The organism is Streptomyces cyaneochromogenes (assembly GCF_003963535.1).
Taxonomy (GTDB): Bacteria; Actinomycetota; Actinomycetes; order Streptomycetales; family Streptomycetaceae; genus Streptomyces; species Streptomyces shaanxiensis.
On record NZ_CP034539.1, the window covers coordinates 6777658 to 6890584 of the forward strand.

Annotated in this window: 106 protein-coding genes, 1 tRNA gene and 5 pseudogenes (1 of these 112 cut by a window edge); 57 read left to right on the forward strand and 55 right to left on the reverse strand. The window is 70.0% G+C overall.

The genetic code is table 11. The annotated features are described in order from the left end of the window. A protein-coding gene (locus EJ357_RS30980) for a family 2 encapsulin nanocompartment cargo protein polyprenyl transferase (RefSeq protein WP_228472658.1) crosses the window boundary here: on the forward strand, window positions 1-366 show its end. The gene continues 720 nt to the left of window position 1, outside the view; only the last 366 of its 1086 coding nucleotides appear in the window; its start codon lies off the left edge, out of view; its stop codon occupies window positions 364-366. A gap of 394 nt (window positions 367-760) precedes the next feature. Beyond that, window positions 761-1369 carry a GNAT family N-acetyltransferase gene (locus EJ357_RS30985; RefSeq protein ID WP_126394987.1) on the forward strand — a complete coding sequence of 203 codons (609 nt, stop codon included), beginning with the start codon at window positions 761-763 and terminating at the stop codon, window positions 1367-1369. An 81-nt stretch (window positions 1370-1450) separates the two neighbouring features. Here EJ357_RS30985 and EJ357_RS30990 read toward each other — a convergent pair whose 3' ends face one another. Further along, window positions 1451-2041 (reverse strand): TetR/AcrR family transcriptional regulator, encoded by a 591-nt coding sequence (locus EJ357_RS30990; protein ID WP_126394988.1) that lies wholly within the window; start codon window positions 2039-2041, stop codon window positions 1451-1453. A gap of 122 nt (window positions 2042-2163) precedes the next feature. Here EJ357_RS30990 and EJ357_RS30995 point away from each other — a divergent pair, with 122 nt between their 5' ends. From EJ357_RS30995 to EJ357_RS31015, 5 genes are all read left to right on the forward strand, one after another. Beyond that, window positions 2164-2748 carry a dihydrofolate reductase family protein gene (locus tag EJ357_RS30995; RefSeq protein ID WP_126394989.1) on the forward strand — a complete coding sequence of 195 codons (585 nt, stop codon included), beginning with the start codon at window positions 2164-2166 and terminating at the stop codon, window positions 2746-2748. A 26-nt stretch (window positions 2749-2774) separates the two neighbouring features. Continuing rightward, complete coding sequence (locus EJ357_RS31000) at window positions 2775-3011, forward strand: hypothetical protein (RefSeq protein WP_126394990.1); 237 nt, start codon at window positions 2775-2777, stop codon at window positions 3009-3011. Window positions 3012-3119: 108 nt separating this feature from the next. Beyond that, window positions 3120-3533: a YciI family protein gene (locus tag EJ357_RS31005; protein ID WP_126394991.1), complete on the forward strand. Its 414-nt coding sequence runs from the start codon at window positions 3120-3122 to the stop codon at window positions 3531-3533. A gap of 52 nt (window positions 3534-3585) precedes the next feature. After that, window positions 3586-4812, forward strand: coding sequence for an RNA polymerase sigma factor (locus EJ357_RS31010; protein WP_126394992.1), 1227 nt, complete (start codon window positions 3586-3588; stop codon window positions 4810-4812). Window positions 4813-4821: 9 nt separating this feature from the next. Then, complete coding sequence (locus EJ357_RS31015; protein ID WP_126394993.1) at window positions 4822-5154, forward strand: DUF952 domain-containing protein; 333 nt, start codon at window positions 4822-4824, stop codon at window positions 5152-5154. 226 nt (window positions 5155-5380) lie between these two features. On the opposite strand, the gene EJ357_RS31025 is transcribed toward EJ357_RS31015, so the two are convergent. Further along, window positions 5381-6118, reverse strand: a complete 738-nt coding sequence (locus tag EJ357_RS31025) for a VOC family protein (protein ID WP_126394995.1) — start codon at window positions 6116-6118, stop codon at window positions 5381-5383. Between the two features lie 161 nt (window positions 6119-6279). Here EJ357_RS31025 and EJ357_RS31030 point away from each other — a divergent pair, with 161 nt between their 5' ends. Further along, window positions 6280-7434: an inorganic phosphate transporter gene (locus EJ357_RS31030; RefSeq protein ID WP_126394996.1), complete on the forward strand. Its 1155-nt coding sequence runs from the start codon at window positions 6280-6282 to the stop codon at window positions 7432-7434. Window positions 7435-7514: 80 nt separating this feature from the next. Then, the gene (locus EJ357_RS31035; RefSeq protein ID WP_126394997.1) at window positions 7515-7745 is read left to right on the forward strand and encodes a hypothetical protein; all 231 of its coding nucleotides are present in this window, start codon (window positions 7515-7517) and stop codon (window positions 7743-7745) included. Between the two features lie 71 nt (window positions 7746-7816). Here EJ357_RS31035 and EJ357_RS31040 read toward each other — a convergent pair whose 3' ends face one another. The 7 genes and pseudogenes from EJ357_RS31040 to EJ357_RS31070 all read right to left on the reverse strand — a co-directional run bounded on the left by EJ357_RS31040 (window position 7817) and on the right by EJ357_RS31070 (window position 14749). Beyond that, the gene (locus tag EJ357_RS31040) at window positions 7817-9277 is read right to left on the reverse strand and encodes a glycosyltransferase family 39 protein (RefSeq protein WP_126394998.1); all 1461 of its coding nucleotides are present in this window, start codon (window positions 9275-9277) and stop codon (window positions 7817-7819) included. 345 nt (window positions 9278-9622) lie between these two features. Beyond that, entirely contained in the window at window positions 9623-10453 is an 831-nt protein-coding gene (locus EJ357_RS31045; RefSeq protein WP_126394999.1) for a M55 family metallopeptidase, read from the reverse strand. 78 nt (window positions 10454-10531) lie between these two features. Next, window positions 10532-11086: pseudogene (locus EJ357_RS31050) on the reverse strand (MerR family transcriptional regulator). Window positions 11087-12320: 1234 nt separating this feature from the next. After that, window positions 12321-12677, reverse strand: a complete 357-nt coding sequence (locus EJ357_RS31055) for an ASCH domain-containing protein (RefSeq protein WP_126395000.1) — start codon at window positions 12675-12677, stop codon at window positions 12321-12323. Then, window positions 12674-13789, reverse strand: coding sequence for a hypothetical protein (locus EJ357_RS31060; protein WP_126395001.1), 1116 nt, complete (start codon window positions 13787-13789; stop codon window positions 12674-12676). Before EJ357_RS31060 ends, EJ357_RS31055 begins: the two co-directional genes overlap by 4 nt. A 28-nt stretch (window positions 13790-13817) precedes the next feature. Continuing rightward, the gene (locus EJ357_RS31065) at window positions 13818-14297 is read right to left on the reverse strand and encodes a hypothetical protein (RefSeq protein ID WP_126395002.1); all 480 of its coding nucleotides are present in this window, start codon (window positions 14295-14297) and stop codon (window positions 13818-13820) included. Next, window positions 14291-14749, reverse strand: a complete 459-nt coding sequence (locus EJ357_RS31070) for an ATP-binding protein (protein WP_126395003.1) — start codon at window positions 14747-14749, stop codon at window positions 14291-14293. Before EJ357_RS31070 ends, EJ357_RS31065 begins: the two co-directional genes overlap by 7 nt. 103 nt (window positions 14750-14852) lie before the next feature. Here EJ357_RS31070 and EJ357_RS31075 point away from each other — a divergent pair, with 103 nt between their 5' ends. Both EJ357_RS31075 and EJ357_RS31080 read left to right on the forward strand, forming a co-directional pair. Continuing rightward, window positions 14853-16187 (forward strand): XRE family transcriptional regulator, encoded by a 1335-nt coding sequence (locus EJ357_RS31075; protein WP_126395004.1) that lies wholly within the window; start codon window positions 14853-14855, stop codon window positions 16185-16187. Next, window positions 16184-17002 carry a class I SAM-dependent methyltransferase gene (locus EJ357_RS31080; protein WP_126395005.1) on the forward strand — a complete coding sequence of 273 codons (819 nt, stop codon included), beginning with the start codon at window positions 16184-16186 and terminating at the stop codon, window positions 17000-17002. Before EJ357_RS31075 ends, EJ357_RS31080 begins: the two co-directional genes overlap by 4 nt. Here the strand turns inward: EJ357_RS31080 and EJ357_RS31085 are convergent. After that, entirely contained in the window at window positions 16999-17496 is a 498-nt protein-coding gene (locus EJ357_RS31085) for a hypothetical protein (protein WP_126395006.1), read from the reverse strand. The two genes, EJ357_RS31080 and EJ357_RS31085, sit on opposite strands and share 4 nt — an antisense overlap. Before the next feature lie 46 nt (window positions 17497-17542). Between EJ357_RS31085 and EJ357_RS31090 the strand changes: the two genes are divergently transcribed. After that, window positions 17543-18079: a dihydrofolate reductase family protein gene (locus tag EJ357_RS31090; RefSeq protein WP_126395007.1), complete on the forward strand. Its 537-nt coding sequence runs from the start codon at window positions 17543-17545 to the stop codon at window positions 18077-18079. Between the two features lie 139 nt (window positions 18080-18218). Further along, window positions 18219-19193, forward strand: a complete 975-nt coding sequence (locus EJ357_RS31095; protein WP_267132812.1) for an IS630 family transposase — start codon at window positions 18219-18221, stop codon at window positions 19191-19193. A 321-nt stretch (window positions 19194-19514) separates the two neighbouring features. On the opposite strand, the gene mycP is transcribed toward EJ357_RS31095, so the two are convergent. The 6 genes from mycP to EJ357_RS31130 all read right to left on the reverse strand — a co-directional run bounded on the left by mycP (window position 19515) and on the right by EJ357_RS31130 (window position 26542). Beyond that, the gene (mycP, locus tag EJ357_RS31100) at window positions 19515-20876 is read right to left on the reverse strand and encodes a type VII secretion-associated serine protease mycosin (RefSeq protein WP_126395008.1); all 1362 of its coding nucleotides are present in this window, start codon (window positions 20874-20876) and stop codon (window positions 19515-19517) included. Window positions 20877-21588: 712 nt separating this feature from the next. Next, window positions 21589-21981, reverse strand: a complete 393-nt coding sequence (locus tag EJ357_RS31110; protein ID WP_126395009.1) for a hypothetical protein — start codon at window positions 21979-21981, stop codon at window positions 21589-21591. Window positions 21982-22016: 35 nt separating this feature from the next. Next, window positions 22017-23684 (reverse strand): relaxase/mobilization nuclease domain-containing protein, encoded by a 1668-nt coding sequence (locus EJ357_RS31115; protein WP_126395010.1) that lies wholly within the window; start codon window positions 23682-23684, stop codon window positions 22017-22019. Next, window positions 23674-24177 (reverse strand): plasmid mobilization relaxosome protein MobC, encoded by a 504-nt coding sequence (gene mobC, locus EJ357_RS31120; protein WP_228473212.1) that lies wholly within the window; start codon window positions 24175-24177, stop codon window positions 23674-23676. Before mobC ends, EJ357_RS31115 begins: the two co-directional genes overlap by 11 nt. Before the next feature lie 423 nt (window positions 24178-24600). Next, entirely contained in the window at window positions 24601-25773 is a 1173-nt protein-coding gene (locus tag EJ357_RS31125) for a DUF3631 domain-containing protein (RefSeq protein ID WP_175647860.1), read from the reverse strand. Between the two features lie 574 nt (window positions 25774-26347). Further along, window positions 26348-26542 (reverse strand): helix-turn-helix transcriptional regulator, encoded by a 195-nt coding sequence (locus tag EJ357_RS31130; protein WP_126395012.1) that lies wholly within the window; start codon window positions 26540-26542, stop codon window positions 26348-26350. Between the two features lie 120 nt (window positions 26543-26662). On the opposite strand from EJ357_RS31130, the gene EJ357_RS31135 reads away from it, so the two are divergent. Next, on the forward strand, window positions 26663-27166 hold the full coding sequence (locus tag EJ357_RS31135) for a helix-turn-helix domain-containing protein (RefSeq protein ID WP_126395013.1): 504 nt from the start codon (window positions 26663-26665) through the stop codon (window positions 27164-27166). 21 nt (window positions 27167-27187) lie between these two features. Then, a complete protein-coding gene (locus EJ357_RS31140) occupies window positions 27188-28342 on the forward strand; it encodes a tyrosine-type recombinase/integrase (protein ID WP_126395014.1) in 1155 nt (384 codons plus the stop codon). A 7-nt stretch (window positions 28343-28349) separates the two neighbouring features. On the opposite strand, the gene sodN is transcribed toward EJ357_RS31140, so the two are convergent. Continuing rightward, window positions 28350-28745, reverse strand: coding sequence for a superoxide dismutase, Ni (gene sodN, locus EJ357_RS31145; protein WP_059192389.1), 396 nt, complete (start codon window positions 28743-28745; stop codon window positions 28350-28352). 145 nt (window positions 28746-28890) lie between these two features. On the opposite strand from sodN, the gene sodX reads away from it, so the two are divergent. Next, complete coding sequence (gene sodX / locus EJ357_RS31150) at window positions 28891-29325, forward strand: nickel-type superoxide dismutase maturation protease (protein WP_126400292.1); 435 nt, start codon at window positions 28891-28893, stop codon at window positions 29323-29325. Here sodX and EJ357_RS31155 read toward each other — a convergent pair. Then, entirely contained in the window at window positions 29229-29858 is a 630-nt protein-coding gene (locus EJ357_RS31155; RefSeq protein ID WP_126395015.1) for a CGNR zinc finger domain-containing protein, read from the reverse strand. The genes sodX and EJ357_RS31155 overlap by 97 nt on opposite strands. A gap of 99 nt (window positions 29859-29957) precedes the next feature. Between EJ357_RS31155 and EJ357_RS31160 the strand changes: the two genes are divergently transcribed. Further along, window positions 29958-30725 carry a class I SAM-dependent methyltransferase gene (locus tag EJ357_RS31160; RefSeq protein WP_126395016.1) on the forward strand — a complete coding sequence of 256 codons (768 nt, stop codon included), beginning with the start codon at window positions 29958-29960 and terminating at the stop codon, window positions 30723-30725. 182 nt (window positions 30726-30907) lie between these two features. Here EJ357_RS31160 and EJ357_RS31165 read toward each other — a convergent pair whose 3' ends face one another. The 3 genes from EJ357_RS31165 to EJ357_RS31175 are packed head-to-tail and all read right to left on the reverse strand — an operon-like array spanning window position 30908 to window position 33606. Beyond that, window positions 30908-31669 (reverse strand): amino acid ABC transporter ATP-binding protein, encoded by a 762-nt coding sequence (locus EJ357_RS31165; RefSeq protein WP_126395017.1) that lies wholly within the window; start codon window positions 31667-31669, stop codon window positions 30908-30910. After that, window positions 31666-32610, reverse strand: a complete 945-nt coding sequence (locus tag EJ357_RS31170; RefSeq protein WP_126395018.1) for an amino acid ABC transporter permease — start codon at window positions 32608-32610, stop codon at window positions 31666-31668. Before EJ357_RS31170 ends, EJ357_RS31165 begins: the two co-directional genes overlap by 4 nt. A gap of 36 nt (window positions 32611-32646) precedes the next feature. Further along, window positions 32647-33606: an ABC transporter substrate-binding protein gene (locus tag EJ357_RS31175; protein ID WP_126395019.1), complete on the reverse strand. Its 960-nt coding sequence runs from the start codon at window positions 33604-33606 to the stop codon at window positions 32647-32649. Window positions 33607-34252: 646 nt separating this feature from the next. On the opposite strand from EJ357_RS31175, the gene EJ357_RS31185 reads away from it, so the two are divergent. The 4 genes from EJ357_RS31185 to EJ357_RS31200 all read left to right on the forward strand — a co-directional run bounded on the left by EJ357_RS31185 (window position 34253) and on the right by EJ357_RS31200 (window position 37534). Then, window positions 34253-35476, forward strand: coding sequence for an NAD(P)-dependent malic enzyme (locus tag EJ357_RS31185; RefSeq protein WP_126395020.1), 1224 nt, complete (start codon window positions 34253-34255; stop codon window positions 35474-35476). A 212-nt stretch (window positions 35477-35688) separates the two neighbouring features. Then, window positions 35689-36651: a zinc-binding dehydrogenase gene (locus tag EJ357_RS31190; RefSeq protein ID WP_126395021.1), complete on the forward strand. Its 963-nt coding sequence runs from the start codon at window positions 35689-35691 to the stop codon at window positions 36649-36651. Window positions 36652-36761: 110 nt separating this feature from the next. Beyond that, window positions 36762-36971, forward strand: coding sequence for a helix-turn-helix domain-containing protein (locus EJ357_RS31195; protein WP_003997975.1), 210 nt, complete (start codon window positions 36762-36764; stop codon window positions 36969-36971). After that, window positions 36971-37534, forward strand: a complete 564-nt coding sequence (locus EJ357_RS31200) for a Clp protease N-terminal domain-containing protein (protein ID WP_126395022.1) — start codon at window positions 36971-36973, stop codon at window positions 37532-37534. Before EJ357_RS31195 ends, EJ357_RS31200 begins: the two co-directional genes overlap by 1 nt. Before the next feature lie 132 nt (window positions 37535-37666). Here the strand turns inward: EJ357_RS31200 and EJ357_RS31205 are convergent, their stop codons facing one another. After that, window positions 37667-38716, reverse strand: coding sequence for a PadR family transcriptional regulator (locus EJ357_RS31205; protein WP_126395023.1), 1050 nt, complete (start codon window positions 38714-38716; stop codon window positions 37667-37669). A 1-nt stretch (window position 38717) separates the two neighbouring features. Further along, window positions 38718-39707 (reverse strand): DUF4097 family beta strand repeat-containing protein, encoded by a 990-nt coding sequence (locus tag EJ357_RS31210; RefSeq protein ID WP_126395024.1) that lies wholly within the window; start codon window positions 39705-39707, stop codon window positions 38718-38720. Between the two features lie 169 nt (window positions 39708-39876). On the opposite strand from EJ357_RS31210, the gene EJ357_RS31215 reads away from it, so the two are divergent. Next, window positions 39877-40719, forward strand: a complete 843-nt coding sequence (locus EJ357_RS31215) for a hypothetical protein (protein ID WP_126395025.1) — start codon at window positions 39877-39879, stop codon at window positions 40717-40719. A gap of 136 nt (window positions 40720-40855) precedes the next feature. Here the strand turns inward: EJ357_RS31215 and EJ357_RS31220 are convergent, their stop codons facing one another. Next, window positions 40856-41038, reverse strand: coding sequence for a DUF6104 family protein (locus EJ357_RS31220; RefSeq protein WP_003997970.1), 183 nt, complete (start codon window positions 41036-41038; stop codon window positions 40856-40858). A gap of 127 nt (window positions 41039-41165) precedes the next feature. Between EJ357_RS31220 and EJ357_RS31225 the strand changes: the two genes are divergently transcribed. Then, window positions 41166-42155: a hypothetical protein gene (locus EJ357_RS31225; RefSeq protein ID WP_126395026.1), complete on the forward strand. Its 990-nt coding sequence runs from the start codon at window positions 41166-41168 to the stop codon at window positions 42153-42155. Window positions 42156-42236: 81 nt separating this feature from the next. Here the strand turns inward: EJ357_RS31225 and EJ357_RS31230 are convergent, their stop codons facing one another. The 4 genes from EJ357_RS31230 to EJ357_RS31245 all read right to left on the reverse strand — a co-directional run bounded on the left by EJ357_RS31230 (window position 42237) and on the right by EJ357_RS31245 (window position 48958). Continuing rightward, the gene (locus EJ357_RS31230) at window positions 42237-46025 is read right to left on the reverse strand and encodes a multifunctional oxoglutarate decarboxylase/oxoglutarate dehydrogenase thiamine pyrophosphate-binding subunit/dihydrolipoyllysine-residue succinyltransferase subunit (RefSeq protein ID WP_126395027.1); all 3789 of its coding nucleotides are present in this window, start codon (window positions 46023-46025) and stop codon (window positions 42237-42239) included. A gap of 281 nt (window positions 46026-46306) precedes the next feature. Next, window positions 46307-47413 (reverse strand): HAMP domain-containing sensor histidine kinase, encoded by a 1107-nt coding sequence (locus tag EJ357_RS31235; RefSeq protein ID WP_126395028.1) that lies wholly within the window; start codon window positions 47411-47413, stop codon window positions 46307-46309. Then, a complete protein-coding gene (locus EJ357_RS31240; protein WP_030956984.1) occupies window positions 47410-48147 on the reverse strand; it encodes a response regulator transcription factor in 738 nt (245 codons plus the stop codon). Before EJ357_RS31240 ends, EJ357_RS31235 begins: the two co-directional genes overlap by 4 nt. A gap of 133 nt (window positions 48148-48280) precedes the next feature. Next, window positions 48281-48958 (reverse strand): spermidine synthase family protein, encoded by a 678-nt coding sequence (locus EJ357_RS31245; protein ID WP_126395029.1) that lies wholly within the window; start codon window positions 48956-48958, stop codon window positions 48281-48283. Window positions 48959-49134: 176 nt separating this feature from the next. Between EJ357_RS31245 and EJ357_RS31250 the strand changes: the two genes are divergently transcribed. Continuing rightward, window positions 49135-49968, forward strand: coding sequence for a rhomboid-like protein (locus EJ357_RS31250; RefSeq protein WP_126395030.1), 834 nt, complete (start codon window positions 49135-49137; stop codon window positions 49966-49968). On the opposite strand, the gene EJ357_RS31255 is transcribed toward EJ357_RS31250, so the two are convergent. Further along, a complete protein-coding gene (locus tag EJ357_RS31255; RefSeq protein WP_126395031.1) occupies window positions 49951-50745 on the reverse strand; it encodes a GNAT family N-acetyltransferase in 795 nt (264 codons plus the stop codon). The two genes, EJ357_RS31250 and EJ357_RS31255, sit on opposite strands and share 18 nt — an antisense overlap. Window positions 50746-50916: 171 nt before the next feature. Here EJ357_RS31255 and lon point away from each other — a divergent pair, with 171 nt between their 5' ends. Beyond that, window positions 50917-53331: an endopeptidase La gene (gene lon, locus EJ357_RS31260; RefSeq protein ID WP_126395032.1), complete on the forward strand. Its 2415-nt coding sequence runs from the start codon at window positions 50917-50919 to the stop codon at window positions 53329-53331. A gap of 111 nt (window positions 53332-53442) precedes the next feature. On the opposite strand, the gene EJ357_RS31265 is transcribed toward lon, so the two are convergent. After that, the gene (locus EJ357_RS31265; RefSeq protein ID WP_126395033.1) at window positions 53443-54276 is read right to left on the reverse strand and encodes a lysozyme; all 834 of its coding nucleotides are present in this window, start codon (window positions 54274-54276) and stop codon (window positions 53443-53445) included. A 250-nt stretch (window positions 54277-54526) separates the two neighbouring features. Between EJ357_RS31265 and EJ357_RS31270 the strand changes: the two genes are divergently transcribed. After that, the gene (locus EJ357_RS31270; RefSeq protein WP_126395034.1) at window positions 54527-55039 is read left to right on the forward strand and encodes a MarR family winged helix-turn-helix transcriptional regulator; all 513 of its coding nucleotides are present in this window, start codon (window positions 54527-54529) and stop codon (window positions 55037-55039) included. Window positions 55040-56064: 1025 nt separating this feature from the next. Here EJ357_RS31270 and EJ357_RS31275 read toward each other — a convergent pair. Continuing rightward, window positions 56065-56853 (reverse strand): protein phosphatase 2C domain-containing protein, encoded by a 789-nt coding sequence (locus tag EJ357_RS31275; protein ID WP_126395035.1) that lies wholly within the window; start codon window positions 56851-56853, stop codon window positions 56065-56067. A 369-nt stretch (window positions 56854-57222) separates the two neighbouring features. On the opposite strand from EJ357_RS31275, the gene EJ357_RS31280 reads away from it, so the two are divergent. Genes EJ357_RS31280 through EJ357_RS31300 form a run of 5 tightly spaced genes read left to right on the forward strand, consistent with a single transcriptional unit; the run spans window position 57223 to window position 62839 of the window. Beyond that, window positions 57223-60015 (forward strand): sensor histidine kinase, encoded by a 2793-nt coding sequence (locus EJ357_RS31280; protein WP_407698427.1) that lies wholly within the window; start codon window positions 57223-57225, stop codon window positions 60013-60015. Continuing rightward, window positions 60012-60515 (forward strand): roadblock/LC7 domain-containing protein, encoded by a 504-nt coding sequence (locus EJ357_RS31285; protein ID WP_126395037.1) that lies wholly within the window; start codon window positions 60012-60014, stop codon window positions 60513-60515. Before EJ357_RS31280 ends, EJ357_RS31285 begins: the two co-directional genes overlap by 4 nt. Then, a complete protein-coding gene (locus EJ357_RS31290) occupies window positions 60512-60940 on the forward strand; it encodes a DUF742 domain-containing protein (RefSeq protein WP_126395038.1) in 429 nt (142 codons plus the stop codon). The genes EJ357_RS31285 and EJ357_RS31290 overlap by 4 nt, the downstream gene beginning before the upstream one ends. Next, window positions 60921-61559, forward strand: coding sequence for a GTP-binding protein (locus EJ357_RS31295; protein ID WP_126395039.1), 639 nt, complete (start codon window positions 60921-60923; stop codon window positions 61557-61559). Before EJ357_RS31290 ends, EJ357_RS31295 begins: the two co-directional genes overlap by 20 nt. Window positions 61560-61585: 26 nt before the next feature. Continuing rightward, on the forward strand, window positions 61586-62839 hold the full coding sequence (locus EJ357_RS31300; RefSeq protein ID WP_126395040.1) for a styrene monooxygenase/indole monooxygenase family protein: 1254 nt from the start codon (window positions 61586-61588) through the stop codon (window positions 62837-62839). Here EJ357_RS31300 and EJ357_RS31305 read toward each other — a convergent pair. The 4 genes from EJ357_RS31305 to EJ357_RS31320 all read right to left on the reverse strand — a co-directional run bounded on the left by EJ357_RS31305 (window position 62757) and on the right by EJ357_RS31320 (window position 66291). Next, entirely contained in the window at window positions 62757-63878 is a 1122-nt protein-coding gene (locus tag EJ357_RS31305; RefSeq protein ID WP_126395041.1) for a C40 family peptidase, read from the reverse strand. The genes EJ357_RS31300 and EJ357_RS31305 overlap by 83 nt on opposite strands. A 102-nt stretch (window positions 63879-63980) precedes the next feature. Beyond that, entirely contained in the window at window positions 63981-64316 is a 336-nt protein-coding gene (locus EJ357_RS31310) for a hypothetical protein (RefSeq protein WP_126395042.1), read from the reverse strand. Between the two features lie 10 nt (window positions 64317-64326). Beyond that, a complete protein-coding gene (locus tag EJ357_RS31315) occupies window positions 64327-64980 on the reverse strand; it encodes a TetR/AcrR family transcriptional regulator (RefSeq protein WP_126395043.1) in 654 nt (217 codons plus the stop codon). Window positions 64981-65352: 372 nt separating this feature from the next. Beyond that, window positions 65353-66291, reverse strand: a complete 939-nt coding sequence (locus tag EJ357_RS31320) for an AurF N-oxygenase family protein (protein WP_126395044.1) — start codon at window positions 66289-66291, stop codon at window positions 65353-65355. Window positions 66292-66380: 89 nt separating this feature from the next. Between EJ357_RS31320 and EJ357_RS31325 the strand changes: the two genes are divergently transcribed. Next, a complete protein-coding gene (locus tag EJ357_RS31325; protein WP_126395045.1) occupies window positions 66381-67487 on the forward strand; it encodes a ferritin-like domain-containing protein in 1107 nt (368 codons plus the stop codon). Here the strand turns inward: EJ357_RS31325 and EJ357_RS31330 are convergent. Continuing rightward, window positions 67481-67774 carry a hypothetical protein gene (locus tag EJ357_RS31330; protein ID WP_126395046.1) on the reverse strand — a complete coding sequence of 98 codons (294 nt, stop codon included), beginning with the start codon at window positions 67772-67774 and terminating at the stop codon, window positions 67481-67483. The two genes, EJ357_RS31325 and EJ357_RS31330, sit on opposite strands and share 7 nt — an antisense overlap. 144 nt (window positions 67775-67918) lie before the next feature. Here EJ357_RS31330 and EJ357_RS31335 point away from each other — a divergent pair, with 144 nt between their 5' ends. Then, window positions 67919-70363, forward strand: a complete 2445-nt coding sequence (locus EJ357_RS31335; protein WP_126395047.1) for a S8 family serine peptidase — start codon at window positions 67919-67921, stop codon at window positions 70361-70363. Window positions 70364-70412: 49 nt separating this feature from the next. Here the strand turns inward: EJ357_RS31335 and EJ357_RS31340 are convergent, their stop codons facing one another. Beyond that, a complete protein-coding gene (locus tag EJ357_RS31340; protein ID WP_126395048.1) occupies window positions 70413-70931 on the reverse strand; it encodes a DUF3291 domain-containing protein in 519 nt (172 codons plus the stop codon). A gap of 167 nt (window positions 70932-71098) precedes the next feature. On the opposite strand from EJ357_RS31340, the gene EJ357_RS31345 reads away from it, so the two are divergent. Further along, window positions 71099-73069 carry a sensor histidine kinase gene (locus tag EJ357_RS31345; RefSeq protein WP_126395049.1) on the forward strand — a complete coding sequence of 657 codons (1971 nt, stop codon included), beginning with the start codon at window positions 71099-71101 and terminating at the stop codon, window positions 73067-73069. Window positions 73070-73071: 2 nt separating this feature from the next. On the opposite strand, the gene EJ357_RS31350 is transcribed toward EJ357_RS31345, so the two are convergent. From EJ357_RS31350 to EJ357_RS31375, 6 genes are all read right to left on the reverse strand, one after another. Further along, a complete protein-coding gene (locus EJ357_RS31350) occupies window positions 73072-74547 on the reverse strand; it encodes a penicillin-binding transpeptidase domain-containing protein (RefSeq protein ID WP_126395050.1) in 1476 nt (491 codons plus the stop codon). Beyond that, complete coding sequence (locus EJ357_RS31355) at window positions 74544-75962, reverse strand: FtsW/RodA/SpoVE family cell cycle protein (RefSeq protein ID WP_126395051.1); 1419 nt, start codon at window positions 75960-75962, stop codon at window positions 74544-74546. Before EJ357_RS31355 ends, EJ357_RS31350 begins: the two co-directional genes overlap by 4 nt. Before the next feature lie 43 nt (window positions 75963-76005). Beyond that, on the reverse strand, window positions 76006-76494 hold the full coding sequence (locus tag EJ357_RS31360; RefSeq protein WP_126395052.1) for an SH3 domain-containing protein: 489 nt from the start codon (window positions 76492-76494) through the stop codon (window positions 76006-76008). A gap of 205 nt (window positions 76495-76699) precedes the next feature. Beyond that, window positions 76700-77938 carry a sensor histidine kinase gene (locus EJ357_RS31365; RefSeq protein WP_126395053.1) on the reverse strand — a complete coding sequence of 413 codons (1239 nt, stop codon included), beginning with the start codon at window positions 77936-77938 and terminating at the stop codon, window positions 76700-76702. Then, window positions 77935-78717 carry a hypothetical protein gene (locus tag EJ357_RS31370; protein ID WP_126395054.1) on the reverse strand — a complete coding sequence of 261 codons (783 nt, stop codon included), beginning with the start codon at window positions 78715-78717 and terminating at the stop codon, window positions 77935-77937. Before EJ357_RS31370 ends, EJ357_RS31365 begins: the two co-directional genes overlap by 4 nt. A gap of 92 nt (window positions 78718-78809) precedes the next feature. Beyond that, on the reverse strand, window positions 78810-79316 hold the full coding sequence (locus EJ357_RS31375) for a protein-tyrosine phosphatase family protein (protein ID WP_126395055.1): 507 nt from the start codon (window positions 79314-79316) through the stop codon (window positions 78810-78812). A gap of 114 nt (window positions 79317-79430) precedes the next feature. Here EJ357_RS31375 and EJ357_RS31380 point away from each other — a divergent pair, with 114 nt between their 5' ends. After that, a complete protein-coding gene (locus EJ357_RS31380; protein WP_126395056.1) occupies window positions 79431-80240 on the forward strand; it encodes a nuclease-related domain-containing protein in 810 nt (269 codons plus the stop codon). A gap of 145 nt (window positions 80241-80385) precedes the next feature. On the opposite strand, the gene ligD is transcribed toward EJ357_RS31380, so the two are convergent. After that, window positions 80386-81267 (reverse strand): non-homologous end-joining DNA ligase, encoded by an 882-nt coding sequence (gene ligD / locus EJ357_RS31385; RefSeq protein WP_126395057.1) that lies wholly within the window; start codon window positions 81265-81267, stop codon window positions 80386-80388. Between the two features lie 86 nt (window positions 81268-81353). Between ligD and ku the strand changes: the two genes are divergently transcribed. Next, complete coding sequence (gene ku / locus EJ357_RS31390; protein WP_456114814.1) at window positions 81354-82412, forward strand: non-homologous end joining protein Ku; 1059 nt, start codon at window positions 81354-81356, stop codon at window positions 82410-82412. Between the two features lie 152 nt (window positions 82413-82564). Here the strand turns inward: ku and EJ357_RS31395 are convergent. After that, window positions 82565-83830: pseudogene (locus EJ357_RS31395) on the reverse strand (beta-ketoacyl-[acyl-carrier-protein] synthase family protein); the annotation flags it as partial. Between the two features lie 109 nt (window positions 83831-83939). After that, window positions 83940-84692: a thioesterase II family protein gene (locus tag EJ357_RS31400; protein ID WP_126395060.1), complete on the reverse strand. Its 753-nt coding sequence runs from the start codon at window positions 84690-84692 to the stop codon at window positions 83940-83942. A 130-nt stretch (window positions 84693-84822) separates the two neighbouring features. Between EJ357_RS31400 and EJ357_RS31405 the strand changes: the two genes are divergently transcribed. Beyond that, window positions 84823-85641, forward strand: a complete 819-nt coding sequence (locus EJ357_RS31405) for an SAM-dependent methyltransferase (protein WP_126395061.1) — start codon at window positions 84823-84825, stop codon at window positions 85639-85641. A gap of 6 nt (window positions 85642-85647) precedes the next feature. Here EJ357_RS31405 and EJ357_RS31410 read toward each other — a convergent pair whose 3' ends face one another. Further along, window positions 85648-86568 carry a helix-turn-helix domain-containing protein gene (locus tag EJ357_RS31410; protein WP_126395062.1) on the reverse strand — a complete coding sequence of 307 codons (921 nt, stop codon included), beginning with the start codon at window positions 86566-86568 and terminating at the stop codon, window positions 85648-85650. Between the two features lie 142 nt (window positions 86569-86710). Beyond that, a complete protein-coding gene (locus tag EJ357_RS49585; protein ID WP_228472662.1) occupies window positions 86711-86941 on the reverse strand; it encodes a DUF397 domain-containing protein in 231 nt (76 codons plus the stop codon). Between the two features lie 199 nt (window positions 86942-87140). Here EJ357_RS49585 and EJ357_RS31420 point away from each other — a divergent pair, with 199 nt between their 5' ends. The 3 genes from EJ357_RS31420 (at window position 87141) to EJ357_RS31430 (ending at window position 88528) form a co-directional block, all read left to right on the forward strand. Beyond that, entirely contained in the window at window positions 87141-87737 is a 597-nt protein-coding gene (locus EJ357_RS31420) for an ATP-binding protein (protein WP_228472663.1), read from the forward strand. A gap of 190 nt (window positions 87738-87927) precedes the next feature. Further along, window positions 87928-88302, forward strand: coding sequence for a hypothetical protein (locus tag EJ357_RS31425; protein ID WP_228472664.1), 375 nt, complete (start codon window positions 87928-87930; stop codon window positions 88300-88302). A 28-nt stretch (window positions 88303-88330) separates the two neighbouring features. Next, window positions 88331-88528 (forward strand): hypothetical protein, encoded by a 198-nt coding sequence (locus EJ357_RS31430; protein WP_126395064.1) that lies wholly within the window; start codon window positions 88331-88333, stop codon window positions 88526-88528. Window positions 88529-88566: 38 nt separating this feature from the next. Here the strand turns inward: EJ357_RS31430 and dmpG are convergent, their stop codons facing one another. Both dmpG and EJ357_RS31440 read right to left on the reverse strand, forming a co-directional pair. Next, a complete protein-coding gene (gene dmpG / locus EJ357_RS31435) occupies window positions 88567-89586 on the reverse strand; it encodes a 4-hydroxy-2-oxovalerate aldolase (RefSeq protein WP_126395065.1) in 1020 nt (339 codons plus the stop codon). Beyond that, window positions 89583-89681 (reverse strand): annotated as a pseudogene (locus EJ357_RS31440) (acetaldehyde dehydrogenase (acetylating)); the annotation flags it as partial. The pseudogene EJ357_RS31440 and the gene dmpG, both read right to left, overlap by 4 nt. 262 nt (window positions 89682-89943) lie before the next feature. Here EJ357_RS31440 and EJ357_RS31445 point away from each other — a divergent pair. Next, the gene (locus EJ357_RS31445) at window positions 89944-90390 is read left to right on the forward strand and encodes a hypothetical protein (protein ID WP_126395066.1); all 447 of its coding nucleotides are present in this window, start codon (window positions 89944-89946) and stop codon (window positions 90388-90390) included. Between the two features lie 639 nt (window positions 90391-91029). On the opposite strand, the gene EJ357_RS31450 is transcribed toward EJ357_RS31445, so the two are convergent. Further along, the gene (locus EJ357_RS31450) at window positions 91030-92403 is read right to left on the reverse strand and encodes a PIN-like domain-containing protein (protein ID WP_126395067.1); all 1374 of its coding nucleotides are present in this window, start codon (window positions 92401-92403) and stop codon (window positions 91030-91032) included. 330 nt (window positions 92404-92733) lie between these two features. Next, window positions 92734-93189 (reverse strand): hypothetical protein, encoded by a 456-nt coding sequence (locus EJ357_RS31455; RefSeq protein ID WP_126395068.1) that lies wholly within the window; start codon window positions 93187-93189, stop codon window positions 92734-92736. 205 nt (window positions 93190-93394) lie between these two features. Here EJ357_RS31455 and EJ357_RS31460 point away from each other — a divergent pair, with 205 nt between their 5' ends. Then, window positions 93395-93883, forward strand: coding sequence for a GNAT family N-acetyltransferase (locus EJ357_RS31460; protein WP_126395069.1), 489 nt, complete (start codon window positions 93395-93397; stop codon window positions 93881-93883). A gap of 30 nt (window positions 93884-93913) precedes the next feature. Here the strand turns inward: EJ357_RS31460 and EJ357_RS31465 are convergent. Further along, window positions 93914-94558: pseudogene (locus tag EJ357_RS31465) on the reverse strand (transposase); the annotation flags it as partial. Between EJ357_RS31465 and EJ357_RS31470 the strand changes: the two are divergent. Further along, a pseudogene (locus tag EJ357_RS31470) lies at window positions 94559-95044 on the forward strand (transposase); the annotation flags it as partial. Here the strand turns inward: EJ357_RS31470 and EJ357_RS31475 are convergent. Both EJ357_RS31475 and EJ357_RS31480 read right to left on the reverse strand, forming a co-directional pair. Continuing rightward, complete coding sequence (locus EJ357_RS31475; protein ID WP_126395071.1) at window positions 95041-95454, reverse strand: hypothetical protein; 414 nt, start codon at window positions 95452-95454, stop codon at window positions 95041-95043. The pseudogene EJ357_RS31470 and the gene EJ357_RS31475 sit on opposite strands and share 4 nt — an antisense overlap. A gap of 464 nt (window positions 95455-95918) precedes the next feature. Further along, a tRNA-Arg gene (locus EJ357_RS31480) sits at window positions 95919-95990 on the reverse strand. Window positions 95991-96182: 192 nt separating this feature from the next. Between EJ357_RS31480 and EJ357_RS31485 the strand changes: the two genes are divergently transcribed. From EJ357_RS31485 to EJ357_RS31550, 14 genes are all read left to right on the forward strand, one after another. After that, window positions 96183-96743, forward strand: coding sequence for a response regulator (locus EJ357_RS31485; protein ID WP_126400300.1), 561 nt, complete (start codon window positions 96183-96185; stop codon window positions 96741-96743). Between the two features lie 180 nt (window positions 96744-96923). Further along, the gene (gene nrtL, locus EJ357_RS31490; RefSeq protein WP_126395072.1) at window positions 96924-98000 is read left to right on the forward strand and encodes an ArgS-related anticodon-binding protein NrtL; all 1077 of its coding nucleotides are present in this window, start codon (window positions 96924-96926) and stop codon (window positions 97998-98000) included. Between the two features lie 20 nt (window positions 98001-98020). After that, entirely contained in the window at window positions 98021-99412 is a 1392-nt protein-coding gene (gene lysA, locus EJ357_RS31495) for a diaminopimelate decarboxylase (RefSeq protein WP_126395073.1), read from the forward strand. Window positions 99413-99582: 170 nt separating this feature from the next. Continuing rightward, a complete protein-coding gene (locus EJ357_RS31500; protein ID WP_126400302.1) occupies window positions 99583-100872 on the forward strand; it encodes a homoserine dehydrogenase in 1290 nt (429 codons plus the stop codon). A gap of 6 nt (window positions 100873-100878) precedes the next feature. Next, window positions 100879-101937, forward strand: coding sequence for a threonine synthase (gene thrC, locus EJ357_RS31505; protein WP_126395074.1), 1059 nt, complete (start codon window positions 100879-100881; stop codon window positions 101935-101937). Between the two features lie 331 nt (window positions 101938-102268). Continuing rightward, window positions 102269-103186 carry a homoserine kinase gene (gene thrB, locus EJ357_RS31510; protein ID WP_126395075.1) on the forward strand — a complete coding sequence of 306 codons (918 nt, stop codon included), beginning with the start codon at window positions 102269-102271 and terminating at the stop codon, window positions 103184-103186. Window positions 103187-103594: 408 nt separating this feature from the next. Further along, the gene (rho, locus tag EJ357_RS31515) at window positions 103595-105577 is read left to right on the forward strand and encodes a transcription termination factor Rho (protein WP_126395076.1); all 1983 of its coding nucleotides are present in this window, start codon (window positions 103595-103597) and stop codon (window positions 105575-105577) included. Between the two features lie 214 nt (window positions 105578-105791). Then, a complete protein-coding gene (locus EJ357_RS31520; protein ID WP_126400305.1) occupies window positions 105792-107603 on the forward strand; it encodes a trypsin-like serine protease in 1812 nt (603 codons plus the stop codon). Window positions 107604-107809: 206 nt separating this feature from the next. Then, window positions 107810-108946, forward strand: coding sequence for an LCP family protein (locus EJ357_RS31525; RefSeq protein ID WP_126395077.1), 1137 nt, complete (start codon window positions 107810-107812; stop codon window positions 108944-108946). A 249-nt stretch (window positions 108947-109195) separates the two neighbouring features. Then, entirely contained in the window at window positions 109196-109420 is a 225-nt protein-coding gene (gene rpmE, locus EJ357_RS31530; RefSeq protein ID WP_030944953.1) for a 50S ribosomal protein L31, read from the forward strand. 105 nt (window positions 109421-109525) lie between these two features. After that, a complete protein-coding gene (gene prfA / locus EJ357_RS31535; protein WP_126395078.1) occupies window positions 109526-110602 on the forward strand; it encodes a peptide chain release factor 1 in 1077 nt (358 codons plus the stop codon). 73 nt (window positions 110603-110675) lie between these two features. Further along, window positions 110676-111515 carry a peptide chain release factor N(5)-glutamine methyltransferase gene (gene prmC / locus EJ357_RS31540; RefSeq protein ID WP_126395079.1) on the forward strand — a complete coding sequence of 280 codons (840 nt, stop codon included), beginning with the start codon at window positions 110676-110678 and terminating at the stop codon, window positions 111513-111515. A gap of 59 nt (window positions 111516-111574) precedes the next feature. Continuing rightward, window positions 111575-112222 (forward strand): L-threonylcarbamoyladenylate synthase, encoded by a 648-nt coding sequence (locus EJ357_RS31545; protein WP_031485833.1) that lies wholly within the window; start codon window positions 111575-111577, stop codon window positions 112220-112222. Beyond that, the gene (locus tag EJ357_RS31550; protein ID WP_126395080.1) at window positions 112219-112899 is read left to right on the forward strand and encodes an arsenate reductase/protein-tyrosine-phosphatase family protein; all 681 of its coding nucleotides are present in this window, start codon (window positions 112219-112221) and stop codon (window positions 112897-112899) included. The genes EJ357_RS31545 and EJ357_RS31550 overlap by 4 nt, the downstream gene beginning before the upstream one ends. The last annotated feature ends 28 nt before the right edge of the window (window positions 112900-112927 follow it).

Genomic DNA, 112927 nt, shown 5'->3' on the forward strand with positions numbered 1-112927 from the left:
GCCTTCCAGCTCATCGACGACGTGATCGGTATATGGGGCGACCCGAGCCACACCGGCAAGCCGGCCGGCGCGGACCTCGCCGCCCGCAAGAAGTCCCTGCCGGTCGTCGCCGCGCTGACCTCCGGCGGTCCGGCGGCGGCGGAACTGGCCGCCTTGTACGAAGTGCCGTACGACGGCGAGAACGAGGAGGGCGTCGCACGGACCGCGCTCGCCGTCGAGCGAGCGGGCGGACGCGACTGGGCACAGGCCCAGGCCGCCGACCGGATGGCCCGTGCCATGCAGGAGCTGGCCCGTGCGGTCCCCGACCCGGAGGAGGCGGGCGGACTGCTGTCCCTGGCGGAGTTCGTGACGCGACGGAGCAACTGAGCGGCAGCCGTAGCCGCAGCCGCCGACCGCACTGATCGAGGCCACGGCGCCGGACAGTTCCCGACGACCGCGGCCATACGACGGAGGCCCCGGCAGCCGACGCGACAAGACCCAAAGTCACGCGACTGACGGCACAGGACCCAAGGCCACGCGGCCGACGGTCGTCCAGACCCCCGGACCCCCGGGGCCGTACGGTTCCTGACCCCGCACGGCCGCCGAAGGGCTCCGGGCCGACGGGTCCCGCACATCCCCACGGTGTGCGGGGCCCGTTCTCGTGTACCGCATCGCACCGCCCCGCCCACCGGCCAGATCTCGACAAAGTGCTTCCGCGGACGGCACCGACGCGCCAATCCCCCTACGATCAAGGCCGGTTGACGCGAAGGGGAGGGTGTACATGGGTGTGGCGATCCGGACGGCGGGCGAGGGGGACCGGGAGCTGGTGGTGCGGCTGCTGGACGCGGCCTTCCAGGACGATCCGGTCAGCGGCTGGGTGTTCCCGGGTGCGGAGCACCGCCGTGTCATGCACCCCGGGCTCATGGCCGCGTTCACCGACATCGTGCTCGACGACGGCCGTATCGACGTCACCGAGGACGGCACGGCCTGCGCGCTGTGGTTGTCCATACCGGCGCAGGACCACGGACTCGATCCCGAGCACGCCGACGACGAAGGTCCGGCCCGGCTGCGCGCAGAGGTCGACCCGGACAACGAGCGGGTGGAGCAGATCGCCCGGCTCACCGCCGACATCCACCCCTCCGGCGCCGCTCACGCCTACCTGTGGATGATCGCCGTCGCCCCCGAGCACCAGGGCCAAGGCCTCGGCACCGCACTCATCGCCTCGGCCCTCGACCGCTGCGACCAGGACGGCCTGCCCGCCTACCTGGAGGCGAGCAACGCCCGCAGCCGGAAGCTGTACGAGCGCCTCGGCTTCGACCTCAAGGGCAGCCCCCTCGACCTCCCGGACGGCCCCCGGATGTGGCCGATGTGGCGGGAACCGCGCGGCTGAGTCACCGCCGCACCACACCGCCCCGCCACACCGCCCCACCACACCGCCCCACCCCACCGCCCCACGGCCGGGCCGCCCCGCCTACCCCTCCGGTACGACCGTCGCCACGATCCGCTCGACCAGCCCCTCCGGCACACCCACCCCGGGCAGGACACCGTCCAGCACGCCCGGCAGGGTCAGGTGCTCCAGGATCAGCCCGAGCATCGCGAGATAGAGGACGGTGACGGTCTCGTCGCCGCCGGGCAGCCCCGCGTCGCGGTGGAACTCCATGCCGTACTCGAGGTCGCCGCGCACCGACTTGGTGAAGGAGGCGCGCAGTTCGGGGCGTCGGGTGGCCTCCAGGCGCATCTCCAGCAGGGCCAGATATCCCGTGCGGTCGCGGGTCGCGCGGGCCATCAGGTCATGCATGAAGGCCGTGACCAGCGAGCGGTCCTTCGGTCTCGTCAGCAGCCCGGCCAGTACGTCCGGGTCGGGCGCGAGCCGGACGTGCAGCCGGGCGTCGATCTGGCGGAGCAGGTCGTCGCGCCCGGTGAAGTAGTTGGAGGCGGTGCCGACCGGCACCCCCGCCTCGGCGTCCACCGCACGGAACGTCAGCCCGCGCGCCCCCTCACGGGCGAGCACCTCCACGCCCGCGTCGACGAGCGCGGCCCTGCGCTCCGGATTGCCCGCCATTCGCAATTCCCTCTCTCACTTTCACCCGGTCCTGGAAACGCCCTTGCAACCACTACAAGCGAAGTACTACAAATGAAGCACTACAACCGGAGTGGTTGACCAGCCTACGAAAAGAGACCGGCTTGCGAAAGCTCACCTACGTCGTCGCCTGTTCGATCGACGGCTTCATCGGGGACCCGAGCGGCGACGGGTCGGCGATGTTCGCCTTCCTGGACGCGGAGTTCCTGGGGTTCCTCAAGACGGAGTACCCGGAGACCATCGCGACCCACGGTCGCCGCGCCCTCGGCTGCGACGACGTGGCCAACCGGCGGTTCGACACCATCATTCAAGGCCGGGGCAGCTACGACCTGGCCCTGAAGGAGGGCATCACCAGCCCGTACGCCCATCTGCGCCAGTACGTCGCCTCGCGCACGCTGACCGAGTCACCCGACCCGCAGGTCGAGATCGTCTCGGACGACCCGGTCGGCAAGGTCCGCGAACTCAAGGCGGAGGAGGGCGAGCTGGGCATCTACCTGTGCGGCGGCTCGCAGCTCGCCGGTGAGTTGTTCGACGAGATCGACGAACTCGTCATCAAGACCTACCCCGTCGTGTACGGCGCGGGCATGCCGATGTTCGGCTCCGACTTCGCCGTCACGGAGTTCACGCTCGACGGGGTGCGGACCTTCGGCAACGGCGTCGTGGTTCGTACGTACAGCAGGAAGCGCTGAGCGGTCTCCCGCCCTACTCTGAGGACATGGGCAGCGAAGAGCACGTCTGTCCCGCCTGCGGACAGCCCGTCGATACGGTCGTCCGGCGCCACAAGACGCTGGGCGCATGGGTCCCCACCTGGGTGGCCGGCCCGTGCCGGAACCCCGAGTGCGAGGCGTACGCCGAGGAAGGCGCCGAGCACGAGGAGAAGCACGAGCCGAGGCACGAGCCGAAGCGCGAGCAGACCGGCACACCCGGCACACCCACGGCGCAGAATTCCTAGCCGAAGAATTCCCGAGCCCTGTGTCGAGAATCCCCGTCCGGCTCCGACGTCCCCTGTGAAAGCCGCCCACGAGGGTCGCGAGCCGACGGAAACCGAAGGAGTTCAGTCATGAAGTACCTGGTCATGGTGCAGGGCACGCAGGCGGACTACGAAGCGATGCAGGGCAAGGCGTCCGAGCACTCCGTGGCCTGGAGCCCGGAGGACATCCAGGCGATGTACGCCCACATGCAGGCCATCAACGACGACCTCGCCGAGACCGGCGAGCTGGTCGACGGGCACGGTCTGGCCGAGCCCGCGAAGGGCCGGCACGTCACGCTGGGCGACGACGGCAAGGCGGTGATCACCGACGGGCCGTACAGCGAGACCAAGGAGCTGCTGGCGGGCTTCTGGGTGCTGGACTGCGCGAGCCTGGAGCGGGTCACCGAGATCGCCGAGCGCGTCCTGCGCTGCCCCCAGCCCGCGGGTGCCCCCGAGTACCCGGTGGTGATCCGGCCCATCGACGACGGCTCCGGGGACGTCTGAGCCGTACACCTCGGACGCCAGAGCCGTGGAACCGGAGACCTCCGAGCCGTAGATGAGCGCCACACCCGAGACCGAGGACCTGCTGCGCCGCCACGCGCCGCAGGTCCTCGGCGCGCTGGTGCGGCGGTACGGCCACTTCGACACCGCCGAGGACGCCGTACAGGAGGCACTGCTCGCGGCGGCCCAGCAGTGGCCGGGGACCGGCGTCCCGGACAACCCGCGGGGCTGGCTGATCAGGGTCGCCGCGCGTCGGCTGACCGACGCCCTGCGCGCCGAGGAGGCCCGCCGGGCCAGGGAGGACAAGGTCGCGGCGCTGACACCGCGCGACGCCTTCACCGCCCCGCCGCCGGGAACCGAGCGCGCTCCCCGCGAGGACGACACCCTCACCCTGCTCTTCCTCTGCTGCCACCCGACCCTGACCCCGCCGGCCCAGATCGCCCTCACCCTCCGCGCCGTCGGCGGTCTGACCACGGCCGAGATCGCCCGCGCCCACCTCGTCCCCGAGGCGACGATGGCCCAGCGCATCAGCCGGGCCAAGCAGAAGGTCCGCGGCGTGCGCTTCGGACGGCCCGACAACTGGGAGGACCGGCTGCCCGCGGTCCTGCAGACCCTGTACCTGATCTTCAACGAGGGCTATACGGCGACCTCGGGCGCCAGCCTCCAGCGCCGGGACCTCGCCAGTGAGGCGATCCGGCTGACCCGCGAGGTCCACCGCCTCCTCCCCGGCGACGGCGAGGTGGCCGGTCTGCTGGCCCTGATGCTGCTCACCGACGCCCGCCGCGACGCGCGCACCGGCCCGCACGGCGAGCTCGTCCCCCTCGACGAACAGGACCGCGACCGCTGGGACAAGGCCGCGATCGAGGAGGGCGTCGCGCTGGTCACCCGCGCCCTGTCCCGGGGGCGCGCCGGCCCGTACCAGCTGCGCGCCGCCATCGCCGCCGTCCACGACGAGGCGCCCTGCGCGCGGGACACCGACTGGCAGGAGATCCTCGGCCTCTACGACGTCCTGGTCCGCCTCGTCCCCGGTCCCGTCGAGCGACTCAACCGCGCGGTCGCCGTCGCCATGGTCCGCGGCCCCCGCGCGGGACTGGCCGAACTGGCCGAGCTGGAGGACGAGTTGGGTGCCGGGCACCGCCTGGACGCGGTCCGCGGCCATCTCCTGGAGCGGTCGGGCGCCCACGAGGAGGCCCGGGCCGCCTACGAGTCCGCCGCCGCGAAGACCCTGAGCCTGCCGGAACAGCGCTATTTGCACGCGCGGGCGGCACGGCTGAGGCCGTAGCGTGGGCCCATGGTCGAACAGACGTACATCCTCCACATCACCGAGCGCTCCCTGTGGGACGCGGCCCGCGAGCACGGCACGTACGAGATGTCGACGCGCGGTCGCACCCTCCGGGAGGAGGGCTTCATCCACTGCTCGACCCGCGCCCAACTGCCCGCTGTGGCGTCCTTCCTGTACGGCTCCTACGACGGCCCCGACGAACTGGTGGTGCTGGTCGTGGACCCGGCCCGGCTCGACGTGCCGCTGAAGTACGAGGCGCCGGAGCCCGGGAGCGAGGAGTTCCCGCATGTGTACGGGCCGATCCCGGTGGACGCGGTGGTGGCCGTGGAGCCGTGGCGGTGACGGGTCGCCGCCGGTTATGGCGGCGGGTCGTGGTGGCCTGGGTGATCGTCGTGGCCGTCGCGGGCGGGGCGACGCTGTGGTTGCGGGACTCGGCCGAGCCTCCAGGACCGTACGGGTGGCAGGAGGCCAGTGCGACGCCGTCGCTTCCGGAGGGCTGGGAGTCGGCGTGCGCGAGGGCCACGCCCGATGAGAACGGCCGCGCGCTCTGCTTCGTCAGGACCCGGCCCTAGCCGGCCAGTCCTCCCGTCTGCGGATCCCGGCCGGTCAGGCAGTACGTGCCGCCCGCGGGGTCGCGCATCACGGTCCAGTGGGCGCCCTGGGCGACGAAGGCCGCGCCCAGTTCCTCGTGCCGGGTCCGGGTCGCCGTGATGTCCGCGCAGGCGAGGTCCAGGTGGGCGGAGGCCGGGCGCTCCTCGCCGAGCCGCTGGAGCAGGATGCGGATCGGCAGCCCGGGCGGCGGCTTCAGTACGTGGAACTCGGGGCGGGAGCCCGGCGCCGACGTCCAGTCGGCCAACAGGGCGCTCCAGAAGGCGACTTCGGCGTCGTACAGCGAGGGCGGTACGTCGACGCAGACCTGGTCGAGCCGGCTCCCGCGCACCACGGGCGGCCGCACCGACTCCCCGTGCCAGGGCACGGCGCAGAACAACTGCCCGGCGGGCGACCGCAGTACGGCCCATCCCTCGTGCTCGGCGGCGATGTCCGCGCCCAGCCGGAGCGCAGACTTCACGACATCCGGTACGTCGTCCACGGCGAAGTCGAGATGCGCGCCGCCGGCGCCCGAGTCGACCCCCTGGGCCTTGACGCAGGCATCGGCCCCGTCGCCCGGCAGCAGGGTCACGAACTCCCCCCGCGCACCGCGGAACTCGGACAGCCGGGTGTCCGTGACCGCGGTCCAGAAGGTGTGGGCCCGTTCGAAGGACCCGGTGGGGCGGTCGATGAAGGCGTAGGTCCAGCGGATGCTCATCCAGCGATCGTAGATCCGCCGACGCGTCGCGGGCCCGGCATATTTCGCGCGGTGTCCACCACGCCGGCCTTGCAGGACCCTTACCAACCGCGCGCCGGTTCCTGGGACACGCTTTGCCATCAGTTCCCCGCATATTGGCCCGCGCTTGTTTGCATTGGGGAATGGACCACATCACGTTCCTGGTGGCGGTCGTCATCGTGACGGCCCTCGCCTTCGACTTCACCAATGGATTCCACGACACGGCGAACGCGATGGCCACGTCCATCGCCACGGGAGCGCTCAAACCGAGGACGGCGGTACTCATCAGTGGCGTCCTGAACGTCATCGGCGCATTTCTGTCCACCGAGGTAGCCAAGACGATCTCCGGTGGCATCGTGGACGACACACTCGTCTCACCGGGCATGATCTTCGCCGGTCTCGTCGGGGCGATCCTGTGGAATCTGCTCACCTGGCTGGTCGGGCTGCCGTCCAGCTCGTCGCACGCGCTGTTCGGCGGGCTGATCGGGGCCGTCTGGGTGGGTGCGGGGTCGCACGGCGTGCACTTTGACAAGGTTGTCGAGAAGGTGCTGATCCCGGCGGTGGCCTCGCCGATCGTGGCGGGGGTCGCGGCGCTGCTGGCCACGTACCTGGCGTACAAGCTCACCTCCCGGGCCCGCAAGCAGTCCGTCACCAAGGGATTCCGCCTCGGCCAGATCGCCTCGGCCTCGCTGGTCTCCCTGGCCCACGGCACCAACGACGCGCAGAAGACGATGGGCGTCATCACGCTGACCCTGATCTCGGCCGGCGCGCTGGGCCACGACGCCGGCCCGCCCCTGTGGGTGATCGCCTCGGCCGGTCTGGCCATCGGCCTCGGCACCTACCTGGGCGGCTGGCGGATCATCCGCACGATGGGCAAGGGTCTGACGGAGATTCAGTCCCCGCAGGGCTTCGCCGCCGAGACGGCCTCGACGACGGTGATCCTCACCTCGGCCCACCTCGGCTTCGCCCTGTCCACCACCCAGGTCGCCTCCGGCAGCATCCTCGGCGCGGGCCTGGGCCGTCGCCTGGCGGAGGTCCGCTGGGGCGTGGCCGGCCGCATGGTCGTGGCCTGGCTGGTCACCCTGCCCGCGGCCGCGCTGGTGGGCGGCGTCTCGGCGAGCGCGGTCAAGCACGGCGGCAACGTCGGTACGGCCGTGGTCGCCCTGGTCGGCGCCGCCGTGGCCGCAGGCATCGTGCTCGTCTCCCGCCGCAACCCGGTGTCCGCGCACAACGTCAACGACACCCACGAGGTCACCGTCCGCGGCGCGGAGCCGGAGCAGGTCGGCACGGCCGCCTGACGCGGCGGTCACCCGAGAGTCGAAGTCGAAAGTCGCCTGAAAGTCTCCCGAGAGTTTCCTGGGAAAGGGGAGTTCACACCATGAACCTCGACTGGACCGCACTCGGCCAGGTCGCCGCGGTGAGCCTCGCCGTCACGGTGGCCGTGGTCGCCGTCTTCGCCCTCGGCGTGCTGGGCCTGGCCCGCCACGAAGGGGCGCGCGAGGAGGGCGGCACGTCCAGCCTCGGCTCCGCACAGGCCGGGCTGTGCTTCCTCGCCTGCGCCGCGGTGGTGGCGTACGGGATCTATCTGATCGTGCCGCAGTTCCACTGAGGGATCCGATCCCGCGGACAGCGGCGAAGGCCCGGCCGGAGCGTCGGCCGGGCCCTGGGGCTGCGCCCGCCCTACGGCCGTTCCGGCCCGACCCGTTCGTACACCGTCACCCGCCGCCCGCGGACCTGCTCGTCCGCCACCGCCCTGAAGTGCTCCTCCAGCACGGCGGTCTTCACCTTGTCCCGCTGGTTCGTCAGGGGGCGGGCCACGTCGCTCGCGTCGGTGACCAGCAGTATGCGCCGGTGGGCCAGCATCGCCGACCGTATCCGGGCCGGATCCGCCTCCTCGCCCTTCAACGTCCCCGACGCCACCGGGTCCTCCGCCAGTGCGACGTCCCGCAGGCCGGTGAAGGGTCCGGGGGAGACCAGCGCGGTGTCGCGTCGGGCCGCGGGGATGAACACGACCGCGTCCCCGTTCTCCTTCAGCCGCCCCACGTCGGCCGCCACCGCCAGGACGTCGTCCACCCGGCTGGCCGGGGACCGCTTGGCCAGGGACTGCGGCAACAGCGCCGCCATCGCGACGGCGACCACCACCGGGACGAGCCACAGCGAGGCTCTCGGGAAGCGCGGCCGGATCGCCCGTACGGCCGTGCCCAGCGCCGTGCCGATCAGCAGCGCCAGGCCGAGCATGCTGAACAGGATGTAGCGGTCCAGGAAAAGGGGCCGGACCAGGGACAGGCCGATGAGGGCGAGCTGGGGTATCGCCAGCAGCGGCAGCCCGACGGCCGCGACGGACAGCCGCCCCGCCCGCGGCCGGTCCAGCAGGGCACCGAGCCCGCCGATCGCCAGCAGGATCGCGGGGCCGATCATCATGTGCCAGGTGAGCGGCGGGATCCAGGAGACCTGGTCGGACTGGCGTCGGCTGAACAGGATCAACGGCAGTACGGCGGCGACGGCGACAGTCGCGGCCACCGTCCAGCGCACGCGGGTCCCGCGCCGGGCCCGGGTCCAGAGCAGGGTCGCCAGATGGGCGGGCAGGACCAGCAGCGAGAGCCAGTTGAGCAGTCCGCACAGCGCGACCGTGCTCCCGTACGCCACCCAGTGCACGGCTCGGCCACGCTCCTGCAGGACAGTCACCAGCAGCAGGGTCGACAGCGCGGCCCCGGCCGTGACCAGCGCGTACGGCCGTCCCTCCTGGAGGTGGAACTGCACGGCAGGAAGCAGCCCGAGCGCCAGCCCTGCGGCGAGGCCCGCCCACACCCCGGCCAGCCGTCGGCCGATGACGGTGACGCAGGCCGCCGCGACCGCCGCGGCCAGCACGGAGGGCAGCCGCAGCGTGGTGGTACCGGCCCCGAAGCACTCGAACAGGCCGTGCATCAGCAGGTAGTAGAGCCCGTGCACGGCGTCGACCTGCCCCAGCATGTGCCAGATGTCGCCGGCGGACCGCTGGGCCACCTGCCAGGTCGCGGCCTCGTCCCGCCACACGCTGTTGTGCCGGGACAGCCCCCACAGGCCGAGGGCGAGCGTCCAGAGCAGCGGTATCGGCCAGAGGGGCGGGCGGCGGCGCAGGGGTTTCTCCCGGGAGATCGACATCCGGTACGGCGGGGGCCGACCCGCCGGGTGATGTGGTCCCCCACACGCCCGCTGCTTCGGAGCACGCCGAAGCACGCCTCGGCCGAGAAGGCCGAGACGGGATCCGAGCGCTGCTCAAACTCCCCCGTGAACCACCCGCCTCGTAGATGGGTCGAGGGGATGGACATGCCAGAACCTACGGGACGGTCACCACCCGCAGCCACTGTTCACCGCGTGAACACAATCACCGGGAGTGCAGGCAACCTTGAGCCCGCGCGACCGCCCTATAGGTCCCATTTCACCGGCTGTTGAGGGATTGTCGTCTCCGGGAGGCCGAGGGCATGGGGGTCAGCAGTACGGCGGTTGTCAGCAGTACGGCGGTTGGTCGGTCAGCGAGGACGCCACCCGCATCCACACCCCGAAGTGCCGATAGAGGCCGGGCAGTGCGCCTCGAGCCTGGACGGTTCGGCTGTCCGTCGAGGTGACCCCCGGAATTCCCAGGAGGATGGCGGCCACGGAGGCCGACTGCCAGCGGACGGTGAGGGTGGACGGGTCCGGAGCGACCTCAGGGGGCGTCAGGGGTGCGGAGAGACTGGAGGCGACGGCGTCCTCGATCGCTCTTCTGGCTTCGTCCGCCGGGCGCAGCTGTGCTGCGAAGCGGTCGCGCGCGTACTTCACGGCCACCGTGGTGACGGAGGCGTCCCACTCCGTCATCTCCTCACAGGCGCCGTCGTCACCGGTGAGGACCGCCACCGGCACCCCGAGGGCCGCCGCGGTGGCATGGGCCAGGCCGATCTCGCCCACCGGCCGGCCGTCCAGCCAGATGTCCTCGATCTCATGACCCATGAAGCTGTGACTCAGCACGCCGAGCGCGCCGGCCCGCGAGTGGTAGCCGACGCAGATCGCCGCGTCGTGCTCGGGGGCGAGTCCTTCGAGCATGCCCATCTGCTTGGGCTTGCCGCGGATGAGGCGGGCGGCCGGGTGCACAGCGTCCGGCAGCAGGTTGCGCATGGGGCCGTGCGCGTCGTTGACGGTGATGTCGGTGGCGCCGGCTGTGAGGGCGCCCCGGACGGCGGCGTTCACGTCCTCCGCCATCGCCTGCCGTCCCCGCTCGTAGTCCCGTCCGCCGGGTTGGACATCCTGGGCATCCACGAGTCCCGTGACGCCTTCCATGTCCGCGGTGATGTAGATCCGCACGCTGCGCACTCCTCAACCTTGATCGTCTTGAGGACGTCTGCCGCCCCTCCTGCGGTTCCTTCACCGTGCGGCGTCGCGTCATCGAGCCGTTCGCAGGCGAATCGCCGTGACCGACCGGTCGAGCGCCGGTGTCAGGCGCTGCGGGACCGGTCGGCCGTTGACCAGGGCGAGCAGGTGGAAGTACCGGTCGCGGCGCGATCGTTCGCGGCCGTCAGACGCCGCAGCATCCATCGACGCAGCGCGCTGTCGGGCAGGCCGGCCGCGTGCTCCCGGGCCCCGCGCCGCACACCGGCACGGAAGTCCGGGTCCAGAGACAGTTCCGCCCAACTCCACCCACGTTCCATCTCCTCAGGGGTGGGGCCGCGCTTGGCCACGGCCGTCAGCACCGCCCGCCGCGGGCGCAGGATGCCGATCTGCGCCTCCAGCGCCGCGGCGTGCTGCGCGGCGACGTCGCCGAGCGTCAGTTCGCGGTCCACGACCTGCCCGATCGCGTCGAGTCCGAGCTCCAGTTCCGGCGGGGGAGCGGTCGGTGGGACCACGATGCCGCGATCGGAGCAGAAACCGGATGGTCTCGACCGACAGCCCGGTGCGCCGGGCCAGTTCACCGACCGAGAAGAGGGTGCCGTCGTCCATGACCCCGCCTTCGACTCTCCCCCTACGGGAGACGCAAGCCCGTACGCCGCTTCCCGCACACCCGCACGGTGAGTCACGGAGAGAGAAGACGGTGACTCACGGAGAAAAAGACCGCACCCGGACCGTCAAGGACGCCGTTCTCGGCGCCCCGCGGACCGGGTGCGGACAGGTAGGCGGTGCGACCCGCCGCATCGCGGGTCAGACGGCCTGGCCGGAGATCAGGCCTTCTTGGTCTCCTAGTAATGGGCCGGGTCGGTGACCTGCGGAAATCGCCGCAACAGGTCGCTGACCTGGCCTTTTCTTGATTGTTGGCGATGGCTCGTGACGGTCTTGATCGGGTGTCCTGCGGACTGTGTGCGGACTGCTCAGGCTGGCTCGGTAGTCAGTGGGACCTCTACCGCGGTCCGCTGGGACAGCATTAGGAAGCCAGCTCCCAGACGGTCACCTCGATCTTGATGACACGGCCAGCCGCTGGAGCTGAGACCACGCGGACGTAGGCCGTACGCCCTTCATCCGTGTACATGCAGAATTGCCGTCCTGTGGTCAAGCGGTCGATCTCGTACGTTGAGTTCCGCTCCACGGCTTGGCCGCACTCCGCCGCACTGGGTTTTGGTGATCCTTGCGGGAGTGGCGCCAGCCTGTGCTCTGCGGGTGGTGCGAAGAAGCGCGTGCTGGCAACCCTGCCGTCAGCGGCTGATGTCGCAGATAGGTCCGCCCCCTTGCCCGAAGACAGCGCCATGGGCTTGGCAGAGTCCAGCTCTAGGTTCGATCCGTAGGCGCTCACCTCAACTGCAAACTCCTCCGGCCCAAACATGATCTTCGGCGACTGCTTTGGGTTCGGCGCTTGCTGACTTCCTGAAGCGGAGTCTCTGCGCGTCGATGGCGTGTCTCCACGAGCCTCGGTGGGTGAATCACCGGACCCACTGGCGAGGAGCGTGACGAGAATCCCGATGACCGGGATGACAATGCCGACGACCCACCATGCCCACCGCGGTTGCCCCGAGCCGTTGCGGCCCCCGCCGGCCTGGGGCGTAGTTCGTCTCTGGCCTTGATTGCTGCCTATGGTCACTTGGGTTCCTCGTCGGGGGAGCTCACGTGTCGTTTGAGATCTCACCCTACGAGCGGGGTAGAAGTGGTCGCTGACTCTTTCGAGGAGACGCAAGACAGTGCGGTCACGAGACTCCGCATTCGTACCGTTTGACTGGCGAAGTGGCGGTGCAGCGAACGGCACTGGTTACGGCATGAGGAGTTTGATCTTGATGGCGAGTGCCCCAAGTGCTTCCTTCTCGGGGCCGTAGATGGAGCGGATGTTGGCTAGCTGCTCGTCGCGGCTCGCGCTGGGGTTGACGTTGGCTGGGCCTTCGCCGTCCAGGAGCGCCTCGAAGGACTCGTATCCGGTGACGCGCAGAACGTGGACGTCGCAGGTCTCGTCGGTGCCCTTGATGCGGAAGCGGATGGTGTCGCCTGCGGCGAGGTCTTCGAGGTGCGGGTATTTCACCCGTACCTCGATGGTCTTGGTGCCCGCGGCCACGAGCTCGAAGTACCTCCGGTAGAGGTTGAGTTCGCGGACGCGGGCGGTGGTGTCGGTCATGGGGCGGGAACGCTCCTGGGTGCTGGTGCGGTCATCATGCGGCCGATCTCGGCGGCCGAGTACGAGCGGAAGAAGTGGCGGGGGTCGGACAGCAGGGTCTCGGTCAGGGCGAGCAGGTGGTCGGCGTACTGGGGCAACGATCCGGGCCACTGCCGGGTGTCGAGCATCCAGTCGGCCGTGCCGTGGGGCAAGGGTGCGCGACCCTCGCGTATCAGGGATTTGGACAGCTTGGCGCCGGTGTCGGTGACGATCTGGGGGCAGAAGAGGCGGGCGGGGAGTTGGGCTCGGGTGAGGCCCACGGCTTGGAGGGCTTCGTCGACGAGGTGGGAGCCGAAGACCCAGTCGCCGCCCTTGACCATGACGTGGAGCGTGCCGCGTGGGCTGGCCAGGGCGAGTTCCTTGATGAGGTTGCGGTACAGGGTGGCCAGGTCCAAATACGCGCCGGTGGTGGGCGCGATCCTTGCCTCGTAGGGGCCGTGGTGCAGGCACACTGCGCTGACCGTCGCGTTCTCGCGGTCGACGAGGCGGACCTGCGTGCGCTCGGCGTGCTTCTCGGCCCAGCCGCATCCGAGGAGCGGGCACGGAATGCGGATGTGTGGGGTGCCGGTCGAGGGGGCGAGGCACCAGCGGGCGGCGTCGATGCGCGGCAGGACCAGTAACCACGTGCGGCGGAAGTGCTCGCCGGCCTGCTGCTGGGTGTACGTCTCGACGCGGTACGGGATGCCCAGGCGTCGGGACAGCGCGTTGAACAGCGGCTCGTACAGGGCGGCGACGAGGTCGGTGAGGGCCTGCTCGCCGAGGGCCTGGGCGTAGGCGCGCTGGTAGCGGTGGCCGGTCACCGGGTCGGTGGTCAGGTCGTACGGCGCGTTGTCGAGGGCGCTGAAGAGAACTTCCGCCGGCAGGCCGAAGCGGCTTCGGAGGCGGGCGGCCATGGCGAAGGCGAGGGACTGGACCAGCGAGGTGCCGATGTGCGGGGCACCATTGATCTGCGTGCCGACGACAAGCACGATCCGCTCGGGTGGTTCGGCCAGGATGCGCGGGGTGAGGATGTCCTCGGCGTGGTGGAGGGCGTTGGCGAGCACGGTGTTCGGCGATACGGGGTGCACTGTCACGGTGGATTCCCTTGCGTCGGGGAGCAGTTCATTCGGTCCGGATGTGGCCGAAGAGGAGCCGTTGCTGGAGCGTGGCGCGGTCGAGGTAGGCGTCAATCTCGGCAGGTGCGGCGGCGCGCGAGAGCGCGTCGAGGCCCAGCACGAGGGCCGCCGGGGTGCGCTGCCGAAGAAGCAGGGTCCAGGGCCTGCCTGCGGGTATGCGCTTGCGGTACGTAGTTCCGTCGAAGCGCAGGGCGACGTCGGTCGGGCTGAGCGGGCGCAGGCGCGGCCCGATATCGGGCGGTGGCGCTGTGGCGGGGCCGAGGCCGAGTGAGGTCGCAACGGCGCGCATGCGCTGCTCGACGATCACGGGTGTCTCGTACGGGCTGCGGGGCGGCTGTGGCACGAGGAGCAGACAGCACAGAGTGGCGCCGGTCGGGTCGGTGTCGAGCCAGGTGGCTGTCGCGAGGGAGGCGATCAGTCCAGCGGACAGAGCGTGCGGCTGGGCGGTGCGGGTGGGGATCAGCATGTGGTCACCACCGGGACCTTGAAGGATGCCCAGACGCGTTTGCCGGGACCTTCACGGGCTGCGACGCCCCAGTCATCGGCGATGGCGGAGACCAGAAGCAGGCCGCGTCCGTGGTCGCTGGAGTCCTGGACTTGGCGTTGCCTGGGCGTGCCGGCGCCGCCGTCGTGGACCTCGACGAGCAGCTGGGCGTCGTGGATTTCGACGCGTACGAGGATCACGTCGTCGGGGGACGTTCCGTGCAGCAGGGCGTTCGTCACGAGTTCCGACGTGCAGAGCCGGACGTCGTCGAGGCGTTCGCTGCAGCCCCACTGGGTAAGGGTCTCGGCGGCGAACTCGCGGGCTGCGGGTGCGGTGAGCTTGCGCCGGGCGAAGAGCATCGTGCTCTGCCTCGCGACGCTGGCGGCGCGTTCCGGCTCGGCTGACTTCGGCTCATCGCGTGGTCTGTTGGGCATGCCCAACAGACAACCGCCGTCGCTCGTTTGGGTCGGGAGCCAGCGCGGGGGCCAAGCCGGGGGCCACTATGGGGGCCAGAACCACATGCTCCGGGGAGATGGGATGGGCGAGACGGGTATTGGTGCCTTGCTCCTCAGTCTGCGCAAGGAGCGTGGCTGGTCCCAGCAGAAGGTCGCCGACGAGTACAACGCCCGTGAGGGCCGTGCTGCCATGACCGGCAAGGAGATCGGGCGCTACGAGCGTGAGGCGCGCATCCCGGTCCCGTACACCCGAAGCAACTTGGCCCAGGTTTTCGCGGTCGAGGTCGGCGTCCTCGACCGCGCTGTCGCGCTCACCAAGCGGCGTCGTGGCGATGGGGACGGTGTGGAGGGCCCGGATGGTCTGGCGGTTACGAGCCCCACCGAGCGGTCCGTGGCCGGCGCCGTGTCGGCGGACGCCTCGTCGTCAGCCGAGTTCGCCAGGTTCATCGCGCAGCGCAACGCCGACGAGCTGGTCGTCGAGCAGCTGGAGGCCGATGTGGCGCGGCTCGCGCGCTCGTACGTCAGCCACCCTCTGCTGGAGCTCTACGTCGAGATCAAGCAGCTACGGGACGGTGTCTTCGACCTGCTGCGTGGGCGCCAACGGCCTCGGCAGACCAGTGACTTGTACGTCTCGGCATCGCGGCTGTGCGGGCTGTGCGCCCACGTCTGCCTGGATCTGGGGCACTACGATTCGGCGGCCACCCATGCTCGCACGGCCCGTGCGTGTGCCGAGGCCGCCGGGCATGAGGGGATGCTGGCCTGGGTGCGGGCGGTGGAATCGCTGATCGCCTACTGGACCGGGAGCTATGAGCAGGCGGCCCGGCTCGCCCAGGCGGGGCGCCAGCACCGAGCGGGAGGGAGCATTGGCGCCCGCCTCGCGAGCCTGGAGGCGCGTTCACTGGCGATAGCAGGCGACAAGGCGGGCGCCGCAATCGCCTTGGCAGATGCGGAGCGCTCCCGCGAGGGGATGCTCGGACACGACGACGCTCCAGGAGTCTTCGCCTTCCCAGCCGCCAAGCAGTTCGCGTATGCCGGGACGACGCATCTGGCCATCGGCGGTCGTGGCCATGTGCAGCAGGCCATCGCAAGCGCGGACACGGCGATCCGGCTCTACCGTGGCGCCGAGGCCGACGACCAGTCGGTCGGTGATCTCTTCGCCGCCCACCTAGATCTTGCTCGTGGCCACATGCTCTTGGACGACCTCGATGGCACCGAGGCGAAGGTCGGCTTCGTACTCGAGGCGCCTGTGGAGCGTGTGTCGGCGAGCATCGTGCGGCGGTTGGTTGATCTCGGCCGGGAGCTGGGCGGGCGGCAGTACGGTGGAGCTGCGCAGGTGTCCCAACTGCGCGAGCGCATCCAGCAGACGGCCGTCCTCGCGGCCTCACCCGCCGCCCGCCCTCCGGAGCTGCCGACGTGACTGACCTCTCCGCCGCCCACGACGCCGCTGTCACTGACCGCGACCGCCTTGCTGGGAGCGCCTACAACGGTGACCGGGACCTCGCCGCCCGCCAGTCCCTCTACCGGTGGCAGACGCCTCGCCATGACCTGCCCGGCATCGTCGCCGAGCAACTGAGCGCCGTGCGCGGGCGGGTCGTCGATGTCGGCTGCGGGAACGGCAAGTTCATCAAGCGGCTGCGCCAGGACCGATCTGATCTCGAACTTCTGGGGCTGGACATCGCGCCCGGCATCCTCGCCGACGTGCCCGGTGCGGTCGCGGTGGCGGATGTGGCGAGGCTCCCACTGGCCACGGCGAGCGTGGACGCCGCCTTGGCGCTGCACATGCTCTACCACGCCTCGGACATCGCCCAGGCGGTGCGCGAACTCTCCCGGGTTGTCACCGCCGACGGCCTGCTGCTCGCCTCCACCAATAGCGACCGCGACAAGGCCGAGCTGGACGAGTTGTGGGTCCGAGCGGCCGGTGACATTCTCGGCACCGGCCGCGGCCCGGCACGGATCTCGCTCAGCGCCCGGTTCTCCCTGGAGAAGGCGCCGGCCTTCCTCGGCGAGGAGTTCGGCCGGGTCGAGACGATCGAACTGCCTGGCACTATCACGGTCCGCGATGCCGGACCCGTGGTGGCGCACATGGCCTCGTACCAAGCGTGGGCGGACCAGCACGACGTGCCTTTCGAGGCCACGATCGAGCGGGCCCGCACCATCCTGGAGGAACACATCGCCCGGCATGGGGCATTCGAGATCCACTGTCTGGGCGGCATCCTCGTCTGCCGCCGCTAGTAGTGCGGCCGATTGCAGAGGAAGCAGCCGTCCCAGAGCGGGAGCGCGCTGAGGACGCGGTGGCGCACGCACGAGGCCATCGCGGCCTCGTCCGGGCCGGGGAAGCCGCGTGCGGCGCTGCTGTCGGCGGGCGGGGTGCAGGACTCCACCATGGTCGTGAAGCGATGCAGGTAGTCATGCACGCGGGGCGGGTGGTAGCCCAGCTCGCTCCAGCGATGTCCGCTCGCCGCGAGTGCTGTGGCACGCAGCACGAAGTCCTTCGCGCGGGCGCGTTCCCGCTCCGTCGCACCCCAGTCGAACTCCGCCAGGTCGAACCCGACGGCACCGCGCCCCATGACGTTCTGGTCCTGCAGGGTCAGCAGCGCCGCGAAGCGGAAGTCCCAGTCCTCGGAGGCGAGATCGGACACGGCCAGCATCAGCACGTCGATGAACACCGCGGTGGCGCCATTGGACAGGTCCAGGTCGTGGCTGCCGCCGGAGAAGATGTTGCTCACCGACCTATGATGCGATCCCGGCCCTCCACCTGCTTGGAGAAGACGCATGGCGGATGCGAGCACCGGCAAAGTGGTCGTGAACAGGGTGGTGTCCCTGGATGGGTTCATCGCCGGTCCCGGCCACACGATGGACTGGATCTTCGAGCACATGACGTCGGCGACGTTCCCGGAGGTCATGGCGGCCACGGGCGCCATGCTCATCGGCCGGGGCACGTACGAGGTCGGCAAGCGCATGAGCGACGAGAACACCGACTACGACGGCGGGGCGCAGTTCGTCCTCACCCACCGCCCGCCCGACGAGCCGGACCCCAACGTCACCTTCCTCACCTGCGACATCGAGGAAGCCGTGGCCACGGCACGCCGCGCCGCCGGCGACAAGAACCTGGAGATCCTCGGCGCCGACGTGGCCGCCCAGTGCCTGCAGCGCGGCCTCGTCGACGAGATCCTGGTGTACGTGCTGCCGGTGCTGCTCGGCGACGGCGTCCGCTTCGCGCCGCCGGGCCTCGACCGGATCGACCTGGAACCGTTCAGCAACGTCCAGTCGGGCGGGGTCACCATGCTGCGCTTCCACGTGCGCAAGTAGGCACGGTCGCAACTAGTGCTGTGACCGCAGAGGTTCGCCGGGGGTTGGCGATTGGATCGTGCGTCGGGGTAGCACCAGCTCGGTGCGCTATCGCCGGGCGATGATGCTCCTGGCGTCGGCCGGCGGGAACCGCGTCCCGGTGATCGCCCGGCTGATCCAGGCTGATGAGGACACGGTGCGGGAGGTGATCCACCGGTTCAACGAGATTGGCCTGGCCTGCCTGGACCATAAGTGGGCGGGAGGCCGCCCCCGCCTGCTCACCCCTGACGACGAGGAGTTCGTCATTCAGACGGCCACCGCCCGCCCCACTAAGCTCGGCCAGCCCTTCTCCCGTTGGTCTATCCGCAAACTCGCCGCCTACCTGCGCCGCGTCCACGGACGCGTCATCCGTATCGGCCGTGAAGCCTTACGATGCCTGCTGCTGCGCCGCGGCATCACCTTCCAGCGCACCAAGACATGGAAGGAGTTCCCCGACCTCGAACGAGACGCCAAGCTCGACCGCATCGAGCACGTCCTGGAGCACTTCCCGGACCGGTCTTCGCGTTCGACGAGTTCGGCCCGCTGGGAATCCGGCCCGCCGCCGGCTCCTGCTGGGCGAAGCAGGGCAAACCCGGCCGGCTCCCGGCGACCTACCGCCGCACCCACGGCGTCACCTACTTCCACGGCTGCTACTCCGCCGGCGACGACACCTGTGGGGAGTCAACCGGCGCCGCAAAGGCACCGCCAACAGCCTCGCTGCACTGAGTTGATCCGCGCCGCCCGACCCGACGGCGCCCCGATCTACATCATCCTGGACAACCTCTCCGCCCACACCGGTGCGGACATCCGCCGCTGGGCGAAGAAGAACAAGGTCGAGCTGTGCTTCACCCCGACCTACGCCTCCTGGGCCAACCCGATCGAGGCACACTTCGGCCCGCTGCGGCAGTTCACCCTGGCCAACACCCATCACCACAGCCACCCCGCGCAGACCCAGGCCCTGCACGCCTATCTGCGCTGGCGCAACGCCAACCCCCGCCATCCCGACGTGCTTGCCGCCCAGTGCAAGGAACGGGTACGCATCCGCAGCGAGAAGGGCATGCGCTGGGGAGGACGTCCCGCAGCCATGGCCGCATGAGGATCTGGCCGCCACGGCTCAGCCCTGCCGACAGCAGGCGATGAGCTGTTCGCCGTATTCACGTCATCGGCTGCGCGGCCGTTTTACCGAGAGAACGAGGTCAGATCGTTCGGTTCGACGTTAAATGTCATGCCAATCCGCCAAGCTTTCCGCTACATCTTGGGTTAATGGTCACCGCTTCACCACACCCAGCCCGGTGCGCGGGAAACGTAACTGCGGCTCACTTGGGAGCCCGTTGTCGCAGGGGCTCCCAGGGAGGATTCGACAGGGCGAGCCGGATGCCCCCCTGGCTACCCCACGGGCAGCGGAGAGAATCGCCTCCTACTGCCCTTGGTGCGGTGGCTGTTGGGCATAGGGGCTGAAGGTCTGCCCGGACTGCCCCTGAGGTGTGGGGTATCCCTGGTTGGGAGCAGAGCTGGGGTACTGCTGATAGCCCGTCGAGGGCTGGGGCTGGTAGCCCGGACCGGCAGGGGGAGTTCCGCCGCCGGAGCCGGGGCCGCCGCTGCCTCCGTTGCGGCGGTTGCGGAGTACCGCGAAGATGATGCCGCCGATCACTACTACCGCTGCAATGCCGCCGATGATGAGGGCGATTGGCAGGCGGCTTGAAGAGTCCTGCTCCTTGGCCTGTGTTGAGCCGTCTTCGCTGCCTTCGGTGGCGCCGCCGGTCTTCGACCCGGTGCTGGACGAGAGTTGCCCCAAGGGGCCATCCTTGGGGCCCTTGGGGATGTCCATCGTGAGGGCCTTGTTGGGGCGGATGATGCCGTAGCCGTATTCGCGATCAGGGGCCTTCAATCCCTTGTGGTGAAGGAATGAAGCTGACTTGATGAGGCGGTTGATTACCTGGCCTGCGGTGAGGTCAGGGTACTTGGCCCGGACAAGGGCTGCCGTGGCGGAAACATAAGCCGTGGCGTCCGAAGTTCCGCTACTCAAGCCATATCCGTCGGATCGATTCGTGTTCGCATAGACGATCTCAACGCCAGGAGCAACAAGGGTCAGTCCCTCTCCAGTATTGGATTTGTCCCAGAGGTTCCCTTCATCATCTACGGCGCCGACAGAGACCACACCCGGCAGGGCTGCCGGCTCAGCAACGGTGAACCCTCCCTCATTACCCGCACCCGCAACAACTACCACGTCGCGTGCTTGGGCATACGCGATTGCCTCGCGGCCGCTAGTGAGAGTCCCGCCGACACTGTCGCCGAGAGAAAGATTGATGACCTTCGCGCCGTTGTCCACGGCATATCGCACAGCCTCGGCCCAGGTGTCGTCCTCGAAATCATCATTCTTTTTCTGCAGAACGCGCAGCGGAAGAATCTTTGCTTTTGGCGCGAGCCCCACCATGCCCGCATTGTTTCCCGCGCCATGACCGTGGCCAGCAATCAAGCTCGCCATGCCGGTGCCATGTCCGGCCACATCCTCCTGAGCATTTCCCCCTCCGGTGAAGTCTTTCCCTTGGAGGACTTGACCGGTCAGATCTGGGTGACTGCCATCGACCCCTGAATCGACGACGGCAACAGTGACTCCCTCGCCCTGAGTCAACGCCCAAGTTGCGTCCATCTTGTAGGCATCCAGGACCCACTGCTGGTCCCGAACGTAATCGGCCGAGGCAGTCGGTGCTGAAGTGAGGAGCAAGGCTCCTGTCAACGCCACAACACCTGTCGTGGACCAGACCCGCTTGGCACCCATGTTCCTTGCTCCTCACTCAACAACGGCTGGTTCCGCCAGCCTTCATACGGGCGAGCCGCACGGAGGTCCCGTGCGGCTCGCTCAGGTGTGCCTATGCGATGTTGCGCGGCACGTTGCGGTTACGGTCTTCCTGTGAGATCCAGGTCTCTTCGTCCTCGACCAGGTAGTCGGGACGCTCGCCCCCGTTCTCCTCTTCACCACGACGCTTGTTGCCACCGCGGCCCATGCCGGTGATGCCCTTGGCCGCACCGACCAGGCCGCCACGCGCCTTCGCGAGCGCGCTACAGCCGCAGCACCGCTACCACCACGACCGGAGGCGCCGGCTCCGGCACCACCACCCCATGCCAGCCCGGCCTCCGGCACCGCGGGCAGCTCCGGAGCCACTCGGGCATCTTCGGCGCCCCCGCGAATCTCACGACAGTTTATGACCTTCACAGACGCAAGCGGTGTCCCGCCCCACAGAGCTCGTTGCCAGGAGCATCATCGCCCGGTGATAGCCACCGAGCTGGTGCTACCCCGACGCACGATCTGCTGCAGCTTCTGCTGCCCTTCCTGGTCGGACAGTCTGCGCACCCACACAGGCTCGGCCACCACACCTCCGGCGGTTGGGAAAAGACGTCACGACACATCCAACCGCCAACCCGGCGAACCTATGCGGTCACAGCACTAGTAGCGGGGCAGACGAGGATGCGCATGGTGTCCGTGCTGCGGGTCAGTCCCTTCCGCGCTCGGGGTAGCGTCGGAAGAGTTTCCGTACCTTGATGGCCTCGACCAGCCGCTTGAATTCCGCCTGGTCAGCATCGGTCATCACGTCGCAGATTTCGCTGATCGAGAACTTGGTGCCGGGTACCTGGTCGATGTACTTCGTGATCATGGCGTCGAGCGCCTTCTGCAGCGCGGGAAGTTCGCCCACCCAGTCGCTTTCCAGGCGTGTCTGCGCGGCCGCGGCGTTCCTCTCTGCCTGCGTGGCGGTGGAGATCAGCTCCAGTTCGGCGGCAGTGAACGGCGTGCCGTCACGGTGTTTGTGGTGGACAGTGCCGTAACGGGAGGGGGCCGCGTTGGTGAGGAGTACAACGACATCGGGGCGGATGGAGGGGTGGGGCACGCAGGGGATTCCTTCCGGAGTGGGGTTGAGGATGGTCAGCGCCGCCGCGTTGAGGGCTGCTGCTGGGGCGGGACGGCGGTCCTGGGGTGGACTGGGGTGCCGGGCCGTTGTGTGGTGCTGCGGGTGTTGGCTGCCTGGGCGCGCTTGTTCGGTTGGGCAGTGATGCGCCAGTTGAGGACCTCGGCGGGGCGCTCGGCGGTGTCTAGCTCTCGCTGGGCGACGACCTCTGTGAGGAGGCGCCGGGCGTTGTGGCCGGCGGATTCCGCGCGGGCGAGCGTGGTGGCCAAGGCCGGCCAGGCGGCATCGGCCAGGATGCGGTCGGCGTGGTCGGGGACGGCCTGGCGCACGGTGGCTTCCAGGCGTTGGACGGTCTGGGGGCGTGGGGTGCGCTGGGCGAGGTCCGCCAGGACGGGCTCGGCGGTTTGGCGGTAGGTCTCCTGGAGGTGGCGGAAGGCTTCCTCGGCCGCCGCTGCCTGCTGTTCGTGGCCGCGCTGTTCGTGCCACTTGGCGGCGGCGCGCGCCAAGTGCAGGGCGGTGAAGATGAGGGCGATGGCGAGGCCGCCCGGAATGTTGGCGGCGTGGTTGAGTTCCCTGGCGGCCTGGCGCAGTTCGGTGGCGGCTTCGTGGTCGGCCCGGATGGCGGAGCGGCGCGCCCGGTTGAACGCCGTTGCCGCTGCTCGCAGTTCGCCCTGGTGCGGGCCGGGGGTGACGCGGGCCAGGTTGTGCAACGTGTCGGCGAAAGCGTCCAGGTGGCCCTGGGCGCTGGCGTCGTCGCCCGAGTCGAGGACCGTGCGCGCTGTGCGCACGGCGCATTCCGTACGGCGCCACGTGGTGGACGGGTCCGCCACCTGCTGGGGTCGGTCGGCCACATCCTGAGTGGGGAGGCGTTCAGCCAGGCGGTTGTACGACAGGTCGGGGGCGAGGGCGGAGCCGCCGAAGAAGATGGTGTCGCCGGGGGCGGCCAGGCTGTATCCGTCCACCTCGTTGGTCTTGGCGCTGACGCGCGGCCTGACCTGGATGCCCAGCGACGTGAGCACGGTGAAGTAGTCCTCGATGCTGTGCACGGCGGCGGCAACCGCGTACGCGCGTTCGCGCAGCCACTCCCGCGTGGCCTTGTCCTGGCCGAGGCGTTCGGCCTTGGCCCGCTCGGCGCCGGTGGGCGTCTTGGGTGCGGTCAGGTCACCGGACTTGAGCTGACGCAGCCCGAACTCGGCCTCGATCTTGCGGCATTCGCGCTGGGCCCGCCAGCCGTCCCGGTTCGAACGCGGGCGGCGGCCGTCGGCGCGGACGGTGGTGGCCAGGATGTGGATGTGGTCGTCCGCGTGGCGTACCGCGATCCACCGGCACGCCTGGTCGTCGCCCTCGGGCGCGATGCCGGTGGCGGCCACGACGCGGCGGGCGACCTCGGCCCACTCAGCATCGGTCAGGTAGCGGTCACCGGGCGCCGTGCGCACCGGGCAGTGCCACACATGCTTCGGCGGCTTCTTCCCGCCCAGCTCGCGGGTGCGCAGGTCGACATGATGGTCGAGCCGCTTGGCCAGCAGGCTGTAGGTGGCGGCGGGGTCGCGGCCGGGGTCGGGGGCGCCGGCCATGTCCCAGGCAGCAACGATGTGCGGGTCGATGTGTTCGTCCCGACGGCCCTTGCCGAAGAGGTAGTTGATCAGGCCGAGGGTGTTGGAGCCGGTGGAGACGTCAGGAACCATGACCGCCGCCATCCGCCACGAGCTCGTCCATTAGCCGGTAGCTGCGCTGGACGGCTTGGTCGACGTGGTCGAGGACGGCCTCGGCCCGGTCGGGGACGGCTCCGCCGTTGATGGCCATGGTGATCTGGTTGAGGTTGGTGCCGATGCGGTTCAGCGCCTTGGTGTGTGCCTCGACGGCTTCCACAAGCGGGCGGATGGGATCGTCCTCCGGACTGCCGGTCATGCTCGCCTTGCCGAGCGCGACCGCGAGGGCGGCGTCGCCGACGAACCCGGCGAACTTCTGACGGCGGTGCCTGGCTGCCTCGTCGATGATGCGGACCGCGGTCGGGGTGAAGCGGATCTTCTTCTCCTGGTCACGGCTCTCGGTGGTGCGCTTGCGGTTCAACCGCGCAGGCAGCATGGGGGCGTCGGGCTCACGCCACGAGGGCTGCTCAATGGGCGACGGAATGCGGGCAGACGAGTCGAGCTGCGGGGCAGTGGTGTCGGCGGGCAGCTCGGCGTGCGTGGTCGAGGCATCGGCGACGTACGCGGCGTTGGTCTCGGTCGTCACCTCCCCCTGCTCGGGCGCCCGCTGGCGCCCGGCCTCCTCCTCCGCCACCCCAGGGGCGGGGGCAAGCGCGGACGAAGCCCCGTTAGGGGCTCGAACGCTCCAGCTTGCTGCTGTTCGTCGGTCCCGGCTGAACCAACCCCAGCGGCGGGAAGAAGTGGGGTTCGTGTCGTTCTCGGTGTGCATGGTGGTGCTCCGAAGGAGAGGGGGATGGGGCTGTGTCACTTCCGTCGCATCCGTCGCATGCCTGGTCAGCACAGGTACGGACACGCGGGCAGGTACGGAGAACTCCGTCCCGGCGAGAGAGTCCGTCCCCGCGCTGACCTGCGCGGGGACGGATGCGACGAAGTGATACGGACCCCGGTGGGATCAGAGAGTGCGCCTGGGCCCGGCTGGGACACCGGGCGGGCCGACGGGCAGCGTCCCCGCCGGCGCGGTGGGCGGCTTGCCCTGGGCCATGCGGGCAGGTGAAGTGCCCTGTTCGGACTCGGGTGCCGCCTCGACGAGGTCGGGGCAGTTGCGGGCCCAGGCGTCCAGGAACCGGTTGCGCATGTACGCCTTGGCCTGCCTGCCCTTGTCGAACCGGTAGTTGGCCGGGCTGATGTTGAAGTCCCGCAGCAGGTTGCTCAGGTGGTAGGCGTTCAGCCCTTTGGCGCCGTGCTCCGCCCACGGGGCCTCGGCGTCCTGGATCAGAGCGGCGACCAGATCCTGGGTGGCCAGGGCCTCGGGGTTGCCCGCCTGCGCGAAGATGCGATGGATGTCGCGCAGTAGCCGCGTTTTCAGGCTGCTCTGCTCGTCCTGGACCGCTTCGTGGCGGGTCATGGCCAGGCAGGCGGCACGGGCCTGGGCGGGCCAGTGGCCGCCGGCCAGGTCGGCGATGATGACCAGCGGCTCCCAGGTGTCCGCCGCCCGGTCCTCCACCGGCATCGGCGGCACCATGCGGGCAGCCTGCCCGCGCAGCGGGCCCAGCCAGGTGGCCAGCTGATCACGCAGCGCGTTGAGTTCGGGCACCGAATACCGGGAGCGGAAGGGGGTGACCTTCTCGCCCGGCTTGCGCTTCTGCATGCGCAGCACGACCGCCCGGTCCATGATCGTGTCTGGCAGGTCACCGATCCCCGCGATGGCGGCCATGGCGAAGGTGGGGAACGGGGTCGGTTTGTGGTCCGGACCGGAGATCCGCCAGGCGGGCCGGTTGCGCTGGTGCCCGGCGTTCAGCAGGCCGCGCAGGATCTCACTGTCACCGCTCGCCTTGGGGCCGAAGATGGTGTCCGCCTCGTCCACCAGCAGGGTGGGCGGGTTCTTGCCGATGACCCGGAAGATGACCGCCGGGGAGGTGTTCACCGTCATCATTGGCTGGTGCACGGTCTCGTGGAGCACGTCCAGAACCCGGGACTTGCCGCAGCCCTTCGTCGGGCTCACCACCGCCAGACGCGGCGCGTGCTGCAGAGCCGTCTGGATGTGCGTGGCTGCCACCCACAGGGTGACCGCGGTCAGCGCCTCCTCGCTGGGCAGCACCACGTACTTGCCGATCGCTGCCCGCAACTCGTCCAGTAGCGCGACCCCGTCAGCCGCTACCTGGACCCCCGCGCCTTCATGGCCCCCGGTGCCTGCCCCGGCATCGGCGGCCTCGATCTTGTGTTGCTCGGCCCCCTCCACGGGAGTATCGGTCCCCGGCGACAGGTGGGAGCCGTTGTCCCGGTCCCCATTGCGGTCCCCTGGTGCAACTCCCGCGTCTTGGGGACCGGTCCCCGTTGTCACGCTGCTGGCCTGCACGTTTCCACCGGATGTGGATATCGGGACCGTGGCTTGTGGTGACAGGGGACCGGATGCGTCGCGGGGACGGTCCCCTGACACCGCATCAGCGGAGTGCTGGTCCCCGCGGCTCCAGGGGATGCCCTCGCCGGGGACCGCTGTTGTGGGCCAGGCGGCGGGGGACGCGTTCGTGGTGGTGGGGGACGTAGAGTCCTCCATAGACGTTCCTCTCCGGTGAGGGGCAGGACGGGCAAGGTCCCGCCCCTCACCAGCTTGTTCGTTCAGGGATGGGCGATCGGCAGGGGAATCTCCGGCCCTCGGCGTTGGCACGCCGAGGGCCGTTGCTGTGTCCGGCGCCTACGGCTCAGGAGGCCAGACCCCACTCGTCTCGGCCGTCGATCAGCGCCCGCTCGTACCGCAGCAGTTCGGCTTCGGGGTACAGCACGCGCTTGCCGATCTTGATGCCGCGCGGGCCCTTCTCGATCTGGCGCCAGTAGCGGACGGTGCTCTCCGCTGTGCGGTAGCGCTCGGCGACCTCGGCGGTGGTCAGATATCGCATGCATTCCCAATCGACTAGGTAGCAATTCGTTCTGCATAGGTTGTACTCGACGATCGCCGGTTAGCCAAATCGGAAAGCTCGTGTTTCAATTGGGAAAGTGACGGTCAGGATGGAGGTCCGATGGCAGGCGACAAGGCCGACGGTGGTGAGGTGCCGCTGCTCTACAGCGAGGGCAACATCGCTGCGCGGGTGGCGCTGGAGCGTGAGGTCAGGGGGTGGAGCACGATCGAGCTGGCGGATCGGGTGTCCAAGGCCGGCGTCAGGATGAACCAGACCGCCGTCTGGCGCATCGAAAACGCCACTCCACGTCGTCGCATCAACGTCGACGAAGCCCTCGCCTTCGCCCGCGTCTTCGAGCTGCCCCTCGAAGAACTGATGTCCCCGCCGCTGGAAGGGCTGGACCTCGACAGCAGACGCCTCGTCCAGGAAGCCGTCGAGGCGTACTACGAGACACGCGACGCCGAGGACCGCCTGCACCACGCCGTCGTCGGCATCGCCGAGCACATCCAGACCCACCCCGACAGCTCACGAGCCATCCACGAGCAGTGCCTTCGCCTCATGGGCGAGGAGCGCGACGCCCGCACCCTCACCGAGTACATCGAGGGCGGCGGCTACTACCGATAACCGACCCAAGGGAGAAGCCACTTGGCCAACATCCAAAAGCGCCCCAACGGCAAATGGCGAGCCCGCTACCGCGACCTCGACGGCAAGGAGCACGCCCGCCACTTCGACCGCAAACTCGACGCCCAGCGCTGGCTCGACGAGGTCACGGCCAGCATCGTCACCGGCCAGTACGTAGACCCGCAGGCCGGACGGATCACCTTCGAGAAGTACGCGAAGAAGTGGGAGGAGTCGCTCATCGCCAGCGAGGCGGGCGAGCGGATCACCGACAACGCGCTCCGGCTCCACCTCGTCCCGGCGCTCGGCTCCCGCGCGATGGCTGCGATACGCCGCAACGACCTCCAGGTGCTCTTCAAGGGCCTGTCCGAGCTGCTCGGCCCCGGCAGTGTGCGCAACGTCTACGACGTCCTCGTACGCCTCATGACGGCGGCCGTGGAGGACAAGGTCATCGCGTCCAGCCCGTGCCGCCGGATCACGCTCCCGCCCATGCCGGACGAGGAGGTCACCCCGCCCACGGTCGCTCAGGTCGAGGCCATGGCCCGCGTGATGCCGCCGTACATTCGCGCGGCGATCGTCACGCTCGCCGGATCAGGCTTGCGTATAGGCGAGTTGCTCGGCCTCAAGGTGTCGGACGTCGACTTCAAAGCCGGCACTATTCGCGTCGAGCGCCAGCGCCTTCAGTCCGGGAAGATCGGGCCGCCGAAGACCGCAAAGTCCCGGCGGACTGTCCCGGTCGGTGAGGTCGTCACTGACGCGCTTCTCACGCACCTCGCCGCACGCCCCTCCAAGGAGTGGCTGTTCACGATGGAGGAGGGTGAACCGCTCAACTACCGCCGCTGGAAGACCGAATGGAACTGCGCTCGTAAGGAGCTGCGGAAGGCGGAGAGCGAGGCGGCCGAACGCGAGGGCCGCAAGCCCGTCGAGCTGCCACACATGGTGACCCACGACCTGCGCCACTTCTACGCTTCCGCCCTCATCGCCGGCGGAGCGAGCGTCAAGCAGGTCCAACTGGTCCTCGGCCACGCGTCCGCCGTCATCACACTGCGGATCTACGCGCACCTCTGGCCGGGCGAAGAAGACCGCACCCGGACCGTTATGGACGCCGTTCTCGGCGGCCTGCGGACCGGGTGCGGACAGGTAGACCTGGCAACCAAGGAAATTGCAGGTCAAACGGCCTGATCAAAGATCAAGCCTTCTTGGTCTCCCAGAAGATCTTGTCGATCTGGGCGATGTAGTCCAGAGCCTTCTGACCGGTGGCCGGGTCGGTGGACGCCTTGGCGGCCGAGAGGGCCTTGAGGGTGTCGTTGACCAGCTGGTGCAGCTCCGGGTACTTCTCGAAGTGCGGGGGCTTGAAGTAGTCGCTCCAGAGCACCGAGACGTGGTGCTTCGCGAGCTCGGCGCGCTGCTCCTTGATGACCGTGGCACGCGCCTGGAAGTGCGGGTCGTCGTTGGCGGCAATCTTTTCCTGTACGGCCTTCACCGACTCCGCCTCGATGCGGGCCTGGGCCGGGTCGTACACACCGCAGGGCAGGTCGCAGTGCGCGCTGACCTTGACCTTGGGGGCAAACAGGCGGGAAAGCATGGAGCATTCCTTCCTCGTGATCGTCTTCTCAGGTGGGACATTACTCCCTGCAAGACGGGTTTTCGCGGGTGCCCCCATGGGCTTAGGACAAAAGTCCAGGGTCAGACTGAGACTGGTGGAGGACCGTACCGGGGAGGTGCCGGGGATGCCGGAGTTGTCGCAGGAGACCGAGCGCGGGCGCGCGGGCCGGCCCTTCGGGTGGGCCGAGGTGACCGGGCCGTCGATGGTGCCCACGCTGTACCACGGCGATCTGCTCGTGGTGGTGCACCGGGGCCGCATCAGGGTCGGCGACGTCGTCATCCTGCGTCACCCGTTCCAGCAGGACCTGCTCGTCGTCAAGCGCGCCGCGGAGCGCCGCGAAGGCGGCTGGTGGGTGCTCGGGGACAACACCTACGCCGGGGGTGACAGCACCGACTACGGGGTCGTGCCGGACGAGCTGATCCTGGGCAAGGTCCGCTTCCGGTACCGGCCGCGCAAGCCCGATCAGCGCTCGCCGTTCGCGCTGGCGCGCTGGGCGCTGTCGGCCGTACGGCCCGTCTTCGCCGACCGGTCGGCCTCCAGGCGCTTGCGGGCGCGGTAGGCGGCCACATTGGCGCGGGTCGCGCAGCGGTCCGAGCAGTAGCGCCGGGAGCGGTTGGTGGACGTGTCCAGGTAGGCGTTGCGACACGGGGCCGCCTCGCACAGGCCCAGACGGTCGACGCCGTACTCCGTCAGATGGAACGCCAGGCCCATCGCCGCGATCGCCGCGTAGCCCGCGGTCGCGTTCGACGGGTGGTCCGCCAGGTGCATGTGCCACAGGGGGCGGCCGTCGTCGTCCCGGAAGTCGTGACCGGAGATCTGCGGGCTCACCGGGAACTCCAGCAGGAGCGAGTTCAGCAGGTTCACCGCGAGGGTCTCGTCGCCCTTGTCCGCCGCCTCGAAGACCGCCCTCAGCCGCGCACGGACCGAGCGGAAGCGGGTCACGTCGGCGTCGGTGGCGCGGCGGCCCGCCTCCTGGCTGACGCCGAACAGATCGCGGACGGCCTCGACCGAGGTCAGCGAGTCCTTGCCCCGGGCCGGGTCCTCGCTGTTGACGAGTCGTACGGCGTAGTCCGAGTAATAGGCCAGTTCCACTTGTAGTCCTTACGGAGGCGTTCTATCGTCGTGGTGCGGTCGGGTAACAGCTGATCGTGCTTCCAGGGTATTACGTGACGCGCGCGATGGAGGGGCTCGATGACGGACACGTCCACGACGACGATCGGTGCCGACTGGCCGGCCTGGCAGGAGAGCTGGGACCGGCAGCAGGAGTGGTACATGCCCGACCGGGAGGAGCGCTTCCGGATCATGCTCGACATGGTGGAGGCCCTCGTCGGCCCCGCCCCGCGCGTGCTCGATCTCGCGTGCGGCACGGGAAGTATCACGGCCCGGCTGCTCACCCGGTTCCCGAAGGCCACCAGCACGGGCGTCGACCTCGACCCGGCGCTCCTCGCCATCGCCGAGGGCACCTTCGCCGGCGACGACCGGGTCGGGTTCGTCACGGCCGACCTCAAGGACCCCGAGTGGCCGGCGAAGCTGCCGTACGACTCGTACGACGCCGTCCTGACCGCCACGGCCCTGCACTGGCTGCACAGCGAACCCCTCGCGGCCCTCTACGGTCAGGTCGCGGAGCTCGTCCGCGACGGCGGTGTCTTCCTGAACGCGGACCACATGATCGACGACTCGACGCCCCGGATCAACGCGGCCGAGCGCGCCCAGCGTCACGTGCGCATGGATCAGGCCAAGGCGGGGGTCCTCGACTGGGCCGAGTGGTGGCAGCTGGCGGCCGAGGACCCGGTCCTGGCCGGGCCCACGGCCCGCCGCTTCGAGATCTACGGCGAACACGCCGACGGCGACACGCCGCCCGTCGCGTGGCACGTGCGCGTGCTGCGCGAGAAGGGCTTCGGGGAGGCGCGGCCGGTGTGGTGCTCCCCTTCGGACACGCTGTTGCTGGCGCTCAAGTGACACGGTCCAGGGCATCCGGGCGGACGGAATGAGCTACGACGAGACCAATCCGATCACCGCTTACCGCCTGGCCGTCCGGCCGACGGGAATTCGTGTTCCGCCCGGCGCGACGCACGCACTTCGGCCCCGCCAAAAGGAATGGCGGGGCCGAGGTGGTGTTCGACTCGTGGTTCTCGTGGTTCCTACAGCACCTTGGACAGGAATGCCTGCGTCCGCTCGTGCTGCGGGTTCGTCAGCACGTCGCGCGGATTGCCGGATTCCACGACCACGCCGCCGTCCATGAAGACCAGGCTGTCGCCGACCTCGCGGGCGAAGCCCATCTCGTGGGTGACGACGACCATCGTCATGCCCGACTCGGCGAGGTCGCGCATGACGTCGAGGACGTCACCGACCAGTTCCGGGTCGAGGGCCGAGGTCGGCTCGTCGAAGAGCATCAGCTTCGGGTCCATCGCCAGGGCGCGGGCGATGGCCACGCGCTGCTGCTGGCCGCCGGAGAGCTGGGAGGGGTAGTTCCCGGCCTTGTCGGCGAGACCGACGCGGTCCAGCAGCTCCTTCGCGCGCTCCTTGGCCTGGTTCCTGCTTGCGCCCTTGACCTGGACCGGCGCCTCCATGACGTTCTCCAGCGCCGTCATGTGCGGGAACAGGTTGAATCGCTGGAACACCATGCCGATGTCCCGGCGCTTCAGCGCGACCTCGCTGTCCTTGAGCTCGTACAGCTTGTCGCCCTTCTGGCGGTAGCCGACCAGCTCGCCGTCGACGTACAGCCGTCCGGCGTTGATCTTCTCCAGGTGGTTGATGCAGCGCAGGAACGTCGACTTGCCGGAGCCGGAGGGGCCGATGAGGCAGAACACCTCGCCGGACTTCACCTCCAGGTCGATGCCCTTGAGCACCTCGACCAGCCCGAAGGACTTGTGGACGCCTTCGGCCTTCACCATGGCGGTCATGCGTTACCTCCCGCCGACGAACGGTTCGACAGGGACAGCAGGTTCGCCCTGATCTTCTGGAACGGAGTTGCCGGCAGGCTGCGGCTGGAGCCCCGGGCGTAGTACCGCTCCAGGTAGTACTGGCCGACGCTGAAGATCGACGTCAGCAGCAGGTACCAGGCCGCGGCCAGGAACAGCATCTCGGCGGGGGCGCCGGAGGTCTGGCCGATGTCCTGGGCGACGCGCAACAGCTCGGAGTACTGGACGACCGACACCAGCGAGGTCGTCTTCAGCATGTTGATGACCTCGTTGCCCGTCGGCGGCACGATCACGCGCATCGCCTGCGGGATGACGATCCGGCGCAGCGTCTTGGCGTGGCTCATGCCCAGCGCGTGCGCGGCCTCGGTCTGGCCCTCGTCGACCGCGAGCAGACCGGCGCGGCAGATCTCCGCCATGTACGCGGCCTCGTTGAGGCCCAGGCCGAGCAGCGCCGTCAGGAACGGGGTCATGAAGTCCGACCACTCGTCCTTGTAGAACGGGCCGAGGTTGATGTACTCGAAGACCAGCCCCAGGTTGAACCAGACGATGAGCTGGACCAGGACCGGGGTCCCGCGGAAGAACCAGATGTAGAACCACGCGATGGACGAGGTCACGGGGTTCTTCGACAGACGCATCACGGCCAGCACGATGCCGCCGACGATGCCGATCGCCATGGACAGCACGGTCAGCAGGAGCGTCTTGCCCACACCGCTGAGGATGCGGTCGTTGAAGAAGTAGTCCGGGATCGCGCCCCAGTTGATCTTGCCCTGGGAGAACGCGTAGACGATGCCGCCCAGCAGGGCGAGCGCGATGACGGCGGTGACGTACCGCCCGTAGTGGCGGACCGGGATGGCCTTGATCGCCTCCGGACCGGCCGGCGGGGTGTCCGCCGGCCCGTCCGACTTGTCGATGTCAACAGTCACAGGTGTTGCCTTTCAGTGCCCGCTGTTCTGGTGCGGTCACTTGCCGCCGTTGATGGTGGCTTCCTTCACCGCGCCGTCCTCGACGCCCCACTTCTTGATGACCTTGTCGTACTCGCCGCTGGCGATGATCGCGTCCAGGGCGGCCTTCAGGGCGTCCCGCAGCTGGGTGTCGTTCTTGGCGACCGCGATGCCGTAGGGAGCGGCCTCGACCTGCTCGCCGACGAGCTGGAAGTCGTTGCCGCCGCCGGAGGTCTTCACGGCGTACGCGGCGACCGGGAAGTCGGAGGATCCGGCGTCCGCGCCGCCCGCGCGCAGGCGGGTCTGGGCCTGCTGGTCGTTGTCGAACGCCTCGATGGAGATCGTCTTGCCGCCGGTGCACTTCTTGGCCTCGGCCTTGGCAAGGTCCTCGGAGACCGTGCCGCGCTGCACGACGATCTTCTTGCCGCACAGGTCCGACCAGGTCTTGATGTCGGTGTTCTTGCCCTTCTGGGTGTAGATCGAGACACCGGCCGTGAAGTAGTCGACGAAGTCGACGCCCTCACCGACCTTCTTGCCGGTCTCGGAGTCGATGCCCTCCTGGCGGTCCTTCGTGTCGGTCATCGCGGACATGGCGATGTCGTACCGGTCCGAGCGCAGACCGGTGATCAGGCTGTCGAAGGTGCCGTTCTCGAACTCGAACGTGACACCGAGCTGCTTGCCCATGGCGGCCGCGAGGTCGGGGTCGATGCCGACCGTCTTGCCGGCGCTGTCCTTGAACTCGACCGGCGCGTACGCGATGTCCGAGCCGACCTTGATGACGCCCTTGTCGCGGATCTCCTTGGGCAGCTTGTCGGCGAGCGGCGCCGCGCTCGTCGCGGTGTCCGTGCTGTCCGAGCCGCTGTCCTTGGTCTGGTCACCGCAGCCGGTGAGAATCAGGGCGCCTGCGACCGCGATCGAGCCGACCGCTGCCAACCGGGAGCGTGTGGCGGTCGTACGACGGGTGGAGCGTGCGGTCATGGTGGGTTCCTCCGGCGGATGGGTGGAGTTGCCGATGGGGCGGGCGCCTGTCGATGGGGTCGGCAGGGCCTTTGTTTCCTAGGTCGACGAGAGCACACGCCTTCGAGTGTCGCGACCTCGTGTGATTACGGCATCTTGCCATTCGGACTGAGGCATTCAGGGCGCCCGTCATGTCAAAATCGGATAACGGGTTACCCCCGAACCGCCGCAGGTCGGTACATCCTGACCGCACCTTCTGCGGGAATCTGTCCTTCCGGCCGGAAGATCTTCGGTATATCTCGGGATGTGGACCGGCCGTGCGTGGGGTTTGTTGCCGACAGTTGTTCTTCGCGGTTTCTGGTGTCGATTGTCCGCTTATTTGGTCACGAATCACACCGGTGTCGTCGTCGGGTCGTGTCTGATTCGTGTCCCTGCGCCGCGGTGTTTCCCTTCCCGTCGTGTGATCTTGCACGTATTGGACTCGTCGTCGGCGCGGTCCGTCCGGTAAGAAGGTTCTTTACACCCCTCATCCGGGGCTCAGGGCGCGTGTGCGGCGCGCCGTCGCGTATGACCCGTACGCATCAACAGATCGGGCATGCGTGGTCCCGCCCACCCCTCACCAGGAGTGGTCACCCTCAACCAATGAAGATTTAAGGGGTAAAACAAAGTGGCAGCGGAGATCGTCAATCCTCGCAGCGACAGCAATACGGATCAGGACGGCGAGGTCGAGCCCGTCGATTCCTTTGATCCGGCGTTCGCGCTGCACCGCGGCGGCAAGATGGCCGTGCAGGCCACCGTGCCGGTCCGTGACAAGGACGACCTGTCCCTCGCGTACACCCCCGGCGTCGCGCGCGTGTGCACCGCGATCGCCGAGCAGCCGGAGCTCGTCCACGATTACACGTGGAAGTCGTCCGTCGTGGCCGTGGTCACCGACGGCACGGCGGTGCTCGGGCTCGGGGACATCGGTCCGGAGGCCTCCCTTCCCGTGATGGAAGGCAAGGCGATTCTGTTCAAGCAGTTCGGCGGCGTGGACGCGGTCCCGATCGCCCTCGACTGCACGGACGTCGACGAGATCGTCGAGACGGTGGTGCGCCTCGCCCCGTCCTTCGGCGGCGTCAACCTGGAGGACATCTCGGCGCCGCGGTGCTTCGAGATCGAGCGCAAGCTCCAGGAGCGCGTCGACATTCCCATCTTCCATGACGACCAGCACGGCACGGCGATCGTGACGCTGGCGGCCCTGCGGAACGCGGCGCGGCTGAGCGGGCGGTCCATCGGGGATCTGCGGGCCGTCATCTCGGGTGCCGGCGCGGCCGGTGTCGCCATCGCGAAGATGCTGGTCGAGGCCGGTATCGGGGACGTGGCCGTCGCCGACCGCAAGGGCGTCGTGTCGGCCGACCGGGAGGACCTCACCTCGGTCAAGCGGGAGCTCGCCGGGTTCACGAACAAGGCGGGTATCACCGGGTCGCTGGAGACGGCTCTGGACGGTGCGGACGTCTTCATCGGCGTGTCCGGCGGTACGGTGCCGGAGGAGGCGGTGGCCTCCATGGCCGAGGGCGCGTTCGTGTTCGCCATGGCCAACCCGAACCCCGAGGTGCACCCCGACGTCGCGCACAAGTACGCGGCGGTCGTCGCCACCGGGCGGTCGGACTTCCCGAACCAGATCAACAACGTGCTGGCGTTCCCGGGGATCTTCGCCGGGGCGCTGCAGGTGCGGGCCTCTCGGATCACCGAGGGCATGAAGATCGCCGCGGCGGAGGCGCTGGCGGCCGTGGTGGGCGACGACCTCGCCGCGGACTACGTGATTCCGTCGCCGTTCGACGAGCGCGTGGCCCCCGCGGTCACCGCGGCGGTTGCGGCTGCTGCTCGCGCGGAAGGCGTTGCCCGGCGCTGACGTGAGTGTCGGTTGAACGGCCCCGTCCGGATGGACGGGGCCGTTCTTTTGCCTGGGGGCAGGGCTTTTGTCCTGGGGGCCGGTTCTTTTGCCGGGGATGGGCCGTTCGGGTGGTTCGGCGGGGGAGGGGAGGCGGGGGCGGGTGGCAAGAGGGCGTGTCTCACAGGTCGCCGTGGTTCCGTCGGTCGGCGGTGCCGCCTATCGTCAACGTCATGTTCGCTGCCTACGCCGCCCGAATCGACCGTGACCAGCCGCTTTCCGGACTGGAGTTGGGGGAGCGGCCGGCTCCCGAGGTCCGTCCCGGTTGGAGTGCCGTCACCGTGAAGGCCGCCTCCCTCAACCATCACGACCTGTGGTCGCTGCGGGGTGTGGGTCTCGCGGAGGACAAGTTGCCGATGATCCTCGGGTGTGATGCCGCGGGCGTCGACGAGGACGGCAACGAGGTCGTCCTGCACTCCGTGATCGGACAGAGCGGGCACGGGGTGGGGCCCAAGGAGCCGCGGTCCATACTGACCGAGCGGTACCAGGGCACGTTCGCGGAGCAGGTGGCCGTGCCGACCTGGAACATCCTGCCCAAGCCCAAGGAGCTCTCCTTCGAGGAGGCCGCCTGTCTGCCGACCGCCTGGCTGACGGCGTACCGGATGCTGTTCACCAACGCGGGGGTGCGGCCCGGGGACTCGGTGCTCGTGCAGGGGGCCGGCGGTGGGGTCGCCACGGCTGCCATCGCGCTCGGCAAGGCCGCGGGTCTGCGGGTCTTCGCCACCAGCCGGGACGAGGCCAAGCGCAAGCGTGCCGTGGAATTGGGGGCCGTGGAGGCCCTGGAGTCGGGGGCCCGGCTGCCGCAGCGGGTCGATGCCGTGATCGAGACGGTCGGTGCCGCCACGTGGTCGCATTCCGTCAAGTCGCTGAAGCCGGGGGGCACTCTTGTCATTTCCGGTGCCACCAGTGGGGACCGGCCCTCGCACGCCGAGCTCACGCGGATCTTCTTCCTGGAGCTGAAGGTCGTCGGGTCGACCATGGGCACCAAGGACGAGCTGGAGGATCTGCTCTCCTTCTGCGCTGCCACGGGTGTGCGGCCCGTGATCGACGAGGTGCTTCCCCTGGACCGGGCCCGTGAGGGCTTCGAGCGGATGGAGTCGGGGGAGCAGTTCGGGAAGATCGTGCTGACCAACTGACGGTTGCGCTGCCGGTCCTTGCGGCGGGTTCGAGGCTCTTCGCCTCGGGCCCGCCGTTCTGCTTGTCAATTGCGGTTGACGTCGGGCGCGTGTCAACGTAAGTTGACATCATGACCGAAGCAACAGACCTCGCCGAGCGGGCGGGTGATCGCGATCCGCGGGTGGGACTGCGGGCCGTTGCCGCCCTGCGCCGGTTGCTGGAGCAGCTGGAAGCCGTGCAGGTGCGCAGTGCGCGCAATCAGGGGTGGTCCTGGCAGGAGATCGCCGCGGAACTCGGGGTCAGCAGGCAGGCCGTGCACAAGAAGTACGGGAGGCGTTGATGTTCGAGCGGTTCACGAAGGATGCCCGTGCGGTGGTGACGGGTGCCGTCGAGCATGCCGAGAGGGGTGGGGCGCAGGCCGTCGATGCCGAGCACCTGCTGCTGGCCCTGCTCGATCGGGAGGGGAGCCGGGCCTCGTTCGCGCTCGCCGTGCTCGGAGGCGGCCAGTGGCTGGAGTCCGCGCGGACGGCGTTGGGCGAGGCTCGGCGCCGGGGCGGGCTGTCGCAGGCCGAGGCCGAGGCGTTGGCCGGGTTGGGGATCGATGTGGGGGAGATCGTCGCCCGGGTCGAGGAAGTGCACGGTGTCGGGGCGATGTCCGGGGACCGGAAGGGCAGGAGGGGGTGGTCGGGGCACCGTCCGTTCAGCCGGGGCGCCAAGGACGTGCTGGTACGGGCGCTGCGCGTGGCCACTGCCCGACGGGACCGGCACATCGGTGACGAGCACATCCTGCTGGCCCTCACCGGCCGGCCCGGGGTGCCCGCCGAGGTTCTCGCCGATCGCGGGGTGACGTACGAGTCCGTGACTCGGGTGCTGTACGGCGGGGGAGAGGCCAAGGCCGGTTGACGCCGGGGCGGTTGGGGGGCGGGAGCGAGAGGCGGTGCGGTCGCCGGGGGCCGGTCCGGCGGTGGACATGCCGTCCGGGCGGGACCTGGGCAGTCGGCCGAGGTGGTGGCCGTACTGCCCAGGAGGCCGACGTCAGGGCCTCGGCGTGCGCAGTAGCGCCCCGATGTGGGCCGCCGCCGTCGACAAGTGGCGGCGTGCGTCGCGGAGTTGGTCCGCCGTCACGCCGTGATCCCTGGCCGCGTCGCGGATGTCGTCGCGGAAGCGGTCGAGCAGGCGGTCCAGGTCGCGGGCGGGGTCGCCGCTGGGGGCCTCGTGGGCCCAGGCGGGTTCGTAGTCGGCGGGGAAGTCCTCCGGGGTCTCGGAGTAGTCGGGGCGCTGCTGCGCCGACTTGGCGGAGCCCTGGCGGCCGAATCCGAAGTCCCTGCCGAACTCCTTCCCGAAGTCCTTGCCGAAGTCGCCGAACTCCTTGGCCAGTTCCGTCAGGCCCTCCCGCACTCCCGTCGGCCAGTCGCCGCGGGCGAAGTGGTCCTGTACGTGCTCCTGGACCCGGCGGGCGATGCGCTGGACCTCCTCCTGGGCCTGGGCCCGGGCGTGGTCCTGGGCCTCCTTGGCCTGGCGCCGCGCGCGCTGTGCCTCCTCGCGGGCACGGCGGCTCTCGTCCTTGGCGCGGCGGGCCTGTTCCTTCCACTCCTGCTTGGCGCGGCGCATCTCCTCCTTGGCGGCGCGCCACGCCTCCTTGTCGGTGTAGTCCGAGAAGTCGCCGAAGGGTGTGTCCGCCTTGGTGCCGTTCCCCTGGCGGGCCTCGGTCGCCGCCGCGCGCATCTCGCGTCGCAGGTCACCTGCCGCGCCGCGGACATCGGCCCGGATCTCGGCGGCGAGCTCGGCGACCGACTCCCTGATCTCCAGCTCCAGGTCGGCCAACTCGCCGCTGCGGTCAGCTAGTTCCGCGCGGCCGGCGTCCGTGATGGCGTACACCTTGCGGCCGCCCTCGGTGGTGTGGGTCACCAGGCCCTCGGCCTCCAGCTTGGCCAGCCGGGGGTACACGGTGCCGGCCGACGGCGCGTACAGCCCCTGGAAGCGCTCTTCGAGGAGGCGAATCACCTCGTAGCCGTGGCGCGGGGCCTCGTCCAGCAGCTTCAGCAGGTAGAGGCGGAGGCGGCCATGGGCGAAGACGGGGGGCATGTCAGAGCACCTTCTTGTCGGTCGTGCCGTCGGCCGGGGCGTTGGTCGGGGCGTCTGTCGGGTCATCGCTCTGGCCGGAGACGGAATTGTCCCCCGAACTGTGCGGTGTGCTGTTCACCGGGTCGGTCGTGGAGTCCGTGGCCGGCTCGGGCTCCTCCCAGGCCTCCGCCTCCCACGGCTCGTCCTCCTTCGGTGGGCGGCGCAGCAGGGCGATCGAGCCGGTGACCGTCGTCGCGCGGAGCTTGCCGGTGCCGGCGCCGAGACGGCCGGTGATCTTGTGGGCCCCCCACTGGCCGTGCACCCGCAGGCCCTCGAAGGCGTTGGAGATCGTGCCGCTCGCGGTGTTGGCCTCGACGTCGGCGTCGGCCGGGGCCGGCAGGCGGATGGCGATCTCGCCGGAGACGCTGGTCAGGCGGATGTCGGTCGGGCCGTCCGGGTCGAGGTCGACGATCATGGAGCCGCTCACGGAGTCGGCCTTCACCGAGGAACCGGATCCCTCGACGACCGTGAGGTCACCGGAGACGGAGTTGAAGCGCAGGTCGCCGGTGACGGCCTGGGCCTCCAGATTCCCGGAGACGGTGTCGGCGCGGACCGGGCCCGACAGGCCCACGAGCGTCGTGTCACCGGTGACGCCCTTGACGACCGACGGGCCGTGGAGCCCGGAGACCACCGCCCCGGCACCGACCACACCCACCTCGACCCGGGTCTCGGCCGGCACCGCCAGGGAGACCACCGCGCTGCGCCGCCAGCCCTTGCGGTCGAGCCACTTGAGGAAGCCCTTCCAGGGCAGGTCCTCGTAGGCCACCGTCAGCGTGCCGTCCTGCTGGGTCACCACCAGGGGCGGGCCCTCGATCTCGGAGACCTCCAGGCGGGCGGAACCTTCGTCCGTCCCCACGACGTTCACCGTTCCGTTGACGATGCGCACCTGGAGCTCGCTCACCGGCTCGTCGAAGGTGAGCTTCCTGGGCTCGGCTACGGACCACTCGGACATGCGCGGACCTCCTGGGCGACCGGACACGGCCGCACGGGCCGGACCTGAACACGACACGCCATATCGCGTCTTCTGTCAAACACGATATATCGCGGCCAAGGAAAGTCAAGGCACTCGTTCTGGTGATCACAAATCACGCGAGGCGGACAAACCGGCCTAGCGTGTTGTCATGCCGTCGGAAGAGTCCAGGACCGCCCGCCAGGCCCGACCCGCCCCGGGCGCCCTGCTGCTCTGCCGCGCGGAGCCCGAGTCCGTCGCCTCCGCCGCCCAGCTGCTGCGCGAGCACATGCTCCTCGCGGCGGCCGGCGCGGAGTGGAGCGTGCTCGTTCCCGAGGGCAGACCCTGGCAGGAGGGCGTCGAACCGGTCGACCGCGTCCTCACCGGCTGGGCCACCGCCCTCGCCGTCGCCCATCCCTGGCCCGTCCTCGCGCTCTGGTGGGACGCCGACCGTGCCGGTTTCACCCTCGCCTCCGGCTTCCGCCGCCCTGTCGGGTACGTGTGGCTCACCAACGGCACCCCGGCCGGCGAGGACGAGGCCATGCGCACCTTCACCGGCCGGCTCGGCCTCGATCCGGTTCTCGACATGCAGTCCCTCGACGAGCTGACGCGCCCCGACAGCGCGGCCGACGCGCGGGCACGCATGCGTGGACTCATCGCGGTCCTCACGCGCGCGGGCGTGTCCCTGCCGCCCGGTCTCAACCCCGGCGAAAGCGCCGAGAGCCTCCACGAGGCGGTCCACGACCAGCCGCACGTGCGGATCGAGTGGTCGGGCTGGCGCGACGCCTTCCGCGCGGAACTCGACGCCGTCGAGGGCGGCCGCCTCGGCCCCTGGCTGCCCTGGGCGGGCGGCCCCAAGGCCCGCGCGCTCGCCCTCGCCCAGGTGGCGGCCGGTCTGCCGCTCACGGCCTGGGGTCTACGACGCCGCAGCGGTGGCTGGATCGTCGCGGGCGCGGTGCTGCTGGCCCACGGCGCGCTGGGGCTGGCGTACAGCGCGGTGCGGCCGCTGGACTGACGGCCGTACAGGTCGCCGTGCGAAACGGCCGCCATACGAAGCAGCCGTCGTACGAAGCCGCCGTCGTACGAACAAAAGGGCGCCCCACACCGGGGCGCCCCGAGAACGACCTACCCCACGGGGGCCGGCCGAGCTCCTACACGTCGTCGTCCTCGTCGTCCAGCCGGGCCAGCCAGGTCGCCAGCCGCTCCACCGGTACCTCGAAGTCCGGGTTCAGGTCGACGAAGGTGCGCAGCTGCTCGGCCAGCCACTCGAAGGTGATCTCCTCCTCGCCGCGCCGCTTCTCCAGTTCTTCGATGCCTCGGTCGGTGAAGTACATGCAGTGAGGATAAGTCCTGCTCGCCACGCGTGCGTGCCGGGCCCGCGCCGTGCGTGCGAGGCACCCGTCCGGCCCGTGGAACACTTGGACGGCGAGAGGTCGTCCACCTCTACGGAGACGGATCGTCATGGGCACGCGCTTCGAGCAAGCACCCCTTGTCGGAACGGGGCTTGACCCGGCCGGGGACATCGACGGCTGGCTGGCATCCGTGCCGGTGCACGCCCTGGTCGAGGCGTTCTCCACCAGCGGGCAGGACCATGAACTGGCCCGCGACCTCGCCGCCGAGAAGGGCGATGTGGCCGAGCGCCTGGCCCGGCTCGACGCCTTCACCGACCGGTGGGACACCCGCCGGGGCCGGGAGCGCAACCAGGCCGACGAACTGCCGATGCGGCCGGACCAGGAGGAGCTGGTGACGGCGGCGGCCGAGGCGCTCGGCATGTGCGGCGGAACACGGCTCCGGTACGACCGCTACGACCACGTCCTCATGCTCGGCGGGCTCGTCCGCGCCTGCCTGGTGCGCACGGCGCACGCCGCCCATCTGATCCGCAGCGGCCAGGTGAGGGCCGGTTCGGTGACCGCCCTCGGCGGCCACCGGCCCTTCGTCGGCAACGAGTTCGAGCTCGCCGCCCGGGCGGGGGCGCCCGAACTCGCCGAGGAGTACGAGGCTATGGACTTCGGCACGCGCACGGCCTTCGGGCTCGGTGCGCCGGAGTCCGTCGAGGGCGCGCAGTCCGAACTCCCGGGCGGGACCTGGGGGGTGCGCCACTACCGTACGGCCGACGGGACGCCCGTGCAGGTAGTCGCCGCGCCCTCCAGCGAGCCGGAGCGGCGTCGTGCGGACACGCCGGACAGCTATGCGTTCTTCGCCGAGCACGTCGCCGCGCTGCGGCCGGGGGAGCGGCTGCTGCTGGTGACCACGTCCATCTATGTGCCGGCCCAGCACGCGGCCGCCGTACGGATGCTGAAGCTGCCGTTCGGGGTGGAGGTGGACACCGTCGGCAACCAGCCGGGGGCGGTGGCGGGGATGGCTCCGCAGCGGTTCACCGCGACGAAGTATCTGCTCGAAGTGCGCTCCACTGTGCGGTCGCTGGTGCGGCTGGCGGAGGTGGTGGGTTAGTCGGCCGCGAACGCCGGAAGGCCCGGTTCCGAGTCGTGTGGACTCGGAACCGGGCCTTCTCGATCAGACCCGTTCGAGGGCTCAGGCCTCGAACACCTCACGCACCAGCTGCTCCTGCTCGGCCTGGTGCCGCTTGGCGGAACCGACGGCCGGGGACGAGCCGTGCGGACGGGAGATCCGCCGCAGACGCTCGCCGTGCGGGACCTCGGCGCCGACCGCCAGGTCCAGGTGGTCGATCAGGTTGAGCGCGATGAACGGCCACGCACCCTGGTTCGCCGGCTCCTCCTGGGCCCACAGGTACTTCTCGGCGTTCGGGTACTTGGCGATCTCCGCCTGGAGCTCGGCACCCGGCAGCGGGTACAGGCGCTCGATGCGGATGATCGCCGTGTCCGTGATGCCGCGCTTCTTCCGCTCGGCCTCGATGTCGTAGTAGACCTTGCCGGCGCAGAAGACGACCTTCTTGACCGCGGCCGGGTCGACCGACGCATCGCCGATGACCGGCTGGAACTGGCCGCTCGTGAACTCCTCCGCCTTCGAGGCCGCGGCCTTCAGACGCAGCATCGACTTCGGGGTGAAGACGACCAGCGGCTTGTGGTGCGGGTTGTGCGACTGCCACCGCAGGAGGTGGAAGTAGTTCGCCGGGGACGTCGGCATCGCGACCGTCATGTTGTTCTGCGCGCACAGCTGCAGGAACCGCTCCGGGCGGGCCGAGGAGTGGTCCGGGCCCTGGCCCTCGTAGCCGTGCGGCAGGAGCAGGACGACGCCGGAGGTCTGGGCCCACTTCTGCTCGGCCGACGAGATGAACTCGTCCACGACCGTCTGGGCGCCGTTGACGAAGTCGCCGAACTGCGCCTCCCACATCACGAGCGCGTCGGGGCGGGCCAGCGAGTAGCCGTACTCGAAGCCCATGGCCGCGTACTCGGACAGCAGGGAGTTGTAGACGTTCAGCCGCGCCTGGTCCTCGGAGAGGTACTGCAGCGGCGTGTACTCCTCGCCCGTCTCGCGGTCGATGATCACCGCGTGACGCTGGCCGAACGTACCGCGCTGCGAGTCCTGGCCGGCCAGCCGGACCGGGACGCCCTCCAGCAGCAGGGAGCCGATCGCGAGGGTCTCGCCCATGCCCCAGTCGATGGTGCCGTCCTCGACCATCGACGCCCGGCGCTGCAGCTGCGGCAGCAGACGCGGGTGGACGGTGATGTGGTCGGGGATGTTGACCTGGGACTCGGCGATCCGCTTGACGGTCTCCGTGGTCACCGCCGTGTTGACGGCGACCGGGAACTCGGCCTGCGGGTCCGAGGGCTCCACGGCGGCCGGCTGCGAGGTGGCCTCGCGGACCTCCGTGAAGACCTTCTCCAGCTGGCCCTGGTAGTCCTGCAGCGCCTGCTCGGCCTCTTCCAGGGTGATGTCGCCGCGACCGATGAGGGACTCGGTGTAGAGCTTGCGCACCGAGCGCTTCTTGTCGATCAGGTCGTACATCAGCGGCTGGGTGAAGGCCGGGTTGTCCGACTCGTTGTGACCGCGGCGGCGGTAGCAGATGAGGTCGATCACGACGTCCTTGTTGAACGCCTGGCGGAACTCGAAGGCCAGGCGGGCAACGCGGACGACCGCCTCGGGGTCGTCGCCGTTCACGTGGAAGATCGGGGCCTCGATCATGCGGGCCACGTCGGTGGCGTACATCGACGAGCGCGAGGACTCCGGCGCCGCCGTGAAGCCGACCTGGTTGTTGATGACCACGTGGACCGTGCCGCCGGTGCGGTAGCCCCGCAGCTGCGACATGTTCAGGGTCTCGGCCACCACGCCCTGGCCCGCGAAGGCCGCGTCGCCGTGCAGGGCCACCGGCAGGACCGTGAAGTCCGTGCCGCCCTTGTTGATGATGTCCTGCTTGGCGCGGGCGACGCCCTCCAGGACCGGGTCCACCGCCTCCAGGTGCGAGGGGTTGGCGGTGAGCGAGACCTTGATCTGCTCGCCGTCCAGGCCGGTGAAGGTGCCCTCGGCGCCCAGGTGGTACTTCACGTCGCCGGAGCCGTGCATCGACTTCGGGTCGAGGTTGCCCTCGAACTCGCGGAAGATCTGGGCGTACGACTTGCCGACGATGTTGGCGAGGACGTTCAGGCGGCCGCGGTGGGCCATGCCGATGACGACCTCGTCCAGGCGGGACTCGGCGGCCGAGTCCAGCACGGCGTCGAGCAGCGGGATGACGGACTCGCCGCCCTCCAGCGAGAAGCGCTTCTGGCCGACGTACTTGGTCTGCAGGAAGGTCTCGAAGGCCTCCGCCGCGTTCAGCCGGCGCAGGATGCGCAGCTGCTCCTCACGCTCGGGCTTGGTGTGCCCGCGCTCGATGCGGTCCTGGATCCACTTGCGCTGCTTCGGGTCCTGGATGTGCATGAACTCGATGCCGGTGGTGCGGCAGTACGAGTCGCGCAGCACGCCGAGGATGTCGCGCAGCTTCATCAGGGACTTGCCGGAGAAGCCGCCGACCGCGAACTCGCGCTCGAGGTCCCACAGGGTGAGGCCGTGCTCGGTGATGTCCAGGTCGGGGTGCTTGCGCTGGCGGTACTCCAGCGGGTCGGTGTCGGCCATGACGTGGCCGCGGACCCGGTAGGAGTGGATCAGCTCGAAGACGCGCGCGGCCTTGGTGACGTCGTCGTCGTGCGACGCGTCGATGTCCTTGAGCCAGCGGACCGGCTCGTAGGGGATGCGCAGCGCCTCGAAGATCTCGTCGTAGAAGTTGCCCTCGCCGAGGAGGAAGTTCGCGACGATCCGCAGGAACTCGCCGGAGGCGGCGCCCTGGATGACCCGGTGGTCGTAGGTCGACGTGAGCGTCATGACCTTCGAGATGCCGAGCTTGTTCAGGGTGTCCTGGGAGGTGCCCTGGAACTCCGCCGGGTAGTCCATGGAGCCGACGCCCATGATCACCGACTGGCCGGGCATCAGACGCGGGACCGAGTGGACGGTGCCGAGGCCACCGGGGTTGGTCAGGGAGACCGTCACGCCGGTGAAGTCGTCCATGCCCAGCTTGCCGTCGCGGGCGCGGCGGACGATGTCCTCGTAGGCCTGCCAGAACTCGAAGAAGTTCAGGGTCTCGGCCTTCTTGATGCCCGCGACCACGAGCTGGCGTTCGCCGTTGGGCTTGACCAGGTCGATGGCGAGGCCGAAGTTGATGTGCTCCGGCTTGACCAGGGTCGGCTTGCCGTCCTTCTCCGCGAAGGAGTAGTTCATCGATGGCATGGCCTTGATGGCCTGCACCATCGCGTAGCCGATCAGGTGCGTGAAGGAGATCTTCCCGCCCCGGGCGCGCTTGAGGTGGTTGTTGATGACGATGCGGTTGTCGAAGAGCAGCTTCACCGGGACCGCGCGCACGGACGTGGCCGTGGGCACCTCCAGCGAGGCGTTCATGTTCTTCGCGACCGCGGCGGCGGGGCCGCGCAGCGTGACCAGCTCGGGGCCGTCGGCGGCAGCGGCGGGCTCGGCCTTCTTCGGCTGAGCGGGCTTCGCGGCCGGGGCGGGGGCGGCGGGCTTCGCAGCCGGAGCCGGAGCCGCGGCGGCGGGTGCGGCGGCCGCGGGCTTCGGGGCGGCCGGGGCCGGCGCCGGGACCGACGGAGCAGCCGGGGCGGCGGGAGCGGCCGGAGCGGTGGTGGTGGCTGCGGCCCCCGCGGCCGCAGTACCCGCCGGAGCCGCGGCGCCAACGCCCGGCTTGTAGTCGGCGAAGAAGTCCCACCAGGCACGGTCCACCGAATTGGGGTCCTGGAGGTACTGCTGATAGATCTCGTCGACGAGCCACTCGTTCGGGCCGAACGCGGCAGCGGGGTTCTTGCCCGCTTGGTCGGCGTCGGTCGAGATGCTCGAGTTACTGGGGGACTGTGGCGACACGGCGGCAACCGCCCTCTTCCGCTTCACAAGGTTATGGACAGCGGGAATAAAGGCTACGCCTCCATGGCCGGGAAGGTGAGGCCGGGCAAGGTCATCGTCGCGTAAGTCACATCGGAAAGTGTGTTTCGGGCCTGGAAATGGCGGGAAACAAGTGTGGTTCCGCTTCAGATGGGAAGGCGCGAGCACGGCCTGGCGCGACGAAAGCGCAGGCCTGGACCTGATCACACGTGTCCGTCTGCCGGGACAGCCGTGGATCTTGTGGCTCCGCTTCGAACTTTACGTCAACTTGGCACGGATGGCTGCCCCGGCAGTGTGACAAGAATCCGGCAGCCTCGATCGGATTCGGCCACGCCGATGTGGCCCCCGTGCAGATCGACGGCCCAGCGCGCGATCGCCAGCCCAAGGCCCGTACCGCCGTCGCTGCCCGGGCCGTGCGGACGGCGGACGGCGCCCCGGTTGAAGCGCTCGAAGACCTTGTGCCACTCCGACTTCGGGATGCCCGGCCCCTCGTCCAGGACCTCCAGCTCCAGCGACTCCGGATACGCCCCGCGCCGCGCCTTGACCGTCACGCGGCCGTGCGCCGGGCTGTGCTTGATCGCGTTGTCGATGAGGTTGGCGACGACCTGGTGGAGACGCTCGGGGTCGGCGTGCGCGGTCAGCTCGGGCGGGGAGACGTCGAGGTGCAGATGGACGTCCGTACGGGTGTGGCTGCCGGAGCCCGACGCCATGCCCCGGCGCGCGGAGGCGACCATGTTGGCCTCCTTCAGTACGCCGGACAGGTACGGCCAGACCTCGAAGCGCCGCAGCCGCAGCGGCACGACGCCGTTGTCCAGGCGGGACAGGTCCAGCAGCGTCTCCACGAGCCGGCCGAGCCGCTCGGTCTGCTTCAGCGCCGTGCGCATCGTCTCGGGGTCGGCCTCGGCGATGCCGTCGACCACGTTCTCCAGGACGGCCCGCAGGCCCGCGATCGGGGTGCGCAGCTCGTGCGAGACGTTCGCCACCAGCTCCTTGCGCTGCTGGTCCTGGGCCTCCAGCTCGTCGGCCATCAGGTTGATGGTCTCGGCCAGGTCGCCCAGCTCGTCCCGGCGGTTCTCCTTCACCCGGCGCGTGTAGTCGCCCTGCGAGATGGACCGGGCCACGGTGTTCATCTCGTCCAGCGGGGCCGTCAGCGAGTGGGCCACGAACTGGGTGACCAGCAGGGTGGCGATCATCGAGAAGACCATGATGAAGCGCAGCTCCGTCTGGTACCGCACCGCGTTCACCGACAGCCCGGTGGTGATCAGCACCGCGATGACGACCAGCGCGCCCAGCTTGGTCTTGATCGAGAACGGACGTACGCCGCCCCAGGGCTCCCCGGGGCCTCTCCGCGGAGCCGGGCCGTCGCTCATGGCGTCGGCGTCTCCAGGGCGTAGCCCACGCCGTGCACGGTCCGGATGCGCTCGGCACCGATCTTCCGGCGCAGCGCCTTGATGTGGCTGTCGACGGTCCGGGTGCCGGAGGCGTCCGCCCAGTCCCACACCTCGGCGAGCAGCTGCTCGCGCGAGAGCACCGCGCGCGGGGTGTTCGCCAGGCACACCAGGAGGTCGAACTCGGTCGGCGTGAGGTGAACATCCTCACTGCGCACCCGCACCCGCCGCTGCGCGTGGTCGATCTCCAGCTCGCCGAGGCGCAGGATGCCCGACCGCGGGGTCGTGGCGGCCAGCGCGGCCCGCTCGACGCGGCGCAGCAGTACGTGCACGCGTGCCGCCAGCTCCCGCATCGAGAACGGCTTGGTCATGTAGTCGTCGGCGCCGACGCCGAGGCCGACCAGCATGTCGGTCTCGTCGTCGCGCGCGGTCAGCATCATCACCGGTACCGGCCGCTGGGCCTGCACCCGGCGGCAGACCTCCAGGCCGTCGAAGCCCGGCAGCATGATGTCGAGGATCAGCAGGTCGGGCTGCCAGGCCTCCGCCGTGTCGACGGCCGCCGGACCGTCACCCGCGGTCTGCACGAGGAACCCCTCGGCGCGCAGACGGGCCGCGATGGCGTCCACGATGGTCGGATCGTCCTCGACCACGAGGACCCGGCGCTGAGCGCCAGGGGTTGCCGCCGTGCCGTTGTGGGAGGTGTGTGTCTGCTCCATCGCCCGCCCCAAAGTTGCTTTCCGGAATCCGTGGGGGTGATCCCGCTAACTGGCCATGCCTGCTCATGCTTGCGATTGACGCTTGAATGATCCGCGTCAGAGAAGCAGAGTACGGGGAGTCGCCGTCCCAGGGCTATCCAGGTCGGACGGCGAGGTGCACGACGTCCGGAACGCCCCGGGCAACGGGGATCTCTTCGGTACGCACCTGTTGGAATCCGGCATTACGCAAGGTTTCTTCGAATTCCGGGGAGGGTTGGGCGGACCATATGGCAAGCACCCCACCCGGCCTCAACGCCCCTGCACAGCCTGCCAGTCCGCCGGGTGAGTAGAGGCTGTCGTTGCCGTCGGTGACGGTCCAGTCGGGCCCGTTGTCGATGTCGAGACAGAGTGCGTCATACGTGGCGGAAGTCTCATGCACGTGCCGCACGAGATCCGTTTCCAGAATCTCGGTGCGCGGGTCGGCCAGGGCGCCGGCGGAGAAGCGCGACAAGGGGCCGTCAAGATGCCAGCCGATAATCGCGCTCTCACGCTCGACGACGGTGATCCGTCCGGGGCGCGGATCGGCGGCGGCATGTGCGAGCGAGAACCCGACGCCGAGCCCGCCGATCAGCACATGAGGGTCCGGCCGCCCGTCCAGCGCGCCGAGCGCGGCGTCGACCAGCAGCCGCTCCGAACGCCCGTCGGAGGTGTCCATCAGGAAGCAGCCGTTGGCGATGATCTGGAGCAACTCGCCGTGCCGCCGCAGCACGACCTCGCCGTGCGGGCCCTCGCGACGGTCCAGTACCTCGGGGGTGTCGTACGAAGTGGCCATCCGGCCATCCTGGCAGCCGGGGCCCGGGACGGCCGAGCGAATTACCACTCAGGGTTGACGCGGACCAGGACGTTGTTGGTTGAGAGGTTCCTGAGAATCGGCTTGTAAGTGGCGCAGGTCACAGACACCGGCGGGCTGCGGGCGAAGGGTGAGGGAAACGGAAGGAGCGCCTCACCTTGGAACGGACTGCGGTTGAGGGTGCGACGGGCTCGGTTCCGGACTCCGGCGAGGCGGGCCTGCCCGATGTCGCCGGGCTGCTGGACGGGATGCCGCGGCAGCGCGGACCACAGAGCGCTCCTGCGACGAGCGCCCGGGCGCCACTGCCCTCGGCACCCCCGGCGCCGGTCACCATCGAGGCCACCGCACCGTCCCGACCCCGTGCCGTCCGTCCCTGGCACCTCCTCCCCACCCCCACCGGCACCCCGTTCACCCTCGCCTACGCCGCCGTACTGGCCGTCACCTCCCTGGTCGCCACATACGCCGACCCCGTCCTCGTCCACGCCCTGCACCAGGGCTCCAGCACCGATGTCGCCCACCTCGTGCAGACGCCCGTGCTGGTGCTGGTGGCCAGCGCGCTGTGGGTCGCGGGCGGGATCGTGACGCCGTACACGCTCTGTTTCCTGCTCGTGCTCACCGCGCTGGAGCGGCGGATCGGCGGTGCCCGCACGGCCGTCGTCTTTCTGGCCGGGCACGTCCTGGCGACCCTCGCGACCGAGGTCCCCGTCGGGCTCGCGGTGCTGGTCGGGCATCTCCCCGCCAGCTCGCTGCACCGCTTCGACTACGGCATCAGCTTCGGCGTGGCGGCGAGCATCGGCGCGCTGGCCGGGCTGCTGCGGCCGTGGCTGCGGTGGCCGGTGCTGGCGCTGTTCGGCGGGATGCTGATCCAGGACCTGATCGGCTTCACGGATCCGCTGACCAACTGGGGGCACCTGATCGCCCTGGTCATCGGGGTCGGGATGTGGCCTTTGGTGCGGCGCCGACGTGCCTCGGGGTCAGTCGCCCTCGGGTGACCAGACGTACGGCGTGGTCGTGGTCACCGCCTCGAAGCCCAGCCGCCGCAGGATCGGCGCGCTGTCGTCGGAGGCGTCGACGTGCAGGTACGTGACACCACGCGCGACGGCGAGGGCGGCGCGGGTCGCGACGAGCGCGCGGTAGATGCCGCGGCCGCGCCACTCGGCCAGCGTCGACCCGCCCCACAGGCTCGCGAACTCGGTGCCCTCGCGGAAGACCAGCCAGGCCGCCGAGACGACCTCGCCGTCCGCCTCGGCGACATGGACGGAGATCTCGTCCGGCGCGGACGCGACCCGGCCGATGAGATCGCCGGCGAGCCAGCTCCAGTCCTGGCCCCACACCACCGACTCCATCGCGGCGATCCGGCGCATGTCCGCGTCCGCCGTGACCCGGCGCAGCGTCACGCCCGCCGGCAGGACGGGCGCGGTGACGGCCATGTCGGCGGCGCGTCCGACCAGGACCGTCTCCACGTCCTCGGGTGTGAAGCCCGCTGCGCGGAGGCGGTCGGTGAGGTCGGCGGGGTCGTCGTGGGACCGCGTCTTCCACTCGACCGCCTCGCCGCGCGCCGCGAAGAAGTCGCGCTGCCGGGCGATGAGCCGGTCGAGTCCGGCGCCATGGACGCCGAGGGAGCGCGGGCCGCTGACCAGACCCCGGAATCCCCCGACGATCCGCAGCAGCGGGCCGTCCTGTTCGTACGTCACCCCGGCGGGCGGTGTAGGGGGCGCGCCGCGCATCTGGTCGTCGTAGGCGGCGAGAAGGAGCTCTGTGTCTGTCACGGGGAAACGGTGGGGGACGGGCCGGGGCCCGTACAACCGGTTATTCGCGAAACCCCGAGGTCACAGCGTGTGTGGGTGGTGATCGCTCACAGCGAACGGAGGTCGGGGAACATTCGCACTCCCTCGTGCATTGAGTCGGCATAGCTCAACTTGACTGCCGAAGGGGAGATCATGGCTTCGACGTCCACACCGCTCACCTTGCCTGTGCTGCCGCTCGACGACGAGGTCGTGCTGCCCGGAATGGTGGTCCCGCTGGATCTGAACGACGCCGATGTGCGCGCCGCGGTGGAGGCCGCGCAGGCCGCCGCCCGGTCGCAGCCGGGGAAGCCACGGGTGTTGCTGGTGCCCCGTATTGACGGTACGTACGCGAGCACCGGTGTGCTCGGCACCGTCGAGCAGGTCGGCCGGCTGGCCGACGGTGACCCGGGTGCCCTGATCCGCGGCCGCGGCCGCGTGCGGATCGGCGCCGGGACGACCGGGCCGGGTGCGGCACTGTGGGTCGAGGGGGCGCGGGTCGACGAGAGCGTGCCCGAGCCGCTGCCGGGACACGTCACCGACCTGGTGAAGGAGTACAAGGCCCTCGCCACCGCCTGGCTGCGCAAGCGCGGTGCCTGGCAGGTCGTGGACCGGGTGCAGGCCATCGACGATGTGTCCGCCCTTGCCGACAACTCCGGTTACTCGCCGTTCCTGACCACCGAGCAGAAGGTGGAGCTCCTCGAGACGGCCGAACCGGTCGCCCGTCTCAAGCTCGCCACCCAGCAACTGCGCGACCACCTCGCCGAGCAGGACGTCGCCGAGACCATCGCCAAGGACGTCCAGGAGGGCGTCGACAAGCAGCAGCGCGAGTTCCTGCTGCGCCGTCAGCTGGAGGCGGTCCGCAAGGAACTGCGCGAGCTGAACGGCGACAAGGACGGCGAGGAGTCCGACGACTACCGCGCCCGCGTGGAGGCCGCCGACCTGCCCGAGAAGGTCCGCGAGGCCGCGCTCAAGGAGGTCGACAAGCTGGAGCGGTCCAGCGACCAGTCGCCCGAGGGGTCGTGGATCCGCACCTGGCTCGACACCGTCCTCGAACTGCCGTGGAACGAGCGCACCGAGGACGCCTACGACATCCAGGGCGCGAAGGGCGTGCTGGACGCCGAGCACGCCGGTCTGGAGGACGTGAAGGAGCGGATCACCGAGTACCTTGCGGTGCGCAAGCGGCGCGGCGACCGGGGGCTGGGCGTCGTGGGAGGCCGCCGTGGCGGAGCCGTCCTGGCCCTCGTCGGCCCGCCCGGCGTCGGCAAGACCTCGCTCGGCGAGTCCGTCGCGCACGCCATGGGCCGCAAGTTCGTCCGGGTCGCCCTCGGCGGTGTCCGCGACGAGGCCGAGATCCGCGGCCACCGCCGTACCTACGTCGGTGCGCTGCCGGGCCGGATCGTGCGGGCCATCAAGGAGGCCGGGTCGATGAACCCGGTGGTCCTGCTCGACGAGATCGACAAGGTGGGGTCCGACTTCCGGGGCGACCCGGCGGCGGCCCTGCTGGAGGTCCTGGACCCGGCCCAGAACCACACCTTCCGGGACCACTACCTGGAGGTCGAACTGGACCTGTCGGACGTGGTGTTCCTGGCCACCGCAAACGTCCTGGAGGCCATCCCCGAGGCCCTGCTCGACCGTATGGAACTGGTCCGCCTCGACGGCTACACCGAGGACGAGAAGGTCGTCATCGCCCGTGACCACCTGCTCCCGCGCCAGCTGGAGCGGGCGGGTCTGAACGACGACGAGGTCGCCATCGACGAGGGCGCCCTGCGCAAGCTCGCCGGTGAGTACACGCGCGAGGCGGGCGTGCGCAACCTGGAGCGGTCCATCGCGAGGCTGCTGCGCAAGGTGGCGGCGCAGCACGAACTGGGCGAGCGGGAGCTGCCGTTCACGATCGGCGACGGCGACCTGCGTGGCCTGATCGGCAGGCCGCACCACGTGCCCGAGTCCGCCCAGGACCCGGCGGAGCGCCGTACGGCGGTGCCCGGCGTGGCCACCGGCCTCGCGGTCACGGGAGCGGGCGGAGACGTCCTGTTCGTGGAGGCGTCGCTGGCCGACCCGGAGACGGGTGCGGCGGGTCTGACGCTGACGGGCCAGCTGGGTGACGTGATGAAGGAGTCGGCGCAGATCGCCCTGTCCTTCCTGCGTTCCCACGGCGCCGAACTCGAACTGCCGGTCGCCGACCTGAAGGACCGGGGCGTGCACATCCACTTCCCGGCGGGCGCGGTGCCCAAGGACGGCCCGAGCGCGGGCATCACGATGACGACGGCCCTCGCGTCGCTGCTCTCGGGCCGCCTGGTCCGCACGGACGTGGCGATGACGGGCGAGGTCTCGCTGACCGGCCGGGTCCTGCCCATCGGCGGCGTCAAGCAGAAGCTGCTGGCGGCCCACCGGGCGGGCGTGACGACCGTCGTCATCCCCAAGCGCAACGAGCCCGACCTGGACGACGTCCCCGCCGAGGTGCTGGACAAGCTCGACGTCCACGCCGTCACCGACGTCCGTCAGGTCCTGGAACTGGCCCTGTCGCCGGCCACCGACGGCGCGGCCCGCGAGGTTCCGGTCGCGGCGTGACGACGTGGTCCAGTAGCGGGCTCCGCCCGCGGGGACCGGACAGGCAGGGCCCGGGTCCCGTGAGGGAGGCCCGGGCCCTCGCCGTACGGCGGTACGTCCTCCGACGACGGGTCAGCCGTTCGCCAGAGCCCGGACGCGGTCCAGTGCTCCGTTGAACCTGTTGTGGTCGCCGACGGTCGGTCCGGAGGACGTGTACTGCCACATGGTGTAGTAGCTCCACCCCGCCGGCAGTTCCCCCACCTCCGCGGCGTACCGGGCGACCCACAGCGGGTTGGTGGTGGCGAAGCCGCTGTAGTTGCCGGTGCACTGCTTCCACCAGCTGGTGGCGGTGTAGATGACGGCGTCGCGGCCGGTCCGGGTCTTGTACCGGGTCAGGAAGTCGCGGATCCAGGTGACCATCTGGCTCGTGGTCTTGCCGTAGCAGGCGTTGCCGTACGGGTTCCACTCGATGTCCAGGACGCCGGGCAGGGTCTTGCCGTCGCGGGACCAGCCGCCGCCGTGGTCGACGAAATAGTTGGCCTGGGTTGCTCCGTTGGTGGTGTCCGGGGTCGCGAAGTGGTAGGCGCCGCGGATCATGCCGACGTCGTAGGAGCCGCTGTACTGCTGGGCGTAGTAGGGGTTCGTGTAGTACGTCCCCTCGGTGGCCTTCACGTAGGCCCACTTCACCCCGCTGTTCCACAGGGTCGACCAGGCGACGTTGCCCTGGTGGCTGGAGACGTCCACGCCTTCCGTCTGGGTGGCCAGGGCGTCGTCGGGGACGCCGTGGACACCGTCGTGGGTCGCGACGCCCATGCCCATGTGGGCGGAGCCCGGGGACGGGGGGTCGTCTTCCGCGGACGCGGGAGAGGGGTGGATGGCGAGGAGGAGGGAGAGGGTCGCGGCGAGCAGGAGCCCGGCGAGGTGCGGGCGCCGAGGGCGGAGCGGTTCGGGTCTGTGCACGGACATAGCGTGCCTCCGAAGGCTCGGTGGTGCTCGGTGAGGAACGCGCGGGGGTGAGGCCGCCGTTGGGGGAGCGTGGCTGTGGCGTGTGCATGCCAGTCATGCTCCGATGGAGAAGCTAGGCGCGCAGAAGCGCAGGTGGAAGGGGGTCCGGAGGCTGCCTTTGGTCTGAGCCTGCGAAATACTGGCGGAGCTGCGGCGATGACGGCGGTTGGCGGAAACTTTCAGGACCGGGACCTACCAGGCAGGGGCTGACGTGCACGAAGGCGGAAACAGCGAGGACGGGCGAGTGGAGTCCGGGAGCGCTCCCTCCGGAGGCGTGCCCGATGGCGGCATGGACCAGCCTGAATTCCTCGACCTGGAACGCGAGTTGACGGTCCTCTTCCGGCGCGCCAGGGCCAAGCAGGGCGAGATGGCCCGCGAGGTGCATCCGGACCTGGAGTCGGCGGCGTACGGGCTGTTGGTCCGGCTGGGTGAATCCGGGCGCCAGCGGGCCACCGAACTCGCCGCCTACATCGGGGTCGGCAAGGCCACCATGTCGCGCCAGCTCCGGGCCCTGGAGGACCTCGGCCTCGTCGCGCGCGAGCCCGACCCGGCCGACGGGCGGGCGTGGCTGGTCCATCTCACCGAGGAGGGCCGCGGGCGGGTCGCGAAGGTGCGCGAGGCCCGGCGGGGCCGGTATGTCGAGCAGTTGTCCCACTGGGACCGGCACGAGGTCGCGGAGCTGGCGCGGTTGCTGAACCAGTTGAACCGGGGGATGGAGAAGTAGGCCCACGGGGTCCGTGACTCACCGGGTCCGTACTCACTGGGTCCGTACGCGCCGGGCCTGTGACTCAGGCGGTTCTGACTCAGGCGGCCTTTGGCTCAGGCGGCCTGTGACTCACATGGCCCCTAGCTCACGAGGCCCCTAGCTCACGAGGCCCCTAGCTCACGAGGCGCCCGGCCCTCCGGGCCCGTGGCTCGCGCGGCCTATGACTTACGTGGCTCCTAGATCGCGCGGCCTGTGGCTCGCGCGGCCCCTGGCCCACCGGGGCCATACTCGCCGGGCCCGTGGCTTGCGCCGCCCATGACTCACATGGCTCCTAGCTCACGCGGCCCCTGGCTGACGCGGTTCTGGCCCACATCGGGCCTGTGGCTTGCGCGGCCTGTGGCTCACGCGGACCCTGGCCCGCCGGGCCCCGGCTCACCGGGGCCGTACTCGCCGGGCCCGTGGCTTGCGCCGCCTATGACTCACATGGCTCCTAGCTCACGCGGCCCCTGGCCCGCACGGTCCCTGGCTGACGCGGCTCTGGCCCACATCGGGCCTGTGGCTCGGGCGGTCCTTGTCTCACCGGTCTCTTGGCTCACGCGGCCTGGGACTCACACGGCCCCCGGCTCGCATGGTCCCTGGCTGACGCGGCTCTGGCCCACATCGGGCCTGTGGCTCGGGCGGTCCTTGTCTCACCGGTCTCTTGGCTCACCCGGCCGGACTCACACGGCCCCCGGCTCGCACGGTCCCTGGCTCACGCGGCCCTGGCCCACATCGGGCCCGTGGCTCACGCGGACCCTGGCCCACCGGGCCCCGGCTCACCGGGGCCGTACTCGCCGGGCCCGTGGCTAACGCGGCCTTGGCCCACGCGGTCGGGACGTCCGAGGCCTGCACGCTGGCGGTCACCGTCCCGGCCCTTGGCTCACGCGGCCCCTGGCTCCCCAGGCCCGTCTCACCGGCCCCTTGGCTCACGCGGTCCTTGGCTCACCAGGCCCGTCTCACCGGCCCCTTGGCTTACGCGGCCCTTGGCTCACCGGCCCCGTCGCTCACAGCTCCGCGTACACGACCGTCGCGTCGTCATGCGTCTTGCTCCGTCCCAGATACGCCCGCTCCTCCGCGTCGGCCGACTCCAGTGCGCGGACCCGGTTCACCAGGGCCTGCGCCCCTTCCTTGCGTACGAGGGTGAAGCAGTCCGCCCAGCCGCCCTCCCGGAACTTCTCGACCCACCTCGTCGCCCCGTCCGTCAGCGCCGCGAGCGCCCGCACCTCCTGCCGGGCGAGCGCTCCCGTGACCGCCCGGTCGGCCACCGACGGGTCCGCGGCGGCCGTGAAGAAGCCGCCCTCCTTGTTGCGGATGTGTGCGTCGATCAGCGCGTCCGTGGCCAGGGACGCCCGTGGGAGGCGGGACAGGCGGTCGTCCAGGTAGGGGGTGACCGTGCCGTCCGGCGACTCCACCAGCAGCGCCGAGTCGGACAGGACCAGGTACTCCACCGACTCCGGCGACCACCGCGCCAGAACCACCGTTGCCTGTGGGGTACGCGGGTGAGAAAGGTCACAAGTCGTGGCGTGGGCCTCGGCGGTACGCGCGAGGGCGCGGGACAGCGCGTCGGCGAGGGGAACATCCGGGAGTGAAACGGTCAGTTCGGTCAGTGCTCCGCCGAGCCGCGCGGTGAACCAGGGGACGGAATGCAGACAGCCCGTCTCGCCCCGCGGCGGGGTCACACCGTCCAGGACCACCAGCGCGCCGCCCTGTCCCGAGGCGGGAAGTCCGACGCTCGCGAAGTCCTCGTTGGGGCGCGTCCGCTCGCCGGGCTCGGAAGCAAGCTCTGTTCGCATTCGGTCAGTCTGCACGAGGCCTTCACAAGGTTCGCGAAGGGGTTGCATCGGTTGCCGAATGGGTGCAGCCGCGCAGGTCAGACGCCTGATTTGGGCTGGAATGGCGCGCTCCGGCCGGACGTGGCGGCGAATACTGCCATCGCCCGCCGCAGACGTCCAACCGGCCCGCCACGCAAGGGGTGTGCGCGCGTCGGAAGAACTTGCCCGCCAACTCCCCTCCGGGGTTCACTCCTTCGGGTGGCGGGTCAGGTGATGCGCGGCCGCCGTCCACCGGCACTGGGAGGGTCGGGAACCGCATCGAGTGTACGTACAGTCGGTTGGCATTGGTTGACGGAACGTCACTCGGACCATGGGTATCACGAGTCAGGAATGCGAGCACCGGTGCAGAAGATGCGGCCTCGTCGCTCAGGCAAGCAGACGGCCTCCGCAGGGGGCACGCAGCCCACTCCCGACACCACCACCGACGCCACACCCGCCGGCAAGGGGCGCCCGACACACGTACGCAACCGGCTGATCGTCGCCGTTGCCGTCGTGGCCGCCGCCATCGCCGCGGCCGGCGTCCCCTCGATCGTCGCCGCCTCCGGGCAACTGCACGACTCCCAGGAACTGGTGACGCTCGCCGAGCAGACCCAGGACGCGCTCACCCTCGCCCACTCCCTGGCCGACGAGCGCGACGAGGTCACCTCGTACATCGCCGCCGGCCGGCCCAAGTCCAAGGCGCCCAGCGAGCAGCGCAGCGCCCGGGTGGACCGGCAGGTCGAGGAACTGAGCGCCGACCCCGACGCCCCGGCCTCCCTCCACGACGACCTCGACGGCATCGCGGCCGTGCGCCGGGCCGCGCTCTCCGGCAAGAGCACCGCGCTGGAAGCGCACGAGGCCTACTCGGCCGCCATCAGCGAACTCCACCGGCTCGCCGAGCAACTGGCCGAGCAGATGCCGCCCCGCACGGGCCCCGGCGCCCACGCGCTGGCCGAGCTGGACTCCGCCGTGCAGCAGGCCGCCGCAGCCCGAGGCCTGCTGCTCGCCGCGCTCAGCGTGCCGACCATCACCGAGACCGTCGTCGACCCGGTCACCGGCCTCGCGACCACCCAGAAGACCTCCTCGGCCGCCGACGCCAAGCAGCGCGCCGCGCTCAGCGCCGCCGCCCAGCAGGCCCGCCTGCGCTCCGACGCGGCCCTCGCCGACTTCCACGACACCGCCCCCAAGTCCGCGCGGACGTCGTACGACTCCACGGTCACCGGCCCCGAGGTCAACACCGCCGACCGGTACCTCGCCGCCCTCACCGACCAGTCCGCGCTCTCCGCCCGGGACCTGAACACCAACATCCAGCGCGCCGAGGGCGCCCTGTCCGCCCGCGTCGACCTGATGCGCGGCGTCGAGTCGGCCCTCTACGAGGGCCGCACCAAGGACCTCGAACAGCTCCGCGACGACGACGTCACCGCGCTGGAGATCCGTATCGCGATCCTCGGCGCCCTGATGCTGCTCGCCGTCGGCGTCGCCACCGGCATGGCGCGCTCCCTGACCCGGCCGCTGGCCGTGCTGCGGATCGGCTCCGCGCGGCTCGCCCAGGCCGAGGACCCGGCGGCGGAGGAGCCGGTCAAGTTCACCGGCCGCAAGGACGAGTTCGCCCAGGTCGTCAACTCCGTCAACGCCCTGCACGCGCACGCCACCACCCTCCACGAGCGCATCACCACGCTGGAGTCCGACCGCAAGCACCTCGTCGGCCAGCGCCAGAAGATGGCCGACGCCCGCGAGGAGCTGCGTACCGAACTCGCCGAGTCCGCAGCCCAGTTGGAGCGCCTGCGGGACACCATCGGCTCCACCTTCGTGAACCTCGCCCTGCGCACCCTCGGCCTGGTCGAGCGGCAACTCGCCGTCATCGAGGGCCTGGAGGAGCGCGAGCAGGACCCGGACCGGCTCGCCACGCTCTTCAAGCTCGACCACTTCGCCACGGTCATGCGCCGGCACAGCGAGAACCTCCTCGTCCTGGCCGGCACCGAGCACGTCCAGCAGCACGCCGGGCCGGTCCCACTCGTCGACGTCGTCCGTGCGGCGGTCAGCGAGATCGAGCGGTACGAGCGCGTCCGCATCGCCGCGCTGCCGCCGCACGCGCACGTGGCCGGGTTCGTCGCCGACGACCTCTCCCACCTCCTGGCCGAGCTGATGGAGAACGCCACCGCGTTCTCCCCGCCCGACCAGCCCGTCGAGATCTCCGGCTGGCTGCTGGAGAACGGCGAGGTCATGCTCTCGGTCCAGGACGAGGGCATCGGCATGACCGAGGAGCGCCTGGCGCGGCTCAACTCCCGGCTCGCCGACTTCGACCCCGAGGCTTCCTACGACCAGGAGGGCGACGACGGCCTCGGCCTCTACGTCGTCGCCCGCCTCGCCCACCGCCACGGCATCCGCGTCCGGCTCCGCGAGCAGAAGCAGGGCGGCATCGCGGCGGTCGCGGTCCTGTCGAAGGGCCTCCTCGTGGCGGCCCCCGCGGCCGCGGTCCCCGCCGACGCCCCGCACCGGGCCGGCACCCACACCTTCTCCCTGCCGGGCGCCGACGCGGAGGCCAACTCCAACGTCCTGCATGGCCGTTCGAAGGACGGCGACCCCTTGGTGGCGCTGGCGGAAAGGGCCGTGGGGGAGACGGCCGTACAGGAGGCGGCCGTACGGGAGACCGCTCAAGAGGGCGAGCCGGAGGACCGTAAGGCCCCTGAGGCGGCGCCCGCCGAGACGACGATGGAACTCCTGATCCCGGAGCAGCCCGCCGGCCCCGCCCAGGAGACGGAGACCCCGGTCACCGACCCCTACGCCATCGGGCCCGACACCCATGAGCGTGCCCGGGACGAGAGGGACCAGAGGGGCGAGAGCGCCGAGGGGGAGGAACTCGTCACCGACAAGGGCCTGCCCAAGCGCACCCCGAAGATCACCGCCCCGGCCCAGGCCCCGCGCCAGCGGACCGGCGGTGTCGACGCCGACGCCCTGCGCAGAAGGCTCGGCGGCTTCCGCAGGGGAGCGGAGGCCGGCTACCGCGACGTACAGGCGGAGATCGCCGAGCAGACGGGTCAGAACAAGGCACCGACAGGGGAAACCGCGGAGTCCGCGGAAGACGCAGGACGCAACGAATCCGAAGCAGCCACGGGGGGCACCGTCGAGGAGGCAAGCAGTTGACCGCGCCCAGTACCTTCGGACTGAGCAGTGAAGCCCGCAACCTGCATTGGTTGCTGACGAATCTGGTCGAGGAGGTGCCGGGCATCCAGTCAGTCGCGGTGGTCTCCTCGGACGGCCTGCTCCTGCTCTCCTCCGACGACGCCCACAACACCGAGGCCCGGGAGACGAGGAGCGACAGGCCCACCGGCCCCCGCGGCTCCTCCGCCGACCTCGCCACCATCGTCTCCGGCATCGGCAGCCTCACCATCGGCGCCGCGAAGCTGATGCAGTTCGGCGGGGTGAAGCACACGATGGTCGCGATGGACGAGGGCAGCCTGTTCGTGATGTCCATCAGCGACGGCTCCCTGCTCGGCGTGCACGGCTCCGCGGACTGCGACATGAGCGTCGTGGCCTACCACATGGCGCTCTTCGTCGGACGCGCCGGCCACGTCCTCACCCCCGAACTCCGCAGCGAGCTACGGAAATCCCTCGAGACCGCGTCGGCAGGGAGTACCCGATGAGCAACGCCCCGAAGAACAGGCCCCAGCTCCCCGTCCGCGGCGGCGACCGCAAGCCCGCCCGCGTGCGCCCCTACTCGCTCACCGGCGGCCGTACGCGCTTCGGTCACGTCCTGCTCGTCGAGACCATCGTCGGCAGCACGGCCGCGCTGGAGGCCGCCGAGGAGCGCAAGGAACTGACGAACGGTTCCCTCACCACCCGGGTGATGCCGGAGATGCGGGCCATCGTCGAACTGTGCCGCCGGATGCGCACGGTGGCCGAGATCGCCGCGCTGCTGCAGATGCCGCTCGGCGTGGTCCGCGTGCTCCTCAGCGACCTCGCGGACCAGGGAAAGATCCGTGTGTACGGCACCGGAACCGGCCACGGTACGGGCCGGCCGGAACGCGCACTGCTGGAAAGGGTGCTGAGTGGACTCCGTCGTCTCTGACGCCGCTCGCGGTGTCTCCCCGCTCCTCGCCGAAGAGGGGCCCGAACAGCCCTGGCAGACGGACCGCACCCGGGCCCCCATCGCCACGAAGATCGTCGTGGCGGGTGGCTTCGGTGTCGGCAAGACCACGCTGGTCACCGCCGTCTCGGAGATCACGCCCCTGCAGACCGAGGCGCTGATGACCGAGGCGAGCGAGGAGACCGACGACCTCACCTCGACGCCCGGCAAGCTGACCACCACCGTGGCCATGGACTTCGGCCGCATCACGCTCGACGACGACCTGGTGCTCTACCTGTTCGGCACGCCGGGCCAGCAGCGGTTCTGGTTCATGTGGGACGACCTGGTGCGCGGCGCGATCGGCGCGGTCGTCCTGGCCGACACCCGGCGGCTGAAGGACTGCTTCCCGGCGCTGGACTACTTCGAGAGCTGCGGACTGCCGTACGTCGTCGCGGTCAACCACTTCGACGACAGTGCGCTGTTCCAGCCGGAGGACGTACGGGAGGCGTTGACGATCCCCGCCCGGATACCCGTAATGATCATGGATGCGCGCCGCCGGATCTCGGTGATCGAGACCCTGCTGTCCCTCGTCGGCCACGCGCTGGACGAAACCCCCGAGTAGATCCCCGAGTAGGAGAACAGCCCCGCATGCGGAAGATACTCGTCGTCGGAGCCGGCCAGTCCGGACTCCAGATAGCCCTCGGACTTCAGTCGCACGGGTACGAGGTCACCCTGATGTCCAACCGGACGGCGGACGAGATCCGCTCCGGCCGGGTCATGTCCACGCAGTGCATGTTCGACACGGCACTGCGGCACGAGCGCGATCTCCAGCTGAACTTCTGGGAGTCCCAGGCCCCGAAGATCGAAGGACTCGGCGTCTCGGTGGCGGCCCCCGGTTCCTGGGGCGAGGGTCCCGCGGCACGCGCGATCGACTGGCTGGGGCACCTCGACGGGTTCGCGCAGTCCGTCGACCAGCGCGTGAAGATGGCCGGCTGGATGGAGACGTTCGCCCAGCGCGGCGGGCAGCTGGTCATCCACGGCGCGGCCGTCGGCGACCTCGACTACTTCTCCCGTACGTACGACCTGGTGCTGGTCTCGGCCGGCAAGGGTGAGCTGGTCCAGATGTTCGGGCGGGACCCGGAGCGCTCTCCGTACAGCGAGCCGCAGCGCGCGCTGGCCGTGTCGTACGTCCACGGCCTGGGCCCGCGCCCGGAGCACCCGGACACCGAGGCCGTCCGCTGCAACCTCGTCCCCGGCGTCGGTGAGCTGTTCGTCATGCCCACCCTGACGACCTCCGGGCGCGCGGACATCCTGTTCTGGGAGGGCATACCCGGCGGGCCGCTCGACGTCTTCGACGGCGTGAAGGACCCGGCGGAGCACCTCTCCCTGACCCTGGGACTCATGGAGAGGTACGTGCCGTGGGAGTACGCCCGGGCGACCGAGGTCGAGCTCACGGACGCGGGCGGCGTGCTGAGCGGGCGATACGCGCCGACCGTGCGCAACCCGATCGGCCGGCTCCCGGGCGGCGGGCTCGTCCTGGGCGTGGCGGACGTCGTGGTGGCCAACGACCCGATCACCGGGCAGGGCTCCAACTCCGCGTCCAAGTGCGCGGCCGCGTACCTCGGCTCGATCCTCGAACACGGGGACAAGGAGTTCGACGAGGCGTGGATGCGCGCCACCTTCGACCGGTACTGGGACACCGCCCAGCACGTCACCAAGTGGACGAACGCGATGCTGGCGCCGCCGCCGGAGCACATCCTGGGCCTCATCGGCGCGGCGGGGCAGCTGCCGCAGGTGGCCGACCGGTTCGCCAACGGGTTCAATGACCCGGCCGACTTCGAGAACTATTTCTATGAGCCGGAGAAGACCCAGGCTTATCTCGCTGAGATTTCCGGGACCTGACCTCGGGGCGTACGGCTCCCAGGACCGGGTTGGACGCGATCGGGGAGATCCTGATCTTCTCGCCGGTGCGCGGCGCCTGGACCACCTTGCCCTTGCCCAGGTACATGGCCACGTGGGTGGCGTCCGGGAAGTAGACGACCAGGTCGCCCGGGCGCAGTTCGGTCAGCGGGATGCGCTCGAGCCGCGCCCACTGCTCCTGGCTCGTGCGGGGGATCCGGGTGCCGGCGTGGGCCCAGGCCTTGGAGGTCAGGCCCGAGCAGTCGTACGACTTCGGGCCCTCCGCGCCCCACTTGTACGGCTTCCCGAGCTGCTTCTTGGCGTAGCGCACCGCCCGGGCGCTCTCGCGTGAGGGCTTGTGGTCGTCCTTGGCGAGGGCGCCGGATTCCAGGAAGGCCTGCTGGGCTCTGGTGGCGTCCTTCTTCTCCAGCTCGGCCAGGGCCTTGAGCTGGCCGGTGGTGAGGGCGGCCAGGAGTTCCTCGATCCGCTTGAGGCGCTTGTGGACCGCGTCCCTCTCCTTCTTCCGGCGTTCGGCGAGGGCGAGTTGGTCGTCCAGGGCCTTGCGGGCCTTGCGGGCGAGTTCGTCGGCCTTCCTTTCCGTGCCGGTCAGACGGCCTACCGTCGCGGCGCGCTCGCGGGCCAGCCGGCCGATGACGTGGCCCTGGTCCAGGGCGTGCTGGGGGTCGCGGGCCAGGAGCAGGTGTACGTACGGGGAGATGTCGGTGGTGTTCTGGTACTGCTGGCGGGCCAGGCGGCCCGCGGCGACCCGGCTGTCGTGCAGGGAGACCCGGACGCGGGACAGGGCCGTGTCCAGGCGGGTGACCTCGGTGCGCTGCCGCCTGAGGTCCTCCTCGGTCGCGTTGTAGGTCTCCGTGGCCTGTTCGGCCTCGCGGTAGAGGCGCTGAAGGTCCGTCAGGAGACCGGCGACGGAGCGTTCCTGGGGTTCGGGGGCGGCCGTCGCTTGGGTCGGTGCGAGGATCGTGCCGGCCGCCGTGGTCGCCGCGGCTGCCGTACACGCCAGACGGAGAAGCCTTCCTGACACGTCATCACCTCCGGTGCGGAGAGGCTCTCTGCTCCGCATCGCGAGCTTTAGACGCGATCGCCGGGTTCGCGCGCCAGGTGTGCGCGGATCGGCGTAAAAAGGTCACCCGTCGGTGTCCTCCGGCTTGCTCCGCGGCGTGGCTTCTGGCTTGCTTCGCGGCGTGGCTTCTGGCTTGGACCACGGCCAGTTCAGTCGGCGGGGCTGCGGTCCTTCGGGGGCGTACTCGTACTTCCAGCGCCGGGTGAGGCCGGTGCGGGAGCCGGGGGTGCCGGGGGTGCGGGGGACGCGGCGGTAGACCAGGACCGTGGGCGGGCCGCCGTGCGGGTCGGGGACCGGGATGCGGTACGTCTTGGGCGGGTGGCCCGTGATGCCCAGGAGCACGGGGAGGACGCGGCCGTCCATGGGGCCGCCCTCGAAGGGGGTGTCTTCGCTCTTCACGGCACCAGTGTCAGCCATCCGCCGCGAGCTTCTCGGCCAGTGCGGCGGTCTGTGGATCACGGGCCGCGGTGACCGCGAGCACGGCGGTGAACTGTTCCACCAGCCAGTCCCGCAGTTCCTCCACCGGTGGTTCCTTGTCCTCGTCGAGCCAGATGAGGGAGGCCGCCTCGACCGCGGTGATCCACATCCGCACGGTCATGCGGAGGCGGAGGCCGGGGTCGGTGACCTCCAGGTGGCTGAGGATGTGCTCGGCGGCGGCGCGGCGGACTCCGTCCACTATGGCCGTCGTGCGGGACGTCTCCACGACGCTGCCGCCCTGGAGCAGTGCGCTGAAGCCGGTGTCGTGCTCGTCGACGAAGGTGAGGTAGCGGTCGAGGGCGCGGGAGAGGCGGGGGAGGAGGGGGCCCTCGCGGGGTTCGTCGAAGCAGTGCTGGAGCTCTTCGGCGGCCGAGCGGAGGGCGGCCTCGTAGAGCTGCTGCTTGCCGCCGGGGAAGTAGCGGTAGACCAGGGGGCGTGAGACGCCGGCCGCCTCTGCCACGTCGTCCAGGGACACGTCCTCGGGGGTGCGGTGGGCGAAGAGGGTGAGGGCGGCGTTGAGGAGTTGGCTGCGGCGTTCCTCGACGCTTAGGCGGCGGTAGGCGGGGGTGGGGGCCGAGGGCGTCATGACCAGCAGGGTAGTCGGGTGGGGAGTGCTGGTGCTCCGGTGGTTTGGCCGGGAATGCCTGTGGTGGGGTGCGTGGGTTGCGCGGGTTCGGTGGGGGTTCGCGTCTATGCCTGCGGCAGCCTGTGCGGCCTCGGTGGGAGTTCGCGTAGCGCCTTGCGTTGCGTTGTGGGTCGGGGCCGCGTCGGGGGGTGTCCGTCCTCGGACCGGCGGCTGGACTTAGGCCGGGAGGTGCTGCGTGTTGACGCCGGCCACTGCGGGCGGACACCCCCCGACGCGTCCCCTTGCCGCCGTACGCGGGTGCCGCGCCGCGGGGGTGCCGCGATGCGGGGGTGCCGCGCTGCGCGGGTGCCGCGCTGCGGGGGTGCACTCGCCTTATGCCAGGAGGCCCGACGACTTCCAGAGCTTGCGGCCTACTCCGCGCAGTACGCCGATGTCGTCCAGGAAGTCCGTCAGCTTTTTCGCTCCCGTCTGCATGACCTCGCGGCGGTGGGCGCTGGCCTTTACCTGGGCCAGGGCCTCGCGCTTGTCCAGGCCTACGTTCGTGTAGACCTCGGGGTTGACGAAAGCGACCGAGAACACGCGGGCGAACTCGCCGGAGGTGACGCGGGTGAACTCCTGGGACCACTTCGGGGCCGTCACCATCTGGCGGCGCAGTTCCTCGCGGGCGTAGCGGACGTGGCGGGCCTCCTCGACCACGTGGATGCGGGTGACCCCGCGGACGAGGGGCTGTACCCGCTCGTCGGGGAACGTCAGGCGCTGCATCCAGTCGAGGACCTCCTCGCCGAGGAGGGTGGCGGTGAAGGAGCCGGGGGTGGTGGAGATCGTCTTGAAGAGGCGGCCCAGGTGCTGGTGTGCGCGGCTCACGGGGTACCAGGGTGTGTCGCCGTGGGAGATCAGGCGGGCGAACATCTTGGAGTGGCGGCACTCGTCCTCTATCTCGGTGAGGGCGTAGCGGACGTGTGCGCTCGTTGCCGCCTTGTCGTAGATCTGGCGGACCAGCAACTGCATGAGGATGATCTCGAACCAGATGCCCAGGGAGGCCAGGGCCGCGGCCTCGTGCTGGGAGAGCAGGAGGCGCTGTTCCTCGCTCATGCGCTTCCACAGCGGGGTGTCGTAGAGCGAGAGCAGTTCCGGGGGCCAGAACCACTTGCCCTCCTCGAAGGGCGCGTCCCAGTCCAGCTCCTTGTCCGGGTCGAAGGAGTGCTTGGCGGAGGAGTCGAGCAGCCGTTGGGCCACCTGCTCCCGGTCCTTGAGCAGGCCGAGCGCGTCGCGGAGGCCCGCGAGCGCATCGGCGTCCGTCAGCGTCGTCATGTGCTTATGAGACTGCCTGTCAGCAAGGTCGTCAATCCCTCGCGCAAGAGTTGTTGACCCCGCGTCTACTACGTGTGAGCCTGCGAAGCATGCCGACTTACGACCTGTACGCCTCGGATCCGGGAGACCCACTCTGGCAGGTGCCGGCGACCGGCTCGGCACGTTTCGGCTGGGAGTACGACGACGGCCGCGACCGGCTGCTGGCCCTGTACCAGAAGGGCAAGGACAAGCAGTGGGACGGGCAGAAGCGCATTGACTGGGATCTGGAGGTCGATCCGGCCGATCCTCTCGGAACGCCCGATGAGTCCATGTCCCTGTACGGCACCAAGTACTGGGCCAAGATGACCGACAAGGACAAGGGGGAGCTGCGCAAGCACTACGCCTCCTGGCAGTTCAGCCAGTTCCTGCACGGTGAGCAGGGGGCGATGGTCTGCGCCGCGCGGATAGTGGAGTCGGTGCCGGACCTGGACGCCAAGTTCTACTCGGCGACCCAGGTGATGGACGAGGCCCGGCACGCGGAGATCTACGGGCGCTTCCTGCACGAGAAGATCGGGATGCTGTACCCGATCAACGACAATCTGCAGGCCTTGTTGGGCGACACGCTGCGGGACAGCCGGTGGGACATGCCCTACCTCGGTATGCAGGTGTTGATCGAGGGGCTCGCGCTGGCCGCGTTCGGCATGATCCGGGACACCACCGACAAGCCGCTGCCCCAGCAGATCCTGGCGTATGTGATGCAGGACGAGGCCCGGCACGTGGCCTTCGGACGGATGGCGCTGCGGGACTACTACCGGCAGCTGAGTGACGCCGAGCTCCGCGAGCGGGAGGAGTTCGTGATCGAGGGCTGCTATCTGATGCGCGACCGGCTGCGGGGCGTGGAGGTGCTGAGGAACTTCGGCATCCCGGCCGCCGAGGCCGAGGAGTACAGCGAGCAGTCCGAATTCCTCGCCCTGTTCCGCCGGTTGCTGTTCTCCCGCATAGTCCCCTGCGTCAAGGACATCGGGCTGTGGGGGACGCGTCTGCAGCAGGCCTATGTCGACATGGGCGTGTTCGAGATGGGCGACTCCAACTTGGACCTGCTGATGGCCCAGGACGAGGAGATCGCCGAGCGGTTGGACGCCGAGCGGTTCGCGGTGGAGGAGCGGGAGCGGGTCACGGAGGTGGCGGAGGCGATCGAGGCGGGCGGCTCTCAGTAGGACGTCGGGCCGAAGTCGGGCGGCGAGAGGACGGCCACCGCCTCGATGCCGTCCGCGATCTCGCGCGGCAGCCGCTCCAGCGGCAGTTCGTCCGACTGCGTTGTGTCCGGGGCCGTCCCGAAGGTCTCCAGGTACGCGGTCCGCGGACCGGTCAGCGCGAAACCCGAGGCGATCACCTCGCCCACGTCGAATCCATGGTCCGCGAAGTAGGCGAGTACTTGCTCGACGGGTTTCTGCGCAGCGAGCAGCACATGGGACGAAAGAGGGTTCGGGGAATTCTGGGTCACGGTTCGTCCAACGGTCGAGAATCATGAGGGCATACGTCTAAATGAGTATGTCCAACGGGTGTGGTTTTCCCCTATAGATGAAGGCTGTCCGTCGAAGTCTCTTTGACGGGTCCGTCGGAATGTTCATCGGAGTTGGGGGAGAAAATGCCCGATGAAGCCGGTTCAAGGCTGCCCGAAATTCTGTTCGCCCAGGCGTCGCCGCGTTCCGTCGGCGGGACCTCGCTGTTCGAGGCGGACGACGTCACCGTCGGTCAGGCGGCGGACTACACGTCCGAGGACCAGGTCGTGGCGGCCGCCGAGGAGCGGCTGACCAGGGCCGGCTTCCGCGTCCTGCAGCGGTCCCCGCAGACCCTCAACATCGCAGGTCCGCCCGCTCTCTACCAGGAGTACTTCGGCACCCGGCTGGTCACGCAGGAACGCCGGGTCGTCAAGCCGGGCGCGCGGGAGGCGACCGCCACCTTCATCGACTCGCCGGACACCGACCTGCCCGGACTGATCTCGACCGACGGCACGCCGGCCGGCGACGTCCTTGAGGGCGTGGCCATCGAGGAGCCGGTGTACACCTTCCAGAACGCCACTCCCCCGAAGGTGAATTACTGGCATCTGGAGGTGCCGGACCAGGTGGCGGCACTGCTGGGCGCGAACCGGGCGCACCAGAATGGAATCAAGGGAAATGGAATCCGGCTGACCATGGTGGACAGCGGCTGGTTCCGGCACCCGTATTTCGTCGCCCGGAATCTCAACGGCACGGTCGTGCTCGGCCCCGGCGCGAACAACCCGGCCGGCGACGAAAGCGGCCACGGAACCGGGGAATCCGCCAACGCGTTCGCTCTGGCGCCCGGGATCGACTTCTCGATGGTCAAGGCGAACTTCGTCAACATCCTCGGCGCGTTCAACACCGCCGTGGCCCGCACCCCGGCCCCGCAGATCATCAGCAACAGCTGGGGATACGACGTCCGGGACCACCCGTTGAGCGCCATCCAGCGGGCCCTGGCCGCCTCGGTCGCGCTCGCCGCGGCGAACGGCATCATCGTGGTGTTCTCGGCGGGCAACGGCCACCATGGCTTCCCCGCCCAGCACCCTCTTGTCATCGCCGCGGGCGGTGTGTACATCGACCAGGTGGGCAACGCCCGCGCCTCCGACTACGCCAGCGGCTTCGCCAGCCGCGTCTACCCCGGCCGCAACGTCCCCGACCTCAGCGGTCTGGTCGGGCTGCGCCCGCGCGCCGCGTACATCATGCTGCCGGTCCAGGCGGGCTGCGACATCGACCTGGACCTGGGCAACGGGGCGGCCTTCCCGAACGGTGACGAGACCGCCCCGGACGACGGCTGGGCGGCGTTCAGCGGCACCTCGGCGGCGGCGCCGCAGATCGCCGGCATCTGCGCGCTGATCCGCCAGACCCAGCCCAACCTGAACCTGCGCGGGATGCGCAACGCCCTGACGCGCACCGCCAAGGACGTCACGACCGGCACGTCCAACCCCGCGTCGGGCGGCCACCCCGCGCGCCCCGGCTTCGACCTGGCCACCGGCTGGGGCCTGGCCGACGCCCAGGCGGCGGTGCACGCCGCCGTCCCCGCGGCCGGCGGTCCCGCCGCCTACGCCCGGGGCAGCGACCGGCACGTCTTCTACCGCGGCGCGGACAACCTCCTGCGCGAGCTGTGGTGGTCCCCGGCGACCGGCGGCTGGCGCGTCGGCGACCTGGGCGCGACGGCGCTCGGCATCCCGGCGTCGGGCAACCCGGCCGCGTACCTTCTCGGCGACAGCCAGCACGTGGTCTTCCGGGGCACGGACGGCCGTATCCGCGAACTGTGGTGGTCCCCGGCGAGCGGCGGCTGGCGCACGCCCGGCCTGGACGCCGCCGCCCACGGCCTGCCGGCGGCGGGCGACCCGCACGGCTATGTCCTGGGCGACAGCCAGCATGTCGTCTTCCGGGGCACGGACAGCCGTGTCCATGAGCTGTGGTGGTCGGCGGCCACGGGGTGGCGTGTGGGCGGTACGTCGGCGGTGGCGCAGGCGGTTCCGGCTGCGGGCGATCCGTTCGGTTATGTGCTGGGGGACACGCAGCATGTGGTGTACCGGGGGACGGACGGCCGCATCCACGAGCTGTGGTGGTCCGCGCCGACGGGCTGGCAGCGCGGCGGGCTGGACGCGGTGGCGCAGGGCATCGCGGCGGCGGGCGACCCCCAGGCGTACGTCCTCGGCGACAGCCAGCACGTGGTCTTCCGGGGCACGGACAGCCGCGTTCACGAACTGTGGTGGTCGGCGGCCACGGGGTGGCGTGTGGGCGGTACGTCGGCGGTGGCGCAGGCGGTTCCGGCTGCGGGCGATCCGTTCGGCTACGTGCTGGCGGACACGCAGCACATCGTCTACCGGGGCACGGACAGCCGTATCCACGAGCTGTGGTGGTCCGCGGCGACGGGCTGGCAGCGCGGTGGCCTGGACGCGGTGGCGCAGGGCGTCGCGGCGGCCGGCGACCCCCAGGGGTACGTCGTCGGCGACGCCCAGCGCGTCGTCCACCGGGGGACGGACGGCCTCCTGAACGAACTGTGCTGGACCGCCGCACGCGGCTGGTACATCGGAGACCTCTGACCCGCCCGCCCGTGGACCGGGGAGATCCTCCCCGGTCCACGGACCGGAGCTAGACCTCGCAGCCCAGCCCCTGCGGCACGTCCCCCAGCACCGGCTCCGCGCCCTGCGGCGGGAACGACGTGCGCAGGGTGAAGGCGTACGGGGTCGGGCCGTTCGTGCGCAGGTGCAGCAGGCGGGACTCGGCCTCCGCGACCGTCGGGCGGTGGCCCGCCGGCACCCACCACAGGGCCGTCATCGCCTCCTGCACGCGCTCGAACCACTCGCGGCGGCGGGCGAGCATCTCGCGGTGGCGGCCCTGGTACATGTACGCGGTCAGGGCGTTCGTGTCCCGCCACATCGTCAGGTTGACGATCAGCCACTCGTCACCGAAGACGCGCACGTCCGTCGCGTCTCCCGTGTCGCCCTGCAGGCGCCAGACGTAGCCGTCGGCGGCCTCGGCGTCGGCGTTCACGGGGTCGAGGTTGTCGACGAAGTCCTTCAACTGCGGTGAATCCAACGGGGCCTTGAGGCGGGCGATGTTGACCTGGGCGAGTTCGTAGGCGGCTTCCGGGTCGGCAGATGTCGTCATGGACCGAACGATAGGTCGGGCGGGACGCGAGCCCCAGAGGGCGTCTCAGTACGTGGGCACATGTCCCTCTTTCACAGTCGTGGCCGTGCGGGGGTGAGTACCTGTCTACGGCTGTCTTACGGGCGGGAAACCGTGCCCTGACCGGCCCGCCCGTAGCCTCACGGGGCATGACGGGGAATGTACTGACCACCCTCCGCTCGACCGTCCGCCGCCGCCCGGCCGCCCTTCCCGGCTGGAGCTCGATCCGTGGCCGTATGGCCATCGTGCTGGCCGTCCCGACCTGTCTGCTGCTCGCCCTCACCGGGCTGGGCGTCGCCGACCGGGCCGCCGACTGGTCCGCCGCCCGGGAGACCGAGGCACATGTCGGGGTGCTGCTGCGGGCGCAGGAACTCGTCCGTGAGGTGCAGCGGGAACGCGGCCTGACCAACGGGCTGTTGGGGGGTGAGGAGGGCTATCGCGACGATGTCGTCGCGCAGCGCGGCCGGACCGACGAGGCGCGGGACGCGCTGCGTGCCGCGATCGACGAGGAGAGCGGTGCGCTGCCCGGCGCCGCGCTCTCCGCCCTGCGCGCCGTCGACGTTCCCCTGGCCACCCTCACCACGACCCGCGAGGACGTCGACGCCGGCACTGCCGACCGCGCCGCCACCCTGCGGACGTACACCAAGACCGTCACCCACCTCATCGACGCCGAGTCGGCCGGTGCCCCGGACGGTGACCGGCGTATCGCCCAGGGCGTGCAGGCGCTCCAGGCCCTCGCCCGGGCCACGGAGGCCGTCGCGCTCGAACGCGGTTCCCTCAACGGGGTGTTCGCGGCCGGGCGGTTCCGCGCGGGGGAGTACCTGGACTTCACGGAGGTCCGGGCCACCCGGGTGGCCGCGCTGGGGCAGTTCCGGCAACTCGCCGGGGGGGACGAGGAGTCCGCGCTCGACGACGCCTTCGGTACGGCCGCCGCGCGCCGGGTCGCCGGATACGAGGCGCGGGCCGAGCGGGGCGCCGACGGATCCGCCCTGGCGGTCGCCCCCGGCCGCTGGTGGGCCGACATGACGACCCTCGTCGACGATCTGCACGGTGTGCAGCGGGCGGTGGGGGACGACGTCCGCGCACGTGCCGACGAGTCCGGGTCCGCCGCCACCCGTCAGCTCGGCGGGTTCCTCGCCCTCGGGGCGCTGATCCTCGGTGTGGCCGTCGCCCTCGCCGTCTTCTCGGCCCGCTCCATCACCCGGCCCCTCGGCGCCCTCGCCGACGAGGCGGACGCCGTCGCCGGGAACCGGCTGCCCGAGGCCGTCCGGCGGATCCAGGAGGCCGACCCCGACGGCCCGCCGGGGCCGAAGACCGAGCGCCCTCGGCCGGCCGGTGGCGCCCGCGAGATCAGCCGTCTGGCCGCCGCTCTGCGCAACGTCGAGGACACCGCAGTCGGACTCGCCGCCGAGCAGGCCGTCCTGCGCCGCACCAGCACCGAGTCCCTGGCCAGCCTCGGCCGCCGCAACCAGAGCCTGCTCAACCGGCAGCTCGGCCTGATCACCACCCTGGAGAGCCAGGAGCTCGACCCGGACGCCCTCGCCGAGCTCTTCGAACTCGACCACCTGGCCACCCGGATGCGCCGCAACGCCGAGTCGCTGCTGGTACTCGCCGGTGAGGAGTCGCCGGCCCGGTCCTGGAAGGGCACGGTCGCCGTCGCCGACGTGGTGCGGTCGGCCGTGTCGGAGGTCGAGCAGTACCACCGGGTGGCCGCCGTCGACATCCAGCAGTGCGGGGTGCGCGGTCACTGCGTCGCCGAACTGTCCCACTTGCTCGCCGAGTTGGTGGAGAACGCGCTGATGTTCAGCCCGCCCAAGCAGCCCGTGGAGGTCTACGGCTGGCGGGACGGCACCGAGTACTGCCTGGCCGTCGTGGACCGTGGGATCGGGATGACGCCGGAGCGCATGGCCGAGTCCAACGCCGTGCTGTCCGGCAGGGGCGCCGCCCTGCACACGGCCCCGACCAGGTTCCTCGGCCACCACGTCGTCGGCGCCCTCGCCGCCCGCCTCGGCGCCCACATCGAGCTCCGCCCCACCCAGGGCGCGGGCGTCACGGCGTACGTCGCCCTGCCCGCCGCCCTGATCCAGGAGCCGACGTCAACGGCCGTGGCCCGAGGGTGACTTCAGCGGCCGTGGCTTGAGCGTGACTTCAGCACCGCCTCCATCACCGCCCGCGCGATCGGCGCCGCGTCCCCGCCGCCGCTGATCTCGCCCCGGTCCGCGTCCGCGTCCTCCACCACCACGGCGACCGCGACCTTGGGCTCCAGATCGCGGTCGCCCTGCGCCCAGGAGACGAACCAGGCGTACGGCGTCCCGGAGTTGCCGAGGCCGTGCTGGGCCGTGCCGGTCTTGCCGCCGACCGTCGCGCCCGGGATCCAGGCGTTGCTGCCGGTGCCCTCGCTCACCACGTCCACCATCAGTTCCTTCAGCAGTACGGCGGTCGAGGGGCGCATCGCCTCCCGGGCGGGGCGCGACCCGGCGGTCGACACCGTGGCACCGCTCGCCCGCGTCGTACGCTCCACCAGATACGGCGACCGCACCTTGCCGCCGTTCGCCACCGCCGCCGCGACCATCGCCATCTGCAGCGGGGTGGCCCGTGTGTTGTACTGGCCGATCGACGACAGGGCGAGCTGCGCCCTGTCCACCTTGGAGTCGAAGGTGCTCTCGGAGACCGAGAACGGAATCCTCAGATCCGGTTCGTTGAAGCCGAAGGCCCGTGCCGTCGCCGCCATCCGCTCCACCCCGACCTTGACCCCCAGCTTGGCGAACACCGTGTTGCACGACCACTCGAACGCGTTGCGCAGCGATACGTCCGCGCAGCCCTTGGACGCGTTCGTCAGCCGCGTTCTGGTGCCCGGCAGGCGGTACGGATCCGGGGAGTCCGTCCGTTTGTCCAGATCCTCGACCACTCCCGCGTCCAGGGCCGCCGCCGCGGTCACCACCTTGAAGGTCGAACCCGGCGGATAGGTCTTGCGCACCGCCCGGTTGAGCATCGGTCGGTCCGGGTCGCGGTTCAGCGACTTCCAGGACCGGGGCACCGCCGAGCCGTTCCCGGACAGCACGGACGGGTCGTAGGACGGGGCGGACACGAGGGCCAGGATCCGCCCGGTGGCCGGCTCCACGGCGGCGACCGCGCCTTTTCGGCCGGCCAGCCCCTCGAACGCCGCCTCCTGCGCACCCGGGTGCAGGGTGGTGACGACGTCGCCGCCGGGGTTGCGGTCGCGGACGGTGTCCTTCCACAACGGGAACGGCGACAGCAGCGGGTCGGTGCCCGACAGGACACCGTCCTCGGAGTGCTCCAGGAACGTCGTGCCGTACACCTGCGAGGCGAAGCCGGTGACGGGGGCGTACATCGGGCCGTTCGTGTACGTCCGCTCGTAGCGCAGGTGTTCGCCGGTGTCCTGGGATCCGGTGACCGGTGCGCCGCCGACCAGGATGTCGCCGCGCGGCTGCCCGTAGCGGGAGATGGTGGTGCGGCGGTTGGCGATGTTGTCGTCGTAGGACGGCGCCTCGAAGACCTGGATGCGGGCGGCGTTCACGAGCAGCGCGGCCAGCAGCAGGGCGCAGAAGAAGGCCGCGTGCCGGATGTGCCGGGTCATCGGGCCGCCTCCGCACGCACGCCGTGTCCTGTCTCCACCGTGGCCTCCTCGCCCTTGGGCACGCCGAGCCGGCTGCGCGCCTTGTCGCTCAGCCGGATCAGCAGCGCCACGATCGCCCAGTTGGTGACCACCGACGAGCCGCCCTGGGCCAGGAACGGCATCGCCATGCCGGTCAGCGGGATCAGACCGGTCACCCCGCCCGCGATCACGAACACCTGAAGCGCCACGATCGAGGCCAGCCCCACCGCGAGCAGCCGGCCGAAGGGGTCGCGCAGGGCGAGGCCCGCCCGATAGCCGCGCTCCACCAGCAGGCCGTAGAGCAGGAAGATCGCGGACAGGCCCGCCAGTCCCAGCTCCTCCCCGGCCGTCGCCAGGATGAAGTCCGACTTGGCCGCGAAGCCGATCAGGATCGAGTGGCCGAGGCCCAGTCCCGTGCCGAGCAGACCGCCCGCGGCGAAGGCGAACAGCGACTGGGACAGCTGGTTGGGGCCCTCGCCCGCCTCGATCGAGGCGAACGGGTGCTGCCAGTCCTCGACCCTGCTGTGCACATGCGGCTCCAACTGCCCGACGGCCACCGCGCCGAGTGCCGCGAGCAGCAGGCCCACCGCGATCCAGCCGGTGCGCCCGGTCGCGACGTAGAGCAGGACCACGAACAGGCCGAAGAACAACAGCGAGGTGCCCAGATCCCGTTCGAGGACCAGCACACCCACGCTCAGCAGCCAGATGGCGACGATCGGACCCAGGACGCGCCCGGTGGGCAGCTGCAGTCGCTCGACCCCCAGGACCCGGCGGCCGGTGTACGCCAGCGCACTGCGGTTGGCGGCCAGATACGCCGCGAAGAACACCGCGAGCAGCACCTTCGCGAACTCGCCGGGCTGGATGGAGAATCCGGCGATCCGGATCCAGATGCGGGCGCCGTTCACGGACGGGAAGAAGATCGGCAGGGTGAGCAGTACGAGAGCGGCGACGACACACACGTAGGCGTAGCGCTGCAGCACGCGGTGGTCGCGCAGCATGAGGACGACCACGATGAACAGCGCCACCCCCAGCGTGGACCACACGAGTTGGGTGGGCGCCGCCAGGTCGTCCGGCGTCTCCAGGTCGAGCCGGTAGATCAGGACCAGGCCGAGGCCGTTCAGCAGCACACCGATCGGCAGCAGCAGCGGGTCGGCGCAGGGGGCGCGCAGCCGCACCGCCAGATGCGCGACCAACGCCAGCACGCCGAGCCCGGCGCCGTAGCCGGCGGCGCCGGGTGGGACGGTGCCCTCCCGGGCGAGGCCGACCGCGCAGTAGCCGTACACGGAGAGCAGGACGGCCACGACGATGAGGGCCAGTTCGATGCCACGGCGCCGGGGGAGAGGCATGGCGGGAGCGGGCGCGTCCGCTGCCACCAGGGTGGTTCCGGCCTTCGTCATGTCCGGAACCTACCCAAATAGTCCGTCTTGTGTGCTTAGTGACTCAGCACCAGCGCGGCGTGGCCCCGAGGTCGTCGATGAACCGGGCCGATCCCCAGGCCCAGGTGCCGTCCGAGAGCAGATACCAGAGGGGATTGCCGTCGACCCGCTGGCCCGGCGTCCTGCAGAAGATCCTGACGACGTCCCCTCGGCGGACGACCCCGATCACCCGGCTGCCCCGGTTGGGCGCACTGCGCAGCAGCAGACGGTCCGCGGTGACGCGCCCCTCGGTGAACCGGCGGCCATCGCCACCGCCTTCGTCGCCCCAGTCGCCCCCGCCCCCGTCTCCTCCGCCCTGGTCCCCGCCCCAGTCCCCTCCACCGTCTCCTCCGCCATCGCCTCCACCCTGGTCCCCGCCGCCGTCCCCGTCCCCCTGGGACTGACCCGGTTCGTCCAACTCCCACTCATCACTGGCGACAGCGGGCGTGGTGAAGGCCGCGGCGGCGAGAGCGCCGGCGACGACGGAGATGGCGAGGCGCGAGCGCAGGGCCATGGGGACCTCCATAAGAGGGTGACGAACCTGACTGAACGCCACATTAGGAGTGCGAGAAGAGGGTCGCGCGCCACGCTGCGCCATAGGAGCGCACGCCCGGAAATGAGCGCAGCGCCCCGCAGGGGCGCACGCTCAGGGGCGCGGGGAACTGCGCGACAAGCCCCCACGGCCCGCGGCCGACGACCAACCGGTGGTCCCGCCCCGGCTAGCGCAGCGTCAGCGTGGCCACGGCCCCACCATCAGCCGCATTGGAGAACGCGAGCCGCGCCCCCAACACCTCCGCCTGCCCCAACGCGATGGTCAGCCCCAGCCCGTGCCCCTTGGACCCGCCCTCCGTACGAAACCGCTGCGGCCCATGCGCGACGAGATACCCCGGATACCCCTCACCGTGGTCCCGGACGGTCACCACGGGCCCGTCCACCGTCAGTACCACCGGCCCCCGCCCGTGCTTGTGCGCGTTCGCCACCAGGTTCCCCAGCACCCGCTCCAGCCGCCGTCGATCGGTCTCCACCACGGCGTCCCGCACGACAACGACCTCCGTGTCACCTCCGGAGGAACCCCGCACCACCCGCTCGGCCAGCGCGGCGAGCGGCTCGGTGTCCAGCTCCACCCGCTCCCGCCCGGTGTCCAGCCGCGAGATCTCCAGCAGATCCTCGGTGAGCGTCCGCAGCGCGGCCACCCGGTCCCGCACCAACTCCGTCGGCCGCCCCGGCGGCAGCAGCTCGGCCGCCGCGTGCAGCCCCGTCAGCGGCGTCCGCAGCTCATGCGCCACGTCCGCCGTGAACCGCTGCTCGGACAGCAGCTTGCTCTGCAGCGACGACGCCATGGAGTCCAGCGCCGCGGCCACCGCGGCCACCTCGTCCGGCGGCCTGGTCGGATCCTTCGTACGGGGATCGTCGACCCGCGCGTCCAGGTCGCCGCCGCTGATCCGCCGGGCCACCTGGGCCGTGGCGTGCAGCCGGCGCGTCACCCGCGTCACCGCGAACGCGCCCACCAGCAGCGTCGCCCCGATCGCCAGCCCCGACGACCACAGGATCGCCCGGTCCAGCCCGTCGATGGTGCGGGCCTGCTGCGAGTAGTCGATCTCGACCCCGAGCACCCGCTCGCTGTCGACCGGCCCGGCCGCCCACATCGTGGGCCGCCCCCGGTGCTCGGCGACCATCGTGCCGCGCTCCCCGGCCACCGCCAGCGCCCGCAGCTCCTCGGGCAGCCCCGGCGGATCGAGGGAGACGCCGTGCCCGGCGGTGTCCCCGGCCTCGAACGCCGCCGTGGCGTCCGCCAGCCGGGACAGTGCGCGGTCGCGGGCCTGGCCGACGGTCTGGTTCGTCACCGAGACGTGCACGAGGACGCCGAGCAGCGCGGCGAGCGCACAGCACATCACCGTGATGAAGACGGCCGCCTTCACGGCGAGCGTGCCCGCCCACTGGGGCAGCGCGAGCCTCATGGGGTGCTCGCCGAGGGGGCGGCGGCGGAACGCGAGGCCGACACGGAGGACGAGGGGGAGGGCGACGGGGAGCGGTGCGACGACGAGGGCGGCGTCTGCTTGTGCCGGCCGGTGCGCAGCATCTCGTCGTTGGTGAGCAGCATCGCCTTCTGGTCGGCGGCCCAGGTCCACTGCAGCCGGTACTCGTACCCGGCGACCTCGGACGGCGAACGGATGATCACCGACCGTCCGGCCAGCTCGACCCCGCTGATGGCGTCGTCCCACCCCATCACCTTCACGAGGCGGTGCTTCTCGACGGTGTAGACGCGCACCGCGGTGGTCCGGCCGGGCATCAGCCGGAAGCCCAGGGTCAGCTCGGGGTGTCCGTCGCCGGTGAGGTCCCGGTAGTACGGCTGGAGCACCGGGCACCTGCCGCGCCCGGCGCCCTTGTCGCACTCGGCCATCAGGCGGCCGGTCCGGGCGTACGTCGCGTCGTCGCCGGCGTAGTCCCCCGGGCTCTGGGCGATCTCCTTGCGGATGACCGCCACCGGGTCCACGTCGAGGATGTCGTCCCCGGGGACGGTGACGCCCTTCACGACCTCCCGGTTCACCTCGCCGATCTCATAGGCCGGCCTGGACGCCGGCGTCAGCTCCGGCCACAGTTTGTCCGGGCTCACCGCGGTCTCGGTGGGGCCGGCGCCCTGGAGGCCCCCGGCGTCACCGCAGGCCGTGGCGGCAGCCAGCAGCAGTGCGACAAGGGCACTGAGCGCGGCGACGCGCGTGGGGCGGCTGCGGGGCACGGTTCTCCTGGGGCTGGGACGGTTGTCGGCCCGTACACCCTATTCGTACGGAAGTCCTTTTTGCGCACCCGGTGGGCGGACGGGCGAAACGGTTACTCGGCGAGTTCCTCCAGGAGGCGGGCGGTCGGCAGACCGGCCCGGAGGTACTCGACGAACAGCTCGTTGTGCAGCGCCCACGGAGAGCGGCGGGAGCGTATCAGCCGGATCGCCCGCTCGACGGCGTGGTTCCGGCGCATCAGGGCGTGGGCCACGACCAGCCCCGAGCGGTTGTACCCGTGATAACAGCGCACGAGGACCCTGCGGCCCTCGTCCAGCGCCTCGCACGCCGCCTCGGCCAGCCGTATCACCCCCGCGAGCTGGGTGCCGTCCAGCGGCCCGTCGGGAATCGGCCACACATGGTGCTCGACACCGGGATCGGGCCCGTGCCCGGGCAGCCGTAGGAGAGTCTGTACGAGATCGAACTCGTCCTGGACGACGGCGAACTCCAGTTGTCCCGAACGCCCCCGGAACTCGTGCCCGCCCATCCACAGGCCGGGCACGATCTCGCTCCACGGACTGTCCGGAGCCGGAACGTCGGGTTGCTTCCTGCGGGTACGCAACGGCGCCTCCCCAACCACCCCTCCCGGGGGGTCTGCCCAACTCCTCTCAAAGGTAACCGGCTTCTTGCCCGCGCAGCACCCCGCCTGTTCCCATGGTCAGTGGGGTGATGGTGCATGAGCGGACTGCGCGTCATACCGACCTGGCGACAGGGCCAGGAACGGCTGTACGTCTGCCTCCGGGACGGGCGGAACATCGCCTGGTACGACCGTGAGGCGGCCCGGATCAACCTGCTCAGCGAGGACCGCAGAGAGGATGTGCTGGAGGTGCTCGGCCCGTTCGTCACCGGCCCGGTGACGGTGGGCCCGCCGCCGGTGCCCACCCCGGCCGAGCTGGCCCGGCTGACCCTTCACCCGGACGACGACCTGGCGCCGAACCGTCCCGGCGAGGCGCTCCTGGTGGACCTCGACCGGGATCCCGGCCCCACGCACCGGCTGCGGCGTCCCGACCCGCGCCGGCGCGCGCTGACGGCGGAGCAGGCGGTCGGCGAGGCCCTCGACCGGCTCGACGGCGCCGGCTGGCACGCGCTGCACTCCATCGCGCTGCCCGGCGGTGACCGCATCCACCACCTGGTGATCGGGCCCGGCGGACTCTTCGCGCTGCACGCCCTGTACGCCCGTAAGCAGAAGGTGACGATCGCCGACCCGATGGTCTCCCTCGGCCGCAGCGAGCCGCAGCCCTTGCTGCGCCGCGTCCGCGCCTACGCCGACCGGGCCTCCTACGCCCTGACCGCCGAGGTCCACCCGGTCCTCGTCCTGGTCGCGCCGTCCGACGTGGTGATACCGGGGCCGCTGCGTGAGGTACGGGTTCTCCGGGAGAACGAGGTGGAGGGGTTGGCCCGGCTGGGCGGGGTGCTGAAGCCGGCGGATGTGGAGGCGTTGCATGCGATGGCCCGGGACCGGAGGGTGTGGGCTGCCGCCGGCTGAACGCTGCTGGTCGGTCGAGGTGACCGTCCCCTGGGGGCCGGCGGCCCCCCAGGCCCCCGCTTCGGCCCTGAAGGGGCCTCGTCCTCGAACTCCCCCAGAGGGGGCACCCCCAACGGGCTGACCTGCCTGGACCGGCGTCGCGCAGTCAGGGCAGTGTGCCCGCCCTGTCCCCGTCCAGCAGCGGCGCCAGCAGGTCGCCGTAGTCCTGCAGCCGTGGGGCCAGGTCAGGGGCCAGGAAGGTCAGGGCCGCGGGGGAGCGGCAGTCCTGTACCTCCTCCCAGGTCACCGGGGCGGATACCGTCGGCTCGGGGCGGGCCCGCAGGGTGTACGGCGTGGCTGTCGTCTTGCGGGCGGCGTTCTGGCTCCAGTCGACGAAGACCTTTCCGGGGCGCAGGCTCTTCGTCATCCGGTGGATCACGAGCCGGGGCAGGGCCTTCTCGGCCTCCACGGCGAGTTCCTTGGCGTAGTCGGTGGCCTGCTGGGAAGGGGCCGGCCGGATGGCAGCGGTGAGATGCAGGCCCTTCGAGCCGGAGGTCTTGGCGTACGCCTCGATGCCGTCGGCGGCCAGCCGCTCGCGCAGCCAGAGGGCGGCCTCGCAGCACTCGACCACGGTCGCGGGTGAGCCCGGGTCGAGGTCGAAGACCAGGCGGTCGGCCTCGCCCGGCGCGTCGATCACCCACTGGGGCGTATGGAACTCGGTGACGAGGTTGGCGGCCCACATCAGGCTCGCGAGGTCCTGCACGAACACCATGCGCGCCGGCCCCTCGACACGGGGCACCTCCTCGGTGGTGACCCACTCGGGGGTGCCCGGCGGGACGTTCTTGGTGAAGAACACCTGGCCGTCCGGGCCGTCGGGATAGCGGAGGAAGGACACCGGCCGGTCCCGCAGATGCGGCAGCAGGACGTCGGCGGTGGTGGCGTAGTAGTGCAGCACCTCGCCCTTGGTGAAGCCGGTCGCCGGATACAGCACCTTCTCCAGGTTGCTGAGCGCGAGCCGTCGCCCCTCCACCTCTGTGATCGGCGTCATACGATGAGAATTCCAGAAATAATGGTTGATGTCCGTGCGAACTGCGCGAAGGTGAACTGCGCGAAACGATCGAAAGGGTGCTGCACGTGCGATCGATATGGAACGGCGCCATCTCGTTCGGCCTGGTCAGCATCCCGATCAAGGTGGTGAACGCGACCGAGAGCCACTCGATCTCCTTCCGCCAGATCCACCTGGAGGACGGCGGCCGCATCCGCTACCGCAAGGTCTGCGAGCTGGACGACCGTGAGGTCGGCCAGGCGGAGATCGGCAAGGGGTACGAGGACGCGGACGGCACGATCATCCCGATCACGGACGAGGACCTGGCCCACCTCCCGCTCCCGACCGCGAAGACGATCGAGATCGTGGCCTTCGTGCCGGCCGACCGGATCGACCCGCTGCACATGGACAGCGCGTACTACCTCGCGGTGGGCGGGGCGCCGGCGGCGAAGCCGTACACGCTGCTGCGGGAGGCGCTGAAGCGCAGCCAGAAGGTGGCGATCGCGAAGTTCGCGCTGCGGGGTCGTGAGCGGCTCGGCATGCTGCGGGTGGTCGGCGACGCCATCGCCATGCACGGGCTGCTGTGGCCGGACGAGGTGCGGGAGCCCGAGGGGGTCGCGCCGGACACGAAGGTCACGGTGAACGACAAGGAACTGGACCTCGCGGACGCCCTGATGGACACCCTCGGCGAGATCGACCTCACCGAACTGCACGACGAGTACCGCGAGGCCGTGGAGGAGGTCGTCGCCGCGAAGGCCGCCGGCGAGGCCCCGCCGCAGGCTCCCGAACCGGCGTCGGGCGGCAAGGTCCTCGACCTGATGGCGGCCCTGGAGAACAGCGTGCGGGCGGCCAAGGAGTCGCGCGGCGAGGAGCCGGCCAAGGCGGAGGCCCAGGTCAAACGCCTGCCCCAGCGCAAGTCGGCCAGAGCCGCCCCGAAGCAGGCGGCGGGCAAGAAGTCGACGGCGACGAAGAAGACGGCGGCGAAGAAGACGGCGTCCTCGGCCAGGAAGTCGACCTCGAAGACGACCCAGGGAGCGAAGAAGACGACGGCGAAGAGCACGGCCAAGAGCACGACCAAGAGCACCGCCAAGAGCACCGCGAAGAAGACCCCGGCCAAGAAGACGACGTCCCGCAAGCGCACGGCGTGACCGCGCGCCTGGTCAAACCCGGCGCCCCAAGCAGGGCGGGCGGAGTCCACTGCGGTTCGGCAACGCCCTGAAGGGGCGCGGGGAACTGCGCGACCAGCCACGACGCCGCCGCTGGCGATCGACGGCATATCGCGGCACTTCGAGCGGAGCGCTCAGCGCTGTTGCCCTCGCACCCGCCGCAACGCCAGCACCGCGTTGTGCCCCCCGAACCCGAACGAGTTGCTGAGCACCAGGTCGCCGTCCGAGGGCAGTGCCCGGGGCGCCCCCGTCACCACATCCAGGCCGATCGCGTCGTCGACCTCCCCGCACCCCACGGTCGGTGGCACCACCCCGTGATGCAGGCTCAGCGCGGCGGCGACCGCCTCGACCCCGCCCGCGGCGCCCTGCAGATGCCCCAGGTGGCCCTTGAGCGCGGTGACCGGGACGGACCGTCGGCCGAGCACCGCCCGCAGCGCGCCCGCCTCAGCGAGGTCGCCCTCGATCGTGGCCGTGGCGTGCGCGTTCACGTGGACGACGTCCTCGACCTGGCTCCCGGCGTCCCGCAGGGCCCGCCGCAGGGCGAGGGCGACGCCGGTGCCGGACGGGTCGGGGGCCGCCATGTGATGGGCGTCGGCGGACAGGCCCCACCCCGCGGCCTCGCAGTAGATCCGCGCCCCACGGGCCCGGGCGTGCTCCTCGGCCTCCAGTACGAGGATCCCGGCACCCTCGCCGTTGACGAACCCGCCCCGGTCCTTGGCGAAGGGCCGGGAGGGCGAACCGTCGGCGAGGTCCCCGTCGGCCAGCGCCCGCATCGCCGCGAAGGACGCCATGATCGCCGGGGTGACGACCGCTTCGGCGCCGCCCGCCAGTGCGATGTCGACGCGCCCGTACCGTATGCGGTCGATCGCCTGCCCTATCGCCTCGGTCCCCGACGCGCACGCGCTCGTCACGGTCCGGGCCTCTCCGGTGATGTGCAGATCGAGGGAGACCTGGGAGGCGGCCTGGGAGGGCACGGTCATGGGGGTGGTGAGCGGCGAGACCGCGCGCGGCCCCTTCTCCCGTAACCTCCGGTCCCCGCCCACCAGCACGGACGCGTCCCCGAGGATGGCCCCCAGGCTCACCCCCACCCGCGCCGGATCGACCCCGCTCTCCCGCGTACCGCCCTCGGCGAACCCGGCATCGGCCCACGCCTCCCGAGCCGCCGATACCCCCAGCTGCGCCGCCCGGTTCATCCGCCGCGCCACCGGCCGGGGCAGCAACTGGGCGGGATCCACGGGTACGACCCCCGCGACCCGCACCGGCAGCCCGGCGAACTCCTCGCCCGCCAACTCCCGTATCCCGTGCCGCCCGTCGAGCAGCCCCTGCCACAACTCCCGGACACCGACCCCGAGGGGTGTGATCGCCCCCAGTCCGGTGACGACTACCTTGCGGGGCGCGGACGCGGCGGACTCGCTCATCTCGGCATGTCCCCTCTGATGTCGTTGAAAGGGAAACATGCCCAGTCTTCATGTCACTTGCACGTCCGTTCGATGCGCCGGGCCTCACGCGTCACACGAGCCGTGACGTCAGGAACCCGAGCAACTCCTCCTTGCGCGCGTTGAGATAGAAGTGGTTCCCCGGGAACGCCCGGACGTCCAGGCCCTGCGTCGTGACATCCGACCAGGACGAGAGCGTCTCGACCGGGCACACGGGGTCGCGGTCGCCCCCGCAGGCCGTGACGGGAATTCCCAGCCGGTGCAGCTGGGCCGGGCGGTACGCCGCGAGGATCCTGAAGTCCGCGCGCAGCGCCGGCATGATCACGGGCCGCAGCTCGGGGTGGTCGTAGAGGGCCGCGCCCTCGGGGTCCAGCCAGCGGACGTAGTCCAGGATCTCGGAGTCGGCCGGGGCCGGGCGGGGTGCCAGCTCCTGCGGGAGGCGGGGCCTGGGCCGGCCCGACACGATCAGGCGGGTGAGGGTGCGGCCGGGCACGTCCTCCAGCCGGCGGGCCACCTCGTAGGCCACCGACGAACCCATGCTGTGGCCGAAGAACGCCAACGGCAGGCCGTCGGCCGGCTCGTGGAGCAGCGCCGTCGTGATCGCGTCCGCCAGCTCCTCCATCGTGGTCGGACACGGGTCGCCCAGGCGGTCCTGGCGGCCCGGGTACTGCACGGAGACGACCTCGATCTCCGGTGGCGTCAGCATCGCCCAGTCATGGAAGGAGCCCGCCGCTCCGCCCGCGTGCGGGAAGCACAGCAGCCGGACCTTCGCGCCGGGCTCACTCACACCTCTGAACCAGCGGGTTCGTATGTCCTGGGTCGTCATGTCCCTCATTGTGATCGGTCCGTGGAACGGTCCACTGATCGAGCGATGGACTGGCCCCACCAACTGCCGTTTCCCTAGGATGTGTTGTCGGTGAGGTGATCTCCTCGGCCGGCCTGCCCCTGGGGGAACGATGGAGCCTGGAAAGCAGCTGTCCACGTCGATCGATGCCACGGTTCCGACCGCCGCGCGCATGTACGACTACTACCTCGGCGGCAAGGACAACTACGCCTCCGACCGAGCCGCCTGCGAGCAGCTGGACAAGGTCGTCCCCAGCACCCGCGCCCTCGCCCTGAACAACCGGCGCTTCCTCCAGCGGGTGGTCAGGACCCTGGCCGAGGACTACGGCATCCGGCAGTTCCTGGACCACGGCTCCGGTCTGCCCACCCAGAACAACGTCCACCAGGTCGCGCAGTCCGTCGACCCGTCCTCGCGCGTGGTGTACGTCGACAACGACCCGATGGTCCTGGTCCACGGCCGTGCCCTGCTCGAGCAGAACGACAACACCGCCGTCATCCACGCCGACATGCGCGAGACCGACGCCATCTTCGCCCACGCGGACACCGAGCGCCTGATCGACCTCTCGCAGCCGGTGGCGGTGCTGTTCAACTCGGTGTTCCACTGCATCCCCGACAGCGACACCGACGGTCCGCTCGCGGTGGTCCGCCGGGTCCGCGAACGGCTCGCGCCCGGCAGCTACATGGTGATGTGCCAGCTGGTCAGCGAGGACCCCGAGGTCCGCAAGTTCGTCACCGACTTCATGGACCAGGCCACGCAGGGACACTGGGGCCGGGTGCGCGAGGAGAAGGACGTCGCGGAGTTCTTCGAGGGGCTGGAGATCCTCGAACCCGGCCTGGTGGAGGTCTCCACCTGGCGCCCGGACACCGAGGTGGCGCCGCGCCAGCTCACCCAGGAGTGGATCGAGTTCGGCGGCGTGGGCCGGCTTCCGTAGGAAGGCTCAGGTCGCCGGGGAGTAACGGGCCTTCGTCTCGCGCAGCCGCTCCAGCGACTCGCGCGGGTTGAGGGCCTCGTCGCCCAGCCGGTCCAGGACGATCCGGTACTCCTCCGTCTCGTCCTGGTCCTCCAGGAACGCGGCGCTCTTGATGTGCTCCAGATAGACGATGTCGGGCAGATCGACGCCGCCGAAGCGCAGATACGTGACGGGAATGGCGGGCGCGGAGGCGTTGGTCACGTCCAGCGGAACGATCTGCACGGTCACATGGGGGAGCCGGGCCATCTCCTCCAGGTACTCGAGCTGCTCACGCATCACCTCGCGGCTGCCCAGCACCCGCAGCAGCACCGACTCGTCGACGATCGCCCACAGCCGGGGAGCCTCGGCGCGCTGCAGCAGCTCCCGCCGGCGCATCCGGAGCTCCACGCGCCGCTGCACCTCACGGGCCGGCGCCGAGGGCAGCCCGCGCTCCACCACGGCCCGGGTGTAGGCCTCGGTCTGCAGCAGGCCGGGAACGTACTGGAGTTCAAAGGTACGGATGGCCGTCGCGGCCTCCTGCAGCCCGACCAGCCGGTCGAACCACTCCGGCATCAGCCGTTTGTCATAGCGCTGCCACCACCCCGGCTCACCGGCGCGTCGCAGCAACTGCAGCAGCACCGAGGCCTCGTAGTCCTCGGACCCGTACAGCTTCAGGAGCGTGCGGACGTCGCCCTCCGTGGGCGGGCGGCGGCCCTTTCCCGCCTCGATGCGCGACAGCTTCGCGGGGCTGAACCCGGCGGCACGCGCCGCCTGGTCCTGGGAGAGACCGACGTCCTCGCGAATACCGGCCAGCTGAACGCCGACCAGCATCTTCAGCAGGGTCGGCGCGGGCTCGGTGCGGGCCAGATACGGTTCGAGGCGGGAGATGCGAGGTGACTCGACGGACATCCTGACTCCCCGTAGACCGGCATACGACAGACCGCATTATCGCATCACGCCGCCTCGTGTCGCCGGGACCGCAGGAAGTGGGGGAGTCAACGTCCGCTTCCCTGCGGGCCTTTGGCCCCGTGCCGGGGTCCGGGAGGACGGGTCAGACCAGGTGGTCGAACTCTCCCTCCTTCGCGCCCGCCAGGAAGGCGGAGATCTCGGCGGGCGTGTAGACGAGGGCGGGCCCGTCGGGATGGCGGGAGTTGCGCATCGCGATGCTGCCGTCGCTCAGGGAGGCCACCTCGACGCAGTTGCCCTCGGCATTGCTGTGCCGGCTCTTGATCCAGCGGACGTCCAACGTGCTTGCCCGTACGCCGTTCGGTGCTGTTGGCACTGCACTCTCCTTGCTCACGTTCCGCCACGCGTACGCCCCCGCGGCCTCGGCGGGCCGGGACCGCACCACGTGCTCTGCGTCGGCACCGCTCGCGCAATTTCCCGTGAAATTGCACGGAGGCGCCATCGGCGTGGATAATAGCCCTTGGCGTCAACTGCTGCTCAGTCGCCTCGTCCTGACCCTGTATCAGGGAGACGTTGTGTCCTTACCTGCGTACGAAGGGCTTCGACTGCCCGGTAGCGCCGCGTCACGCGAGGGGCTGACCGTCTCGCCGGAAGCGCGCCCCGACGCCCCGGACCGGCACCGTCTCAGCAGGCCCGAGGCCCCGCACACCCCCTCCCGCTCGGTCGCCCTGCGCCTCACCGGCGCCGAACAGGACTGCGGCAGGGCCCGCGACTTCGTCCGTCGCACCCTCGGCGAATGGGATCTGGACCACTGCGGCGCCGACGCCCTCATGGTGGTCACCGAACTCGCCGCCAACGCCGTACTGCACGGCGTATCGCACTCGGTGGCTCGCGCCTCGGCCCGTTCCGCGGCCCGTTCCCCGGCTTCCCCGGTCTGCGGCGAGGCGGAGATCTGGCTGCGGCTCAGCCTGCGCCGCCCCGCCCATCTGGTCTGCGCCGTCACCGACCCCTGCGACAGCCCGCCCGTGTACCCGCACGCGAGCGACCCCCTCGACGAGCACGGCCGGGGGCTGCGCATCATCGACGCCCTGTCCGAACACTGGGGCTGGACCCGGCGGCAGCCCATGGGCAAGACGGTCTGGGCGATGCTCCCGACCGGTCGGCAGGCCTGATCCGGCAGACCCCGCGTCCGCACATGTGCCGGTGCGCGCGAACATTTCGGCAAGTGCCCCAATAGGCCGCCATATTTGGGATGTCCCCGACGGCGGTGTAACGCGGTCGCGTTCACGCGGCGCAGAACCAGCCAGAAGCGGGTCACAGTCAATGGCCGAATTCGGCTCCTTGGGGTGACCCATCGGCCCAGTGACGCATCAGATCGGATTTCTCGTGAACACCGACCCGGTTTCCGGATACCAGACGTACGACCAGCCCTCGGACCATGACCGCGCCCGGCGCAACCAGGCCGCCGCACGCAGAGCGGCCCTGACCATCTGCACGATCGCCGACGTCGCGGCCGGTGTGCTCGGCCTGTGGATCGTGCTGTTCCTGCTCGACGCCAATCAGGGCAACGCCTTCGTGGAACTCGTCCGTGGCACGGCCGACTGGCTTGCGGGATGGGCACGGGACATTTTCACGATGGACACAGAGGGGTTGCGAATTCTCCTCAATTACGGGCTTCCGGCCGTGTTGTATTTGTTGGTCGGGCATGGAATCGCTGCCCGACTGAACAGGGTCTGACGGAACAACCAGTGGAAGGATCGGCATTGTGACGCGTAGTCCCGCCGAAAACGATCACCTGCCGATCTATGAGGATCTGGTGCGCGAACGCGGCGACGTCGTGGCGGAGGCCCAGATAGCCGCCGCTCACACCCAGAACCAGGCGACGGCACTGCTGGGCGACGCGGAACCGAACCCCCGCTGGGACGCGCCGACCGGGCACCAGGTTCCCTCCGCCTTCGGGTAGGCGGCCGACCCGGACGGGCGGCCGCCTACCGTGTTCCATCAGGCCACGCTCTGCGCGCGGCCGGCCAGGTCCAGCGCGATGTCGGTGATCATGTCCTCCTGACCGCCGACCATGCCCCGCCGGCCGACCTCGACCAGGATGCCGCGGGTGTCCAGGCCGTAGCGTGCGGCCGCCGTCTCGGCGTGCCGCAGGAAGCTGGAGTACACGCCCGCGTAGCCGAGGCTGAGGGTCTCGCGGTCCACCCGCACCTCGCGGTCCTGCAGCGGTCGTACGAGATCGTCGGCCGCGTCCATCAAGGGGAACAGGTCGCAGGCGTGCTCCCAGCCCATCAGGTCGGCGACCGCGACGAACGCCTCCAGGGGGCAGTTGCCGGCGCCCGCGCCCTGCCCGGCGAGCGAGGCGTCGACCCGTACCGCGCCGCTCTCGACGGCCACCACGGTGTTGGCGACGCCCAGGGCGAGGTTGTGGTGGGCGTGGATGCCGAGCTCGGTGGCCGGGTCGAGGACGTCGCGGTAGGCGCGGAAGCGGTCGCGGACGCCGTCCATGGTGAGGCGGCCGCCGGAGTCGGTGACGTAGACGCAGTGGGCGCCGTAGGACTCCATCAGCTTGGCCTGACGGGCGAGTTCGGCCGGTTCGGTCATGTGGGACATCATCAGGAACCCGGCGACGTCCATGCCCAGGTCGCGGGCGGCGGCGATGTGCTGGGCGGAGATGTCGGCCTCGGTGCAGTGGGTGGCCACCCGGACGCTCCGGATGCCGAGGGCGTGGGCCTGCCTCAGGTCGTGCAAGGTGCCGATGCCGGGCAGCAGCAGGGTGGTGGGCACCGCGTGCTGCGTGGCGTCGACCACCGCCTCGATCCACTCCCAGTCGGTGTGGGCGCCGACGCCGTAGTTGATGCTGGAGCCGGCCAGACCGTCGCCGTGCGCGATCTCGATGGCGGCCACGCCGGCGGTGTCCAGGGCAGCGGCGATGGCGCGGGCCTGGTCGACGGTGTAGCGGTGCCGGACGGCGTGCATGCCGTCCCGCAGGGTGACGTCCTGGACGTAGAGCCTGGTCACTTGGCTGCCTCCTTGCGACGGTGGGCGGCCATGCGTTCCGCGGTGCGCAGCGCGGCCGAGGTCATGATGTCGAGGTTTCCGGCGTAGGCCGGGAGGTCAGCGAGACGTTCCCTGTGACTTCCTCGGCGTGGCGCAGGACCGCCAGGCGATGATGGGCTTGGCGGTCCTGCTGCTGTTGCAGCGAAGGGGGCATGGCAGATCTCCGTAGTGGTCGGAGACCGCGAGTGTCAACAACGTCCGGCAGTTTTATACCTAGCGCCTACCGCTGACACCACACCCGAGGAACGGGGCCCATCGCGCATCCCGCGCGGTGGGCCCCGCCCCATGCACCACCAGCACCTGATGGAGAAAACCCACGTGGAGAAGATCGAATTCGCGGACATCGTCCAGGTCTATCTCCGGACGCTGCCGCAGGCCGCCGATGTCCTGCAGGAGATTCCGGAGCCGCAGCGATCGAGCTTCGAGGCCTGGCCGGACGGCGAGGTGTCGGATCTGTTCGACTTCCTCCCCATGGCGTTCATGCGTCCGTTCCTGATGCCGCTCCTGCGCGAGGAGCCGGCCGACCGTGCAACGCTGACGGCGTGTGTCGAGTTCGTCGAGGGGCTCGCCCGGAACCCGGACTCCTACATCCAGAACGCCCTGCACTTCGAGGTCTACGAGCAGTTCCTGGAGGGCCGCGAAGTCCTGCTCCGGGCACTGCGGTACCTCGGGCCCGTCGCGGGCGACGCCCTGCGCACCATGCTCGAGAAGAACTACCCGGCAACGCTCGCGAGCCTGACCGAGGGACAGGAGGACTGCCGCTGAGGGGACCGTCATGCCGCAGACCGGTGGGACGGTGGAGCGTGTTCTCGGCCTGCCTGGCAGAGGAACCACGAACGATCACTCGCCCCACGCACCAGGCCGCTCCACATGTCCGAAGCCCCCACGCCCGGGCCCGCGAGATGGAGCCTTCCTGCCCGACTGGAGCCCGTACGGCCCCCTCGCCCACCGCGTGGGCGCCTCCTCCGGTTCCCCGGCCCCGGAGCAGTCCTGGCGCGTGGTGCTCGTACGGGCCGCGCCCGGCATCGGTTCGCGGCCTGAGCACGTCTCCTCCGACGCCGGGAACCACGTCGGCATGACGCAGCGCCTTGGAAAGGCTCCGCGAATGACGATGGCTCCCGGCTGCGAGATCCCGCGGCAGCTGCGAACGTGGACTGGCTGATGGGGTGTCCGGGCACTGTGCCGGCCCATCTGTATGTGCGCATGAGACGCGCTGGGCGCCCGTGGGAAGGAGACTGCTTCGTCCCGAAGCAACTTGGGTGGGATTTCTACCTCGGGCTGGTGTGTCTCTCACCTGTGCTGATGATCTCCAGGCGTTCGCGCTCGCCCGCCGCTGTTCGCCGGCGTTGTCACGCAGTCAGACACTCACCTGGTGCGGCTCCCGGTGCGCGGGATCAGCGGACGTCAGCTCAGTTGGGATTCCACCTCGCCACCCAAAGGGCCCCAATTTTCATCGACTGTTGATTGAATGTTACTTTCCAGTTGTCTGCGGAACTGATCGATCTCGAAATCAACCTGTTGCAGTTGCTCGTGAACAATTCTTGCGTGAATGCGAGCTCCCTCTAGGGTTTTCGTGACGTCAGCCAGCTCGGCCTCAGCCAGGTTCGCCGCGGCAGGCTTCGTGGCCAGGTAGCTACGCAGACTCTTCTGCTTCGCCTTGTAAAATCGGATTTGATGTCCTGCTTCCGCCACCAATTGCCGCGCCTGCTCGCGCCTTACGATTAGCTCTTTTGCGCTCTCAAACGCCTCGGAAGATTCATCGCCGTCTTCTCGCATTTTTTCCAGTAGTTCATCAAGGGTTCTTGCGCGCGCCACCGAAACACGCATTCCTTGAGTTCTAGGTGTCGACGCTGGACTGCTGGGTACATTAAGGGCGACCGCTTCTAGAGTCTCTTTACTGACGTCAGCCCCTAGGTGCTCTTGAGCGAGCGCAAGGAACTCGCTCGGGCGCAATAGATAGAATTGAACCCCTGCTCTATCTTTCATTTCCGCCACAAGCTCTGGCCTAGGCCCCAATCGGTACTCTCTATCCCTCCTGACCCAGTCCTCCTTATTGTCGCGTGTAACGAAGAGGATCGCCCTGGATCCACGCTCGCCTTCTTTGATGATTTGCTCCCAAAGGACTAGGTCGCCGATAGCTCTCGACTTGTCTTTATGGGCATCGCAGTAACCTGGCGGGATCTTCTTGTCGAACCTGATGTCCGCCTGCTTGGTTACGCTGTCCATCTCATCAACGGACAACGGGGGGCCGACTTTCCCGGTGAGTATTTCATCTACAGCGCGTAGGATATGGTCGTCGCGCAGCGCGCTCGCGATGCTGATGTCCGAAGAGTCGCGCAATGCCCTAACATCTCTGACGATGTGGGAAATAGAATCAGCGAGGCTACTTGCCGCCTCAGAGAATTTATCCTGCGGTGCACCGCATGCCTCTCTGAGGCGCTCTAGCGATCCGAAAGCCTGCTTTTTGATGGCGTCGAACTCTTCCAAGAAGACTTTGAACAGCGCGGCTTGATCGCGAATCGCGTTGAATCTGCGCTCGTGGAACTCTTGGCCGACTCGATGAGGGATCCACAGCCTCTCACCTGCCGCCCGAAAAGCGTTGATCTGCTCGGCCCGAACCTCCGGAATTACACGATATAGGTCGAGCAGTACGTTCGCATCTAAGACGATGGTGGCTTCCTTTAGGGCTTTTTCCAGCTCAGTGGCTGTGGGGCTATAGTGCCCCGGAAACCAGTATCGAAGGTCTCCTGTCGTCGACGACACCTCGCCCTGACTCACCGCTACCCCCCCATGTTGATTGGCAGGTACTCTATCGAATCTTCTGGGCTATTTCCTGCGGTTTAAGGAGATTGATCGACAAGGTTGTCGTGGTGGCTTTGGGCTGGAGTTTCAATGACCGGGCCAAGCCCGTGGGGTGCCCGCTGCCATGCGGGCGGCAGCTCGCCCCGGAGATCGTTTGCGCCTCAGCCGACCAACGTCAGCCACGACGGCGGGCACACCGACCGATCAGGCGCGCGTGTGCCTCGCTGCACCCCCACTGACTTCAACCACGGTGTCGGCTTTGTGTCGTCGACCCAGCGCAGGATTCCCGGCAGCGCAGCGAAAAGCTCAGAGCCGGAGTTCCGCGAGCACTGGGTTGGCGGCGAGTTTTGGGTGTTCGTTGCTGAGCTGCGTCAGCACGGCCTCTCGAAAGATCAGCCAGGCGTTCCTGAGATCAACGCGTTCGCAGACCGCCTCTGCCATGGCGTACGTGCACGAAACCCGCACCTCCTCGCCTTTGGGGTGGAAGCTGATCAGCTCGGCGTTCTCCGTGAAGCCGATCGTCGTCTGCTCGCCCCGCTCCAGGTGTTCGAGTGCCCCCTTCATCGACCACAGGAAGTCGAACACGGGCGTCCAGGACCACGGCGGGCTCAGTTCGGCCTCGCCGATCGTGAACGTAAGGTCCGACAGGAAGTAGTACCAGCGCAGGTCAGCACGGCTGACGACGGCGAGGTCCACTCCTTTGCGGTTCTCCCGGCCTTGGTCCACGTAGGGGCCGGTCTGGCCGTATTCGATCTTGATCATTTGTCCCCTGTTAGCGGTAGCGCGATGCGAATTCCCATCATCCGCGACGGGTGCGGCGGAGGTTCAGTGACGGAGTCAAGTCGCCTGCGCGGTGGGCGGAATCGGGGCGAAGGCCCTGTTGTCGCGTAGCAGGGCCCAGAGGACGCTAGTGCTGTGACCGCATAGGTTCGTCGGATCGCTGAACTGCGAGCAGTAGTCTCATCGGATGATTGACCGCGGATTTTTCGACCGGACCGGACGGCGCGTCACCTTACGGGAGGTGGGCGACGAGAACTGGCGCGCGGTCGCTGACATCGTGCCTCTCGACGAGCAGCGAAGTCATGTCCCCGCCATGGCAGCCCGCTACCTCTTGTTGTCGATGCGTGAGGACAACTGGAACTCGCTGGCGGTCTACGCCGACGACGCGGTCGTCGGACACGTCATGTGGGGTCTGGACGAGGACGGCTCGCACTGGATCGGGGGAATGCTGATCGATGGCGCCGAGCAGGGCAAGGGCCTCGGCCGCGCCCTTCTGCTGACCATGACGGGCTGGTTGGTGGCGCAGGAGGGCTGCTGGGCGATCCGGCTGGCATATCAGCCGGACAACGCCGTTGCCGGACGGCTCTACACATCGCTGGGTTTCGTGCCGACGGGAGCAGTTGATGGTGATGAGGTCATCGCCGAGTTGGCACCAAGCCGGATCGGTAATCGCTGAGAAGTGACGGGGGCGGATCACCGGGCCCGGTCATGCTGCGGCTGAGCGGGGGTGTCCGCCCCAGCGGATGCCTTTCTCGCTGCGGATACGAGCACGCTCGCGGCGTTGGGCGGCCAGGACGTCGGGGTGGCGGGCGTTGGCGTTGCGCCAGCGCGGGTAGGCGTGCAGGGCACGGGTCTGGACGGTGTGGTTCGGATGGTGGGAGTTGGCCAGGGTGAACTGCCGCAGCGGTCCGAAGTGGGCCTCGATCGGGTTGGCCCAGGAGGCGTTGGTCGGGGTGAAGCACTGCTCCAGCTTGTTTTTCTTCGCCCAGGCGCGGATCTTGGTGCCCTTGTGCGCGGAGAGGTTGTCCATGATCACGTAGATCGGGGCGCCGTCCGGACGCGCGGCGCGGGTCGACTTCAGCGCGGTCAGGGAGTTCACGGCTCCCTTGCGTCGGCGGTTGACGCCTCACAGGGTGTCGTCGCCGACCGAGTAGCAGCCGTGGAAGTAGGTCACCCCGTGGGTGCGGTGGTAGGTCGCCGGCACCCGGTCGGGGCGGCCCCGTTCGGCCCAGCAGGACCCACCGGTGGGGCGGATGCCCAGCGGGCCGAACTCGTCGAACGCGAAAACGCGGTCGGGGAAGCGCTCCAGGACGTGTTCGATGCGGTCCAGTTTGGTGTCGCGCTCGGGGTCGGCCGGGGCTCCGGATGGGTGTCGATGGCGGGTATGACCTGCTACAAGCCGGGCGAGCGGTCCCGGCTGATCTACGCCATCCGCGAGTACCGAGGGCGCAAGGGCGATCCGAAGGGCTTCGGCTGGCGGGACCTCCGCGACCTCTTGGTGCGTGCCCGCATCCAGCTCGGCGGGCCGATCGTGCTGGTCTGGGACAACGTCCGCCCCCACCTGACCGCCGGGATGCGGGAGTTCATCGCCGCGAATGCCGCCTGGCTCACCGTGTTCCAGCTCCCCACCTACGCGCCGGACCTGAACCGGCAGGAGGGCATCTGGTCGTTGGTCAAACGCGACCTCGGCAACCTCGCCGCAACTGACCTGGGCCAGATCACCAGGGCCGTGAAGCGCAGGCTCAAGCAGATCCACTATCGCCCGGATTTCGTCGACAGCTGCCTTGCAGGCACCGGCCTCATCACGGACGACGGACTGGCGCTGCAGATTCGTTAGTCGACGTAGTACCGGTCGTAGACGGCGGAGCGCTCCTCCACTGAGAAGCCGTCGAATTCACCGTCTGCCTCGAGCTCGCGCAGTCGATCCAGTGCCGCCGTCGCAGAAGGTGCACGGTTGGCCGAGAGGTGGGCCTTCGTCGCGTCGAGCCCGTGCCCCAGCAGGAATTCGATGTCGATCGAGCACGCTGCGTCGAAGCTGGCTTGCTTCGCACTCCAGATCAGGAGCACGTCGTCGAGGTCGCCGCTGTTGAACAGCTGGAAGCAGCAGAGCCTCATCAGCTCAGTGTCGCCGTCGCCCTGGGCGCGTCGCTCACGCGCCGTGTGCTCTCTGAGGAGTGCACGGATCTCGTCGAGTTCCGCGCCGACGGGGCGAAGCCCGTAGCGGCGCCAGCTTTCGTTGACATCCATCGCTGGGCTCCTTGAACGTCCGGTCCGGCCCGTGCCTATCGGCCCCACCCATCGCCGTTCGGTCGGACGACGGCCCCTCTGCCGGTCACAGTATGCACACCGAGGGCCAGCCGATGTGGGTCGGCGGTCACCGGCGCCGGTGACCGCCGACCCACGCCACCCGACATCACCCGTTCAAGTTGAGTAGTCCAAAGCCTCCAGTGATCAGGGCCGCCATACCCTCGTTCATCGCATCGTCCTCATCGCGGTTGGTGCGGCCTGGTGCCACGCCTTACGGCTGACGGGTGTGTCGGAGGTGTGTCGCGCGTATCGCAGATAGTGCGCGAACAGTGAGAGACAACGAGAGAGAGCGGGAGTCAGTGAGAGACAACGAGAGAGAGCGGGAGTCAGTGAGACTGACTCCCGCTCTCTCATGTCGGCATTCGCACTGGTCAGAGCTTGATTCTTGCTGTCTGACTGGCGAGTGCCCCCGGCAGGATTCGAACCTGCGCACACGGCTCCGGAGGCCGTTGCTCTATCCCCTGAGCTACGGGGGCGTGTCGGGCGCCTTGCTCGGCGGCGACGGGTAGAACCCTACCAGCTTCAGGGGGGTGTTCATGAACGGGTTTCCGGGCGTGGCACCCGCGTCACCTGGGGTGGCTTGCCCGCAGGGGGTGGAAGTGGGGAAAACCCGGACGCGGTGGCCGGTCCGGACCTACTCTCGAGTTGTGCCAGGCGCGTCGGGCCGGGTGCTTGTTGTGGACGACAACAAGGTCATCCGGCAGCTGATCAGGGTCAATCTCGAGCTGGAGGGGCTTGAGGTCGTGACCGCGGCCGATGGTGCCGAGTGTCTGGAAGTCGTTCATCAGGTGCGGCCCGACGTGGTCACTCTGGATGTGGTCATGCCCCGACTGGACGGGCTGCGTACCGCCGCTCGGCTGCGCTCCGACCCCCGTACCCGCGATCTTCCTCTCGCCATCATCAGCGCCTGTACGCAGTACGAGATCGAGAGCGGCCTCGATGTCGGCGTCGACGCCTTCCTCGCCAAGCCTTTCGAACCCGCCGAACTCGTCGTCCTCGTACGGCAGTTGATCGAGCGGGGCCGGGTCGCCGAGCGGATCCGTGGCGCCGAGCGCAGCGGGGAGCTGGGCGGCCGAGGGGATGGGCGAGGCGATACCCGAGTCGAGGTCCGGGGCGATACCCGGGTCGAGGTGCGTGGCGATGCCCGGCTAGAGGTCCGGGGCGCTGACGGCGCCGTCTTCGGGAGCGTCTGTGGAGCCGAGGAGGCGGCCGGGCGCACCGGCGGCTGACACCTCCGGCGATGCGCCGCGATGGCGCACACAGGTCGCCCCGACCCGCGGGTCGACCACTCCCTGCACGGCATCCCGTTGACCGGTCGCCCCCCGGCACCGGCCCCCAGTCGTCCACATCCCGGACCCTCGTCAAACCCATTCGCATACCCACCCCCCTCCTCCCATACGCTTGTCCCCGTGACCCCCGTCGAGCTCTCCCGTACCGTCCTGTGGGCGGTGCGTCGTGCCGTCGACGAGGGAGAACTGCATGTCCCGGTGCCGGAGCGGGCCGTCGTCACCGCTCCCGGGCCCGGTGGCCGTGGCGACTACGCCACCAACGTCGCCCTCCAGCTCGCCCGCCCGGCCGGGCAGCCGCCGCGGGACGTCGCCGAGATCCTCCAGGCGCACCTGCGTACCGCCGACGGCGTCGCCGACGTCGTCGTCACCGGACCCGGGTTCCTCAACATCAGCCTGCGCGACGCCGCCTCCACCGCTGTCGTCGAGGAGATCCTCGGGCGGGGCCGGCGCTACGGGCACGCCGTCGGGGCCAGCGGGGGCATCCGGCAGTTGCAGGCCGCCCACGAAGTGCGCGCCGTCGTCCTCGCCGACGCCCTCGGCCGCATCCTGCGCTCGCAGGGCGCCGCTGTCCGCGTCGGTTGTGAGACCCGCCCCGCGCCGGAGTGGGAAGTCGTTCTGGGCGTGCGCCTCGACACCCACGGCAAGCTCGTGTTCCCTGAGCCCCTGGTCGTCGAGGTACGGCCCGTCCCGGCCGCCGCCGACCCCCTGCGCCTCGGCCGTGACGCCGCCCGCTGGGCCCTCCTGCACCCCGCCGCCCACGACCGGCCCCGTATCACCGACGAGCACCTCGTCCAACGCGAGAGCAACCCTCTCTTCCGTGTCCGTTACGCCCACGCCCGCACCCGGGCGCTCAGCCGCAACGCCGCCGACCTGGGATTCGACGCCGGTCCCGGGGACGTAGGACACGACGTACGACACGACGTACGGCACGATGGACGACACCACCTCACCGTCCTGCTCGCCGACCATCCCCGAGTCCTGGCCCAAGCCGCGGCGCACTACGCCCCGGACCGACTCGCCCGGCACCTCGTCACCGTCGCCGATGCCGTGCTGCCCCTCCTGCCCGACGTCCTCCCGCGCGGTGCGGAGAAACCCTCGGCCGCCCACCGTGCCCGGCTCGCCCTTGCCGAAGCCGCCGGGACGGTGCTGGCCGGTGGCCTGTCCCTGCTCGGTATCGACGCACCCGATCACCTCTGAGAGAGCCGAAGAGAAGAACGATGAGCCGTTCCGCACACCCCGCCGGGCCCCGTCACGCCGACGTCCTCCCCGAGGGCCACTACTCCGCCCCGCCGGCCGACCTCAACGACCTCGACCCCAAGGTGTGGGCCCAGACCGTCGCCCGTGACGCCGAAGGCGTGGTCACCGTCGGCGGTATCGACGTCAAGACGCTCGCCGAACAGCACGGCACCCCGTCCTACGTTCTCGACGAGGCCGACTTCCGGGCCCGGGCCCGGGCCTGGCGCGCCGCCTTCGGGACCGACGCCGACGTCTTCTACGCCGGCAAGGCGTTCCTCTCCCGTGCCGTCGTGCGCTGGCTGCACGAGGAGGGGCTGAACCTCGACGTCTGCTCCGGCGGTGAGCTCGCCACCGCCCTGTCCGCCGGGATGCCGGCCGACCGCATCGCCTTCCACGGCAACAACAAGTCCGTCGACGAGATCACCCGGGCCGTCGACGCCGGCGTCGGACGGATCGTCCTCGACTCCTTCCAGGAGATCGTCCGCGTCGCCCACATCGCACAGTCACTGGGCAAGCGGCAGAGGGTTCAGATCCGGGTCACCGTGGGCGTGGAAGCGCACACGCACGAGTTCATCGCCACCGCCCACGAGGACCAGAAGTTCGGCATTCCGCTCGCTGGCGGGCAGGCCGCGGAGGCCGTGCGGCGGGCCCTGCAGCTCGACGGGCTCGAGCTCATCGGGATCCACTCGCACATCGGGTCGCAGATCTTCGACATGTCCGGCTTCGAGGTCGCCGCGCACCGGGTCGTCGGGCTGCTCAAGGACATCAGGGACGAGCACGGGGTCGAACTGCCCGAGATCGACCTCGGTGGTGGCCTCGGCATCGCCTACACCAGCGACGACGACCCCCGCGAACCCCACGAGATCGCCAAGGCGCTCACCGAGATCGTCACCCGTGAGTGTGAGGCCGCCAAGCTGCGGACGCCGCGGATCTCGGTCGAGCCGGGGCGTGCCATCGTCGGGCCGACGGCCTTCACGCTCTACGAGGTCGGCACCATCAAGCCCCTCGACGGGCTGCGGACGTATGTCTCCGTCGACGGCGGCATGTCCGACAACATCCGTACGGCGTTGTACGACGCGGAGTACAGCGTCGCCCTCGTCTCCCGGACCAGCGACGCCGCGCCGATGCTCGCACGCGTCGTCGGCAAGCACTGCGAGAGTGGGGACATCGTCGTGAAGGACGCGTTCCTGCCCGCCGACCTGGCACCGGGTGACCTCATCGCCGTACCGGCCACGGGTGCCTACTGCCGGTCCATGGCCAGCAACTACAACCATGTGCTCCGGCCGCCCGTCGTCGCCGTGAACGACGGCGAGTCCCGGGTGATCGTCCGTCGGGAGACGGAGGAGGACCTCCTGCGTCTCGACGTCGGGTGACCCACCCGGTCGACCGGGCAGAACCGGAAAACCCCGGGCGGAAGATCTCCTGTCTTCCACCCCCGTACAAATGAAATAGATGTCTCACGATCCGGACGAAGGGCAGAAACTCCCGTCCGGTGAGTGAGACTGGTGCAACCGTAGACGGTATGAGGAAACGAGGTCGGATGATGCGTACGCGTCCGCTGAAGGTGGCGCTGCTGGGCTGTGGGGTTGTTGGCTCAGAGGTGGCGCGCATCATGACGACGCACGCCGACGACCTCGCCGCCCGGATCGGCGCCCCCGTGGAGCTCGCGGGTGTGGCCGTACGGCGGCCCTCCAGGGTCCGTGAGGGCATCGACCCCGCGCTGATCACCACCGACGCCACCGCCCTCGTCAAACGCGGGGACATCGACGTCGTGGTCGAGGTCATCGGCGGTATCGAGCCCGCCCGCACCCTCATCACCACCGCCTTCGAGCACGGCGCGTCGGTCGTGTCCGCCAACAAGGCGCTCCTCGCCCAGGACGGCGCCGCCCTCCACGCGGCGGCGGAGGCGAACAGCAAGGACCTCTACTACGAGGCCGCCGTCGCCGGAGCCATCCCGCTGATCCGCCCGCTGCGCGAGTCCCTCGCCGGCGACAAGGTCAACCGGGTGCTGGGCATCGTCAACGGCACGACGAACTTCATCCTCGACAAGATGGACTCGACCGGCGCCGGCTACCAGGAGGCCCTCGACGAGGCCACCGCCCTGGGGTACGCGGAGGCCGACCCGACCGCCGACGTCGAGGGGTTCGACGCCGCCGCCAAGGCAGCGATCCTCGCCGGAATCGCCTTCCACACGCGCGTGCGTCTCGACGACGTCTACCGCGAGGGCATGACCGAGGTGACCGCGGCCGACTTCGCCTCCGCCAAGGAGATGGGCTGCACCATCAAGCTGCTCGCCATCTGCGAGCGGGCCGGGGACGGGGCCTCCGTCACCGCGCGCGTGCACCCCGCCATGATCCCGCTGACCCACCCGCTCGCCTCGGTGCGCGGCGCGTACAACGCCGTGTTCGTGGAGTCGGACGCCTCCGGTCAGCTCATGTTCTACGGCCCCGGCGCGGGCGGTTCCCCGACCGCGTCCGCCGTGCTCGGCGACCTCGTCGCCGTCTGCCGCAACCGGCTCAGCGGGGCAACGGGGCCCGGCGAGTCGGCGTATGCCGCCCTGCCCGTCTCACCGATGGGCGACGTCGTCACGCGCTATCACATCAGCCTCGACGTGGCGGACAAACCGGGTGTTCTCGCCCAGGTGGCGACCGTGTTCGCTGAGCACGGAGTCTCGATCGATACGGTTCGCCAGCAGGGCAAGGACGGCGAGGCCTCCCTCGTCGTCGTCACCCACCGTGCGTCCGACGCGGCCCTCGGCGGGACCGTCGAGGCGTTGCGCAAGCTCGACACCGTGCGGGGTGTCGCCAGCATCATGCGGGTTGAAGGAGAGTAACCAGCAATGACCCACCAGTGGCGCGGAATCATCGAGGAGTACCGGGACCGGCTGCCCGTCTCCGACACCACGCCGGTCGTGACGCTCCGCGAGGGCGGCACGCCCCTCGTGCCCGCGCAGGTGCTCTCCGAGCGCACGGGCTGCGAGGTCCACCTCAAGGTGGAGGGTGCGAACCCGACGGGATCCTTCAAGGACCGCGGCATGACCATGGCCATCAGCAAGGCCAAGGAGGAGGGGGCGAAGGCGGTCATCTGCGCCTCGACCGGCAACACCTCCGCCTCGGCCGCCGCCTACGCCGTGCGCGCGGGCATGGTTTCGGCCGTTCTCGTCCCGCAGGGCAAGATCGCGCTCGGCAAGATGGGCCAGGCCCTCGTGCACGGCGCGAAGATCCTCCAGGTCGACGGCAACTTCGACGACTGCCTCACGCTCGCCCGCGACCTGAGCGACAACTACCCCGTGGCGCTGGTCAATTCGGTCAACCCGGTGCGTATCGAGGGGCAGAAGACGGCCGCCTTCGAGATCGTGGACATGCTGGGCGACGCACCCGACATCCACGTCCTGCCGGTGGGCAACGCGGGCAACATCACCGCGTACTGGAAGGGCTACACGGAGTACGCCGCCGACGGTGTCTCGAAACAGACCCCGCGCATGTGGGGTTTCCAGGCCTCCGGCTCCGCGCCCATCGTGCGCGGCGAGGTCGTCAAGGACCCGTCGACCATCGCCACCGCCATCCGTATCGGCAACCCGGCGTCCTGGCAGTTCGCCCTGGCGGCGAAGGACGAGTCCGGCGGGTTCATCGACGAGGTGACGGACCGTGAAATCCTGCGCGCCTACCGCCTGTTGGCCGCTCAGGAGGGCGTTTTCGTGGAGCCCGCCTCCGCCGCGTCCGTCGCCGGTCTGCTGAAGGCCGCCGAGCAGGGCAAGGTCGACCCGGGGCAGAAGATCGTGTGCACCGTCACCGGCAACGGCCTCAAGGACCCCGACTGGGCCGTCGCCGGCGCCCCGCAGCCCGTCACCGTCCCGGTCGACGCGGCCACGGCGGCCGAGCGCCTCGGCCTGGCGTAAGCGCCGCCACACTCCGTCGCAGTAGGCTCGCGTCGGCGAGGCAGAGGGCGCTTACCTGGGGAACTTCCCTACGGGGGGTGCACAGGGGGCTTACGACACGCATCGTGCGCCGCCTGTGCGCCCTATGTCGCCACAGAACCTACCTTCGATAGGCTGTACTGAACCCGCCCGCCGCATATGCCTCCGCATGGGGCACGTGGCCGCGCCGTCTCCGCGGCCCGCAAGCGGCAGGGGCACGCCACCGGCCTCCCGGCCGGACGCGGCTCCAGGGTCCGTCGTACGTCATCGAATGTCTTCGACAATCACGCAGCTCAAGGAGAGTCATCGAGAGATGGCCGGTCCAGCGTTCCGCGCCGCCGCCGTCCGGGTGCGCGTCCCCGCCACCAGCGCCAACCTCGGCCCGGGCTTCGATGCCCTAGGCCTGTCGCTGGGGCTCTACGACGACGTCGTCGTCCGGGTCGCCGACTCAGGGCTGCACATCGACATCGCGGGTGAGGGCAGCGAGACGCTCCCGCGTGACGAAAGCCACCTTCTCGTACGCTCCCTGCGCACCGCCTTCGATCTGCTGGGCGGCCAGCCGCGCGGCCTGGAGATCGTCTGCGCCAACCGCATCCCGCACGGCCGGGGCCTCGGCTCCTCGTCGGCCGCCATCTGCGCCGGCATCGTCGCCGCGCGCGCCGTGACGATAGGCGGCGAGGCCAGGCTCGACGACGCGGCCCTGCTGGAGCTCGCCACCGAGATCGAGGGCCACCCCGACAACGTCGCGGCCTGTCTGCTCGGCGGATTCACCCTCTCCTGGATGGAGGGCGGTGCCGCGCGGGCGATCAGGATGGATCCCGCCGATTCCATCGTTCCGGTGGTTTTCGTGCCCGGAAAGCCGGTCCTCACCGAGACCGCGCGCGGCCTGCTCCCGCGCACCGTGCCGCACGTCGACGCCGCCACCAACGCGGGCCGTGCCGCCCTGCTCGTCGAGGCCCTGACCAGGCGCCCCGAGCTGCTGCTGCCCGCCACCGAGGACCGTCTGCACCAGGAGTACCGCGCGCCGGCGATGCCCGAGAGCGCGGCGCTGGTGGAGCGGCTGCGCGCCGACGGAGTCCCGGCGGTCATCTCCGGCGCGGGCCCGACCGTTCTGGCACTGGCCGATCAGGACAGTGCCGACAAGGTGTCCCATCTGGCAGGCGAGGGGTGGGCCGCGAACCGGCTCGACCTCGACGCCCAGGGAGCGAGCGTGCTGCCGCTTGCGACCTGACACACGGTTGCCGGATTTCGAGAGGGGGAATGTTTGTTGGATCCGGTAGTGTTAACCTCAAGTCTGCACCCGACCCCACCATGGCGAGGTGCTTCGTGTCCCCGTCCGGGACAGACATTCTTCCGGGAGCCTCCCAAGCCGCACTGTGTTCCGTACGACGTACGCGGGCAGTACCTCGTACGCGGGCACTGAGCGACTCGCCGGGCACGCTCCGGAACTGGCGCGACCGAGCCGAATGACACCGACACTCAGTGCCACGGTTCTGGGAAGCGCCATCACCAGATATTCCCTCCGCCGCTTTGGCGGACCACCGCCCCGGCACGGTCCACACACCAAGGACCGAAGCCGGACAGCACAACCGGTCGCCGAGCCAGACAGGCCGACGTCCGCTCCAGGGAAGGACCCTTCGTGAGCGACACCACCGATCTGATGGGCGCACGTGTCGAGGAGACCGCTGCCGCGCCCGCCACGGACGCCTCCGCGCCTGCCAGCGGTGCCGGCTCCCGGCGGCGCCGCGGTACCGGCCTCGAGGGCATGGTGCTGGCCGAGCTGCAGCAGGTCGCATCCGGCCTCGGCATCAGGGGCACCGCGCGTATGCGCAAGAGCCAGCTGATCGAGGTCATCAAGGAGGCGCAGGCCGGGGGAGGTGCCGCGGCTCCGAAGACGGAGGCCGCCACCGAGACCAAGCCCAAGCGCCGCGCCACCTCCAAGGCTCGTACCGGCGAAGACGCCGAGAAGAAGGCGGAGAAGGCGGCTGAGGCCCCCGCCGAGAAGGCCGTGGCCCAGCAGCAGATCGAGATTCCCGGCCAGCCGGCCAGCGAGGACGCGCCGGCCGAGCGCCGTCGTCGTCGTGCCACCGCCGAGGCGGGCGCCCCCGAGACGGTCGCCGCCGAGGCCAAGAGCGAGCCGAAGGCTGAGACGCCCGCGCAGTCGCAGGCCCAGCAGGGCGACGCCAAGGGCGACGCCGGTGACGGCGAGGGCCGTCGTCGCGACCGCCGTGAGCGCGGCCGCGACCGTGACCGTGGTGACCGCGGTGACCGTCGCAAGGGCGACGAGCAGCAGGGCGGCGGCCGTCAGGACCGCCAGCAGGGCCAGCAGCAGGGCGGCGGCCGCCAGGACCGTCAGCGCGACAACGGCCCGCAGGACGACGACGACTTCGAGGGCGGCCGTCGTGGCCGTCGCGGGCGTTACCGCGACCGCCGTGGCCGTCGTGGCCGCGACGACGTGCAGGAGCCGCAGATCAACGAGGACGACGTCCTGATCCCCGTCGCGGGCATCCTGGACATCCTCGACAACTACGCCTTCATCCGTACGTCGGGCTACCTGCCGGGCCCCAACGACGTGTACGTCTCCCTCGCCCAGGTCCGCAAGAACGGCCTGCGCAAGGGCGACCACATCACCGGTGCGGTCCGTCAGCCCAAGGAAGGCGAGCGGCGCGAGAAGTTCAACGCGCTCGTCCGCCTGGACTCCGTCAACGGCATGGCGCCCGAACACGGCCGCGGCCGCCCGGAGTTCAACAAGCTCACCCCGCTGTACCCGCAGGACCGGCTCCGTCTGGAGACCGACCCGGGTGTGCTGACCACCCGCATCATCGACCTCGTGTCGCCGATCGGTAAGGGCCAGCGCGGTCTGATCGTGGCCCCGCCGAAGACCGGTAAGACCATGATCATGCAGGCGATCGCCAACGCGATCACGCACAACAACCCCGAGTGCCACCTGATGGTCGTCCTCGTCGACGAGCGTCCGGAAGAGGTCACCGACATGCAGCGGTCGGTCAAGGGCGAGGTCATCTCCTCGACCTTCGACCGTCCGGCCGAGGACCACACCACGGTCGCCGAGCTCGCCATCGAGCGCGCCAAGCGTCTGGTGGAGCTGGGCCACGACGTCGTCGTACTGCTCGACTCGATCACGCGTCTGGGCCGTGCGTACAACCTCGCCGCCCCGGCCTCCGGCCGCATCCTGTCCGGTGGTGTCGACTCGACCGCCCTGTACCCGCCGAAGCGCTTCTTCGGTGCGGCCCGCAACATCGAGGACGGCGGCTCGCTGACCATCCTCGCCACCGCCCTGGTGGACACCGGGTCCCGCATGGACGAGGTGATCTTCGAGGAGTTCAAGGGCACCGGCAACATGGAGCTCAAGCTCGACCGGAAGCTCGCCGACAAGCGCATCTTCCCGGCGGTGGACGTCGACGCGTCCGGTACCCGTAAGGAAGAGATCCTGCTCGGCAACGAGGAGCTCTCCGTCGTCTGGAAGCTGCGCCGGGTGCTGCACGCGCTCGACCAGCAGCAGGCGATCGAGCTGCTGCTCGACAAGATGAAGCAGACCAAGTCGAACGTCGAGTTCCTGATGCAGATCCAGAAGACGACGCCGACGCCCGGCAACGGCGACTAGGCGCTCCGCTAAGAGAGCCGAAGAACCACGGTCGTACTTCGGCCGCGGGTCGGCTTGAGGCTGGTCGCGCAGTTCCCCGCGCCCCTTGGGGCGTAAAGGCCGCCCCCCGTCAGACAGTGACGGGGGGCGGCCTTTTGGCGCTGATAGGGACGGGCGCATCCCGTGCGCCCCTTCCTACTCACGCATCCCTGGGGGGACCTTCTTGACCACCACCATGTCCGGCAGCGGTCGTCACAGACGCCGGATACGTATCGGGCTGCCCGTCGCCGCCGCCGGTGTGGCCGCGGCCGTCGCCGCCGCGCTGCTGACCTCGTCCGCGGGGGCCGCGACCGCGCTGCCCGAGCCCACCGTGAAGCCCGCCACCAGCTCCGCCTCGCTCGCCGAGCTGGAGCGGCGCGTCGCGGGTGCCGTCGCCGGTGACGACACCGCGGGGGAGACGACCGAGAAGTCGTCGTACGGCGCGAGCACCACCAGCTCCTCCGACGACTCCACCGTGAGCCCCATGGTCATCGGCGGGACCGAGACCACCATCACCTCCGCGCCCTGGATGGCGCAGCTCTGGTACTACGACGACCAGGGCACCACCGACGAGGCCGACGACCTCGGGTTCTTCTGCGGAGGCGCCGTCGTCGCGCCGACGAAGATCCTCACCGCCGCGCACTGCGTCAAGGGCTACGACTGGTACAACTACGGCGCCGTCGTCACCGGCACCGCCCAGCTGCCGACCACCGACGACGCCGGCAACACCGACCTGCACGGTGGCACCGTCACGCTGCCGCACCGGCAGTGGAACCACCCGTCGTACAGCTCGACGACGATCGACAACGACATCGCCGTCGTCACCCTGGCCAACCCGGTCAAGGCGACGCCGATCCGTATGACGACGTCCGGCGACACCGCCTCGTACGCCGCCGGGACGAGCGCCAAGGTCTACGGCTGGGGCCGGACCAGCTCCACCAGCCAGGACATCTCCGAGACGCTGAAGACGGCCACGCTGCCGATCCAGTCCGACACCACCTGCGCGGGCTACTACGGCAGCGAGTTCATCAAGGGCCACATGGTCTGCGCGGGCACGCCGGCGAGCGGCAGCGACAGCGGTACGACCTCCGCCTGCAACGGTGACTCCGGCGGGCCGCTCGTCGTGAACGGCCGGATCGTCGGTGTCGTCTCCTGGGGTGTGCAGGACTGTGTGGCCGAGGGCGCGTACAGCGTCTTCGCCAAGGTCAGCAGCTATGTCGGTGCCGCCTACCCGCGGGTCGACGACACCAACATCAGCGGTGACCACCGGGCCGACATGTGGGTGCGCAACGCGTCCACCAAGACCGGTTACTCGAAGGACTCCAACGGAACCTCGTTCGCCGCGCGCGAGTCCTGGGGCAACTGGGACGGCGTCAACGTCGTCCTGCAGACCGACCTCGACCGGGACGGCTACCAGGACCTGCTGTACCGGCGCAGCGCCGACGGCGACGTGTTCTGGTCGCACTACGTGCCGGCCAGCGGCACCTGGGCCACCAAGCAGATCGCCGACAACTGGAAGACCCGCACCCGCATCGTCGTCCCCGGTGATGTCACCGGCGACTACAAGCCCGACCTGCTCTCGGTCGACTCCGGCGGCTACCTCTGGATCTACCCCGGCAACGGCAACGGCACGTTCGGGACCCGGGTGAAGGTCGGCTCCGGCTGGAACCAGTACAACTCCCTGCGCGGCCACGGCGACTTCACCGGCGACGGCAAGGCCGACCTGATCGCGCGCAGCTCGTCCGGCGGCTACATCTACCTGTTCAAGGGCACCGGCACGGCCGGCACGGGCGCCTTCGCCACCCGGATCAAGGTGCGCACCTGGGCGACCTACAACGGCTTCGACGCCGTCGGTGACGTCACCGGCGACGGCAAGGCCGACTTCCTGGCCCGCAACTCCGCCGGGACGCTCTACCTGTACCCGGGCACCGGTAAGGCCACCAGCGAGATCTTTGCCACACCGAAGTCCGTCGGTACCGATTTCAAGCAGTACGACATCTTCGGCTGACATCGCAGGTGAGACGGGTACGCCCGGTTTCACCGACTACGGACCGTGCCCACCGCTCCCCGGCGGTGGGCACGGTCCGTTGTGCAACCCTTCTCCGAGTTTCCCCGTCTGACCGGACGGGGTCACGATGGTGTGGTAAGTGCCAAATGGCCACGCCTGACCCTTGATGCAGGGGGTAACCGACCGGACGAGAACCGAGGAGCAGAGTGTCCGCCGAGAGCACGCCGGAGCCCGGCATACCGGGTGATGCCGGCACCACGAGCCCGCGCCACCGCGCCAAGGGCCGCCGTCGCAAGCCGCGCGACAAGCGCAAGGGACTGCTGATCATGGCCTGGACGGCCGCCGGAATCGTGGTCCTGGGCGGCACCGGCGCCGGGTACCTGTACTTCAAGCTCAACGGCAACATCAAGAGCGTCGACATCGACCAGGCCCTCGGCACCGACCGGCCGGAGAAGGTCGACAACGGCTCGGAGAACATCCTCGTCCTCGGCTCCGACACCCGCTCCGGCAGCAACAAGAAGCTCGGCGGCGGCGCCGACGACGGCAGCGCCCGCTCGGACACGGCGATGATCGTCCACGTCCACGAGGGCCACAAGAAGGCCAGCGTGGTCTCCATCCCGCGCGACACCCTCGTCGACCGTCCCAAGTGCACCGACACCAACGGCGACACCCACGACGCCGCGTCCGGCGTGATGTTCAACGAGTCCTACTCCACGGGCGGTGCCGCCTGCACGGTGAAGACCGTCGAGTCCCTCACCGGCATCCGCATGGACCACTACCTGGAGGTCGACTTCTCCGGCTTCCAGAAGCTCATCGACGAGCTCGGCGGCGTCGAGGTCACCACGACCAAGAACATCAACGACCCCGACAGCCATCTCAACCTCAAGGCCGGCACCCACGAGCTGACCGGCAAGCAGGCCCTCGGCCTCGTCCGCACCCGGCACGGCGTCGGCGACGGCTCCGACCTCGGCCGCATCCAGCTCCAGCAGGCCTTCATCAAGGCCCTGATCAACCAGGTCAAGGACATCAACCTCTTCGGCAACCCCAAGAGGCTCTACGACCTGGCCAACACCGCCACCAAGACGGTCACCACCGACTCCGACCTCGGCACGGTCAACTCCCTGATGTCCTTCGCCAACGGCCTCAAGGGCATCAGCTCCAAGAACATGAACATGGTCACGATGCCGGTCCGGTACGACCCGGCGGACCCGAACCGGGTGATCGTGGCGGAGGCGAAGGCGAAGATGGTGTGGGAGGCCTTGAAGAAAGACAGGGTGATCCCGAAGGCGGCCACCAAGGGCACGGCGACCGGTGATGCCGACGGCGTGGTGAACGCCGCTTAGGGGCGCGGGGCTGTATCGATATGCGGCTCCGCCGCGTGGGCGCGACCAGCCACAACCGACCCGCACACGCCCACGGCGATCAAGCGGCACCCCCCTGGGCGAACCCGCCCCCCTCGCAGGGAATACCCCACAGCCACCCCCGGTTTTGGCTGATGGACACCAGTCCTGGCAGACTGGTACGTCGGCTCCGGTTCACGCTCCCGCATCCCGCGGCTGCGACCCGGCGCCCTCCCGAAACTAGGAGACACCTTGAAGCGCGACATCCACCCCGAGTACGTCGAGACGCAGGTCAGCTGCACCTGTGGCGCGTCGTTCACCACCCGTAGCACGATCGCCAGCGGCACCATCCGTGCCGAGGTCTGCTCCGAGTGCCACCCGTTCTACACGGGCAAGCAGAAGATCCTCGACACCGGTGGCCGTGTGGCCCGCTTCGAGGCCCGCTTCGGCAAGGCTGCTGCCGGCTCCAAGAAGTAGCGAGCTCCAATTCGCCGGTCCACGGCCGCGCCCTACTCAGGCGCGCCGGGACCGGCGTTTTTGGTCGCCCGCCCTTCACACACGTACGGACACAGGAGCCCCAAGATGTTCGAGGCCGTCGAGGACCTGGTCGTTGAGCACGCCGACCTGGAGACGAAGCTCGCCGACCCGTCGGTCCACGCCGATCAGGCAAACGCGCGCAAGCTGAACAAGCGCTACGCCGAGCTCACCCCGATCGTCGCCACGTACCGCTCTTGGAAGCAGTCCGGCGACGACATCGAGACCGCGCGGGAATTCGCCGCCGACGACCCGGACTTCGCGGCCGAGGTCAAGGACCTGGAGAAGCAGCGCGAGGAGCTGACCGAGAAGCTGCGCCTGCTGCTGGTCCCGCGCGACCCGAGTGACGACAAGGACGTCATTCTGGAGATCAAGGCCGGGGCCGGTGGCGACGAGTCCGCGCTCTTCGCCGGGGACCTGCTGCGCATGTACCTGCGCTACGCCGAGCGCGTGGGCTGGAAGACCGAGATCATCGACTCCACCGAGTCCGAGCTCGGCGGCTACAAGGACGTCCAGGTCGCGGTGAAGACCAAGGGCGGCCAGGGTGCCACCGAGCCCGGGCAGGGTGTGTGGGCGCGGCTGAAGTACGAGGGCGGTGTGCACCGCGTGCAGCGGGTGCCGGCGACCGAGTCCCAGGGCCGTATCCACACCTCCGCGGCCGGTGTGCTGGTCACGCCCGAGGCCGAGGAGATCGACGTCGAGATCAACCCGAACGACCTCCGGATCGATGTGTACCGGTCGTCCGGCCCGGGTGGTCAGTCCGTCAACACGACCGACTCCGCGGTGCGCATCACGCACATTCCGACCGGAGTCGTCGCCTCCTGCCAGAACGAGAAGAGCCAGCTGCAGAACAAGGAGCAGGCGATGCGTATCCTGCGCTCCAGGCTGCTTGCCGCGGCGCAGGAGGAGGCGGAGAAGGAAGCCGCCGACGCCCGCCGCAGCCAGGTCCGCACGGTCGACCGCTCCGAGAAGATCCGTACCTACAACTTCCCGGAGAATCGCATCTCGGACCACCGGGTCGGCTTCAAGGCCTACAACCTGGACCAGGTCCTGGACGGCGACCTCGACTCGGTGATCCAGGCCTGCGTCGACGCGGACTCGGCCGCCAAGCTCGCAGCCGCGTAAAGGACGTACGAGCAAGTACCGGAGGACATGCGTGCAGCCAACATTTGGGGGGCGACCCTCAAGTCCCCGCAGCGTGCTGCTCGCTGAGGTAGCCCAGGCCACCCAGCGGCTGGCCGACGCCGGCGTGCCCTCGCCGCGCAACGACGCGGAGGAGCTCGCCGCGTTCGTGCACGGCGTGAAGCGGGGCGAGCTGCACTCCGTGAAGGACGCGGACTTCGACGCCCGCTACTGGGAGGTCATCGCCCGTCGCGAGCAGCGTGAGCCGCTTCAGCACATCACCGGGCGGGCCTACTTCCGCTATCTCGAACTCCAAGTCGGGCCCGGGGTGTTCGTGCCCCGCCCCGAGACCGAGTCGGTGGTCGGGTGGGCCATAGACGCGGTGCGCGCGATGGACGTCGTCGAGCCCTGCATCGTCGACCTGTGCTCCGGCTCCGGCGCCATCGCGCTCGCCCTCGCCCAGGAGGTCCCGCGCTCCCGCGTGCACGCCGTGGAGCTGTCGGAGGACGCCCTGGTGTGGACGCGGAAGAACGTGGAGGGGTCCAGGGTCGACCTGCGGCAGGGCAACGCCCTCGACGCCTTCCCCGACCTCGACGGCCAGGTCGACCTGGTCATCTCCAACCCGCCCTACATCCCGCTCACCGAATGGGAGTACGTCGCTCCCGAGGCGCGGGACTACGATCCCGAACTCGCCCTGTTCTCCGGCGAGGACGGCCTCGACCTCATCCGCGGTCTGGAACGGACCGCGCACCGGCTCCTGCGCCCGGGCGGCGTCGTCGTCATCGAGCACGCCGACACCCAGGGCGGCCAGGTGCCGTGGATCTTCACCGAGGAGCGGGGCTGGGCCGACGCGGCCGACCATCCCGACCTCAACAACCGTCCGAGGTTCGCGACCGCCCGCAAGGCGATGCCGTGACCGCCCCGCAGACTTCGATCCCGCAGTACGTGTACTTCGTGTATGAGGAGGCCCGCTAGATGGCACGGCGATACGACACCAACGACGCGACCGACCGCACGACGGGTCTGCGTGAAGCCGCGTCCGCCGTCCGCCGTGGCGAGCTCGTGGTCCTCCCGACCGACACGGTGTACGGCATCGGGGCCGACGCGTTCGCCAAGGAGGCCGTCGGCGATCTGCTGGAGGCCAAGGGGCGCGGCCGCAACATGCCCACCCCTGTGCTGATCGGGTCCCCGAACACGCTCCACGGTCTCGTCACCGACTTCTCCGAGCTGGCCTGGGAGCTGGTCGACGCGTTCTGGCCGGGCGCGCTGACGCTGGTCGCCAAGCACCAGCCGTCGCTGCAGTGGGACCTGGGTGACACCCGGGGCACGGTTGCCGTGCGCATGCCACTGCACCCGATCGCCATCGAGCTGCTCACCGAGGTCGGCCCGATGGCGGTGTCGTCGGCGAACCTGACCGGCCACCCCGCCCCCGAGGACTGTGACGCCGCGCAGGAGATGCTCGGCGACTCGGTCTCCGTCTACCTGGACGGCGGCCCGACCCCCGGCAACGTCCCGTCGTCGATCGTCGACGTCACGCGCGAGGTGCCCCTCCTCCTGCGCGCGGGGGCGATCTCCGCGGACGAGCTGCGCAAGGTCGTACCCGACCTCGAGGTGGCCAATTGACAGCCCCTGAAGCGGGGCGTGGCATAGGCAACGGGGAAGGCGCGGCCGAGATCACGACGACATTCGTCGGACTCCCGCGCGACAGCTTCCGCATCCTCCACGTCAGCACCGGCAACGTGTGCCGCTCGCCGATCACCGAGCGGCTGACCCGTCATTTCGTGGCGCAGCGGCTCGGTGTGCTCGGCGGCGGGCTGATCGTGGAGAGCGCGGGCACCTGGGGCCACGAGGGCGCGCCCATGGAATCGAACGCGGAGACGGTCCTCGCCGACTTCGGCGCGGACGCCTCCGGCTTCGTCGGCCGTGAGCTCCTCGACGAGCACGTCATCCGCGCCGACCTGGTCCTGACCGCCACCCGCGACCACCGCGCCCAGGTCATCTCCATGGGCCACTCGGCGGGCCTGCGCACCTTCACCCTCAAGGAGTTCACCCGCCTGGTGAAGGCCATAGACCCGGCGACGCTGCCTCCCCTGGAGGAAGGCGTGGTGATCCGCGCCCGGGCCCTGGTCCGTGCGGCGGCCGCTCTACGCGGGTGGCTCCTCGCCCCGACGGCGGAGGCGGACGAGGTGTACGACCCGTACGGAGCACCGCTGCCGTTCTTCCGGTCGGTCGGGGGCGAGATACACGAGGCGCTGGATCCGGTGGTGACGGCGTTGACGGGGGTTGCCGCGCGGGCGTGACGTGAGCCGGCGGGCGGGGTCCGAGACG

Bases quoted from the DNA above. Each gene is read 5' to 3' on its own strand.
- EJ357_RS30985 (WP_126394987.1), top strand. From the start codon at position 761: ATGGGTGTGGCGATCCGGACGGCGGGCGAGGGGGACCGGGAGCTGGTG.
- EJ357_RS30990 (WP_126394988.1), bottom strand. From the start codon at position 2,041: ATGGCGGGCAATCCGGAGCGCAGGGCCGCGCTCGTCGACGCGGGCGTG.
- EJ357_RS31000 (WP_126394990.1), top strand. From the start codon at position 2,775: ATGGGCAGCGAAGAGCACGTCTGTCCCGCCTGCGGACAGCCCGTCGAT.
- EJ357_RS31005 (WP_126394991.1), top strand. From the start codon at position 3,120: ATGAAGTACCTGGTCATGGTGCAGGGCACGCAGGCGGACTACGAAGCG.
- EJ357_RS31010 (WP_126394992.1), top strand. From the start codon at position 3,586: ATGAGCGCCACACCCGAGACCGAGGACCTGCTGCGCCGCCACGCGCCG.
- EJ357_RS31015 (WP_126394993.1), top strand. From the start codon at position 4,822: ATGGTCGAACAGACGTACATCCTCCACATCACCGAGCGCTCCCTGTGG.
- EJ357_RS31025 (WP_126394995.1), bottom strand. From the start codon at position 6,118: ATGAGCATCCGCTGGACCTACGCCTTCATCGACCGCCCCACCGGGTCC.
- EJ357_RS31030 (WP_126394996.1), top strand. From the start codon at position 6,280: ATGGACCACATCACGTTCCTGGTGGCGGTCGTCATCGTGACGGCCCTC.
- EJ357_RS31035 (WP_126394997.1), top strand. From the start codon at position 7,515: ATGAACCTCGACTGGACCGCACTCGGCCAGGTCGCCGCGGTGAGCCTC.
- EJ357_RS31040 (WP_126394998.1), bottom strand. From the start codon at position 9,277: ATGTCGATCTCCCGGGAGAAACCCCTGCGCCGCCGCCCGCCCCTCTGG.
- EJ357_RS31055 (WP_126395000.1), bottom strand. From the start codon at position 12,677: ATGACCGACACCACCGCCCGCGTCCGCGAACTCAACCTCTACCGGAGG.
- EJ357_RS31065 (WP_126395002.1), bottom strand. From the start codon at position 14,297: ATGCTGATCCCCACCCGCACCGCCCAGCCGCACGCTCTGTCCGCTGGA.
- EJ357_RS31070 (WP_126395003.1), bottom strand. From the start codon at position 14,749: ATGCCCAACAGACCACGCGATGAGCCGAAGTCAGCCGAGCCGGAACGC.
- EJ357_RS31075 (WP_126395004.1), top strand. From the start codon at position 14,853: ATGGGCGAGACGGGTATTGGTGCCTTGCTCCTCAGTCTGCGCAAGGAG.
- EJ357_RS31090 (WP_126395007.1), top strand. From the start codon at position 17,543: ATGGCGGATGCGAGCACCGGCAAAGTGGTCGTGAACAGGGTGGTGTCC.
- mycP (WP_126395008.1), bottom strand. From the start codon at position 20,876: ATGGGTGCCAAGCGGGTCTGGTCCACGACAGGTGTTGTGGCGTTGACA.
- EJ357_RS31115 (WP_126395010.1), bottom strand. From the start codon at position 23,684: ATGGTTCCTGACGTCTCCACCGGCTCCAACACCCTCGGCCTGATCAAC.
- EJ357_RS31130 (WP_126395012.1), bottom strand. From the start codon at position 26,542: ATGCGATATCTGACCACCGCCGAGGTCGCCGAGCGCTACCGCACAGCG.
- EJ357_RS31135 (WP_126395013.1), top strand. From the start codon at position 26,663: ATGGCAGGCGACAAGGCCGACGGTGGTGAGGTGCCGCTGCTCTACAGC.
- sodN (WP_059192389.1), bottom strand. From the start codon at position 28,745: ATGCTTTCCCGCCTGTTTGCCCCCAAGGTCAAGGTCAGCGCGCACTGC.
- sodX (WP_126400292.1), top strand. From the start codon at position 28,891: ATGCCGGAGTTGTCGCAGGAGACCGAGCGCGGGCGCGCGGGCCGGCCC.
- EJ357_RS31160 (WP_126395016.1), top strand. From the start codon at position 29,958: ATGACGGACACGTCCACGACGACGATCGGTGCCGACTGGCCGGCCTGG.
- EJ357_RS31165 (WP_126395017.1), bottom strand. From the start codon at position 31,669: ATGACCGCCATGGTGAAGGCCGAAGGCGTCCACAAGTCCTTCGGGCTG.
- EJ357_RS31175 (WP_126395019.1), bottom strand. From the start codon at position 33,606: ATGACCGCACGCTCCACCCGTCGTACGACCGCCACACGCTCCCGGTTG.
- EJ357_RS31190 (WP_126395021.1), top strand. From the start codon at position 35,689: ATGTTCGCTGCCTACGCCGCCCGAATCGACCGTGACCAGCCGCTTTCC.
- EJ357_RS31195 (WP_003997975.1), top strand. From the start codon at position 36,762: ATGACCGAAGCAACAGACCTCGCCGAGCGGGCGGGTGATCGCGATCCG.
- EJ357_RS31200 (WP_126395022.1), top strand. From the start codon at position 36,971: ATGTTCGAGCGGTTCACGAAGGATGCCCGTGCGGTGGTGACGGGTGCC.
- EJ357_RS31205 (WP_126395023.1), bottom strand. From the start codon at position 38,716: ATGCCCCCCGTCTTCGCCCATGGCCGCCTCCGCCTCTACCTGCTGAAG.
- EJ357_RS31210 (WP_126395024.1), bottom strand. From the start codon at position 39,707: ATGTCCGAGTGGTCCGTAGCCGAGCCCAGGAAGCTCACCTTCGACGAG.
- EJ357_RS31215 (WP_126395025.1), top strand. From the start codon at position 39,877: ATGCCGTCGGAAGAGTCCAGGACCGCCCGCCAGGCCCGACCCGCCCCG.
- EJ357_RS31220 (WP_003997970.1), bottom strand. From the start codon at position 41,038: ATGTACTTCACCGACCGAGGCATCGAAGAACTGGAGAAGCGGCGCGGC.
- EJ357_RS31225 (WP_126395026.1), top strand. From the start codon at position 41,166: ATGGGCACGCGCTTCGAGCAAGCACCCCTTGTCGGAACGGGGCTTGAC.
- EJ357_RS31235 (WP_126395028.1), bottom strand. From the start codon at position 47,413: ATGAGCGACGGCCCGGCTCCGCGGAGAGGCCCCGGGGAGCCCTGGGGC.
- EJ357_RS31240 (WP_030956984.1), bottom strand. From the start codon at position 48,147: ATGGAGCAGACACACACCTCCCACAACGGCACGGCGGCAACCCCTGGC.
- EJ357_RS31245 (WP_126395029.1), bottom strand. From the start codon at position 48,958: ATGGCCACTTCGTACGACACCCCCGAGGTACTGGACCGTCGCGAGGGC.
- lon (WP_126395032.1), top strand. From the start codon at position 50,917: ATGGCTTCGACGTCCACACCGCTCACCTTGCCTGTGCTGCCGCTCGAC.
- EJ357_RS31265 (WP_126395033.1), bottom strand. From the start codon at position 54,276: ATGTCCGTGCACAGACCCGAACCGCTCCGCCCTCGGCGCCCGCACCTC.
- EJ357_RS31275 (WP_126395035.1), bottom strand. From the start codon at position 56,853: ATGCGAACAGAGCTTGCTTCCGAGCCCGGCGAGCGGACGCGCCCCAAC.
- EJ357_RS31280 (WP_407698427.1), top strand. From the start codon at position 57,223: ATGCGAGCACCGGTGCAGAAGATGCGGCCTCGTCGCTCAGGCAAGCAG.
- EJ357_RS31290 (WP_126395038.1), top strand. From the start codon at position 60,512: ATGAGCAACGCCCCGAAGAACAGGCCCCAGCTCCCCGTCCGCGGCGGC.
- EJ357_RS31300 (WP_126395040.1), top strand. From the start codon at position 61,586: ATGCGGAAGATACTCGTCGTCGGAGCCGGCCAGTCCGGACTCCAGATA.
- EJ357_RS31315 (WP_126395043.1), bottom strand. From the start codon at position 64,980: ATGACGCCCTCGGCCCCCACCCCCGCCTACCGCCGCCTAAGCGTCGAG.
- EJ357_RS31320 (WP_126395044.1), bottom strand. From the start codon at position 66,291: ATGACGACGCTGACGGACGCCGATGCGCTCGCGGGCCTCCGCGACGCG.
- EJ357_RS31325 (WP_126395045.1), top strand. From the start codon at position 66,381: ATGCCGACTTACGACCTGTACGCCTCGGATCCGGGAGACCCACTCTGG.
- EJ357_RS31335 (WP_126395047.1), top strand. From the start codon at position 67,919: ATGCCCGATGAAGCCGGTTCAAGGCTGCCCGAAATTCTGTTCGCCCAG.
- EJ357_RS31340 (WP_126395048.1), bottom strand. From the start codon at position 70,931: ATGACGACATCTGCCGACCCGGAAGCCGCCTACGAACTCGCCCAGGTC.
- EJ357_RS31345 (WP_126395049.1), top strand. From the start codon at position 71,099: ATGACGGGGAATGTACTGACCACCCTCCGCTCGACCGTCCGCCGCCGC.
- EJ357_RS31350 (WP_126395050.1), bottom strand. From the start codon at position 74,547: ATGACCCGGCACATCCGGCACGCGGCCTTCTTCTGCGCCCTGCTGCTG.
- EJ357_RS31355 (WP_126395051.1), bottom strand. From the start codon at position 75,962: ATGACGAAGGCCGGAACCACCCTGGTGGCAGCGGACGCGCCCGCTCCC.
- EJ357_RS31360 (WP_126395052.1), bottom strand. From the start codon at position 76,494: ATGGCCCTGCGCTCGCGCCTCGCCATCTCCGTCGTCGCCGGCGCTCTC.
- EJ357_RS31365 (WP_126395053.1), bottom strand. From the start codon at position 77,938: ATGAGGCTCGCGCTGCCCCAGTGGGCGGGCACGCTCGCCGTGAAGGCG.
- EJ357_RS31380 (WP_126395056.1), top strand. From the start codon at position 79,431: ATGAGCGGACTGCGCGTCATACCGACCTGGCGACAGGGCCAGGAACGG.
- ligD (WP_126395057.1), bottom strand. From the start codon at position 81,267: ATGACGCCGATCACAGAGGTGGAGGGGCGACGGCTCGCGCTCAGCAAC.
- EJ357_RS31400 (WP_126395060.1), bottom strand. From the start codon at position 84,692: ATGACGACCCAGGACATACGAACCCGCTGGTTCAGAGGTGTGAGTGAG.
- EJ357_RS31405 (WP_126395061.1), top strand. From the start codon at position 84,823: ATGGAGCCTGGAAAGCAGCTGTCCACGTCGATCGATGCCACGGTTCCG.
- EJ357_RS31410 (WP_126395062.1), bottom strand. From the start codon at position 86,568: ATGTCCGTCGAGTCACCTCGCATCTCCCGCCTCGAACCGTATCTGGCC.
- EJ357_RS31455 (WP_126395068.1), bottom strand. From the start codon at position 93,189: ATGATCAAGATCGAATACGGCCAGACCGGCCCCTACGTGGACCAAGGC.
- EJ357_RS31460 (WP_126395069.1), top strand. From the start codon at position 93,395: ATGATTGACCGCGGATTTTTCGACCGGACCGGACGGCGCGTCACCTTA.
- EJ357_RS31475 (WP_126395071.1), bottom strand. From the start codon at position 95,454: ATGGATGTCAACGAAAGCTGGCGCCGCTACGGGCTTCGCCCCGTCGGC.
- lysA (WP_126395073.1), top strand. From the start codon at position 98,021: ATGAGCCGTTCCGCACACCCCGCCGGGCCCCGTCACGCCGACGTCCTC.
- EJ357_RS31500 (WP_126400302.1), top strand. From the start codon at position 99,583: ATGCGTACGCGTCCGCTGAAGGTGGCGCTGCTGGGCTGTGGGGTTGTT.
- thrC (WP_126395074.1), top strand. From the start codon at position 100,879: ATGACCCACCAGTGGCGCGGAATCATCGAGGAGTACCGGGACCGGCTG.
- thrB (WP_126395075.1), top strand. From the start codon at position 102,269: ATGGCCGGTCCAGCGTTCCGCGCCGCCGCCGTCCGGGTGCGCGTCCCC.
- EJ357_RS31520 (WP_126400305.1), top strand. From the start codon at position 105,792: ATGTCCGGCAGCGGTCGTCACAGACGCCGGATACGTATCGGGCTGCCC.
- prfA (WP_126395078.1), top strand. From the start codon at position 109,526: ATGTTCGAGGCCGTCGAGGACCTGGTCGTTGAGCACGCCGACCTGGAG.
- EJ357_RS31545 (WP_031485833.1), top strand. From the start codon at position 111,575: ATGGCACGGCGATACGACACCAACGACGCGACCGACCGCACGACGGGT.